The sequence below is a fragment of the Ruegeria marisrubri genome (assembly GCF_001507595.1).
Classification (GTDB): domain Bacteria; phylum Pseudomonadota; class Alphaproteobacteria; order Rhodobacterales; family Rhodobacteraceae; genus Ruegeria; species Ruegeria marisrubri.
The window spans coordinates 168304-279584 of the sequence record NZ_LQBQ01000035.1; the positions used below are offsets into that span (position 1 = coordinate 168304).

At 64.7% G+C, this 111281-nt stretch carries 113 protein-coding genes, 1 other RNA gene, 1 pseudogene and 1 riboswitch (2 of these 116 only partly in view); of the genes and pseudogenes, 70 read left to right on the forward strand and 45 right to left on the reverse strand.

All coding sequences use genetic code 11. The features are described from left to right. The 5 genes in view from AVO45_RS14975 to AVO45_RS14995 are tightly spaced (at most 35 nt apart) and all read right to left on the reverse strand, a layout consistent with a single transcriptional unit that may run on beyond the window. Positions 1 to 475: the 5' portion of a hypothetical protein gene (locus tag AVO45_RS14975; protein ID WP_157770178.1), read on the reverse strand. The gene continues 1685 nt to the left of window position 1, outside the view; the window shows 475 of its 2160 coding nt (coding positions 1-475); its start codon is at positions 473 to 475; the stop codon falls past the left edge of the window. Between the two features lie 35 nt (positions 476 to 510). Further along, positions 511 to 1380 (reverse strand): flagellar motor stator protein MotA, encoded by an 870-nt coding sequence (motA, locus tag AVO45_RS14980; protein WP_068348385.1) that lies wholly within the window; start codon positions 1378 to 1380, stop codon positions 511 to 513. Between the two features lie 34 nt (positions 1381 to 1414). After that, positions 1415 to 2011, reverse strand: a complete 597-nt coding sequence (locus tag AVO45_RS14985; protein ID WP_068348387.1) for a MotE family protein — start codon at positions 2009 to 2011, stop codon at positions 1415 to 1417. Next, complete coding sequence (locus tag AVO45_RS14990) at positions 2008 to 2436, reverse strand: hypothetical protein (protein WP_068348390.1); 429 nt, start codon at positions 2434 to 2436, stop codon at positions 2008 to 2010. Before AVO45_RS14990 ends, AVO45_RS14985 begins: the two co-directional genes overlap by 4 nt. A 9-nt stretch (positions 2437 to 2445) precedes the next feature. Further along, on the reverse strand, positions 2446 to 2946 hold the full coding sequence (locus AVO45_RS14995; RefSeq protein ID WP_068348393.1) for a flagellar basal body-associated FliL family protein: 501 nt from the start codon (positions 2944 to 2946) through the stop codon (positions 2446 to 2448). A 118-nt stretch (positions 2947 to 3064) separates the two neighbouring features. On the opposite strand from AVO45_RS14995, the gene fliF reads away from it, so the two are divergent. The 4 genes from fliF to fliP are packed head-to-tail and all read left to right on the forward strand — an operon-like array spanning position 3065 to position 6294. After that, complete coding sequence (gene fliF, locus AVO45_RS15000; RefSeq protein WP_068348715.1) at positions 3065 to 4678, forward strand: flagellar basal-body MS-ring/collar protein FliF; 1614 nt, start codon at positions 3065 to 3067, stop codon at positions 4676 to 4678. After that, positions 4678 to 5277, forward strand: a complete 600-nt coding sequence (locus AVO45_RS15005) for a FliH/SctL family protein (RefSeq protein ID WP_068348396.1) — start codon at positions 4678 to 4680, stop codon at positions 5275 to 5277. The genes fliF and AVO45_RS15005 overlap by 1 nt, the downstream gene beginning before the upstream one ends. Further along, positions 5270 to 5557 carry a FliM/FliN family flagellar motor switch protein gene (locus AVO45_RS15010; RefSeq protein WP_068348399.1) on the forward strand — a complete coding sequence of 96 codons (288 nt, stop codon included), beginning with the start codon at positions 5270 to 5272 and terminating at the stop codon, positions 5555 to 5557. Before AVO45_RS15005 ends, AVO45_RS15010 begins: the two co-directional genes overlap by 8 nt. After that, positions 5557 to 6294, forward strand: a complete 738-nt coding sequence (gene fliP, locus AVO45_RS15015; RefSeq protein ID WP_068348402.1) for a flagellar type III secretion system pore protein FliP — start codon at positions 5557 to 5559, stop codon at positions 6292 to 6294. The genes AVO45_RS15010 and fliP overlap by 1 nt, the downstream gene beginning before the upstream one ends. 16 nt (positions 6295 to 6310) lie before the next feature. Here the strand turns inward: fliP and AVO45_RS15020 are convergent, their stop codons facing one another. Together AVO45_RS15020 and AVO45_RS15025 are read right to left on the reverse strand one after the other, a co-directional pair. Beyond that, positions 6311 to 7657 carry an aspartate aminotransferase family protein gene (locus AVO45_RS15020; RefSeq protein WP_068348405.1) on the reverse strand — a complete coding sequence of 449 codons (1347 nt, stop codon included), beginning with the start codon at positions 7655 to 7657 and terminating at the stop codon, positions 6311 to 6313. Then, entirely contained in the window at positions 7654 to 8463 is an 810-nt protein-coding gene (locus tag AVO45_RS15025) for an IclR family transcriptional regulator (RefSeq protein WP_068348408.1), read from the reverse strand. The genes AVO45_RS15020 and AVO45_RS15025 overlap by 4 nt, the downstream gene beginning before the upstream one ends. Positions 8464 to 8583: 120 nt before the next feature. On the opposite strand from AVO45_RS15025, the gene AVO45_RS15030 reads away from it, so the two are divergent. From AVO45_RS15030 to AVO45_RS15050, 5 genes are read left to right on the forward strand one after another with little or no spacing between them, the layout of a single operon-like run. Beyond that, complete coding sequence (locus AVO45_RS15030) at positions 8584 to 9528, forward strand: tripartite tricarboxylate transporter substrate binding protein (RefSeq protein ID WP_068348410.1); 945 nt, start codon at positions 8584 to 8586, stop codon at positions 9526 to 9528. A 7-nt stretch (positions 9529 to 9535) separates the two neighbouring features. Then, positions 9536 to 10144: a tripartite tricarboxylate transporter TctB family protein gene (locus tag AVO45_RS15035; RefSeq protein ID WP_338055981.1), complete on the forward strand. Its 609-nt coding sequence runs from the start codon at positions 9536 to 9538 to the stop codon at positions 10142 to 10144. A gap of 14 nt (positions 10145 to 10158) precedes the next feature. Next, entirely contained in the window at positions 10159 to 11676 is a 1518-nt protein-coding gene (locus tag AVO45_RS15040; RefSeq protein ID WP_068348413.1) for a tripartite tricarboxylate transporter permease, read from the forward strand. 5 nt (positions 11677 to 11681) lie between these two features. Next, positions 11682 to 13166, forward strand: coding sequence for an aldehyde dehydrogenase family protein (locus tag AVO45_RS15045; protein WP_068348416.1), 1485 nt, complete (start codon positions 11682 to 11684; stop codon positions 13164 to 13166). Between the two features lie 22 nt (positions 13167 to 13188). Next, the gene (locus AVO45_RS15050) at positions 13189 to 14418 is read left to right on the forward strand and encodes a Tm-1-like ATP-binding domain-containing protein (RefSeq protein ID WP_082688829.1); all 1230 of its coding nucleotides are present in this window, start codon (positions 13189 to 13191) and stop codon (positions 14416 to 14418) included. 45 nt (positions 14419 to 14463) lie between these two features. On the opposite strand, the gene AVO45_RS15055 is transcribed toward AVO45_RS15050, so the two are convergent. Both AVO45_RS15055 and AVO45_RS15060 read right to left on the reverse strand, forming a co-directional pair. Next, positions 14464 to 15072, reverse strand: coding sequence for an MlaC/ttg2D family ABC transporter substrate-binding protein (locus AVO45_RS15055; RefSeq protein ID WP_068348422.1), 609 nt, complete (start codon positions 15070 to 15072; stop codon positions 14464 to 14466). Continuing rightward, entirely contained in the window at positions 15062 to 15871 is an 810-nt protein-coding gene (locus tag AVO45_RS15060) for an MlaA family lipoprotein (RefSeq protein WP_068348424.1), read from the reverse strand. Before AVO45_RS15060 ends, AVO45_RS15055 begins: the two co-directional genes overlap by 11 nt. Positions 15872 to 16194: 323 nt before the next feature. Between AVO45_RS15060 and AVO45_RS15065 the strand changes: the two genes are divergently transcribed. From AVO45_RS15065 to AVO45_RS15080, 4 genes are read left to right on the forward strand one after another with little or no spacing between them, the layout of a single operon-like run. Then, complete coding sequence (locus AVO45_RS15065; protein WP_068348427.1) at positions 16195 to 16653, forward strand: RidA family protein; 459 nt, start codon at positions 16195 to 16197, stop codon at positions 16651 to 16653. Next, complete coding sequence (locus AVO45_RS15070; protein WP_068348432.1) at positions 16650 to 17420, forward strand: glycerophosphodiester phosphodiesterase family protein; 771 nt, start codon at positions 16650 to 16652, stop codon at positions 17418 to 17420. Before AVO45_RS15065 ends, AVO45_RS15070 begins: the two co-directional genes overlap by 4 nt. 47 nt (positions 17421 to 17467) lie before the next feature. Beyond that, complete coding sequence (locus AVO45_RS15075; protein ID WP_068348435.1) at positions 17468 to 18655, forward strand: GNAT family N-acetyltransferase; 1188 nt, start codon at positions 17468 to 17470, stop codon at positions 18653 to 18655. Continuing rightward, on the forward strand, positions 18652 to 18945 hold the full coding sequence (locus tag AVO45_RS15080) for a 4a-hydroxytetrahydrobiopterin dehydratase (protein ID WP_068348437.1): 294 nt from the start codon (positions 18652 to 18654) through the stop codon (positions 18943 to 18945). Before AVO45_RS15075 ends, AVO45_RS15080 begins: the two co-directional genes overlap by 4 nt. Before the next feature lie 18 nt (positions 18946 to 18963). Here the strand turns inward: AVO45_RS15080 and AVO45_RS15085 are convergent, their stop codons facing one another. The 3 genes from AVO45_RS15085 to AVO45_RS15095 form a co-directional block, all read right to left on the reverse strand. Next, entirely contained in the window at positions 18964 to 19311 is a 348-nt protein-coding gene (locus AVO45_RS15085) for an EF-hand domain-containing protein (RefSeq protein WP_068348440.1), read from the reverse strand. 12 nt (positions 19312 to 19323) lie between these two features. Then, a complete protein-coding gene (locus AVO45_RS15090; RefSeq protein ID WP_240482153.1) occupies positions 19324 to 19563 on the reverse strand; it encodes a glycine zipper 2TM domain-containing protein in 240 nt (79 codons plus the stop codon). Between the two features lie 128 nt (positions 19564 to 19691). Next, complete coding sequence (locus AVO45_RS15095; RefSeq protein ID WP_068348446.1) at positions 19692 to 20177, reverse strand: peroxiredoxin; 486 nt, start codon at positions 20175 to 20177, stop codon at positions 19692 to 19694. A gap of 99 nt (positions 20178 to 20276) precedes the next feature. Between AVO45_RS15095 and AVO45_RS15100 the strand changes: the two genes are divergently transcribed. From AVO45_RS15100 to AVO45_RS19900, 3 genes are read left to right on the forward strand one after another with little or no spacing between them, the layout of a single operon-like run. After that, positions 20277 to 21488 carry an NAD(P)/FAD-dependent oxidoreductase gene (locus AVO45_RS15100; RefSeq protein WP_068348449.1) on the forward strand — a complete coding sequence of 404 codons (1212 nt, stop codon included), beginning with the start codon at positions 20277 to 20279 and terminating at the stop codon, positions 21486 to 21488. Next, on the forward strand, positions 21485 to 22036 hold the full coding sequence (rsmD, locus tag AVO45_RS15105; protein ID WP_068348453.1) for a 16S rRNA (guanine(966)-N(2))-methyltransferase RsmD: 552 nt from the start codon (positions 21485 to 21487) through the stop codon (positions 22034 to 22036). Before AVO45_RS15100 ends, rsmD begins: the two co-directional genes overlap by 4 nt. A gap of 48 nt (positions 22037 to 22084) precedes the next feature. Continuing rightward, the gene (locus AVO45_RS19900; protein WP_205627900.1) at positions 22085 to 22261 is read left to right on the forward strand and encodes a hypothetical protein; all 177 of its coding nucleotides are present in this window, start codon (positions 22085 to 22087) and stop codon (positions 22259 to 22261) included. On the opposite strand, the gene map is transcribed toward AVO45_RS19900, so the two are convergent. Beyond that, on the reverse strand, positions 22249 to 23061 hold the full coding sequence (gene map, locus AVO45_RS15115; protein ID WP_068348459.1) for a type I methionyl aminopeptidase: 813 nt from the start codon (positions 23059 to 23061) through the stop codon (positions 22249 to 22251). The genes AVO45_RS19900 and map overlap by 13 nt on opposite strands. An 84-nt stretch (positions 23062 to 23145) precedes the next feature. Beyond that, positions 23146 to 23838 carry a DNA/RNA nuclease SfsA gene (gene sfsA / locus AVO45_RS15120; RefSeq protein WP_068348462.1) on the reverse strand — a complete coding sequence of 231 codons (693 nt, stop codon included), beginning with the start codon at positions 23836 to 23838 and terminating at the stop codon, positions 23146 to 23148. A gap of 50 nt (positions 23839 to 23888) precedes the next feature. Between sfsA and AVO45_RS15125 the strand changes: the two genes are divergently transcribed. From AVO45_RS15125 to AVO45_RS15150, 6 genes are all read left to right on the forward strand, one after another. Beyond that, positions 23889 to 24611: a competence/damage-inducible protein A gene (locus AVO45_RS15125; protein WP_068348467.1), complete on the forward strand. Its 723-nt coding sequence runs from the start codon at positions 23889 to 23891 to the stop codon at positions 24609 to 24611. Beyond that, positions 24608 to 25318, forward strand: coding sequence for a GNAT family N-acetyltransferase (locus tag AVO45_RS15130; protein WP_068348470.1), 711 nt, complete (start codon positions 24608 to 24610; stop codon positions 25316 to 25318). The genes AVO45_RS15125 and AVO45_RS15130 overlap by 4 nt, the downstream gene beginning before the upstream one ends. Before the next feature lie 15 nt (positions 25319 to 25333). After that, positions 25334 to 25906 (forward strand): peroxidase-related enzyme, encoded by a 573-nt coding sequence (locus AVO45_RS15135; RefSeq protein ID WP_068348473.1) that lies wholly within the window; start codon positions 25334 to 25336, stop codon positions 25904 to 25906. Continuing rightward, positions 25903 to 26805 carry an OmpA family protein gene (locus AVO45_RS15140; RefSeq protein ID WP_068348476.1) on the forward strand — a complete coding sequence of 301 codons (903 nt, stop codon included), beginning with the start codon at positions 25903 to 25905 and terminating at the stop codon, positions 26803 to 26805. The genes AVO45_RS15135 and AVO45_RS15140 overlap by 4 nt, the downstream gene beginning before the upstream one ends. A gap of 56 nt (positions 26806 to 26861) precedes the next feature. After that, complete coding sequence (locus AVO45_RS15145; RefSeq protein WP_157770179.1) at positions 26862 to 27752, forward strand: beta-1,6-N-acetylglucosaminyltransferase; 891 nt, start codon at positions 26862 to 26864, stop codon at positions 27750 to 27752. A gap of 119 nt (positions 27753 to 27871) precedes the next feature. Then, a complete protein-coding gene (locus AVO45_RS15150) occupies positions 27872 to 29410 on the forward strand; it encodes a phospholipase D family protein (RefSeq protein WP_169796018.1) in 1539 nt (512 codons plus the stop codon). Between the two features lie 64 nt (positions 29411 to 29474). Here AVO45_RS15150 and AVO45_RS15155 read toward each other — a convergent pair whose 3' ends face one another. Continuing rightward, positions 29475 to 30380: a LysR family transcriptional regulator gene (locus AVO45_RS15155; RefSeq protein WP_068348724.1), complete on the reverse strand. Its 906-nt coding sequence runs from the start codon at positions 30378 to 30380 to the stop codon at positions 29475 to 29477. Between the two features lie 229 nt (positions 30381 to 30609). On the opposite strand from AVO45_RS15155, the gene AVO45_RS15160 reads away from it, so the two are divergent. Beyond that, on the forward strand, positions 30610 to 31035 hold the full coding sequence (locus tag AVO45_RS15160; RefSeq protein WP_068348482.1) for a DUF4399 domain-containing protein: 426 nt from the start codon (positions 30610 to 30612) through the stop codon (positions 31033 to 31035). 24 nt (positions 31036 to 31059) lie between these two features. On the opposite strand, the gene AVO45_RS15165 is transcribed toward AVO45_RS15160, so the two are convergent. Together AVO45_RS15165 and AVO45_RS15170 are read right to left on the reverse strand one after the other, a co-directional pair. Next, positions 31060 to 31971 (reverse strand): AEC family transporter, encoded by a 912-nt coding sequence (locus AVO45_RS15165; RefSeq protein ID WP_068348485.1) that lies wholly within the window; start codon positions 31969 to 31971, stop codon positions 31060 to 31062. Between the two features lie 98 nt (positions 31972 to 32069). Next, the gene (locus AVO45_RS15170) at positions 32070 to 34097 is read right to left on the reverse strand and encodes an NADPH-dependent 2,4-dienoyl-CoA reductase (protein ID WP_068348488.1); all 2028 of its coding nucleotides are present in this window, start codon (positions 34095 to 34097) and stop codon (positions 32070 to 32072) included. Positions 34098 to 34225: 128 nt separating this feature from the next. Here AVO45_RS15170 and AVO45_RS15175 point away from each other — a divergent pair, with 128 nt between their 5' ends. The 3 genes and pseudogenes from AVO45_RS15175 to AVO45_RS15185 form a co-directional block, all read left to right on the forward strand. Continuing rightward, positions 34226 to 34711: an RNA pyrophosphohydrolase gene (locus AVO45_RS15175; protein ID WP_068348491.1), complete on the forward strand. Its 486-nt coding sequence runs from the start codon at positions 34226 to 34228 to the stop codon at positions 34709 to 34711. A gap of 644 nt (positions 34712 to 35355) precedes the next feature. Beyond that, a complete protein-coding gene (locus AVO45_RS15180; protein WP_240482155.1) occupies positions 35356 to 36063 on the forward strand; it encodes an FkbM family methyltransferase in 708 nt (235 codons plus the stop codon). Continuing rightward, positions 36062 to 36307, forward strand: a pseudogene (locus AVO45_RS15185) (NUDIX hydrolase); the annotation flags it as partial. The gene AVO45_RS15180 and the pseudogene AVO45_RS15185, both read left to right, overlap by 2 nt. 12 nt (positions 36308 to 36319) lie before the next feature. Here the strand turns inward: AVO45_RS15185 and AVO45_RS15190 are convergent. From AVO45_RS15190 to nth, 3 genes are all read right to left on the reverse strand, one after another. Further along, the gene (locus AVO45_RS15190) at positions 36320 to 37018 is read right to left on the reverse strand and encodes an SDR family NAD(P)-dependent oxidoreductase (protein WP_068348498.1); all 699 of its coding nucleotides are present in this window, start codon (positions 37016 to 37018) and stop codon (positions 36320 to 36322) included. A 100-nt stretch (positions 37019 to 37118) separates the two neighbouring features. Then, entirely contained in the window at positions 37119 to 38108 is a 990-nt protein-coding gene (locus AVO45_RS15195) for an adenosine kinase (protein ID WP_068348501.1), read from the reverse strand. Further along, a complete protein-coding gene (nth, locus tag AVO45_RS15200) occupies positions 38105 to 38749 on the reverse strand; it encodes an endonuclease III (protein WP_068348504.1) in 645 nt (214 codons plus the stop codon). The genes AVO45_RS15195 and nth overlap by 4 nt, the downstream gene beginning before the upstream one ends. A 171-nt stretch (positions 38750 to 38920) precedes the next feature. Here nth and AVO45_RS15205 point away from each other — a divergent pair, with 171 nt between their 5' ends. From AVO45_RS15205 to AVO45_RS15220, 4 genes are all read left to right on the forward strand, one after another. Continuing rightward, positions 38921 to 39769 (forward strand): bifunctional helix-turn-helix domain-containing protein/methylated-DNA--[protein]-cysteine S-methyltransferase, encoded by an 849-nt coding sequence (locus AVO45_RS15205; RefSeq protein ID WP_068348506.1) that lies wholly within the window; start codon positions 38921 to 38923, stop codon positions 39767 to 39769. Between the two features lie 138 nt (positions 39770 to 39907). Then, positions 39908 to 40579, forward strand: coding sequence for a YiaD family glycine zipper/OmpA-like lipoprotein (locus tag AVO45_RS15210; protein ID WP_068348509.1), 672 nt, complete (start codon positions 39908 to 39910; stop codon positions 40577 to 40579). A 140-nt stretch (positions 40580 to 40719) separates the two neighbouring features. Continuing rightward, the gene (locus AVO45_RS15215; RefSeq protein ID WP_068348513.1) at positions 40720 to 41262 is read left to right on the forward strand and encodes an NADPH-dependent FMN reductase; all 543 of its coding nucleotides are present in this window, start codon (positions 40720 to 40722) and stop codon (positions 41260 to 41262) included. A gap of 50 nt (positions 41263 to 41312) precedes the next feature. Continuing rightward, a complete protein-coding gene (locus tag AVO45_RS15220) occupies positions 41313 to 42125 on the forward strand; it encodes an HTD2 family dehydratase (RefSeq protein WP_068348516.1) in 813 nt (270 codons plus the stop codon). Here the strand turns inward: AVO45_RS15220 and AVO45_RS15225 are convergent. Continuing rightward, the gene (locus AVO45_RS15225; protein ID WP_068348519.1) at positions 42117 to 43151 is read right to left on the reverse strand and encodes an NAD(P)/FAD-dependent oxidoreductase; all 1035 of its coding nucleotides are present in this window, start codon (positions 43149 to 43151) and stop codon (positions 42117 to 42119) included. The genes AVO45_RS15220 and AVO45_RS15225 overlap by 9 nt on opposite strands. 55 nt (positions 43152 to 43206) lie before the next feature. On the opposite strand from AVO45_RS15225, the gene mnmC2 reads away from it, so the two are divergent. Together mnmC2 and AVO45_RS15235 are read left to right on the forward strand one after the other, a co-directional pair. Further along, positions 43207 to 43872 (forward strand): tRNA (5-methylaminomethyl-2-thiouridine)(34)-methyltransferase MnmC2, encoded by a 666-nt coding sequence (gene mnmC2, locus AVO45_RS15230; protein ID WP_068348522.1) that lies wholly within the window; start codon positions 43207 to 43209, stop codon positions 43870 to 43872. Between the two features lie 35 nt (positions 43873 to 43907). Continuing rightward, positions 43908 to 44738, forward strand: a complete 831-nt coding sequence (locus AVO45_RS15235; RefSeq protein WP_082688830.1) for a DMT family transporter — start codon at positions 43908 to 43910, stop codon at positions 44736 to 44738. Here AVO45_RS15235 and AVO45_RS15240 read toward each other — a convergent pair. Further along, the gene (locus AVO45_RS15240; RefSeq protein ID WP_068348528.1) at positions 44712 to 46685 is read right to left on the reverse strand and encodes a lytic transglycosylase domain-containing protein; all 1974 of its coding nucleotides are present in this window, start codon (positions 46683 to 46685) and stop codon (positions 44712 to 44714) included. The genes AVO45_RS15235 and AVO45_RS15240 overlap by 27 nt on opposite strands. 136 nt (positions 46686 to 46821) lie before the next feature. Between AVO45_RS15240 and dapA the strand changes: the two genes are divergently transcribed. Continuing rightward, positions 46822 to 47694 (forward strand): 4-hydroxy-tetrahydrodipicolinate synthase, encoded by an 873-nt coding sequence (dapA, locus tag AVO45_RS15245; RefSeq protein WP_068348530.1) that lies wholly within the window; start codon positions 46822 to 46824, stop codon positions 47692 to 47694. Between the two features lie 86 nt (positions 47695 to 47780). Here the strand turns inward: dapA and AVO45_RS15250 are convergent, their stop codons facing one another. The 7 genes from AVO45_RS15250 to pdxR all read right to left on the reverse strand — a co-directional run bounded on the left by AVO45_RS15250 (position 47781) and on the right by pdxR (position 57908). Beyond that, positions 47781 to 48659 (reverse strand): dimethyl sulfoxide reductase anchor subunit family protein, encoded by an 879-nt coding sequence (locus tag AVO45_RS15250; protein ID WP_068348533.1) that lies wholly within the window; start codon positions 48657 to 48659, stop codon positions 47781 to 47783. Further along, on the reverse strand, positions 48659 to 49423 hold the full coding sequence (locus AVO45_RS15255) for a 4Fe-4S dicluster domain-containing protein (RefSeq protein WP_068348536.1): 765 nt from the start codon (positions 49421 to 49423) through the stop codon (positions 48659 to 48661). Before AVO45_RS15255 ends, AVO45_RS15250 begins: the two co-directional genes overlap by 1 nt. A 112-nt stretch (positions 49424 to 49535) precedes the next feature. Continuing rightward, positions 49536 to 52355, reverse strand: coding sequence for a molybdopterin oxidoreductase family protein (locus AVO45_RS15260; protein WP_276202409.1), 2820 nt, complete (start codon positions 52353 to 52355; stop codon positions 49536 to 49538). Positions 52356 to 52402: 47 nt separating this feature from the next. Further along, the gene (locus AVO45_RS15265) at positions 52403 to 53491 is read right to left on the reverse strand and encodes an acetate/propionate family kinase (protein WP_068348539.1); all 1089 of its coding nucleotides are present in this window, start codon (positions 53489 to 53491) and stop codon (positions 52403 to 52405) included. Further along, the gene (locus tag AVO45_RS15270) at positions 53488 to 54339 is read right to left on the reverse strand and encodes a phosphate acyltransferase (protein WP_240482154.1); all 852 of its coding nucleotides are present in this window, start codon (positions 54337 to 54339) and stop codon (positions 53488 to 53490) included. Before AVO45_RS15270 ends, AVO45_RS15265 begins: the two co-directional genes overlap by 4 nt. Positions 54340 to 54542: 203 nt before the next feature. Continuing rightward, positions 54543 to 56318 (reverse strand): sulfoacetaldehyde acetyltransferase, encoded by a 1776-nt coding sequence (xsc, locus tag AVO45_RS15275; RefSeq protein ID WP_068348544.1) that lies wholly within the window; start codon positions 56316 to 56318, stop codon positions 54543 to 54545. A gap of 129 nt (positions 56319 to 56447) precedes the next feature. Continuing rightward, positions 56448 to 57908, reverse strand: coding sequence for a MocR-like pyridoxine biosynthesis transcription factor PdxR (gene pdxR / locus AVO45_RS15280; RefSeq protein WP_068348546.1), 1461 nt, complete (start codon positions 57906 to 57908; stop codon positions 56448 to 56450). 140 nt (positions 57909 to 58048) lie between these two features. On the opposite strand from pdxR, the gene AVO45_RS15285 reads away from it, so the two are divergent. Together AVO45_RS15285 and AVO45_RS15290 are read left to right on the forward strand one after the other, a co-directional pair. Then, positions 58049 to 58357 (forward strand): ArsR/SmtB family transcription factor, encoded by a 309-nt coding sequence (locus AVO45_RS15285; protein ID WP_068348549.1) that lies wholly within the window; start codon positions 58049 to 58051, stop codon positions 58355 to 58357. Further along, entirely contained in the window at positions 58350 to 59381 is a 1032-nt protein-coding gene (locus tag AVO45_RS15290; RefSeq protein ID WP_068348552.1) for a permease, read from the forward strand. The genes AVO45_RS15285 and AVO45_RS15290 overlap by 8 nt, the downstream gene beginning before the upstream one ends. Before the next feature lie 53 nt (positions 59382 to 59434). Here AVO45_RS15290 and AVO45_RS15295 read toward each other — a convergent pair whose 3' ends face one another. Both AVO45_RS15295 and AVO45_RS15300 read right to left on the reverse strand, forming a co-directional pair. Further along, positions 59435 to 59824 (reverse strand): hypothetical protein, encoded by a 390-nt coding sequence (locus tag AVO45_RS15295; protein WP_068348555.1) that lies wholly within the window; start codon positions 59822 to 59824, stop codon positions 59435 to 59437. A gap of 190 nt (positions 59825 to 60014) precedes the next feature. After that, positions 60015 to 60776, reverse strand: coding sequence for a DUF1013 domain-containing protein (locus tag AVO45_RS15300; protein WP_068348559.1), 762 nt, complete (start codon positions 60774 to 60776; stop codon positions 60015 to 60017). 129 nt (positions 60777 to 60905) lie between these two features. On the opposite strand from AVO45_RS15300, the gene AVO45_RS15305 reads away from it, so the two are divergent. Then, positions 60906 to 61535 (forward strand): ribonuclease T2 family protein, encoded by a 630-nt coding sequence (locus AVO45_RS15305; protein WP_068348562.1) that lies wholly within the window; start codon positions 60906 to 60908, stop codon positions 61533 to 61535. 3 nt (positions 61536 to 61538) lie between these two features. Here the strand turns inward: AVO45_RS15305 and AVO45_RS15310 are convergent, their stop codons facing one another. The 4 genes from AVO45_RS15310 to AVO45_RS15325 all read right to left on the reverse strand — a co-directional run bounded on the left by AVO45_RS15310 (position 61539) and on the right by AVO45_RS15325 (position 64963). Beyond that, positions 61539 to 62027: a hypothetical protein gene (locus AVO45_RS15310; RefSeq protein WP_068348730.1), complete on the reverse strand. Its 489-nt coding sequence runs from the start codon at positions 62025 to 62027 to the stop codon at positions 61539 to 61541. Between the two features lie 104 nt (positions 62028 to 62131). Then, positions 62132 to 62725 (reverse strand): recombination mediator RecR, encoded by a 594-nt coding sequence (gene recR / locus AVO45_RS15315; RefSeq protein WP_068348565.1) that lies wholly within the window; start codon positions 62723 to 62725, stop codon positions 62132 to 62134. 61 nt (positions 62726 to 62786) lie between these two features. Next, positions 62787 to 63131, reverse strand: a complete 345-nt coding sequence (locus tag AVO45_RS15320) for a YbaB/EbfC family nucleoid-associated protein (RefSeq protein ID WP_068348568.1) — start codon at positions 63129 to 63131, stop codon at positions 62787 to 62789. A 68-nt stretch (positions 63132 to 63199) separates the two neighbouring features. Then, a complete protein-coding gene (locus AVO45_RS15325) occupies positions 63200 to 64963 on the reverse strand; it encodes a DNA polymerase III subunit gamma/tau (protein WP_068348571.1) in 1764 nt (587 codons plus the stop codon). Between the two features lie 170 nt (positions 64964 to 65133). Here AVO45_RS15325 and AVO45_RS15330 point away from each other — a divergent pair, with 170 nt between their 5' ends. Beyond that, a complete protein-coding gene (locus tag AVO45_RS15330) occupies positions 65134 to 65637 on the forward strand; it encodes a protein-tyrosine phosphatase family protein (RefSeq protein WP_068348575.1) in 504 nt (167 codons plus the stop codon). A gap of 35 nt (positions 65638 to 65672) precedes the next feature. Here AVO45_RS15330 and AVO45_RS15335 read toward each other — a convergent pair whose 3' ends face one another. Both AVO45_RS15335 and AVO45_RS15340 read right to left on the reverse strand, forming a co-directional pair. Further along, positions 65673 to 66077, reverse strand: a complete 405-nt coding sequence (locus tag AVO45_RS15335; protein WP_068348578.1) for a hypothetical protein — start codon at positions 66075 to 66077, stop codon at positions 65673 to 65675. 86 nt (positions 66078 to 66163) lie between these two features. Beyond that, positions 66164 to 66372, reverse strand: a riboswitch (cobalamin riboswitch). Positions 66373 to 66389: 17 nt separating this feature from the next. Beyond that, entirely contained in the window at positions 66390 to 66953 is a 564-nt protein-coding gene (locus AVO45_RS15340) for a TetR/AcrR family transcriptional regulator (RefSeq protein WP_068348581.1), read from the reverse strand. Between the two features lie 85 nt (positions 66954 to 67038). Here AVO45_RS15340 and AVO45_RS15345 point away from each other — a divergent pair, with 85 nt between their 5' ends. Next, complete coding sequence (locus AVO45_RS15345) at positions 67039 to 67914, forward strand: alpha/beta hydrolase family protein (RefSeq protein ID WP_068348584.1); 876 nt, start codon at positions 67039 to 67041, stop codon at positions 67912 to 67914. A 27-nt stretch (positions 67915 to 67941) separates the two neighbouring features. Here AVO45_RS15345 and ffs read toward each other — a convergent pair. After that, positions 67942 to 68040: signal recognition particle sRNA small type (gene ffs / locus AVO45_RS15350), an RNA gene on the reverse strand. Positions 68041 to 68079: 39 nt separating this feature from the next. Beyond that, positions 68080 to 69963 (reverse strand): bifunctional 2',3'-cyclic-nucleotide 2'-phosphodiesterase/3'-nucleotidase, encoded by a 1884-nt coding sequence (locus AVO45_RS15355; protein WP_068348587.1) that lies wholly within the window; start codon positions 69961 to 69963, stop codon positions 68080 to 68082. Positions 69964 to 70152: 189 nt separating this feature from the next. On the opposite strand from AVO45_RS15355, the gene nudC reads away from it, so the two are divergent. Both nudC and AVO45_RS15365 read left to right on the forward strand, forming a co-directional pair. Continuing rightward, on the forward strand, positions 70153 to 71136 hold the full coding sequence (nudC, locus tag AVO45_RS15360) for an NAD(+) diphosphatase (protein ID WP_068348590.1): 984 nt from the start codon (positions 70153 to 70155) through the stop codon (positions 71134 to 71136). A 35-nt stretch (positions 71137 to 71171) separates the two neighbouring features. Next, complete coding sequence (locus tag AVO45_RS15365; RefSeq protein ID WP_068348593.1) at positions 71172 to 71639, forward strand: SRPBCC family protein; 468 nt, start codon at positions 71172 to 71174, stop codon at positions 71637 to 71639. A 21-nt stretch (positions 71640 to 71660) separates the two neighbouring features. Here the strand turns inward: AVO45_RS15365 and AVO45_RS15370 are convergent, their stop codons facing one another. Beyond that, positions 71661 to 72494, reverse strand: coding sequence for a prephenate dehydratase (locus AVO45_RS15370; protein ID WP_068348596.1), 834 nt, complete (start codon positions 72492 to 72494; stop codon positions 71661 to 71663). Between the two features lie 120 nt (positions 72495 to 72614). On the opposite strand from AVO45_RS15370, the gene AVO45_RS15375 reads away from it, so the two are divergent. The 5 genes from AVO45_RS15375 to AVO45_RS15395 all read left to right on the forward strand — a co-directional run bounded on the left by AVO45_RS15375 (position 72615) and on the right by AVO45_RS15395 (position 78976). Further along, positions 72615 to 73121, forward strand: a complete 507-nt coding sequence (locus tag AVO45_RS15375) for a c-type cytochrome (protein WP_068348600.1) — start codon at positions 72615 to 72617, stop codon at positions 73119 to 73121. Between the two features lie 171 nt (positions 73122 to 73292). Continuing rightward, positions 73293 to 75200, forward strand: coding sequence for an extracellular solute-binding protein (locus tag AVO45_RS15380; RefSeq protein WP_068348603.1), 1908 nt, complete (start codon positions 73293 to 73295; stop codon positions 75198 to 75200). 9 nt (positions 75201 to 75209) lie between these two features. Continuing rightward, a complete protein-coding gene (locus tag AVO45_RS15385; protein WP_068348605.1) occupies positions 75210 to 76295 on the forward strand; it encodes a microcin C ABC transporter permease YejB in 1086 nt (361 codons plus the stop codon). Continuing rightward, on the forward strand, positions 76296 to 77402 hold the full coding sequence (locus AVO45_RS15390; RefSeq protein ID WP_068348608.1) for an ABC transporter permease: 1107 nt from the start codon (positions 76296 to 76298) through the stop codon (positions 77400 to 77402). After that, entirely contained in the window at positions 77399 to 78976 is a 1578-nt protein-coding gene (locus tag AVO45_RS15395) for an ABC transporter ATP-binding protein (protein ID WP_068348611.1), read from the forward strand. Before AVO45_RS15390 ends, AVO45_RS15395 begins: the two co-directional genes overlap by 4 nt. A 43-nt stretch (positions 78977 to 79019) precedes the next feature. Here the strand turns inward: AVO45_RS15395 and AVO45_RS15400 are convergent, their stop codons facing one another. Together AVO45_RS15400 and hemN are read right to left on the reverse strand one after the other, a co-directional pair. After that, the gene (locus AVO45_RS15400) at positions 79020 to 80948 is read right to left on the reverse strand and encodes an elongation factor G (RefSeq protein ID WP_068348614.1); all 1929 of its coding nucleotides are present in this window, start codon (positions 80946 to 80948) and stop codon (positions 79020 to 79022) included. Between the two features lie 221 nt (positions 80949 to 81169). Beyond that, a complete protein-coding gene (gene hemN / locus AVO45_RS15405) occupies positions 81170 to 82525 on the reverse strand; it encodes an oxygen-independent coproporphyrinogen III oxidase (RefSeq protein WP_068348617.1) in 1356 nt (451 codons plus the stop codon). A gap of 61 nt (positions 82526 to 82586) precedes the next feature. On the opposite strand from hemN, the gene fnrL reads away from it, so the two are divergent. After that, positions 82587 to 83330, forward strand: a complete 744-nt coding sequence (gene fnrL / locus AVO45_RS15410) for a transcriptional regulator FnrL (protein ID WP_068348732.1) — start codon at positions 82587 to 82589, stop codon at positions 83328 to 83330. On the opposite strand, the gene AVO45_RS15415 is transcribed toward fnrL, so the two are convergent. Continuing rightward, complete coding sequence (locus AVO45_RS15415; RefSeq protein ID WP_068348620.1) at positions 83327 to 84199, reverse strand: LysR family transcriptional regulator; 873 nt, start codon at positions 84197 to 84199, stop codon at positions 83327 to 83329. The two genes, fnrL and AVO45_RS15415, sit on opposite strands and share 4 nt — an antisense overlap. Positions 84200 to 84299: 100 nt before the next feature. Between AVO45_RS15415 and AVO45_RS15420 the strand changes: the two genes are divergently transcribed. After that, the gene (locus AVO45_RS15420) at positions 84300 to 85622 is read left to right on the forward strand and encodes a serine hydroxymethyltransferase (RefSeq protein ID WP_068348735.1); all 1323 of its coding nucleotides are present in this window, start codon (positions 84300 to 84302) and stop codon (positions 85620 to 85622) included. 57 nt (positions 85623 to 85679) lie between these two features. Beyond that, a complete protein-coding gene (locus tag AVO45_RS15425) occupies positions 85680 to 85934 on the forward strand; it encodes a GlsB/YeaQ/YmgE family stress response membrane protein (protein ID WP_068348623.1) in 255 nt (84 codons plus the stop codon). Between the two features lie 45 nt (positions 85935 to 85979). On the opposite strand, the gene AVO45_RS15430 is transcribed toward AVO45_RS15425, so the two are convergent. Continuing rightward, positions 85980 to 86819, reverse strand: a complete 840-nt coding sequence (locus AVO45_RS15430; protein ID WP_068348738.1) for a universal stress protein — start codon at positions 86817 to 86819, stop codon at positions 85980 to 85982. A gap of 194 nt (positions 86820 to 87013) precedes the next feature. On the opposite strand from AVO45_RS15430, the gene ccoN reads away from it, so the two are divergent. The 4 genes from ccoN to ccoP are packed head-to-tail and all read left to right on the forward strand — an operon-like array spanning position 87014 to position 90427. Next, positions 87014 to 88621 (forward strand): cytochrome-c oxidase, cbb3-type subunit I, encoded by a 1608-nt coding sequence (gene ccoN / locus AVO45_RS15435; RefSeq protein WP_068348740.1) that lies wholly within the window; start codon positions 87014 to 87016, stop codon positions 88619 to 88621. Between the two features lie 14 nt (positions 88622 to 88635). Next, positions 88636 to 89364, forward strand: a complete 729-nt coding sequence (gene ccoO / locus AVO45_RS15440; protein WP_068348626.1) for a cytochrome-c oxidase, cbb3-type subunit II — start codon at positions 88636 to 88638, stop codon at positions 89362 to 89364. An 11-nt stretch (positions 89365 to 89375) separates the two neighbouring features. Then, a complete protein-coding gene (locus AVO45_RS15445) occupies positions 89376 to 89561 on the forward strand; it encodes a CcoQ/FixQ family Cbb3-type cytochrome c oxidase assembly chaperone (RefSeq protein WP_068348628.1) in 186 nt (61 codons plus the stop codon). Continuing rightward, positions 89558 to 90427 carry a cytochrome-c oxidase, cbb3-type subunit III gene (gene ccoP, locus AVO45_RS15450; protein ID WP_068348631.1) on the forward strand — a complete coding sequence of 290 codons (870 nt, stop codon included), beginning with the start codon at positions 89558 to 89560 and terminating at the stop codon, positions 90425 to 90427. Before AVO45_RS15445 ends, ccoP begins: the two co-directional genes overlap by 4 nt. A 150-nt stretch (positions 90428 to 90577) precedes the next feature. Here the strand turns inward: ccoP and AVO45_RS19795 are convergent, their stop codons facing one another. Next, entirely contained in the window at positions 90578 to 90739 is a 162-nt protein-coding gene (locus AVO45_RS19795; RefSeq protein WP_157770180.1) for a hypothetical protein, read from the reverse strand. 99 nt (positions 90740 to 90838) lie between these two features. Here AVO45_RS19795 and AVO45_RS15455 point away from each other — a divergent pair, with 99 nt between their 5' ends. From AVO45_RS15455 to rpsG, 18 genes are all read left to right on the forward strand, one after another. Next, positions 90839 to 91714: a LysR family transcriptional regulator gene (locus AVO45_RS15455; protein WP_068348635.1), complete on the forward strand. Its 876-nt coding sequence runs from the start codon at positions 90839 to 90841 to the stop codon at positions 91712 to 91714. A 102-nt stretch (positions 91715 to 91816) separates the two neighbouring features. Further along, positions 91817 to 93244: a cytochrome c oxidase accessory protein CcoG gene (gene ccoG / locus AVO45_RS15460; RefSeq protein WP_068348743.1), complete on the forward strand. Its 1428-nt coding sequence runs from the start codon at positions 91817 to 91819 to the stop codon at positions 93242 to 93244. A gap of 2 nt (positions 93245 to 93246) precedes the next feature. Continuing rightward, on the forward strand, positions 93247 to 93705 hold the full coding sequence (locus AVO45_RS15465) for a FixH family protein (RefSeq protein ID WP_068348636.1): 459 nt from the start codon (positions 93247 to 93249) through the stop codon (positions 93703 to 93705). A 4-nt stretch (positions 93706 to 93709) separates the two neighbouring features. Then, positions 93710 to 95887, forward strand: a complete 2178-nt coding sequence (locus tag AVO45_RS15470) for a heavy metal translocating P-type ATPase (protein ID WP_068348639.1) — start codon at positions 93710 to 93712, stop codon at positions 95885 to 95887. A gap of 4 nt (positions 95888 to 95891) precedes the next feature. Further along, positions 95892 to 96050, forward strand: coding sequence for a cbb3-type cytochrome oxidase assembly protein CcoS (gene ccoS, locus AVO45_RS15475; RefSeq protein ID WP_068348642.1), 159 nt, complete (start codon positions 95892 to 95894; stop codon positions 96048 to 96050). A gap of 43 nt (positions 96051 to 96093) precedes the next feature. Continuing rightward, positions 96094 to 96498 (forward strand): (R)-mandelonitrile lyase, encoded by a 405-nt coding sequence (locus tag AVO45_RS15480; RefSeq protein ID WP_068348645.1) that lies wholly within the window; start codon positions 96094 to 96096, stop codon positions 96496 to 96498. A 99-nt stretch (positions 96499 to 96597) separates the two neighbouring features. After that, positions 96598 to 96795 carry a preprotein translocase subunit SecE gene (secE, locus tag AVO45_RS15485; protein ID WP_068348648.1) on the forward strand — a complete coding sequence of 66 codons (198 nt, stop codon included), beginning with the start codon at positions 96598 to 96600 and terminating at the stop codon, positions 96793 to 96795. 224 nt (positions 96796 to 97019) lie between these two features. After that, on the forward strand, positions 97020 to 97553 hold the full coding sequence (gene nusG, locus AVO45_RS15490) for a transcription termination/antitermination protein NusG (RefSeq protein ID WP_068348651.1): 534 nt from the start codon (positions 97020 to 97022) through the stop codon (positions 97551 to 97553). 105 nt (positions 97554 to 97658) lie between these two features. Then, positions 97659 to 98108 (forward strand): 50S ribosomal protein L11, encoded by a 450-nt coding sequence (rplK, locus tag AVO45_RS15495; RefSeq protein ID WP_068348654.1) that lies wholly within the window; start codon positions 97659 to 97661, stop codon positions 98106 to 98108. Position 98109: 1 nt separating this feature from the next. Then, the gene (gene rplA, locus AVO45_RS15500) at positions 98110 to 98808 is read left to right on the forward strand and encodes a 50S ribosomal protein L1 (protein WP_068348657.1); all 699 of its coding nucleotides are present in this window, start codon (positions 98110 to 98112) and stop codon (positions 98806 to 98808) included. Positions 98809 to 98996: 188 nt separating this feature from the next. Next, positions 98997 to 99368: a hypothetical protein gene (locus AVO45_RS15505; protein ID WP_068348660.1), complete on the forward strand. Its 372-nt coding sequence runs from the start codon at positions 98997 to 98999 to the stop codon at positions 99366 to 99368. 248 nt (positions 99369 to 99616) lie between these two features. Then, positions 99617 to 100135, forward strand: a complete 519-nt coding sequence (gene rplJ, locus AVO45_RS15510) for a 50S ribosomal protein L10 (protein WP_068348662.1) — start codon at positions 99617 to 99619, stop codon at positions 100133 to 100135. A gap of 79 nt (positions 100136 to 100214) precedes the next feature. After that, on the forward strand, positions 100215 to 100592 hold the full coding sequence (gene rplL, locus AVO45_RS15515) for a 50S ribosomal protein L7/L12 (protein ID WP_068348665.1): 378 nt from the start codon (positions 100215 to 100217) through the stop codon (positions 100590 to 100592). Between the two features lie 249 nt (positions 100593 to 100841). Further along, positions 100842 to 104978 carry a DNA-directed RNA polymerase subunit beta gene (gene rpoB / locus AVO45_RS15520; RefSeq protein WP_068348668.1) on the forward strand — a complete coding sequence of 1379 codons (4137 nt, stop codon included), beginning with the start codon at positions 100842 to 100844 and terminating at the stop codon, positions 104976 to 104978. A 53-nt stretch (positions 104979 to 105031) separates the two neighbouring features. Further along, on the forward strand, positions 105032 to 109273 hold the full coding sequence (rpoC, locus tag AVO45_RS15525) for a DNA-directed RNA polymerase subunit beta' (protein ID WP_068348671.1): 4242 nt from the start codon (positions 105032 to 105034) through the stop codon (positions 109271 to 109273). Between the two features lie 312 nt (positions 109274 to 109585). Further along, positions 109586 to 110470, forward strand: coding sequence for a DMT family transporter (locus AVO45_RS15530; protein WP_068348746.1), 885 nt, complete (start codon positions 109586 to 109588; stop codon positions 110468 to 110470). Positions 110471 to 110832: 362 nt separating this feature from the next. Beyond that, positions 110833 to 111204, forward strand: a complete 372-nt coding sequence (gene rpsL, locus AVO45_RS15535) for a 30S ribosomal protein S12 (RefSeq protein WP_005980675.1) — start codon at positions 110833 to 110835, stop codon at positions 111202 to 111204. Between the two features lie 15 nt (positions 111205 to 111219). Beyond that, positions 111220 to 111281, forward strand: the start of a protein-coding gene (rpsG, locus tag AVO45_RS15540) for a 30S ribosomal protein S7 (protein WP_068348674.1). 409 nt of this gene lie beyond the right edge of the window; 62 of the gene's 471 nt are visible here — the first part of the coding sequence; it begins with the start codon at positions 111220 to 111222; its stop codon lies off the right edge, out of view.

A 111281-nucleotide genomic window follows, 5' to 3' on the forward strand; every position in this document is an offset into this window, starting at 1 on the left:
CGAGCGGAAGGGAGTGCGGCGAAACTGGCAGCCCGCCTTGCGGGAACGAGAGCAGATCGTCGGCTCCGGACCGCGCCGACCCGTCCGACGATGCCGCCGCCCGCAGCAGTTCGTCGGCCGCAGGCAGCGGGATCACCGGGGGCGCGGCGGGCACAGGCGCCGGACCGATGTCCACCACGATCATGTCGGGGGCGTAGAGAAACCCGGTTGCGGTGCAATCGCAGGCAAACGTCATCTCCAGGCTTGCCCCGGGCTTTGCCTGTCGCAGGGATTTCAAGCGGCTTCGTGAAATGCGGTCGAATACCCCGTCGGTGGAAAACACCGCGTTCGGCAGATCGACGGTCAGCCCCGCGCCCCGGTCGCGGTGGCTGAGACGCCAGACCGTGTCCGGCGGAATTCGGAACACCAGCCGCGTGAAACCTTCATGGTCACCCGATCGCACCGGGATCTCTTGCGAAGCTGCCGGTGTCGCCATCAAGACCAGGGCAAGGAGTGCGGTCGCCAGGCATCTCATGCCGCGGCCTGCTTGAGTTCTCTGAGCGCGTCTTCGAGCTCGGAAAAGCCCGGACGGTTGTGTGCCGGCGTGTTCTGGCGTCCGACCTCGATGCACATGGCGGCAGAGTGATTGTGCAGATTGGCAAGCAGCACTTCCTTGATGAGCTGATAAAAATGCTCGTCCTCTTCGGCGATGGCCTTCAGCTTGCTGGCGAAAGGGCCAACGAGGCAATAGGCCAGAAACACTCCCAGAAACGTGCCGACCAGCGCGCCGCCGATGAGTTTCCCCAGGATCTCGGGTGGCTGATCGATCGATCCCATCGTCTTGATCACGCCCAGGACCGCGGCCACGATTCCCAGCGCGGGCAAACCGTCGGCGGCGGTTTGCAGGGCATGGCTGGAATGCATCCTGTGGCGGAACAGCGCCTCCATCCGTTTTTCCAGAACGACCTCGACCTGCAGGGGATCGTCATAGTTCATGGCGGCCGAGCGCAACGTGTCGCAGATCAGTTCAACCGCCTCATGATCGGACTGGATCTTTGGGTATTTTGCGAACAGCGAGGAGTTCTCGGGCTCCTCGACGTGCTGCTCGACCCCGACGGGATCCGTCCGCGCCATGCGGATCAGAGAGAACAGGAGACACAGAAGGTCACGGTAGTCCTCGGGCTTCCACTTGGGGCCCTTGAAGACCTTTCCGATGTCCTTGACCGTGTGCTTGACCTCGCCCAGGTCGTTGCTGATCAGAAAGGCGCCAACTGCGGCGCCGCCGATCATCATCATTTCGAAAGGCAGTGATTTCAAGATGATCGCCATCTTGCCGCCGGCGGCCAGATAACCGCCGAAGACCATGGCGAAGACGACGGCAATTCCTATGAGTCCAACCATTCCCTATCTCCGGAAAATCAGCTTGCCGAAAACCCTATTCTCTGGGCGCCGCAGCGTTGCGGCCAGCCAGTACGACGCTGATCGTATAGGCCGCCTGCGGGCTGAGGCCGGCCATGATGCCCGCCGCCGTCTCGGGCGGCATGCGGGCGAGGAATCCGGCCGCGAAACCCGGGTCCATCTCTTCCAACAGCGCCGCCGCCTCCTTCGGCTTCATCTTGGCGTAGACATCGGTCAGGCGTGCCAGGTCGTTCTCGGCTGCGACTTCGGCCATCGCCATCGTGGCCCGGAGTGACTCTTCGGCCTCTGCTAGGGCCAACAATCTGCTCTCGATCGCCTGATCCGCGATTTCCAGCGCCTTGAGCCTGTCCTGCATCTCGGTTTCCTGCCGCTTCAGGGCCTCGTCACGCTTCAAAAGCTCCTGCAGCACCTTGTTCAAGCGCGCGTGTTCGGTCGTTTCCCGGGTTTGACCGGGTTGCGCATCCGATGGGGGTGCCGCCAGTTCGCGGGCGAGAGCCGGCCCCGCCTGCAGGCCCAGTCGAAGCAGCGCCGAGCCGATCATGAGGACGGCAATGAAGAACAGGGGGCCGCCCCGTGACTGCCGCGAAGGGCCGGATCTTGCCGAAAACATCATCGCTGGACCCCGTCGGTTCCGCGCTCGCGGCGATAGAACACCGGTTCCGCAGCGGGTTCCGGTCCGTCGTGGTCCTGTTCCCGGTCCTTCGGCTCCTCCGGCGCCGCGTTGCCCTTCCGGCGATCATCCTCCGCCCCGTCAGGAAGAACGTCGTGCATGGATGCCATCATCAGCTCCAGCCTCTGGGCGACGGATTCGGCACGCTCCGTGAGACCTTCGAGGGCCACGTTCGATTGATCCGAGGCGGACCGCGCCGCGGCGAGCGACCTGTTGAGTTCCTCCGCCTGTGACGCAAGAGCCGCCACCGCGCCTCCGACACCCTTTTCAAGATCGGTGAAGCGTTTCAGCCGCCGCGCCAGAACGAAACAGTAGAGACCAGCGCCCAATGCACCGGCGACCAGAAGGATATCCGCAATGAGTTCCAATTCCGTCTCCTAGTTCAGCACGAATTCGCCGACCAGAACGTCGCGCACCCGCCCCTCGCCCACGACAATGTTGATCCGGCGCAGCAAGTGCCCCCGCAGGCGGGTCAGGGCGAGCGGGTCCTTCAGGTCGGCCACCTCGACCGCCCGAAGATATCCGTTGAGAACATCCATGATGCGGGGGCGCATCCTTTCCACGTCGGCGGCGTGTTCCTCGGCAACCTCCAGCTGGGCGTGAAATCGCAGATGCCCCATGCCTCCGCCCGTCTGCAGGTCGACGACGACCGGCGTCAGGTCCACGAATGCAACGGCCGGAAACGCGGCGGGAGAGGAATGCGATCCACCGGCAGCGGCGTCGGCCTTGCCGGTGGCAAGGCCCAGCGGAACCACGCCGGACGTCATCAGGAAAAACCCGCCCGCAGCTCCGGCGAGAGCGAGCAGTATGCCTGTGATCAGCCCGGCCTTGCCGGATTTCTCGGGTCGATCTCCTGTCTCTGCGGCTGTATCGGCCATGGCATCCTCTTTGCTGCGTGCGACCGATTCATAACCGCTCAGGCACTAACCGATTGTTAAGCGCCATCGTCCAAACAGAAGGCGAGCCACGCAGAACGGTGGCGGGACGGAGGTGCATGTGCAGCAGATCAAGGCTGTCTGGTCGCGGTTGGACGGGCGCAAGCGGATTACGGTGGTCGGTGCCGCTCTGGCGGTGTTCCTGATCCTTCTGGTTCTTTCACGCCTGGCGACGACGCCGTCGATGACCCTGCTTTTTGCCGGGCTGGAAAGCGGCTCGGCCGGGGACATCGTGCGCGCGCTCGACCAGCGCGGGGTGCCCTACGAGGTTCGGGGCGGCTCGATCTACGTGCCCGCCGCCCGGCGGGACGAACTTCGCATGACGCTGGCCAGCGAAGGCCTGCCCGCCAATGGCTCCAAGGGGTATGAACTGCTCGATTCGCTCAGTGGCTTTGGCACCACGTCGCAGATGTTCGATGCCGCCTACTGGCGCGCCAAGGAAGGTGAACTGGCCCGCACGATCGTGGCCAGCCCCCATATCGGACAGGCGCGTGTTCACATCGCGCACGGGTCGGCCAACCCGTTTCAGCGTGGCGTGGAACCCACGGCTTCGGTCTATCTGGTCGCGGCGGGGGCTCCGGTCACTCCTGCGCAGGCGAAGGCGGTTCGGTTCCTCGTCGCCTCGGCGGTCAGCGGCCTGTCGCCTGAAAAGGTCGCGGTGATCGATTCCGCCGGCACCGTGATCGGGGCCGAGGAAACGGCCGGCGGCGCCGGAAATGCCGAGGATCAGGCGCAGCGTCTTCGCGAACGGGTTCTGCGTCTGGTCGAGGCGCGGGTCGGTCCCGGCAACGCGGTGGTCGAGGTCAGCGTCGAAACGGTCACCGAAACCGAATCGATCCGTGAACGGCGCATCGACCCCAACGGGCGCGTCGCCATCAGCACCGATGTGGAAGAGCGGTCGGACAGCTCCCGCAACCAGTCCTCCGAGGTGACGGTGGCGTCGAACCTTCCCGACGGTGACGCGGCCGACGGCGACCGGTCCGACGCCACGTCCAGCCAGACCCGCGAACGGGTGAATTACGAGGTTTCGGAAACCGAGCTCGAGGTGGTCCGGGTTCCGGGCGCGATCAAGCGCCTGACGGTTGCCGTTCTCGTGAACGGGACGCGGAGCACGGATTCATCCGGCGCCGAGGTCTTCGTGCCGCTTCCCCAGGAAGAGCTGGATTCCCTGAGTGAACTGGTGGCTTCGGCCGTCGGCTTCGACGCCGAGCGCGGCGATGTCATCACGTTGAAATCGCTCGACCTGCCGGCCTTCGAGCCGCAGGGCACTCTGGCGAAGTCGAGCCTTTGGCAGAAGTCCAGCCTCGACATGATGTCGCTGATCCAGATGGCGACGCTGGCAATCGTGGCGCTGTTTCTGGGCCTGTTCGTGATCCGGCCGATCCTGACCAATCCGAAACCCCTGCCGGCCTTGCCCGCCGCCGATCAAGGTGGTGAGGCAGCGGCCGGCGGGCTGCGGGTGCTGGACGGAGAGATCGCGGCGGCAGAGGGCGAGGAGGTCGCCGCCGTTCCAGCTGAAATCGGGGCGGGCCAGGGGCGCCCGCCGGTTGCCGCGATTTCCACGGCCGGAACGGAACAGGCCGTCGAGCGTCTGCGGGAGCTGATCGGCGACAAGCAGGAGGAGACGGTCGAGATCCTGCGCAGCTGGCTTGAAGAGAGCGAGGAGGAGGCTTGATGCCGATCGCGCATCTGCTGGAGCATTTCGACGCGGACCCAAGGGGTGGCGTGACGGTTCACCCGATGTCGGAAGAGGCACTGGAGGAAGAGCGCCTGGCGGCTTTCGAGCGCGGCTACGCCGCCGGATGGGAAGACGCCCTGAGCGCCCAGCAAGTGAGCCGGAACCGCATCGAAGCATCGCTTGCCGAGACCCTGGAAACCCTTTCCTTCACCTATCACGAGGCGTTGCACCGAATGACCCTGTCGCTGGAGCCCTTGTTCCACAGCCTTGTGAAGATCGCGCTGCCGCAGATGCTGGAGCAGGGTTTCGGGCAGCAGATCGTGACACAGCTCAAGGAGATGGCCGGCGACCAGATGGCCCAGCCGGTCGAACTGGTCGTGCCGCCGGGCGTCGGCGGGGAACTGCAGCCGCTGCTGGAGCGGGAGTTTTCGATGCCGGTGCAACTGATCGAGGACGCGGCGCTTCTGCCCGGCCAGGCCGGTCTGCGCGTGGGCACGGCCGAATGCGAGGTGGACTGCAGGGCTTTGCTCGCCGCCATCGACGAAGCCTTTGACGCATTCTTGTATCAGGCAAAGGAGGGAGCATTGCATGAGTGAAACCGAAAAAAACGGCACCACCAAACCGAACCCGTTCGACGCGGTGCCGATCGAGGTCATCGTCTCGGTGGGGCGCGCCCGCCCGTTGATCCGCGATCTGCTGAGTCTGGGCGAAAACGCGGTTCTGACGCTCGACAAGCGGGTCGAGGATCCGGTCCATCTCTATGTCGGGGATCAGCTCGTCGCCCGCGGCCAACTCGAGGAAATCGAGGGCGACCAGCCCGGCCAGCTTGCGGTGCGCCTGACCGAGATCACCGACCTCGGGGACGGTATCGGCTGATGCGCGCAATTCTCCGGGTGCTCGTGGCGGCGGCCGTGGTCGCCCTGTTGCCGTCGGTCGCCGCGGCGCAGGAGGTGACGCTGCATTTGGGAGAGGGCGGCTCGATCTCCGCCCGCGCCATTCAACTGATCCTTCTGATAACGGTTCTGAGCCTGGCGCCCGGGCTGTTGATCATGGTCACCTGCTTCCCCTTTCTGGTGACGGTGCTGGCGATCCTGCGGCAGGGCATCGGGCTGCAGCAATCTCCGCCCAACATGCTGATCGTGAGCCTTGCCCTGTTCCTGACCTATTTCATCATGGAGCCGGTTTTCTCCGAGGCTTGGGTGACGGGCATTCAGCCCATGCTCGACGAGACGATGGAGATGGAACCGGCGCTGGAGCGCGCGATGCAGCCGTTCCGCGCCTTCATGGCGGCGCGCGTCGATCCCGACACCTTCCACTCCATGGCCGCGCTACGGCCGGATACCGAAACGGCCGAGCTTTCGCCCGCATCGCCGGTTTCGGTTCTGGTGCCGTCCTTCATGCTGTCGGAAATCGCCCGGGCGTTTCAGATCGGCTTTCTGATCTTCCTGCCGTTCCTGATCATCGACCTGGTGGTGGCGGCGATCCTCATGTCGATGGGCATGATGATGGTGCCGCCGGCCATGGTCGCGCTGCCGTTCAAGCTGGCCTTTTTCGTCGTCGCCGACGGCTGGGCGCTGATCGCGGGGGCGCTGGTGCGCAGCTACGCCCCCTGATGCGGGTCGCTTCCGGTCAGAGCGCCGAGAATCCGGCGTCCAGCGCCGCCAGGATGGCGTCCACGTCCGAGGCGCTCAGCACAAGCGGCGGCGACATGATCAGGTTAGCGCCCGAGACGCGCACCATCACGCCGTTCTGATAGGCCACGTCCTGAACCTTCAGCGGAACCGGCTTGTCAGCCGCGGCCTTGGTCGCCCGGTCGCCGACCATCTCGATCGCGACCATCAGCCCATAACCACCGCGCACGTCGCCGATGACCTCGTGTTTCTCCATCAGCGCCTTGCAACCCTCGAACATCTGGGCGCCCCGCGCGGCGGCGTTCTCGACCACGTTCAGCCGCTCGGTCTCGGCCAGGCAGGCCAGCGCGGCGGCGGCGCCGACCGGGTGGCCCGAATAGGTATATCCATGCCCGATGGATGCGTTGGCATTGCCCTCGAAAGCCTCGATCATCCGGTCGCCGATCATCACCGCGCCAAAGGGGAAGAAGCCGTTGGTGATGGCCTTGGCCGTGCACATCATGTCGGGCTTTACCCCCCACAGCCGCGCGCCCGACCAGGCGCCGGTGCGGCCATAGGCGGTGATCACCTCGTCCGAGATCAGCAGGATCCCGTGCCGGTCGCAGATCTCGCGGACCATCGGCATGAAGGAGGCGTGCGGCGGGATCACGCCGCCCGCACCCAGGATCGGTTCCATGATGAAGGCCGCGATCGTGTCGGCCCCCTGAAACGCGATCTCGTCCTCCAGCGCCGCCGCGCAGAGCTGCGCCAGTCGCTCGGGGTCGCTCTCGTTGAACGGGTTGCGATAGGTGTAGGGGGCCGGAATGTGATAACAGCCCGGCAGCAACGGCTCGTAGGCGGTGCGGAAATTGGCGTTGCCGTTGACGCTCGCGCCGCCGAAATGGGTGCCGTGATAGCCCTTCTTGAGGCTCAGGAACTTCACCCGCCCCGGCTCGCCCCGCAGCTTGTGATATTGCCGCGCCAGCCGCAGCGCCGTCTCGACGCTGTCCGAGCCGCCCGAGGTGAAAAAGGCGCGGCTCAGCCCGTCGGGGGCAAAGAACCGGGCCAGTTCCCAGGACAGTTCGATCACCGCGTCATTCGAGGTGCCCCGGAAGGTCGAGTAATAGGGCAGCCGGTCAAGCTGCGCCGCAATCGCCTGTTTCACCGGCTCGCAGGAATAGCCCAGGTTGACGTTCCACAGCCCGCCGACCGCGTCGATGGCCTCGTGCCCGTCGATGTCGCGGATGCGCACCCCTTCGCCCCCAGTGATGATTTTCGGAGGGTTCACCCGGCTGTCCTCGGGCGAGGTCATCGGGTGCCACATGTGGCGGGCGTTGTTTTCCTTCAGAAAGTTCGAATCCTTCATCTTGCCGCATCCTCTCTGGGCATGGGGGTGAGGGTGTCCGCCCAGGCGGCTTCGACCACGGCCGGCACCGTCCCTCCCCAATTTCGCGTGATCTGGCGGGCCGCCTCGACAAGCGCGGTCCGGTTCGTGAATTCCTGTTCGGCGGTCATGCGGGTCGCGACGCTGGCCACCGCGACCGCCCCGGCCAGCGCCCCCGACTGGTCGTAGATCGGCGCGGCCATGCCGTGAACGCCGGCCTCGAAACCGCTGTCCGAGGTGCTGATCCCGGTGCGGCGCGCCTCGGCCACGGCGGCATCCAGCGCCTCGGGGGTGGTTGGCGTGAAGTCGGTGAAACGGTTCATGTTCGCCAGCGCCGCATCGCGCAGCTCGGGGGCGCCGAAGGCAACCGCGCTGATCCCCGAAGCGGTGGCATGCAGCGGCAGAATCGCCACGTCGATCACCACGCGCGTGCTGTGCCGGGTCGATTCGTGCACCGCCAGCGAATGCAGGGACGACCCCGACAGAACCGAGACATGGGCGCTTTCCCCGGTCCTGTCCGCCAGCGTTGCCAAGGGCTGCAACACGCCGTCCCGGCGCGGCACCGTGGCCTCTCGCAACTCGGCCAGGCGCAGCGCCGCCGGACCGATGCGATAGGCCCTGGTGGTGGGGTTTTGCTCAACCAGCCCAACGGCTTCCAGCGCGGTGAGGTGCCGATAGGTCGTCGCCTTGTCGCGGCGTGCAAGGCGGCAGAACTCCGACAGGCCGATCTCGGGCCGGGCCGTGGAAAAGTGATTCAGAAGACCGATGGCCTTTTCGACTACCGACATCGCCGCGTGGTATCCTCTCGTGTGATTTTCGGAAAAAGATTGACAGAAGATATTTCACAACGCAATCTATTTTTCAAACCAATGGTTCATATAATGAACCGATGCAGCAGGGAGAAAGTGATGAAGACCTTTGCAAAGACATTGGGCGCCGCCGCCTTGGCCGCCCTTGCCGCGGCCGGCGGCGCCCTGGCCGAATACCCGGAAAAGCCGGTCGAGTTCGTGGTGCCCTGGCCTCCGGGCGATCTCGAGGATGTGCTGACGCGCATGATCGCCGAGGATTTCCAGACCAAGTATGGCGTGGCCGCGGCCGTGGTGAACAAGCCCGGCGGGGGCGGTGGCCCGTTCCCGGGCGCGGTCGAGGTGGCGAATGCGCCGGCCGACGGCTACACGGTGGGCTCGTTCATCATCGCCATCCCGACGGTCGGCCCCCAGATCGGCATCCCCGATCTGAACCCGGACCCGTTCGAGCCGCTGGGCAACTTCCTGACCTATCCCTTCGTCATCGCGGCCTCGGGCGATGCGCCCTATGACGACATGGCGGGGCTTGCCGCCCATGCCAAGGAGAACGACGTGGTGCTGGGCCATTTCGGCGTGCCGCTGGTTCCGACGCGGGTGACCTTGGCGCTGGCCAAGGAAATGGGCTTTTCCTACGCCTCCGACGCGCCCTTCGACGCGCTCGACTGCAACACGCTGGCCTCGGGTGACGTGGACGTGATCAACACCACGCTGCAACTGATCCTGCCCTGCCTCGATGACGTCAAGGTGCTGGCCTCGATCGGGTCCGAGCGCATCTCGCTGACGCCCGACACCCCCACCGTGGCGGAACTGGCGCCGAACCTGAACGTGTCGCTGTGGAACGGCCTCTTCGTGCACAAGGACACCCCGCAGGAGGCGCGCGACAAGATCATCGCGGTGGCCAAGGAAACCGTGATGTCCGAACGCGCGCAAAAGCTGGCCGAAGAGACCGGCGCCCTGGTCTACTGGCAGGATGCCGATGCAGTGAAGGCCCAGATCGAAGCCGACATCGAGACTCTGGCCCGCATCGACGAGATGCTTGGCCGCTGAGCGGCACTTGATCCATGATACCGACAGGGCGCCCGCCGGCGCCCTGTTCCAGGACACCGGCCAGAGGCTTTCCCATATGTCACGCGTCAAGACACTTCAGGCCCTGTTCAAGCGATACAGGCGCCCCGGCGACATCGTGTTTGCCTGGCTGTTCCTGGCCTTTGCCCTGTTCCTGCTGTTCCACCTGACGTCGCAGACCCAGTACAAGCCCGGCGGCAAGGTCTTTGCCCAGCCCCGGTTCTGGCCAGCCGTCTCGCTGATCGGCATGACCGTCTTTGCCGCGCTGCACCTGCTGGGCTCGGCCCTGTCCGAACGGATCGAGGGCCGCTGGCGCGAGGTGGGCTTCTGGTTGCGGTCGCTGGAATACGCCGGATGGTTCATCGCCTATGCCGCCGCGGTTCCGTATCTGGGCTATCTGCCCTCGACGGTTCTGGCTGCGCTGCTGCTGGCGATCCGGGCGGGGTTCGGCAGCCCGCGCGTTCTCGGCGCAGCGGTGCTGTCGGCCATCGCCATCGTGCTGCTGTTCAAAAGCTTTCTGCAGGTCAAGCTGCCCGCCGGGCAGGTCTATGAATACCTGCCCGACGGGCTGCGGCAGATCATGCTGACCTATTTCTGACGGGATGTGACTGCATGGAAAACTTCCTCGCCGGTTTCGAACTGCTTGCCCGTTGGGACGTGGGCCTTGCCCTGCTGATCGGTTCGATCGGCGGCGTCATCATCGGCGCGATCCCCGGCGTCGGACCCGCGGTGGCCATCGCCATCCTGCTGCCTGCCACCTTCTCGCTGGAACCGATCGTGGGGCTGACGATGCTGTTGGGCATCTACGGCTCGTCCATGTATGGCGGCGCCCTGCCGGCGGTGCTGATCAACACGCCCGGCACGGCGGTCAACGCGCTGACATCCTACGACGGCTATCCCATGACCAAGCGGGGCGAGGCATTGCGGGCGGTGTCGCTGGCCTATTTCGCCTCGTTCTGGGGCGGGCTGTTCGGCATTCTCTGCCTGATCCTGCTGTCTCCGGTTCTGGCGATCATCGCGCCGATGTTCGGCAGCCGCGAGATCTTTCTGGCCGCCGTTCTGGGCATCCTCCTCGTGATCCTCGCCCATCGCGGTCAGGTCATGGCCGCCGGGATGCTGGCGATGTTCGGCATCTTCCTGCAGACCATCGGGCTGGACGCCGTCACCTATACCAAGCGTTTCACCTTCGACATGACCTGGCTGAGCTCCGGCGTGAACCTGATCGTGGTGGTACTGGGCCTGTTTGCGCTCAGCCAGGCCTTCATGCTGCTGATCAGCCCGAATGACAGCCCGCATCCGCAACCGGTGCAGGGCCGCCCGTCCAAGGGGCTGCGCGAACTGTTGCGCCACAAGCGGGTGGCGACCGCCGCATCCGGCTTTGGCGTGCTGATGGGGATGATCCCCGGCGTGGGCGAGTTCACCGCCCAGTTCATGAGCTACACCTACGCCCAGCGGACCTCGAAACAGCCCGACCTGTTCGGCAAGGGCTCGCCCGAGGGGCTGATCGCCTCCGAGGCGGCCAACAACGCGGTGCCCGCCGCCGCGATGGTGCCGCTGCTGGCGCTGGGCATTCCGGGCGAGGCGCTGACCGCGATGATGCTGTCGGTGTTCTACGTCCACAACGTGATCCCCGGCCCGCAGCTGTTCCAGAACAATATCGACCTCGTCTATGCGCTCTATATCGCGCTGATCCTGCTGAACGTGGTGGTCATCTGCTTCCTGATGGTCTCGACCAACCTGCTGACCAAGATCATCCAGGTGCCGACGCGTCTTCTGGGCATCCTCATCCTGATCCTGTCCTTCGTCGGCGTCTATTCCCTGCGCAACTCGCTGACCGACTGCATGATGGCGGCCGGTTTCGGCGTACTGGGGCTGATCCTCAAGCGGCTGAACCTGCCGATCGTTCCGATCATCCTGGGCATGGTTCTGGGCGGCATCATGGAGGTCAAGCTGCGTTCCGCCATGGCGCGGGTCAAGACGCCCCTCGACATGATCGACCGGCCGCTGGCCTTCATCATCTTCCTGACCATCCTGCTGGTCCTCGCCCTGCATGTGCGCACCCTGATCCGGGAACACCGCGCGCGTGAACAGGAAACCGACCACGACATGCACGACACCCAGTTGAGGTAACTCCGATGGATCAACACAGCATCGACCTCCTGCGCGCCCGGCCCGTCGCCCCCCGCCGGCACCTGATCGACGGCAAGCCGGTGCCGGCCTCGGATGACGGCGTGATCGAGGTCCTCTCTCCGATCGACGGCCAGCCGCTGACCACCATCGCGCGCGGCACGCATGCGGATGTCGAGCGCGCCGTGGTCTCGGCCCGCGCCGCCTTCGAAGACCGCCGCTGGGCCGGGCAACCCCCGGCGGCGCGCAAGAAAGTCCTGCTGAAATGGGCCGAGTTGATCGAGGCCGAGGCCCTGTCGCTAGCGGTTCTGGGCGTGCGCGACAACGGCACCGAGATCAACATGGCGCTCAAGGCCGAGCCGCTCTCGGCCGCCGGCACCCTGCGCTACTACGCCGAGGCGATCGACAAGGTGTATGGCGAGATCGCCCCCACCGCCCCGGAGGTGCTGGGCCTTGTGCACAAGGAACCGGTGGGCGTGGTCGGCGCCATCCTGCCGTGGAACTTCCCGCTGATGATCGGTGCCTGGAAACTGGGCCCGGCGCTGGCGGCGGGCAACTCGGTGGTGCTGAAACCGGCCGAGACCGCCTCGCTGTCGCTGCTGCGGCTGGCGGAACTGGCGCTCGAGGCCGGTCTGCCCCCCGGCGTGCTGAACGTGGTCACCGGCGAAGGCCCCGTCGTGGGCGAAGCGATGGGCCTGTCGATGGGGATCGACGTTCTGGTTTTCACCGGCTCGGGCGGCGTCGGGCGGAAGCTGCTGGAATACGCTGCCCGCTCGAACCTCAAGCGCGTGTATCTCGAGCTTGGCGGCAAATCCCCCAACATCGTCTTTGCCGATGCTCCCGATCTGGACGAGGCGGCCCGGGTCGCGGCGACGGGGATCTTCCGCAACTCGGGGCAGGTCTGCGTCGCGGGCTCGCGCCTGCTGGTCGAGGATGCGATCCACGACGATTTCACCGCCGCCGTCCGCGCCCATGCCGAGGCCATGCGCGTGGGCGATCCGCTGGACCTGTCCAGCGACATCGGCGCGGTCAATTCCGAGCGCCAGCTGGAACAGAACCTGCGCTTCGTCGAAACCGCCGCGGCCGAGGGCGGCTCGGTCGTGACCGGCGGCGGCCGCATCCTGACCGAGACCGGCGGCTATTACATGGCGCCCACCGTGGTGACCGATGTGGACCCGCAGGCGACGCTGGCGCAGCAAGAGGTGTTCGGGCCCGTGCTGGCCGTGACCCGCTTTGCCGACGAGGCCGAGGCCATCCGCATCGCCAACAGCACCGATTACGGTCTGGCGGGCGGCGTCTGGACGGCGAACCTGTCGCGCGCCCACCGGATGATCCGCGCCATGCGCACCGGGGTCGTCCACGTCAACACCTATGGCGGCGCGGACATCACCGTGCCGCTGGGCGGCGTCGGGCAGTCGGGCAACGGGCATGACAAGTCCCTGCACGCGCTGGACAAATACCTCGACCTGAAAACCGCCTGGATCAAGCTCTGACCCACCAATGCCGGAGAAACACATGGACAAGACGATTCTGGTGATCGGCACCTATGACACCAAGGATGACGAACTGAATTTCCTGGCGGACGCGATCCGCGGGCAGGGCGGCAAGGTGCTGACGATGGATGTCAGCGTTCTGGGCGATCCGGCGAACCCCACCGACTATTCCAAGCATGACGTGGCGGCCGAGGGCGGCAGCTCGATCCAGGCCGCCATCGACAGCGGCGACGAGAACCACGCCATGCAGATCATGGCGCATGGTGCGGCGCTGCTGACCGCGCGGCTGTATTCCGAGGGCCGCTTCGACGGCATGATCGTTCTGGGCGGCACGATGGGCACCGATCTGGCGCTGGACGTCTGCGCGGCCCTGCCGCTGGGGGTGCCGAAATACATCGTCTCGACGGTGTCCTTCTCGCCGCTGATCCCCTCCGACCGGCTGGCCCCCGATGTTCAGATGATCCTCTGGGCCGGCGGGCTTTACGGCCTGAACTCGGTCTGCAAGGCCTCGCTCAGCCAGGCCGCAGGCGCCGTTCTTGGCGCGGCGCGGGCGGTGCAGATGCCCGACCGCAGCAAGCCGCTGATCGGCATGACCTCGCTGGGCAAGTCGGCGCTGAAATACATGGTGGCGCTGAAACCCGCGCTCGAGGAACGCGGATACGAGGTGGCGGTGTTCCACGCCACCGGCATGGGCGGCCGCGCCTTCGAAAGCCTTGCGGCGCAGGGCGCCTTTGCCTGCGTGTTCGATTTCTGCACGCAGGAACTGGGCAACCACATCCACGGCTCGAACATCTCGGCCGGCCCCGATCGGCTGACCAATGCCGGGCTCAAGGGCATCCCACAGCTTGTCTCGCCGGGCTGCTACGATCTGGTGGACATCGTCGGCTGGCAACCGGTTCCCGAAAAATGGGCTGCGCACCCCCAGCACGCGCATAACCGCCTGCTGACCTCGATCGTTCTGGACCACGACGAGCGCAAACAGGTGGCCCGCGCCCATTGCGAGCAGTTGTCCAAGGCCAAGGGGCCCACCGCGCTGCTGTTGCCCAAGGGCGGCTGCGGCGAATGGGATCGCCCCGGCGCCGACCTGCATGACCGGGCGGGGCTGGAGATCTTCCTGCAGGAAATTACGGCAAACTGCCCGCCCAATGCCGAGCTTGTCGAGATCGACGCCCATATCAACGACGCGGCCTTTGCCGAAAAGGCGCTGGAAATCTTCGACCGCTGGCGGGCCGAGGGCATCGTGCCGGGATGATCGAAGGCCCGGCCCGGTTCAGGCCGGGCCGGCGGGGCCGAAAAATCAGCCGTAACTCTTCAGATCGCGGATCAGCTGATCCAGATTGCCCCTGCGCGCATCCAGCATGGCACCGATCTCGGTGCGCTCGGTCAGCAGCATGTTCACGCCTTCGATGAACATGTTGTAGAACTTGTCCTTGCCGGATTTGTCCGACACCAGGAAGGTCACCTCGAACGGCGCCTCGCCGCGCAGCTTGACGGTGCTGCGCACCTCGTAGCCGGCCTTGATCTTGCGCGCGCCGGTGACGGTGACCTGCCCGCCGATGAACTCGCGGAACCGGCGGCCGTATTTGCGGGAAATATAGTGCTGGAACGCGCTGGTGAACTGGCGCATCTGCGACTTGCTTGCCGAGCGCGCATCCGGCCCAAGGGCATAGCGGGCCATGATCGGCACATCTCCGTAGCGCACGAAGATCTTTTCGAAATCCCTCAGCATGGCGCTTTCGGACTTGCCCGAGGCGATCACTTTGTTGATCTCCGCGACCACGCTGTCGACCAGCTTTTTCGCGGCCGTCTCGGTCATCGCCAGGGCAGGCAGGGATGTCGCGGCCAGACCGATACCGGCCAGGGCGGTCGTCACGAAAGCACGGCGGGTGATCGCATTACTCGGCATATGGATCCTCATACGGGTCTAGATAGGGGTCGTCGGCAGCACCCGAACCGGTCTCGGCATAGGGGTCCGTGTAGAGACCCAGATAGGACTCCTCGTCGTCCCTCGCCAGTTCGAAGCGCCGGTTTTGCAGATAGATCAGGCGGGCCTGCGCGTAACTGTCCGCGCTTTCGTACAGAATCGAGTCCACCGTCTGCGAATACCGGCCCCGGTCGCTCATGCGCCGGACCAGTTCGGTGTAAAGCCCCAGGTTGTCGACGGGCCGGGTCGGCGCCAGGTCGATCGGGTTGGTGAAAAGGTTGACCACGACCCCGATTGCATCGCGCGTGGTCGAGGGGCCGTAGAGCGGCAGCTCGACATAGGCGCCTTCGCCAAAGCCCCAGACATGCAGGGTTTCACCGAAATCCGTATCCACCTGCGGAATCTTGAGGTCACTGGCCGGATCGGACAGGCCGGCGATACCGACCGTCGAATTGACGGCAAAGCGCAGCAACGCATACCCCATTTCCTTGGGCTTGCCCTGCAGCAGGTAATCGACCGCCTGTCCCGGCAGCGAGATGTTCTCGGCGAAATGGTTGAAGCTGGTCACGATCGGTTCGGGAAAGACCGAGACATATCCCTTGGATGCCGGCCCGAACAGATACCTGTCCACGCCCAGGTTGAACCTGTGAATCGCCCGGTTGGTGTTTTCGTAGGGGTCGAAGATCTCGCCGCGCGCGGCCTCTTCGGGTGGTTGCGTCGCACAGGCCGCCAGCGCCGAAAACGCGGCCAGGGCAAGAACAAGTTTCGGGACAAAACGCATCAACACAGGTCTTCGATACTCCATGGCCACCTTTGGGGTGACGCTGGCGGGTCAAATCAGAAAAGGCTCGCTTGCTCAATGCGATTGGCGGCTGGTTGCAGACAGATACCCGCTCCGTGGCGGATTTGAAACAGACACACCTGTATCCCATAGTGCGGACCGAGGCAAAGGGGGGGCCAAAAGCGGCCATCGAATGAGAGAGGACCCGCGCATTGCCTTTCCCTGCCAACGCAAAGGGGCCGGCAAATGCCGGTTTCCGGCTTTCCCGGGCGGCCGTTCCCGGTTAGCGTCCGCGCAAACCTGACTGTTGGAGGACGAGAATCATGAGCATCGCGGCGAAACTGGAAAGCCTTGGCGCCACCCTGCCGGACGCACCGGCTCCGGCGGCGAACTATGTGCCCTTCGTGCGGGTCGGAAACATCGTCTATGTGTCGGGCCAGATCTCGATGGACGAGAGCGGCCTGATCACCGGCAAGCTTGGCGACAACATGGATGTCGAGGCAGGTGCCGCGGCGGCCCGGACCTGTGCGATCAACCTTCTGGCGCAGGTCAGGGCGGCCTGCGACGGCGATATCGAACGTCTGGTGCGCGTCGTCAAGCTGACCGGCTTCGTCAACTCGACCGCCGATTTCACCCAGCAGCCGCAGGTGATCAACGGCGCCTCGGATTTCATGGTCCAGGCGCTGGGAGATGCCGGGCGTCACTCGCGCTCGGCCGTCAGCGCCGCGGCGCTGCCGCTGGGCGTGGCGGTCGAGATCGAGGGAATCTTCGAAGTCCGATGACCTCGCGCCTTCCACGCGCCTTTCTCGAGCGCCCGATCGCGCACCGGGCGCTGCACGATGCCTTGCAAGGCCGGCCCGAGAACAGCCGCGCGGCGATCCGCGCCGCCATTCAGGCCGGCTATGGCATCGAGATCGACCTGCAACTGACCGCCGACGGGCAGGCGATGGTGTTTCACGACTACGACCTCGGCCGCCTGACCGGCCAACGCGGGCCGATCCGCCAGATCACCGCCGCCGAGGCGGGCGCGATTCCGCTGCTCGATTCGGATGGCGAGGGCATTCCCACCCTGTCCGAAGTGCTGGGCCTGGTGGCCGGCCGGGTGCCGCTGCTGATCGAGTTCAAGGATCAGGACGGCGCGATGGGCCCCAATGTCGGCCAACTGGAGCAGGCGGCGGTCGAGGTTCTGGCGGGCTATGACGGGCCGGTGGCGCTGATGTCCTTCAACCCGCACAGCGTCGCCGAACTGGCGCGGCTTGCGCCCGACCTGCCGCGCGGGCTGGTGACCAGCGCCTACGATCCGTCCGACTGGCACCTGCCGCGCAAGGTCGGCGACCACCTGCGCGAGATTCCCGATTTCGACCGGGTCGGGGCCGATTTCATCAGCCACGAGGTCGCCGACCTGAACCGCCCGCGCGTGGCCGAGCTGAAGGCGCGCGGCGTGCCCATCCTCTGCTGGACGGTCCGCTCGCCCGCGCAGGAGGCAGAGGCCCGCAAGGTCGCCGACAACATCACCTTCGAAGACTATCTGGCGGCGTTCCCGGCTTGATCCGGACCCGCCCCGCGACAAATAGTGGTCAGGCGCGCGGAGGATGCATGGATCAGGCACAGATCGAAGTCAGGGTATCGGGCTCGCTGTCCGACATCGGCGCGGCCGAGTGGGACGCCTGCGCCTGCCCCGAAACCGCCGAGGGCGGCCGGCCACTCGACCCGTTCACCACGCACCGCTTTCTGTCGGCGCTGGAACAGAGCGGCTCGGTCGGGCCGGGCACCGGCTGGCAGCCGCAATACCTGACGGCCTGGCTCGACGGGATGCTGATCGCCGCCGCGCCGATGTATGCCAAGTCGCACAGCCAGGGCGAATACATCTTCGATCACAGCTGGGCCCATGCCTATGAACGCGCGGGCGGGCGCTATTACCCCAAGCTCCAGATCGCGGTGCCCTTCACCCCCGCGACCGGCCGCCGCTTTCTGGTCCGGCCGGGATATGAAGGCATCGGCATGCCGGCGCTGGTGCAGGGCGCGGTGCAACTGGCGGCGGACAACCGCATCTCGTCGCTGCACGTCACCTTCTGCACCGAGGCCGAGGCCGAGGCGGGCGCGCGGATGGGCTTGCTGTCCCGGACCACGCAGCAGTTCCACTGGCTGAACGACGGTTATGCCGATTTCGACGCCTTCCTCGCCGCCCTGTCCTCGCGCAAGCGCAAGAACATCCGCAAGGAAAGGGCGCAGGCCAACGCGTTCGGTGGCCGGATCCGCACCCTGACCGGCGCCGATCTGCGCCCCGAACACTGGGACGCCTTCTGGGTCTTCTACCAGGATACCGGCTCGCGCAAATGGGGCTCGCCCTACTTGACGCGGGCCTTCTTCGACATCGTGCATGACACGATGGCCGATGACGTGGCGCTGGTGCTGGCCGAGCGCGACGGATACCCGGTCGCGGGGGCGCTGAACTTTGTCGGGCGCGAGACTCTGTTTGGCCGCTACTGGGGCTGCACCGAACATCACCCCTGCCTGCATTTCGAACTGTGCTATTATAGGGCGATCGACTTTGCCATTGCCGAAAGGTTGAAGCGGGTCGAGGCCGGCGCGCAGGGCGAGCACAAGCTGGCGCGCGGCTATCTGCCGACCCCGACCCACAGCCTGCACTGGATCGCGGATCCCGGATTTGCCGATGCAGTGGCCAGATATCTTGAATCCGAACGCGAAGCCGTGGGAGAAGAGATCGAGATCCTGACCGAATATGGCCCGTTCAAAAAGTCGAATCCGGAGGAACAGCAATGACCGAACGCTTGTCAAACGAGGCCCGGGGGCCGCTTCTGGACCCGCTGTTCAAGAACGGCTGGACCATGGTCGAGGACCGCGACGCCATCACCAAGACCTTCATCTTCGACAATTTCGTCGAGGCTTTCGGCTGGATGACGAGGGTGGCGATCTGGGCTGAGAAATGGGATCACCACCCCGAATGGTCCAATGTCTACCGCACGGTCGAGGTGGTGCTCTCCACCCACGACGTCGGCGGCCTGTCGGCGCTGGACGCCAAGCTGGCGCGCAAGATGGACGCCATGCTCTGACCGAACCGGGTCGCCCCGTCAGTCGAGCGCCCCGTCCCCGTCACGGTCGGCCGCTTTGAAATCCTCGGCCATCTGGGCTGAGAATTCGCTTGCGGAAATGGCGCTGTCGCCGTTCTCGTCCGCCTGTCTGAACAGATCACCGCTCATGTAGGCCTCGGTTTCCGCCCGGCTCAGAGCACCGCTCTTGTCCGTGTCCATCGTCTGGAACGCGAACTCGGAAAAGGCGTTGTATTCGGCCTTGGACAGAACATCGTCATCGTTCTTGTCCACGGCGTCCAGTTGCGCCTCGCCGAACGCGCTTTCCTGTGACAGGGCGGCCGAAGCGGTCAGGGCAAGCGCGAAGCCGAAGATGATACCCGTTTTCATGTCACGCCCTCCTCAGCATGAATACCGATGACCGCCGGCCGCGCCGACACCGGCCCCCACGGCGGTCAGCGCGCCGCGGCCCGAGCCGCCTCCGAACTGGTTGCCGATTGTGCCCCCGATCAGCGCCCCGCCCAGCGTTCCGCTCAGGCAGGCGATCTCGTGCTGCCGGGCCGCCTGTGCCTGGGGCGTCGGAGCGGGCTCGCAGGCGGCCAGCACGCTCGCCGCGGCAAACGCAAATACAAGGGTTTTCATTTGCATGAGTTTCGCCCTTTTCTTGGTGATCAGAATGTCCTGTCAGTCTGACACCTTGGCGGGCAGCAGGCCAGCTTTCCGTTCGCCGGCCGTGGTGGGCAGGCCCCGACCGGATCGGGGCCGCCGCCTCAGATCTCTTCCAGCAGGGTCTCGCCGGCGGTGCGGTCGCAGATTCCGTGCTCGGATTCGGTGTTCAGCGCGCGAACGACCCCGTCCTCGACCACCATCGCGTAACGAACCGACCGGCCATAGAGACCCACCACCGGCGCGTCGAAATTCATTCCGATTTCCCTGGTGAAACTGCCATCCGCGTCGGCCAGCAGGGTGATGCCCGCCTCGGTCGCCCCGGTCGACTCGCCCCAGGCCTTCATCACGAAGGGGTCGTTGACCGCGAGGCAGATGATCTCGTCGACGCCTTTTGCGTCGAACTGCGGCTTGGTGCGGATGAAGCTGGGCAGATGCACCTGATCGCACAGGCCTGAAAAGGCCGCCGGCACCGCCACCAGCACGACCTTGCGGCCCGTCAGCTTGTCCGACAGCCGCACCACTTCCGGCCCGGAATCCGTCATCCGGATCAGTTTCGCGTCCGGAAGACTGTCACCGACTGAAATCATCTTGTTTTTTCCTCTCTGCTGCATTTACGGATAACCGCACGGCGGCATATAGCTTTGCCGTGGGCGAAAGCCACGGTTTTTCGACGAGGCGGGAGGAACATGAGCCACATTGTCGTGATCGGCGCGGGCCAGGCCGGGTCATCCCTGGTCGCCAGGCTGCGCAAGGAGGGGTTCGAGGGCGAGGTCACCCTGATCGGCGCCGAGCCGGTTCTGCCCTATCAGCGCCCGCCGCTGTCCAAGGCCTATCTGCTGGGCGAGATGGAGCTGGAACGGCTCTACCTGCGCCCCGAGAGTTTCTATGCCGAGAACAACATCACCCTGCGTCTGGGCCAGCGGGTGACGGCGATCGACCCGGCGGTCAAGACCGTGACCATCGGCGACGAGGTGATCGCTTACGACCAGCTTGCCCTGACCACCGGCTCGCATCCGCGTCGCCTGCCCGCCGCGATTGGCGGCGATCTGGAGGGCGTGCATGTGGTGCGCACGCTGGCCGATGTGGACGCGATGGCCCCCGCCGTCACCCAAGGCGCCCGGGCGCTGATCGTGGGCGGCGGCTATATCGGGCTCGAGGCCGCGGCCGTCTGCGCCAAGCGCGGCGTGCAGGTGACGCTGGTGGAGATGGCAGACCGCATCCTGCAACGCGTCGCCGCGTCTGAAACCAGCGACTATTTCCGCGCGCTGCACCGCGCGCATGGGGTGGACATCCGCGAAGGCGTCGGGCTGGAGCGGATCACCGGCGAGAATGGCAAGGTCACCGGCGCGGTGCTGGGCGACGGGACGGAACTGGCGGTCGATTTCGTCGTGGTCGGCGTGGGCATCACCCCGGCCACCGAACTGGCCGAGGCGGCCGGACTCGAGCTCGAGAACGGCATCAGGACCGACGCGCAGGGCCGCACCTCGGCCGCCGATATCTGGGCGGCGGGCGATTGTGCCTCGTTCCCCTACAAGGGGCGGCGCATCCGTCTGGAAAGCGTGCCCAACGCCATCGACCAGGCCGAGGTGGTGGCGCAGAACATGCTGGGCGCGGGCAAGGATTACGTGGCCACGCCATGGTTCTGGTCGGACCAGTATGACGTGAAGCTGCAGATCGCCGGGCTGAACACGGGCTATGACCACGTCGTCACCCGCAAGGGCGAGGGGGCGACCACCTCGTTCTGGTATTACCGGGGCGATCAGTTGCTGGCAGTGGACGCGATGAACGACCCGCGCGCCTACATGGTCGGCAAACGCCTGATCGACGCAGGCAAGACCGCCGATCCGGCAGTGGTGGCCGACCCGGCAGCGGACCTGAAGCCGCTGCTCAAGGCGTGAGGATCGTCGCCGGAGAGTTCCGGGGCCGGGCGCTGGCCTCGGTCGGCAAGGGGGATGCGGGCGGGCATCTGCGTCCCACCACCGACCGGGTGCGCGAAAGCCTGTTCAACGTGCTGGCCCACCAGATCGACTTCGACGGGCTGCGGGTGCTGGACCTGTTCGCCGGCACCGGCGCGCTGGGGCTCGAGGCGCTGTCGCGCGGCGCGGCCCATGTCACCTTCGTCGATGACGGGCGGGTGGCGCAGGGCCTGATCCGCAAGAATATCGACCTGACCCGCAGCGCCGACCGCACCGCCCTGATCCGCCGCGACGCCACGCGACTGGGCGACAATCCCGGCGCGCCGTTCGACCTGATCTTCCTCGACCCGCCCTATGGCAAGGGGCTGGGTCAAAAGGCGCTGGCGGCGGCGCTGAAGGGCGGCTGGCTGGCCGAGGGCGCGCTGGTGGTCTGGGAAGAGAACGCGCCGATGGCCCCGCCCGAGGGCTTCACGCTGCACGATGCGCGCAAATACGGCGACACCCATATCTCGCTGATGTGGCGGGGCTGAGCCGCCCATTTTTTGGACCGGGACCCGCGCCGTGCTATGTTGCAGGGCATGGACCACGCCCTGCCCATATTCCCACTGGCACCCGCGCAGAGCGCCGAGGCCACGACCGGGCCCAAGCCCAAACCGCGCCGCGCGCCCGTCTTCATTCAGGACGCGGTGACGCCTTGGGGGCAAGAGACGCTGTTGCTCGCGCTGTGGCGCGCGCAGCAGGATCAGGATCCGTAGGTCGGGTGGAACTTGCCGGCGGGTGACAGGGTAAAGATCTCAACCCCGTCCGCCGTGACGCCCACGGAATGCTCGAACTGCGCCGACAGCGACTTGTCGCGGGTCACGGCGGTCCAGTCATCCGACAGCGTCTTGGTCTCGGGGCGGCCCAGGTTCACCATCGGCTCGATGGTAAAGAACATGCCTTCCTCCAGAACCGCGCCGGTGCCGGGGCGGCCATAATGCAGCACGTTGGGCGGCGCGTGGAACACCCGGCCCAGCCCGTGCCCGCAGAAATCGCGCACCACGCTCATCCGGTGCGATTCCACGTAAGCCTGGATGGCATGGCCGATATCGCCGAAGGTGTTGCCCGGCTTGACCATCTCGATCCCCTTGAACAGGGCGTCATGGGTCACCTGGATCAGCCGCTCGGCCTTGCGTGACAGCTTGCCCGCGACATACATGCGGCTGGTATCGCCGAACCAGCCATCGACGATCACGGTCACGTCGATGTTCAGGATATCGCCATCCTTCAGCTTTTTCTCGCCCGGAATCCCGTGGCAGACCACGTGGTTCACGCTGATGCAGCTGGCGTGCTGATAGCCCTTGTAGCCGATGGTGGCCGACTTGGCGCCGGCATCCTCGACCATCTGGGTGATGATCCGGTCGATCTCGCCCGTGGTCTGGCCGGGAAAGACATGCTCGGCGATGTCGTCGAGAATCCGCGCCGCAACCGCCCCTGCCGCGTGCATTCCGGCAAAGTCAGCCTGTTCGTAAATGCGGATGCCGTCCTTGGTCAGGCGGCCACGATGTTCCTTCATCAACGCGGGGCTCCAAATGTTGCGCGCGAAACCCTCTTTACGCTGCTTGTGCAGAAAGTGCCAGAGGGCGCGGGGTCGCGAAAGTCAGACCCTGTTGCCTATCAATATGCCTTCCGGCGTGATTTGGGTCATATAGACCAGACGTTCAACCCCTTTCGCTGCCGCAGCGTCAAATTGCGCCGCATAGGCCGGGTCGATATCGGCGGCCAGCGCGAATCGCGCGCAATCGGTGCGCTGCACCAGGTACAGCATGATCGCCCGGTGCCCCTGCGCTACCATCTCGGCCAGCTCGCCCAGATGTTTGGTTCCCCGCGCGGTGACGCTGTCGGGAAACTCGGCCAGTCCCGGCTGGCGCGAGAGGGTCACGCTTTTCACCTCTACATAGGCATCCGGCAGGCCCGGTTCACTCAGCAGGAAGTCGATGCGGCTGCTTTCGCCATATTTCACCTCGGGCCGGACGGTGCCATAGGCGGCCAGCTCGGGGACCTCGCCCGCCTCCAGCGCCGCGCGCAGCGCCCGGTTGGGCACCGAGGTATCGACCCCGGTGAAATGGCCGTTCTCGTGCTCGACCAGACGCCAGCCGAATTTCAGTTTCTTCTTCGGGTCGTCATTGGGCTCCAGCCAGATTTTCATGCCCGGCTCGGCCAGCCCCATCATCGACCCCGGATTGGCGCAATGGGCGGTCACCTCGCGCCCGTCCTCCAGCACGCAGTCGGCCAGAAAGCGTTTGTAGCGGCGGATCAGCCGGGCGGGCACAAGAGGGGTTTGAAAGCGCATGGCTCCGGGCCTATACCTGCGCCAAGCGTCGATCAAGAGGAGAGCGCGCCATGCCCAACCCAACCGCCGCAATGCTGGTGATCGGGGATGAAATCCTGTCCGGCCGCACCCGTGATTCCAACATGCATTTCCTGGCCGGCGAGCTGACCAAACATGGCATCGACCTGAAAGAGGCGCGCTTTGTCAGCGATGACGCAGAGGCCATAGAAACCGCGGTCAAGGCGCTGTCGCAGGCCTATGACCACGTCTTCACCAGCGGCGGCATCGGCCCGACCCATGACGACATCACCGCCGACGCCATCGCCCATGCCTTCGGCGTCGGCATCGGCATCCGCGAGGACGCGCGCGCCCTGCTCGAGGCGCATTACGAAAAGACCGGGCTGGAGCTGAACGCCGCGCGGCTGCGCATGGCGCGGATCCCCGACGTGGCGACGCTGATCGAAAACCCGGTCTCGACCGCGCCGGGCTTCACGCTGGGCAACGTGCATGTGATGGCCGGGGTGCCGGTGGTGTTCCAGGCCATGGTGGCCAGCGTCCTGCCGACCCTGACCGGCGGCGCGCCGCTGCTGTCCCAGACCCTGCGGGTCGAGCGCGGCGAGGGCGACATCGCCGAAACCCTGTCGCTGCTGGCCGAGGCCTTCGACGACCTGTCGATCGGCTGCTACCCGTTCCAGGTGAACGGCGTCTTTGGCGCCAATGTCGTGGTGCGCGGCACCGATGGCGCCCGCATCGACGCGGCGATCACCCGGCTGGCGAAGGAGCTGGGGGTTTGAGCCTGGACTGGGCGCAGGTGGTCGACGGCACATGGCCCGCCGCGCGCTACGAGCGGCTGGGGCCCTTCCTGCTGCGCGAAGGGCAGGGCGGCGGCTCGCGCGTGTCGGCGGCCAGCCGGATCGGCGAGGTGACCGAGGCCGATATCGACGCGGCCGAGGCGGCGATGCAGGCGATGGGGCAGAAACGGATCTTCTGTCTGCGCCCGGGCGACGAGGCGCTGGACGCGCAGCTGGCCGCGCGGGGCTACGAGGTTCTCGACCCGGTCAACATCTATGCCTGCCCGGTCGAACAGCTGACTGACATCCCGATCCCGCGGGTCACCGTGTTCACCTTGTGGGAGCCGCTGGCGATCATGCGCGAGATCTGGGCGCAGGCCGGCATCGGGCCCGAACGGCTGGCGGTGATGGACCGTGCCAAAGGCCCCAAGACGGGCCTGCTGCTGCGGCACCGCGACAAGCCCGGCGGCACCGGCTTTGTTGCCATCCACGACGGCGTGGCGATGGTGCACGCGCTGGAAATCCTGCCGCACCAGCGCCGGCAAGGCCTTGGCAAATGGGCGATGCGGGGCGCGGCCTTTTGGGCGCTGGACAACGGCGCGCAGACCCTTAGCGTGATCTGCACCAAGGCGAATGAAGGGGCCAATGCGCTCTACCGCTCTCTCGGCATGGAAAACGTGGGAGAGTATCACTATCGCCAGCTTGTCTGAGGGAGAGAGACAGACGTGACCGACCAGAAACAGCCCACCGCCCTTGACCTGCCGATGGTGGACCCGCTGCCGCCCGAGACGCAGAAATATTTCGACATCTGCGTGGAAAAGCTGGGCATGGTGCCCAACGTGCTCAAGGCGAACGCGTTCGACATCGACAAGCTCAACGCCTTCACCGCGATGTACAACGACCTGATGCTGGCACCCAGCGGCCTGTCCAAGCTGGAACGCGAGATGATCGCGGTGGTCGTGTCGTCGATCAACCGCTGCTTCTACTGCCTCGTGGCGCATGGCGCGGCGGTGCGGCAACTGTCGGGCGATCCAAAGCTGGGCGAGATGCTGGTGATGAACTACCGCGTGGCGCCGCTGGACGACCGCCAGCGCGCGATGCTGGATTTCGCCGCCAAGATGACCACCGCCAGCGCCGAGATCGAGGAACCCGACCGCCAGCGCCTGCGCGATGTCGGATTCTCGGATCGCGACATCTGGGACATCGCCAATGTGGCGGGCTTCTTCAACATGTCCAACCGGGTCGCCAGCGCGACGGCCATGGTGCCCAACGACGAGTATCATTCCCAGTTCAGATGAAGCGCGCCCTCGCCCTCTGCGCCGCCCTGGCGGCGGCCCCGCTGGCGGCGCAGGAGCTAAAGCTGCCCGGAGGCGTGCGGCAACTGACCGAGCGGATCACTGCGCTCGACAGCTATGATCTGCCCGTGGGCGTCTATGCGGACGGGTCCGTGCCGTCGAAAAGGCTCGAAGGGCAGGTCGAGCGGCGGACCTGGCGCTTTCAGGCCGGGTCCCGCACGACGCTGCAGATCCTCGCGCCGCTGCGCGAGCAGTTGCAGCAGATGGGCTATGACATCCTGCTCGACTGCGAGGCCCGCAGCTGCGGCGGTTTCGATTTCCGCTATGGCACCGAGGTGGTGCCGAACCCGGACATGTATGTGGCGATTCACGACTACCGCTTCCTGTCGGCCACCCGCGGGGACGAGGCCATAAGCGTGCTGATCAGCCGCAACCCGCCCGACGGCTACATCCAGATCATCCGGGTGCTGCCCGACGGCACCCAGCCAGAGGCGCCTCTGGTCGTGGCCGGGTCCGAGGTCGCGGACGAGGCGCTGCTGGCGAAACTGAAGCGGGACGGCCACGTCATTCTCGACGATCTCACCTTCGGCTCGGGGGCCGCGGATCTGGGCGAAGGGCCGTTTGCCTCTCTGGCGGTGCTGGCCGAATTTCTCAAGGAAAACCCCCGCGCCCGGCTGGCGCTGGTGGGGCACACGGATGACGTGGGCACGCTCGAGGGCAACATCGCCCTCAGCCTCCGCCGCGCCCAGGCGGTGCGAAACCGCCTGATCGAGGTGCACGGGATCGACGGCGAGCGGCTCGAGGCCGAAGGCGTCGGCTACCTCGCCCCGCTCACCTCGAACCACACCCCCGAAGGCCGGGAGTTGAACCGCCGGGTCGAGGCGGTCATGCTGGGGGGGTGATGTTCGCGACCGGCCAGGATGTTGCGTAGATGGCGCCGTTGTTGGGGGGCGGGACGATGAAGACCGATCCCAGAATCGCTTTTCTGATTGCCGCCCACGACCGGCCTGCACATCTGCATCGGCTGCTTGGCGCGTTGGCGCACCCAAGCACGGGGGTTTTTCTGCATATCGACGCCAAATCCGACTTGGCGTCCCCGAATCTTGCTGCTTTCCCGAACATGACGCTTTGTTCACCGGCCATTTCCGTTCACTGGGGCGGTATTTCCCAAGTCCAAGCCACGCTGGCGTTGATGGAACAGGCCGTTTCCGATCCCGGTTTTTCCCACTTCGTTTTCATTTCCGGGTCGGATTACCCACTTCGCCCCATAGGCGAGATCGTGGAATTCTTCGCGGACAACCCGGACACTGTCTTCATGAATGCCGAGCGGATGCCGGTCTGGCACAAGCCGTTGCCATGGATCGAATATCACCATCCCCAGCCAACCGACCCGCCGCTGCAAAGAGCGTGGCGCCGATTTGCAAGGCGCGCACTCAAACCGTTGGCGCGTCGGGACTACGCCGCCGCCTTGAAAGGTCGGGTTCCATACGGCGGCACCTGCTGGTGGGCTTTGCCGCGCTCCGCCGTCGAGTTTCTGCTCGAAACCATCGATCAGGAACCCGACCTTCTGGAGTTTTTCCGAAACACGCATTGCCCGGATGAAACGCTGCTGCCGACATTGATGATGAACGGCCCGTTTGCCGGTGCCCGGAGAAATACCCTGACCTGGGCAGATTGGTCCAAGGGTGGAGCGCATCCGGCAACAATTGCAGCAGAACATATTCCGGCACTTCTTCGAGCGGGGGAGAAGCGCGAATACCTGTTTGCCCGAAAGTTCCCGGATGATAGCGCCGCTCTCCTATCGGCCCTGGAACAGCGGTGGCGCAAAGGCGCCCAGCCAATGCAATAGCCGGTCGAAGTGTCAAACCGGGCCGGGCGCTTGAAACGACAGGCGCAAAAGGTGAAGGTCATCGTATGAGCACCGAATTTCGTTTGGCGGCAAGGCGATCCATCCGCGGCCCAAGGGGTTTGACAAACGCCCTGCGCCGCGCGCTGCTGGTGGCCGCGACCGCGGCGCTGGCGGCATGTTCCATCGGACCCGCCAGCTATACCAAGACCGTCACCAGGGCGGCGGCGGACACAGACACGACCTTCCTCGCCCGGCGGGGCAGCGCCCTGGGCGATCCGCGCGACGGGCGGTCCGGCATCTATCTCGTCTCCGACGGGCCAGAGGCGCTTGCCCTGCGGCTGGTGCTGGCCGAAAAGGCCGAGCGCACGATCGACGCGCAGTATTACCTGCTGCACAATGATGCCTCGGGCCACCTGTTCACCTGGCAGTTGCTGCGCTCCGCCGATCGCGGCGTCCGCGTGCGCCTTCTGCTCGATGACATGGACGTCGCCGGCTACGACCGGGCGGTCGCGGCGCTGGATCGCCATCCCAATATCGAGATCCGCCTGTTCAATCCATTCCGCCGCGGGTTCGGACGCAACCTAGCCTCCCTGTTCGAGTTCGAGCGCGTCAACCGCCGGATGCACAACAAGTCGATGACCTTCGACAACGTGGTGACGATCGTCGGCGGCCGCAATATCGGTGACGAGTATTTCGCGGCCCGCGAGGACAGCAACTACAACGATCTGGATGTTCTGGGCGTCGGGCCGGTCGCGAAACAGGTCTCGGCCTCTTTCGACGCCTACTGGAACAGCCCCTACGCCGTGCCCGCAAGCGTCGTGGTCAGAGACGGAAAACAGGACATGACGCTCGCGGAGGCGCGTCAGCGCCTGTCCGAACTGGCCGATCAGGCCCGCTACAGCCCCTATGGTGACGCGCTTTCCCACGAAATCCGCGCCGGGATGACGCATGGCCCCCTGGGCCTGACCTGGGTGCCGGCACGCCTGCTGGCCGACCCGCCCGAGAAGGCCGCGGGCGATGCCGACGAACAGAGCTTCGTCGCCGCCCAGATGCTGCCCTATCTGACGGGGGCCAGACAGAGCCTGGTCGTCTCGTCCGCCTATTTCGTCCCCAGACGCCGAGGGGCGGAGTTCCTTTCGGAACTCAGCGCGCGGGGCCTTGACGTGACGATCCTGACCAACTCGCTGGACTCCACCGACGTGGTGCCGGTCCATGGCCATTACGCGCTTTTTCGCGAAGAGATGCTGAAGGCCGGAATAGAGCTGTGGGAGCTGCGCCCAGACGTCTCGCGGCAGGACCGCGAGCGGCTCGGGCTGGGGCTGTCGCAATCGTCGCTGCATACCAAGGCCTTCGCCGTTGACGGAAAATACCTGTTCGTGGGCTCGTTCAACTGGGATCCGCGCTCGGTGAGGATCAACAATGAAATGGGTGTGCTGATCGAATCCGAGGCCCTTGCTTCCGAGGCGGTGAGTCGGTTCCGGGAAAACCTTGCGGAAAACGCCTACAAGCTGCGCCTCGACGACTCTGGCGAGATCGAATGGCTCGCCCGTCGCGAGGATGGCGCCATCCTGCTGTATCGGCGCGAACCCGCGGACTCTGCCTGGCGCGCCTTCATGAGTTCCATCTACGGCCTGCTGCCCATCGGCAGCCAACTGTAACCCGGCGCGGGAAACAAAAACCCGCGCCAGGGGCGCGGGCTGTCAGAGGTCACGGCGAGTGGTCCTACCAGTCCATCGGCCCCTTGCCGCTGAAGGCCTCGACCAGAAAGTCGATGAAGGCCCGGACCTTGGGCTGCGTGAACCGGCCCGGCGGATAGACCGCGTAGATGCCCTGAACCTCGTCGGGCAGCGACGGCATCGCGTCCACGACCTCGCCGCGCTTCATCGCATCCGCGTAGAGATAGCTGGGCAGATAGGCGATCCCCAGGCCGGAGATTGCGGCATTCAGCAGCGACTGGCCGTCATTCACGCTCAGCCACCCGGCGGTGCGCACCTGCCGCTTTTCCCCCGACGGCGCGGTCAGTTTCCAGACATTGCCCGAGGACTGGCTGGAATAGTGCAGCAGCTTGTGCTCGTTCAGGTCGTCGATCCGCTGCGGGCGGCCGAAGGATTCGATGTATTTCGGCGACGCGATCATCCGCTTGACGGTTTCGGTCAGCTTGCGCGCGCGCAGGGTGCTGTCCTCCAGATCCCCGATCCGGACGGCAACGTCGAACCCTTCGGAAATCAGTTCGACGTAACGGTTGTTCAGAACCATGTTCACCGTGATGTCGGGGTAGTCGGACAAAAAGTTTGACAGCACCGGAGACAGATGGTTGACGCCGAAATCCGTGGCGACGCTGATGCGCAGCAGCCCCGAGGGCGCCGACTGCATCGAGGTGACCAGCGCATCCGCTTCGCCGGCGTCGTTGAGAACCCGGCGCGCCCGGTCGTAATAGGCCAGCCCGATCTCGGTCGGCGACACCCGGCGCGTCGTCCGGTTCAGAAGGCGGGCGCCAAGCCGTGCCTCCAGACTCGAGACATGCTTGGAAACAGCCGATTTGGAAATGCCCATCTTCTTCGCGGCATCGGTAAAGCCGCCCTGATCCACCACGTTGGCGAAGGCTTCCATTTCGGTGAGTCGGTCCATGCTCGCGTCCTCGGCTTTGTCCGTCACCTTCCCTTTTTGCGCCCAATCTGGGCGGAAACGGGGCAGGGATGGGATAATATCAGGGATTTAACAAGAATCGTTTGCGCCATGGAAACAGGGAAACAGTGGTTTCCGCGGGCCCGCAGCGCCGGGTTTTTCCGAAAATGATCGGTGTTCTGGCGGGGTTGGGCTATGCTCGCAGTGGCATTTCTGTGACCGGGAGGAGATCATGAAACCGTTTCTTGCGACCCTGGGGTTCTGCCTGCTCGCCGTTTCCGCCCCTGCCGGAGGCGAGACACCGTCCAACCCCGATGCGCGGGTCTATATCGCCAACCTGAGCGACGGTGAAACCGTGAAATCGCCTGTGACTGTTGTGTTCGGGCTCAGTGGAATGGGCGTGGCGCCCGCCGGTGTTGAAAAGGAAGACACGGGCCATCACCACCTGCTGATAGACCGTCCCCCTCTGACGGAAGAGGAGTTGTCGGCGCCCCTGCCTTCGGATGAAAACCATCGCCATTTCGGCGCAGGGCAGACCGAAGTCACCCTGGAACTGGCGCCGGGCCCCCATACGCTGCAACTGGTGCTCGGGGATCATAACCATGTGCCTCATTCCCCGCCGATTGTATCGGAAGTGATTACAATTATTGCAGAATGACGGAATTGGATTCCGACTGGAAACCTAGAAAACAGCCTTGGTTGCGAGAATCCACAGCGGCAGCGTCGCGGCGCTGAGCAAAGTCGTTTGCGCGATCAGCGTGGCCACCAGTTTCCTGTCCGCCCCGAACCCCGAGGCCAGCACATGTGCCGCCGACGCGGTCGGAAGGGCTGCGAACAGGATCAGGACCGGCGCCAACCCGTCGGGGCTGCCGACCAGCAGGCAGGCCAGAAAGGTGCCACCGGGCACCAGAACCAGGCGAGACAGGCTGATATAGGTTCCGAACCGGTCCATGCGCGCCAGGGCACCCCAGTTCATTGTCGCGCCGATCGAGATCAGGGCGATCGGAATGGCCGCCGCCGCAACCATGTCCAGCGGCGCCATGACCGGGGCGGGAATGGTCAGCCCCGACAGGCCGACAGCCACCCCCAGAACGCTCGCCAGCAGAAACGGGTTCATCGCAACCTTGCCGACGGTCTGGGCCAGGCTCAGGTTTCCGCCACGGGACAGCGCCGCGACGGCCAGCAGGTTCGCAACCGGCACCGCCATGCCGATCGCAACGGCCATCTGGCCAACCGCATCCGGCCCCAGTGTCTGCGACGCCACCAGCGCAATCGCCGAGTTGAAGCGCCAGACCGTCTGCCAGCCGCCCGCGAAATCCAGGAACCGCTCCGGGCCGATCGGGCGCGCCAGCCACCCCAACAGCAAGGCGAATAGCAGAATCGCCCACACGGCCGGGCCGATCTGCACGACCTCGGAGACCGCGATCGGCCGTCGGCTTGCCGCCACGAACAGCAGCGCCGGGAACAGGATTTCAAAGTTCAACCTGTCGAGCCCCTGCCAAGCATTCTCGGACAGCCGCGCCCGGATCAGCCCGCCAAGCGCGACCATCAGGAAACTCGGCACGAGCCCGGTCAGGATGGTGGCAAAGACCATATAGGGTCGCTCCTTCGGTCGACCCGAGCCTGTCTAATGGGCCGACGCCGGCGGGCTTGGCCAAAAGCGACATGCCGGCGTCGGAAAGGGCGATGCCCCTACAGTTCCGCGGCCAGCCGCGTGCCCTGGTTGATCGCCCGCTTGGCATCCAGTTCCGCGGCCACATCCGCGCCGCCGATCACATGCGGGGTGATCCCGCGTTCGATCAGCGCATCGGCCAGCGACCGCTCGGGCACCTGTCCGGCGCACAGAACGATCGTATCGGCCTTGATGACGGTCGGGTCGGCGCGCTCTTCTCCGAACGAGACATGCAGCCCCTCGTCGTCGATGCGCTCATAGTTCACGCCGCCGACAAAGTTCACGTCCTTCATCTTCAGCGTCGCGCGGTGGATCCAGCCGGTGGTCTTGCCCAGCCCCTTGCCATGCGCCTGTTTCTTGCGCTGGAGCAGGGTGACCTGCCGCTGGGGCGCCTCGGGCTGCGGGCCCTCGGGCGCCAGGCCCGAGCGGTGCTGTTCAGGGTCGGCGACGCCCCATTCCTTCATCCACAGGGGCAGGTCGGTGGTGGGCGAATGGCCCTCTTCCAGCAGGTATTCCGACACGTCGAAGCCGATGCCGCCCGCGCCGATCACGGCCACCGATTTGCCCACCGGGGCCTTGTCGCGCAGCACGTCGATGTAGTTCACGACATTGTCGCGGTCCTCGCCCGGGATCTGCGGGTCGCGCGGGTTGACGCCGGTGGCGATCACCACCTCGTCGAACCCGGCCAGGTCGTCGGCGCCGACTTCGCGGCCCAGTTCGACCTTGACGCCCAGATCGTCCAGCATGGTGCGATACCAGTCCACCAGCCCCCAGAACTCTTCCTTGCCCGGCACCTGCTTGGCCATGTTAAGCTGGCCGCCGATCTCGTCGGCCTTGTCGAACACGGTCACGTCATGGCCGCGCTGGGCGGCGGTCATCGCGGTGGACAGGCCGGCCGGACCCGCGCCCACGATGGCCACGCGCTTGGGCGTGGCGGCCTTTTCGATCACCAGCTCGGTCTCGTGGCAGGCGCGCGGGTTCACCAGGCATGAGGTCAGCTTGCCGCTGAAGGTGTGGTCCAGACAGGCCTGGTTGCAGGCGATGCAGGGCGCAATCCTGGCCGACTCGCCTGCCATCGCCTTGGCCACGAAATCCGCATCCGCCAGCATCGGCCGCGCCAGAGAGACCATGTCGGCACAGCCCTCGGCCAGCACCTGCTCGGCCACTTCGGGCGTGTTGATCCGGTTCGAGGTGATGACCGGAATCCCCACCTTGCCCATCAGTTTCTTCGTCACCCAGGCAAAGGCCCGGCGCGGCACGGAGGTGGCGATGGTCGGAATCCGCGCCTCGTGCCAGCCGATGCCGGTGTTGATGATCGTGGCCCCGGCCTCTTCGATCCGCTGCGCCAGCTGCACGACCTCTTCGAAGGTCGAACCATTGGGCACCAGGTCGATCATCGACAGCCGGTAGATGATGATGAACTCCTCGCCCACCGCCTCGCGGGTGCGGCGCACGATTTCCAGCGGCAGGCGCATCCGGTTCTCATAGGACCCGCCCCAGCGGTCGGTGCGCTTGTTGGTATGGGTCACGAGGAACTGGTTGATGAAATACCCCTCGGACCCCATGATCTCGACCCCGTCATAGCCCGCCTTCCGGGCCAGCACGGCGGCATTCACGATGTCGCTGATCTGCTTCTCGATGCCTTCCTCGTCCAGCTCGGTCGGCGGGCAGGGCGAGATCGGCGACTTGATCGGGCTGGGCGCCACGCATTTCGGGCCATAGGCATAGCGGCCCGCATGCAGGATCTGCATGGCGATCTTGCCGCCCGCCTGATGCACCCGGTCGGTGACGATCGAATGGTTCGCCACGTCCTTGTCGCTGGTCATCATCGCCGCCCCCGGCAGGACCGAGCCTTCGAGGTTCGGCCCGATGCCGCCGGTTACCATCAGCGCCACGCCACCGCGCGCGCGGGCGGCATAGAACTCGGCCACCCGGTTCCAGTCGCCGGTTTCCTCAAGCCCGGTATGCATCGAGCCCATCAGGACGCGGTTCTTCAACGTGGTAAAGCCCAGATCCAGCGGGGCCAGCAGGTGTGGGTAATCGTTCATCAGAATCTCCCTTGCTTGCGCGCACCATTGCTTGACGCGCACGTCATGTCACGCCGAACGCGGCGTCAGACCCTTGCGCTGACGTCACGACCGATTAGGAATGGGGCGACACCAGCCCGGAGACCCCCATGACCCCCGAACAGATCGCCAAGCTGCCCTACCGCCCCTGCGTCGGCCTGATGCTGATGAACGATCGGGGCAAGATCTTCGTCGGCCAGCGCAACGACCGGTTCGAGGACGCCTGGCAGATGCCCCAGGGCGGCGTGGACGAGGGCGAATCCCCGCGCGCGGCCGCCCTGCGCGAGTTGCAGGAGGAAATCGGCGTCACCCCCGACCTCGTGGAAATCATGGCCGAGACCGAGGGCTGGCTGCCCTACGACCTGCCGCATGACATCGTGCCCCACATCTGGAAGGGCCGCTTTCGCGGGCAGGCGCAGAAATGGTTCCTGATGCGGTTCCTGGGGACCGACGACCAGATCGACATCGAGACCGACCACCCCGAGTTCACAAGGTGGAAATGGCAGGACCCCGACCGCCTGATCGCCGAGATCGTGCCATTCAAGCGCGAGGTTTACGAGCGGGTGATGGAGGCGTTTGGGGGGTATTTGGGGTGAGGGGTTGGCCTCCGAAATCGTTCAAGGGGTCGCAGAAATCCAATCAGAATGGGGCCCCGAGCAGAAAGCGAGCAACGCAGCTGTGAGTTGCGAAAATCACGCCGTTCTACTATGGGTTTAGAGCCTTAACTGTTGCTGTCTCGGAAAGCGAGACTCGAGACCCAAAAGCGCTTTCTGGCGCGCACATTGACTTGGAAGTGTTCATGTTCTCAAAGCTTCGGAAACTGCTTGTTTCAAAACCCCACTCACAATCCGCCCCTTCATCCGAAACCGCCCGCCCCTCCGGTCAGCCAGAGACGGTCAAGCCGCAAGTGGTGCCCGCGCCCGTGGAGGAGAGACAGCTTGAAAAGGCATTGTCGGAAAGAGACGTCGCAAACATCGCGGCGCTCGAAGCCCGGGCTTTCCTGAAGCCGGGTTTCGCCCCCGGCATGCGCAAGGGAACCGATCCGGAACTGGTGGAGTTGCGGAGTACTCACGCGTACCACGGCCCGGTGCTTGCGAAAGTCCCCGGCGTCAAGGAATTCTGGATGTATTCGCAGAATGACGACAACGTGTCGTTGAATTTTTTCTACTGTGGCGAGGGCGCTTACGAGACTTTGTCCACGGTCGTCTTCGGGCTGTTGAGCAAGGGCGCCGAGAACGTGATGGACCTCGGCGGCCATACCGGCCTGTTCTCGCTGATCGCCGCGTCTGCCGACCCCGCTGTGCAGGTGCACTATTTCGAGATCATGCCCCTGATCGCCAAGCGCGGTCAGACCAACGCTCGGATATCCGGCCTGTCCGACCGCATCACAGTGAACAACATCGGACTTTCCCGGGCCGAAGGAAAAATGGAGGTGCATTTCAACGAGCGCTGGCCGCTGTGGACGGGTGCATCGCTCGAGGCCATCAAGGAGCGCGTCAGCCTGAAGGGGGCGCAAACGCTCGAAGTGCCGGTCACCACGTTGGACAAATATTGGGAGTCGAACGGGCGTTTTCCCTGTTCACTGGCAAAGCTGGATGTCGAGGGGCACGAACAGGCGGTCTTTGAAGGCGGGGCCGAGTTCCTCCGCAAGAACAAACCGGTCCTGATGTGCGAAATCCTCTCGCTCGAAAATCTGGTCGACTTCCACGAGACCCTGAAAACCCTCGGCTACGACCGGGTCTACGAGATCGACGACAGGAACTACCGTATCCGAGAACTCGGGCCTGACCTGGCGTATGCAGACGGGAAACCATATGAGTTTTCCGAGTATCACAACGCACTGTTCTGCGCCGAACCCTTGCCGACGGACCTGCCGGATCTTGTGGAAAAAGAGTTGACCGCCGCGGGGATATCACCGCCGCAGGATACAACGGGCGATGGTGCCTGACCTCGGGCCCTGCATCTGGACGGGCTGCTTTCGCGGGCAGGCGCAGAAATGGTTCCTGATGCGCTTTCTGGGGACCGACGACCAGATCGACATCGAGACCGACCACCCCGAGTTCACCCGCTGGAAATGGCAGGACCCCGACCGCCTGATCGCCGAGATCGTGCCCTTCAAGCGCGCGGTTTACGAGCGGGTGATGGAGGCGTTCCGGGGGTATTTGGGACGAGACCTTGCCGGGCGCGATTAAGACATCGGTATGTCAAAGATAGGGTGAACGCTGCGGTCGCAGGGTCAATTCGGTTACGCAAGTCGTATTCGGCAGTGAGATTGCGGTTACAATCATCTTGGAGATATCGGTAAGCTGGATCATACGCGAGCGATCTTTGCCTGAATCGTTGACTGAGGGTGTGTTTACAAAGCCGGGATGAACGAGCGTTACCCTGACACCGCTTTCACGAACATCTTCGAAAAGCGCCTTTGCGAACCCGGCTTGAGCGTGTCTCAATGCGCAGTGAATGGCGTGATTCTTCCACCCAAGCCATGATGTCGGGCCGCAGACATAGACAAATGCCCCTTCCGATTCCCGAATGGCTGGCAAAACATGCGCCGTAAGCCGAATTGTTGCTCGGAGCACCTGATCAATGGACTGGTCCCAGTCGTCAAATCGTTCCGTGGACACTTCTCCGTAGGTAAATTTGGCTGCACAATGCACAAGCGCGTCCAGGCGGTCTTGAGACAATGCCCAGTCCGCAAGAGCCGCCACGGCTTCCATATCGCCCATCTCAGCGGTGAAGAAATCCCCGGTCCCGCCGGCTTTCCTAATTTGGGCAAGCGTTTCCCGAAGCTCGATTTCACGCCGCCCATGTGCGAGTACGTGCCAACCCTGCGCAGCAAGATTGATCGCCACTCCCCGGCCGATTCCACTTGAAGCCCCTGTGACCAGTGCTGTTTTGGACATCTGAAGTTCTCCCCCGTGCCAAACAACCATACCACAGGCGGAGAAAATCAATCGTATTGCAATCAACGATGGGCTTCGTTCAGAAAGGGCTTGCTGAACTTCAAACCAACCCTTCCTCCCGCAACAACTCCAGCACGTTGGTATCCGGCCGCGGGCCGATGTGGCTGATCACCTCGCGGGCGCAGACGTTGCCGATGCGGGCGCAGGTCTCCATGTCGCGGCCCGTCGCCATGCCGAACAGGAACCCGGCGGCGAACTGGTCGCCCGCGCCGGTGGCGTCCACCGGCACGACCTTTTCCACCGGCACGTCGATGCGGATGCCGTCATGCAGAACCGTCACCCCGTCGCCCGAGCGGGTGCAGACCACCAGCGGGCAGATCGCCGCCGTGCGCCGCAGCGCCTGTTCCAGGTCGTCGGTCTCGAACAGCGACTTGATCTCGGCCTCGTTGCCGATCACGAAATCCAGCTCGTGTTCGATCAGCAGCAGGAAATCGGCGCGGTGACGCTCGACGCAGAACGGGTCGGAAATGGCGATGCCGGTCTTGCCGCCCCCGTTGCGGCAGTCGCGCGCGGCCTCCAGGAACGCGGTCTTGCCCTTGTCCTTGTCGAACAAATACCCCTCGAGGAACATGATCTGCGCGTTGCCCGCCACCTCGCTCGGCACGTCGGCCGAACTCAGTTCCGAGGAAATCCCCAGATAGGTGTTCATCGACCGCTCGCCATCGGGCGAGACGAAGATCATCGAGCGCGAGGTCGGCAGCTCGCCATCCGGCACCGGCGGGTTGACGAAGTCCACCCCGTCCTCGTTCATCGCGTCGGCATAGAAATGCCCCAGCCGGTCGTCATGCACCCGCCCGATGAAGGCCGCGTCCAGCCCCAGCGCACCGGCGCCGGCGATGGTGTTGGCGACCGAGCCGCCGGGCGCCTGGATCCGGTTCTCCATCGAGGCGTAAAGCAGCTCGGCCCGGTCGCGCTCGATCAGCTGCATGATGCCCTTCTCGATATCCATCATCTCGAGGAAATCGTCGTCGCAGGTGCTGATGACATCGACGACGGCATTGCCGATGCCGACAAGCTGGTAGGTCTTCATAGGTTCTTGTCCTCGAATTGGCACAGGTCTCGGATGATGCAGGTGGCGCACATCGGCTTGCGCGCCTTGCAGTGATAGCGGCCGTGCAGGATCAGCCAGTGATGGGCGTGCAGCTGGAAATCGACCGGAACATTGTCCTCGATGGCGCGTTCCACGGCGTCCACGTCCTTGCCGGGGCAGATGCCGGTGCGGTTGCCGACGCGGAAGATATGCGTGTCCACCGCCTGCGCCGGGTGCCGCCACCACATGTTCAGCACCACGTTGGCGGTCTTGCGCCCGACGCCCGGCAGCGACTGCAGCGCCGCGCGGGAATTGGGCACCTCGCCGTCATACTCCTCGACCAGGATGCGCGACATCTTGATGACGTTCTTTGCCTTCTGCCGGAACAGGCCGATGGTCTTGATGTGCTGGGTCAGCCCCTCTTCGCCGAGGTCGAGCATCTTCTGCGGCGTGTCGGCGATCTGGAACAGCGCGCGGGTGGCCTTGTTCACCCCCGCATCGGTCGCCTGCGCCGACAGCGCCACCGCCACCAGCAGCGTATAGGCGTTCACATGCTCCAGCTCGCCCTTGGGTTCGGGGTCGTGGGCATGGAAGCGGGTAAAGATCTCGCGGATCGTGTGGTAGTCGAGTTGCTTTGCCATCCGGGCCTTAATGCCGCCCGCCACGGCCCCGCACAAGCCCCAAGCGCGGATTTGGTACGCATGAGTACAAAACGGAAGGTCCGCGGTCCGGGGCCGGTACAAAACCGCAGGTTTCGGGTCGCCCGTGGCTGGCGGGCGGATTATCCTGACCCCGAAGCGAAGAGGTGAGTCATGAACGTCCAGAACACCGAAGACGGCTACCACTACCAGGTGATGCGGCGCGCGATCGAGCTGATCGACCAAGGCGGCGAGTCCCTGTCTCTGGAGGAGCTGGCCCGCCAGATGAACATGAGCCCCGGCCATTTCCAGCGCCTGTTCTCGCGCTGGACCGGGGTGTCTCCCAAGCGGTATCAGCAATACCTGACGCTGGGCCACGCCAAGGCCCTGCTGCGCGAGCGGTTCACCACCCTGCAGACGGCCCACAGCGTCGGCCTGTCGGGCACCGGTCGCCTGCACGACCTGTTCGTCCGCTGGGAGGCGATGAGCCCCGGCGACTATGCCCGCAAGGGCGAAGGGCTGCGCATCTACTGGGGCTGGTTCGAAAGTCCCTTCGGGCCTGCATTGGTCATGGGCACCGACAAGGGGATCTGCGGCATGGGCTTTGCCGCCGAAACCGGCGAAGAGGCCGCGATGCAGGACCTGCTGTCGCGCTGGCCCAGGGCCGAGTTCGTCGAAGACCCGATGCGCCTGCGCCCCTGGGTTCTCAGCGCCTTTGGCGCCGGCAACCGGCTCGAGCCGACGCCGCTCTACCTGATCGGGGCGCCGATGCAGATCAAGGTGTGGGAGGCGCTGCTGAACATCCCCACCGGGCATGTCACCACCTATTCCGAGATCGCCGGTGCCATCGGTCAGCCCCGTGCCGTGCGCGCGGTCGGCACCGCGGTGGGGCGCAACCCGATCAGCTGGCTGATCCCCTGCCACCGGGCGCTGCGCAAGTCCGGCGGGCTTGGCGGTTACCACTGGGGGCTGCCGGTGAAACGCGCCATGCTGGCCTACGAGGCGGCGCGGAGCGACACCTGACCTTGTGCCGCCCTCGTATTGGCGGTTCGCCGCCGATCTCGCCGCTTTGTTGCTTGAGTGCGGCCGTGCAAGCGGTGATAAACTGCGAAGAAACGAAACAAGCCCGGATAAACGGGTTTCTGAGCAGAAGGTGCAACCATGAAAGTTTCGAGATTTGCTTTGGCCGCAGGGCTTTGCGCGGGCATGGTCCTGAGTGCCTGCACCAACCCCGCGACGCTGGGCGCGCAGACGGATCCCAATCAGAACACCAAGCAGGGCGCGCTGATCGGCGGCATCCTTGGTGCCGGCGTCGGCGCCCTGACCAACAACTCGGATCCGGGCCTTGGCGCGCTGGCCGGCGCCGCGATCGGCGCGGCGGCAGGCGGGGCCATCGGCAACCAGCTCGACAAGCAGGCCGCCGAGCTGCGGCAGCAACTGGCCAATGATGGCATCACCATCACCAATACCGGCGACCGGCTGATCGTGTCGGTGCCCAATGACATCACCTTCGACACCGACAGCTATACCGTGCGCCCGGCGCTGCGCTCGGATCTGGAAAAGGTGGCGCAGAACCTGGTGCGTTACCCGAATTCGAACGTGCAGATCATCGGCCATACCGACAGCGACGGCGACGCGGCCTACAACCAGGGCCTGTCCGAGCGCCGTGCGAACGCGGTGGCCGACATCCTGCAGGCCGGCGGTGTCAGCTATGCGCGGATCACCACCATCGGTCAGGGCGAGAACAACCCGATCGCCTCGAACCTGACGCCGGAAGGCAAGCGGCAGAACCGCCGTGTCGAGATCGTGGTCGTGCCGAACGGCAACGCCTGATTGGCGGAATTCTGGCTTTCCGAGCAGGGCCGCCATCGGTGGCCCTGTTTTTCTGAACAGCGATTGTGCGGTGTCTGGGTTTTCGTTCCACCCGATCTGGGGCTAACTGGGCCACAGACGTATTCCGGAGGTTTTATCTCATGTCCGACCCGATCCTGCTTGGCCTGTCCGGCTCTTTGCGCAAGGGCGCGACCAATCGCATGTTGATGCGCGAGGCGGCGCGGCTGTTCGGGCCAAGCACCTTCGTCGAGGCCGATCTGCACCTGCCGCTGTATGACGGCGATGACGAAGATGCGCGGGGCATCCCGGAGGCGGTGCAGAGACTGGCCGACCAGATCGCGCGGGCCGACGCGGTGATCATCTCGACGCCCGAATACAACAAGGGGCCTTCGGGGGTTCTGAAAAACGCGCTCGACTGGGTCAGCCGGACCGAGGGCAAGCCGTGGATGGACAAGCCCGTCGCCGTGATGTCGGCCGCAGCGGGTCGCGCCGGAGGGGAACGGGCGCAGATGATCCTGCGGGCCTTCATGGTGCCGTTCCGCACACGTATCCTGCAGGGGCCTGAGGTTCACGTCGCCGACAGCTCGAACCAGTTCGACGCCCATGGGCGGCTGGTCAGCGAGCAATACGAAAAGACCCTGCGCATCCTGATGCAGAAGCTGCGTGCCGAGGCCGGGTTCTGACGGGCCGCCATGTCTTGTCCGCCGGTCCGGCGGCGCCTACAGTCCGCGGCATGACGGATGATGCGACCTGCGAAATTCAAGGCGACGTGATGGACCCGGCCCGCGCGGCCGCGTTCCAGGTGGCGATGGGGCAGGAGCCGACCATCGCGGCCGGATCCGAACTGCCGCCTTTCTTTCATCAACTCTATTTCTGGGCCCCGCGCCCGCCCGAGGGGCTGGGCCGCGACGGTCATCCGAAGGTGGGCGGCGGCCTGATCCCCGACATGGGGTTGCCGAGGCGGATGTGGGCCGGCGGGCGGCTGCGGTTTTCGGAACCGCTCCGGGCCGGGGTGCCGGCCGAACGGCGGTCCGAGCTGGAAAGCGCCACCTCCAAGACCGGCCGCACCGGGCCGCTGGGCTTTGTCACGCTGCGGCATGAAATCTGGCAGGAGGGCCAGCTGCGCCTGACCGAATGGCAGGATCTCGTCTATCGCGAGGACCCGTCAGCGGATGGACCGCGCCCGCAACCGCCGATGGCGCGCACCGACGAGACCGACCGGCGCGAGGTCGGCTTCGATTCCACCCTGCTGTTCCGCTATTCCGCGCTGACCTTCAACGGCCACCGGATCCACTACGATCTGGACTATGCCCGCAATGTCGAAGGCTATTCCGGGCTGGTGGTGCATGGCCCGCTGCTGGCCCAGCACCTGATGCTGCTGGCCGAAGAACTGCTGGGGCCGCTGGCCGAGTTCTCCTTCCGCGCCTCCTCGCCGCTGATGCATTTCGAAACCGCGACCCTGTGCCGGAACGGTCACGACCTTTGGGTGCGCGGCCCGGACGGGCGCGAATGCATGCGCGCCACCGCCCTGCCGCGCTCAGAGTGAGGCCTCGGGGCGGAAGTCCTCGGGGATGGTGTCGCGGTCCTCAAGCACCAGATCGGCCATCACCTCGGCCACTTTCGGGGCCATGCCGAAACCGATCTTGAACCCGCCATTGGCGATGAACTGCCCCGGATGCAGGGGGTGCGCGCCCAGCATCGGCGCCCGGCTTTTTGCGCGGGGGCGGACCCCGGCCCAGCGTTCGATCACCTCGGCCCCGTGCAGCACCGGCACCGCCCGCATCGCTCGGTCGATGACGTCGTCAAGGGCCGCGTCCGTGCTGGTGGGGTCGTCATAGTCGCGTTCCGAGGTCGAGCCGATCGCCAGCGTCCCGTCCGCATGCGGCACGATGTGAACCGCGTCGGCAAAGATCTGCGGCACATCACCGGCATCGAAGCGCAGCAGCGCGGACTGGCCCTTGACGCCGTTCCCGACGGTCCGGCCCAGGGCGCGGCTGATCTCCTCGAGCCCCGCGACGCCGGTGGCATGGACCACGCGGCCCGCGTGCTCGGCCTCGGCCTGCACCTCGACGCCCATCACCGCCAGCGCGGCCACCAGCGCCGCCCCGGCACGGCGGGGGTGCATCCGGGCGCTCAGCGTGTCATGGATGACATGGCCGGTGGCGCTGGGCGGGCACCATGCGCCGACCTCATCTTCAGGAACCACGCGCCACTCGGCCTTGCCCTGCCACAATTCGCGTGCCGTTTCCTCGCGCTGGCGGGCCAGTTCCAGCGCCCGCGCGTCGGCAATCGGTTGCAGCCGGCCCAGACGGCCATAGCCGGGCGAGACGCCCCCGGTCGCTTCGACCTGTTTCCAGAACGCCTCGGCCATGATCAGGCTTTCGAACTGAAAGGCCTTCTTGGCGTTCCAGTTCTCGGGCACATGCGGGGCGAGGGCGCCGACCAGCCCGCCGCTGGACCCCGCGCCGGGGCCAAAGGGGTCGATCACGCGCACCCTGGCGCCGCGCCGGGCGCAGGTCCAGGCGATCGAGAGGCCGAAAATCCCCGCGCCGCGCACCGTCACATCGACCATTGCCAATCCCCTTATCCTTGTTCAGTGTCGCCGCGCATAGCTACAGGAAATCCCGATGGCAGACCAGCGTGCCAAACTCACATGGACCGATGATCGCGTGCCCGTGTCCGAGCGGTTCGACGATCCCTATTTCTCGCTCCAGAACGGGCTGGAGGAGACCCGGCACGTTTTCCTTGCGGGCAACGATCTGCCGGCGCGTTTTGCCCCCGGTTTCCGCATCGCCGAACTGGGGTTCGGCACCGGGCTCAACATGCTGACCGCCTGGTCGGAATGGGAGAAATCGGGGCAACAGGGCGCGCTGACCTTCACCAGTTTCGAGGCCTTCCCGATGGCCGCCGAGGACATGGCCCGCGCGCACGAGGCCTTTCCCGAACTGGCCGGTTGGAGCGCGCGGTTCCTCTCGGCCTGGCGCGGCGGCTCCTGTGATCTGGGCACCCTGCGGCTGGAAGTGATCGAAGGCGACGCGCGCGAAACCCTTCCGCAATGGCAGGGGCAGGCAGATGCCTGGTTTCTCGACGGGTTCTCTCCGGCGAAGAATCCGGAACTTTGGGGGTCGGATTTGTTGCACGAGGTCGCAAACCACACAGCACCGGGCGGCACGGCTGCTACCTATACCGCGGCAGGCTTTGTTCGCCGGGGATTGGAAGAGGCCGGTTTCACCGTCACCCGCACCCCCGGCTACGGCCGCAAGAGACACATGACACGGGCCAGCAAAGCGTGACGCAAAAGAACAACATCCCGGCGGGCATCGCCCTGATGATCGGTGCCACCATCGTCTTTGCGCTGCAGGACGGCATCTCGCGCCATCTGGCCGGGACCTACAACACCTACATGGTGGTGATGATCCGCTATTGGTTCTTCGCCGCCTTCGTCGTCGCGCTGGCCGCGCGGTCCTCGGGCGGGATTGCGGCGGCGGCCCGAACGCGCCAGCCGGGGCTTCAGATCCTGCGGGGGCTGCTGCTGGCCGGAGAGATCTGCGTCGCGGTCTATGGCTTCACCGTTCTCGGGCTGATCGAAAGCCAGGCGGTGTTCATCTGCTACCCGCTGTTGGTGGCTGCCCTGAGCGGGCCGGTTCTGGGCGAAAAGGTCGGCTGGCGGCGCTGGGCGGCGATCGGGGTCGGCTGCATCGGGGTTCTCATCATTCTTCAGCCGGGCATGGGCGTGTTCAACCCCTGGGCCATCATCCCGCTGATCTCTGCCTTCATGTTCGCCCTCTACGGGCTGCTGACCCGATACGCGGCCCGGCAGGACAGCACCGCCACCAGCTTTTTCTGGACCGGGGTCGTCGGCGCGGTGGGCATGACGGCGATCGGCATGTGGTTCTGGGAGCCGATGGTGCCCCGCGACTGGGGCTGGATGGCGCTGCTCTGCGTGACCGGCGCCACCGGCCACTGGCTGCTGATCAAATGCTACGAAATGGCCGAAGCCAGCGCCGTGCAACCCTTTGCCTATTTCCACCTGATGTGGACCGCGATCCTGGCCATCACGATCTTTGGCGAGACCCTGCGGCTTGCGGTCATCGTCGGCACCGTTCTGATCGTGTCGGCGGGGCTGTTCACCCTATGGCGCGAACGACAGCAGGGTTGAGCCGACCAGTTCCTGCGAAAACGGAATCGGCAACGCGGGCCTGCCCAGCCTTGCGCGATAGACCGGCAGGCTTTCGGCCACCCGCATGACATAGTTGCGGGTTTCGTTGAAGGGGATGTGCTCGATCCAGTCGATCATGTCCACCTCTCCGGCCCTCGGGTCGCCGAACCGGTCCATCCAAGAGATCGGCCGCCCGGGGCCTGCATTGTAGCCCGCGGCCATCATCACCACGTTGCCATCCAGATCGGCCGCCAGCTTGGCCAGATAGTTCGCGCCCAGCTGGGCGTTGTATTTCCAGTCCGAGGTCAGCCGGTTCGTCTTGTGCTTGCCGAGAACGCCCAGATCGCGTGCGACGGTCTTGGCGGTCGCCGGCATCACCTGCATCAACCCGCGCGCGCCCGCGCCGCTGATCACGATCGGATCGAACTCGCTTTCCCTCCGGGCGATGGCCAGAACCATCTCCTTGGCCATGGGCAGGCCCATGTCGGCCACGGGATGCATCGGATAGTAGGCGGCGGGCAGAACAAGGCCCGTCCGGGCCGCGCGCTTGGCGATCATAACGGCAAGATGCGGCTCGTCCATCTCGATGGCCATGTCGCCCAGCTGCGCCGCCTGCTCGGCGTCGAGGCTTTCGACCAGATGGGTCAGGAACCGTTCGGCCAGGTCCCTCTCTCCGGCCTTGAGCAGCAGCAGACCGGCCTCGAACACGCTCGATCTGGTGAACGCGGCCTGCCGCCAGTGCGGCGCGCGCCGGGGCTGGGCCAGATCCGGGTCGAAGGGCCGCCCGATCCGCTCGGCCGAAAGCAGGCCATAGAAGGACGTCTGGTATCCTGCCCCCATCGCATAGGCCTCATAGGCCTTGTCCGCGTCGCCCAGCGCCTCGTAGGCACGGCCCAGCCAATAGCCCGCGCGGCCCTTCGAGATCGGCGAGGCCACCGCATCCGAGAACCGTTCGAAATGCCGCGCCGCGGTGGCCGGGTCACCCAGCTTGCGCAGGGCCAGATAGCCGGCCAGCCATTCCAGGTCGGCATAGGCATAGCCCATATCCGGGGTCATGTGGTGCTGCGCCGCGATCTTGTAGGCTGTCGCGGCATCGCCTTCTCGCATCTTCAGGCGGGCCAGCCGCCTGCGGCCCTCGGCCCATTTGTCGGGTTCACCAAGGGTGTCCGGCCCGGTCGAGTGTTCCAGCATCAATTCAATGGCGCTGTCGTCCAGTTCCTTGCGGTCGCGCCAGACGTAGCGCTCGAAGGCCAGCCCCGGCGAATTCACGAGCGTCTTCGGGACGGCCGCGATTCGCGCGTCCACGCCGGGGGCCATCTTGCGCAGATCGATCCGGGCCTGTGCCAGCTTGCGCTGGTCCGCGCTGACCAGCGGCAGCATCTGGCGCGCGCTGACCAGGTGGCCGTCCCACAACATGCGGTCCAGCCGGGCTTCGTGATGCGGTTTCAGCAGCTTGCCGAAATTCTCCAGATAGTCCTTCTGCAATCCCGCGCCCATTGGCATGGTGCGCCAGGCCATGACCAGGTTGGCCTCGGCATCGCCGCGCATGCCCTCGGACAGCAACGCGACGGCGTAGTTCAAGGCACCTTCGGCGGTCTGCGGTGGGTTCTCGCGGTAGAATTGCAGCACCCGGTCGGGGGCGGCATTGGTGAAGGCGGGCTCGCTCTTGCGCCGCAGCCAGGCCAGGCCCGGCCAGTCGGGGCGGCGGGCCAGGAACACCAGAACATCGCCCGAAGTTCCGAATCCCTTGCGCAGCCAGTGCCACACGATGATGTCGCGCGCCACCGACCCCCGCGGCCCGGCGACCTTGAGGGCCTCGTTCCAGTTCTCGTCCCGCATTTCCGCCAATGCCAGCCGCAGATCGTCCACGGTGTCGGCCCTGGCGGGGGCCGACAGGACCAGGCCGGCCAGAATCACGGCCACAAGAGCCTTCAAAGCGCGTGTCATCCCTTGCAATTCCCGACAAACCAAGGATACAGCCATTCACGATATACCGTGCACCGCCGGGATCAACTGACAAACCCGGCATCGCGCAAAATCGGCGGGCTTCGCCCGCCCACATCGCAATCTAGGGAGCGTTTACATGTTCAAAGGCTCGATGCCAGCCCTTGTCACCCCGTTTCGCAACGGCGAACTGGACCTGGATACGCTCAAACAACTGGTGGAATGGCAGATCGGCGAAGGCTCGACAGGGCTTGTCCCGGTTGGCACCACCGGCGAAAGCCCGACGCTGACCCATGAAGAGCACGAGACCGTCGTGGCCGAGGTGGTCAAGGCGGCGGCGGGCCGGGTGCCGGTCATCGCGGGCGCCGGGTCGAACAACACGATCGAGGCGATCCGATTCGTCCAGTTCGCGGAAAAGGTCGGCGCCGATGCTGCGCTGGTCGTCACGCCCTATTACAACAAGCCGACCCAGCGGGGGATGGTGGCCCATTTCACCGCCCTGCACGATTGCGCCGATATCCCGATCATCATCTACAACATCCCGGGCCGTTCGGTTGTGGACATGACCCCCGAGACGATGGGGCAACTGGCGAAACTGCCTCGCATCGTCGGCGTCAAGGATGCCACGGGCGACATCGCCCGGGTCAGCCAGCAGCGCGCTATCTGCGGGCCGGAGTTCTGCCAGCTCTCGGGCGAGGACGCTACCGCTCTGGGCTTCAATGCGCATGGCGGGGTCGGCTGCATCTCGGTGACGGCCAATGTCGCGCCGAAACTCTGCGCCGAGTTCCAGCAGGCCACGCTTGCCGGTGACTACGCCAGGGCGCTTGAATACCAGGACCGGCTGATGCCCCTGCACGAGGCCATCTTCATCGAGCCGGGCCTTGTCGGCGCGAAATATGCCCTCAGCAGGCTGGGCCTGTGCACCGAGGAAGTGCGCTCGCCGCTGACCGGTCTCGAGGACAGCACCAAAGAAGCCATCGACGCGGCGATGCGTCACGCCGGCATCCTGTAACCCTCCACGACGGGACGGGGCGGGCTCCCGCCCCCCTTCATCTTTTTCCAAATACTCCGGGGGTCCGGGGGCAGAGCCCCCGGCGCTCACGTTTGCCTCTTGCCGTAATACAGCCCCACCACATGCTCGGCCTGGGCAAAGAACAGCCAGCGCGACGCGGCCACGCCCGCCACATGCGACAAAGCTGCCAGCAGCGCGAAGACATGGTTGAAGGGCAGCAACAGCAGCGCGATCGGCAGGACGAAGGCCAGCAAAAACGCGATCACCCGCAGTTTCCGGGCGTGTTTGCGCCCCACCACATGCACGAATTCGCGCAGCAGGTAGTTGGTGCCGGTATGCGGGGGCTCGAACGCCCGGACCTTGCCGCGCGGGCCGAGGCCGGTGGCGGTGCCGAGATCGGTGCCCGAGGCAGCCAGCGCCCGGTCCCCCTGATGCCAATAGGCCAGCTGCACCAACGCCGCGATCAGAAGAAGAACCAGCGCCGCCCTGACCTGACCGCACATCAACGCGCCTCCGGCCAGGCTGATGGATAGGAACATCGGCGGGGTCAGCGCCGTGTTCCAGCGCGGAATGGATTTCAGCTGTGTGTAGATCATCGAGGTTGTGAAGACGGTTCCAATCGAAAACACCGCGCCGATCAGCCCCAGCGCCTGCCAGCGTTGATCCAGAAAGATCATGCCGATGGCATATAGCCCCATGACCACAAGTGCTGCGACCGCGCACCAGCCTTCACGCGACAGCCAGCTTGATCGCCACTGGGTAAAGGCCTTCCATGCGCGTTCCGGGTGGCCCAGGTGGAAGGTCGAGGCCACGAGACCAGCAACCGACAGGCCGAAGGCGATGGCAAACAGCGCGAAAGCGGTCATGCCCGACACGGCGGGATAGCCGAGGCCCAGGAAGAACAGCATGCCAAAGCCCAGGCCGGACAGGGTGGTGAAGATGATGACGGATGGTGCGGGATGCATCAGGCACGCCCTCCGGGCAGTTTGTCGAGCGCCTTGTCGAGCCAGCCCAGGAAGCCCTGGGGCTCTTCGGCCACCGGGGCCAGAAGCGGCGCCAGCACGTCGACCTGGTCTTCGATCCGGTCCTTGGGTCGGGGCGGCAGGTATTTGTTGACCGGCTTGGTGCCCATCTCGGGCATCAGGTCCATGCCTCCGCGTTCCGCCACCAGCTTGCTGACATCGCTTTCAGGGTCGGCCAGATCGCCGAAATGGCGGGCCCCGGCGGGGCAGGTGCGCACGCAGGAGGGGATACGGTCAATCTCGGGCAGGTTCTCGTTGTAGATGCGGTCGATGCAGAGGGTGCATTTCTTCATCACGCCCTCGGCCATGTCCATCTCGCGCGCGCCGTAGGGGCAGGACCAGGCGCAGAGGCCGCAGCCGATACAGTCGCTTTCATTGACCAGCACGATGCCGTCCTCGGCCCGTTTGTAGCTGGCGCCGGTGGGGCAGACGGTGACGCAGGGCGCGTCCTCGCAATGCAGGCAGGATTTCGGGAAGTGGACAAGTTGCGCCGCGCCCTGTTCCGGTTGCACCTCGTAGGAATGCACGCGGTTGAGGAAGGTTCCCGAGGGGTCGGCGCCATAGGCATCCTGATCGGAGAGCGGCGCGCCGTAGTTCTCGGTGTTCCAGCCTTTGCAGGAGATCACGCAGGCATGACAGCCCACGCAGGTGTCCAGATCGATGACAAGACCAAGTTTGCGCTGTGTGGATTGGGGGAGCTGGGTCATGAGGCCCGACCTCCGCGCCGGGTGGGGGCGGGCAGGGGGCCAGCCCCCTCTTGAGCCTGACGGCTCAATTCACCCCCGGGATATTTCGGGCCAGATGAAGAATGGATCAGGGTCATTTTCCAACCTTCCACGCAAGGTCTTTCGGGCCGGTGCCGACCGGGGATTTGATCGGGTCGAAAACGGGTTCGCATTCCGCCCTGTCATCGGGGTTGGCGGCCTTTTCGATTTTCACCTTCAGGTCGAACCACGCCGCCTGACCGGTGATCGGATCGGAGTTTGCCCAGCGCAGCCCGTCGCCTTTGGGCGGCAGCAATTCGTGGATCAGGTGGTTGAGCAGGAAGCCCTTGGTCGCCTCGGGGGCATCGGGTTGCAGCGCCCAGGCGCCCTTGCGCTTGCCGATGGCGTTCCAGGTCCAGACGGTGTTTTCGTTGAGCGCGGCCATCTCCATCACCGGGACCACGATCTCGCCGTGCGGGGAGGTGACGCGGGCCCAGTCGCCGTCCTTGAGCCCGTGTTCCCGCATCAGCTTGGTGGGGACATAGAGCGGGTTGCGCCCGTGCAATTGCCGCAGCCAGGCGTTCTGGCTGCCCCAGCTGTGATACATCGCCATCGGGCGTTGGGTCAGGGCGTTGACGGTGAAGCCGTCGTTGCCGGTCTGGTCGGTCTCGTACCAGATCGGCAGCGGGTCGAGTTTTTCACGGATCCGGTCGCGCAGGTTGTCGGGGGGCTGTCGCTCTCCGTGGCCTTCGGCGGCCAGCTGGAAGCGGCGCATCGGCTCGACATAGAGCTGGAACAGGTAGGGTTGCGGGCTGTCATAGAGGCCGAGGTCCACCGCCCAGTCCTGGTAGGCCTTGTTCCACGGTTTGTAGTAATCGGCGCCCTCGGGGATATGCGAGATGTAGAAGCCGCCATTCTCGATATAGCGGTCCAACTGGTCGGGGTTGGGCGCGCCGCGCCCCTGCTGATCGCCGTTCTCGCCGCGGAAACCTGCCAGCGGGCCGATGCCCGGCTTGCGCTCGTGGTTGACGATGTAGTCGGCGTAGTCCTTCCATTTCGGCGTGCCGTCCTCGTTGGTGAAGCCGGGCAGCTGCATCCGGTTGGCCAGTTCGATCAGCACCGACTGGAAGCCGCGCACGTCGCGGTCGGGCTCGACCACGGGCCAGCGGATCGCATCCGCCGCCGCGTCGGCCTCGCAGATCGGGCGGTCGAGCAGCGAGATGCAGTCGTGGCGTTCCAGATAGGTGGTGTCTGGCAGGATCAGGTCGGCATAGGCGACCATTTCCGAAGAATAGGCGTCGGAATAGATGATGCGGGGGATGACATAGCCGCCATCGTCGTTGCGGGCCGTCAGCATCTCGATCACGCCCTTGGTGTTCATGGTGGAGTTCCACGACATGTTGGCCATGTACATGAACAGCGTGTCGATCTTGTAGGGGGTGCCCGCATAGGCGTTGGAGATCACCATGTGCATCAGCCCGTGGACCGACATCGGGTTTTCCCAGGTGAAGGCCTTGTCGATGCGCAGCGCGTTCCCCTTGTCATCGATCTGCAGATCCTGCGGCCCGCGCGGAAAGCCCAGGTGCGGCCCGTCCAGCGGGCGGCCCGGGCGGCCCTGGCCATGCGGGGTGGGGTGGGCGGCGACCGGCTTGGGGTAGGGCGGTTTGAAACGGAACCCGCCCGGCACCTCGACCGTGCCGAGCAGGATCTGCAGCACATGGATGGCGCGGCAGGTCTGGAAGCCGTTGGCATGGGCCGAAATCCCGCGCATGGCGTGGAAGCTGACCGGGCGGCCCGTCATCGTCTTGTGGGTCTCGCCGCGGAAATCGGTCCATTCCCGTTCGATGGTGAAGGCCTCGTCAAAGGCCACGCGCGCCAGTTCGGCGGCGATCGCCCGGATGCGCGATGCCGGAATGCCGCAGCGGTCGGCCACCGCCTCGGGCGTGTATTCCTCGGACAGATAGCGCTCGGCCATGTGGTGAAAGACCGGGCGGTGGGTGACGCCGTCCTTTTCGTAGGTGGCCGAGAGGTCAGGCCGCACGCCGGGCTGGTCGAAGGGGGTGAGCTTGCCCGTCACGCGGTCGATCACCAGTTCCTTGCCGTTCTCGTCGCGCAGCAGCAGGCCCTTATCCGGGCCATCGGCGGCATTCACCAGAACCGGCGCGTTGGTGTAGCGGCTGAGATAGTCGAGGTCGATCTTGCCCGCCTTCATCAGCACATGGATCAGCGACAGCACGAACAGCCCGTCGGTGCCCGGAGTGATGCCGACCCAGTCATCCGCCACCGCGTTGTAGCCCGAGCGGATCGGGTTCACCCCGATCACCCGCGCGCCGCGCTTCTTGATCTGGCCAATGCCCATCTTGATGGGGTTGGAGTCGTGATCCTCGGCGACGCCGAACAGCATGAACAGCTTGGTATGTTCCCAGTCGGGCTGGCCGAATTCCCAGAAGGCGCCGCCCATCGTGTAGATGCCGGCCGCCGCCATGTTGACCGAACAGAAGCCGCCATGCGCGGCGTAATTCGGGGTACCGAAATTCTGCGCCCAGAAGCTGGTGAAGCTCTGGCTCTGGTCGCGGCCGGTGAAAAAGGCAAGCTTGTGCGGCGCGGTCTCGTGCAGTTCGTTGAGCCAGCCGACGGCAGTGCTGATCGCCTCGTCCCAGCTGATCTCGCGGAACTCGCCCGAGCCGCGCGGCCCGACGCGCCGCAGGGGCTTGCGCAGCCGCGAGGGCGCGTTGACCTGCATGATGCCCGCCGAGCCCTTGGCGCAGAGCACACCCCGGTTCACGGGGTGGTCGCGGTTGCCCTCGATATAGGCGACCTTGCCGTCCTTCATGTGCACGTTGATGCCGCAGCGACAGGCGCACATGTAGCAGGTGGTGCGCCGGATCTCGTCCGAGACCTTGGGCGACAGCTCTATCCTTGGCTGCTGTGTCACTTTCTCCTCCCCCCTCAGGCCCGTTAAAGCATCAACACATTCGAATGTTAATCAAGTGTTTTGCGGCCCGTATCCGTGTCTTGCGCCAGCAGGCGCAGCGTATCGCGCGCGATCTGGCGTTCCTCGTCCGCCGGAACCACATGCACCGGAACCTCGCCCAAAAACGCAAGATGCTCCATGATACGGTCGCGAACGGCGGCGGCGTTTTCGCCGATGCCGCCGGTAAAGGCGACGGCGTCGAGACCGCCCATCGCCACGATCGCGCTGCCGGCGTGCCGCGCGGCCCAATAGCAGAAATGCTCGACCGCAAAGCGGGCCTCGTCGTCGTCGCGGGCCAGGATCGCGGCCATGTCGTTGGTGCCGGCGAGCCCTTTCAGCCCGCTCTGCAGGTTGAGCAGGCGGTCGGTCTCGTCAATGCCGCGCTCGCCTGCCAGCCGCAGCACCAGCATGCCGTCTATGGACCCGCTGCGGGTGCCCATCGTCAGCCCCTCCAGCGGAGAATATCCCATGCTCGTCGCTACGCTGCGGCCGTCGAGCATGGCGCACAGGCTGGCCCCGTTGCCCAGATGCAGGCCGAGCAGCCGGCGCGGCAGGGCCTCGCCGAAATGCTCGACCATCGAGGCATAGCTGAGGCCGTGGAACCCGTAGCGCCGCAATCCGAGGGCGCGCAGCTCCTTCGGCAGCGCGTATTCCGTCGCGACACGGGGGTTCGACGCGTGGAACGCCGTGTCGAAAGAGCCGAACTGGGGCAGGTCGGGCAGGCGGTGCGTCAGGGCATAGATGGCGACCAGGTTGTGCGGGTTGTGCAGCGGCGCCAGTGGCGTGAAGGCTTCGATCCGGCGCAGCACATCCGAGGTCAGCCGGACCGGTTGGGTCATCTCGGCCCCGCCATGGACGATGCGGTGCCCTGCGGCGGCGAGGTCGGACAGGCGGTATCCCTGTGCTTCCAGCCCGGCGATAAGCTCATTGATGGCGGCGACGTGATCCGGCGCTTCGACAGGGCGCTTGTCCCCGCCCAGCGTCAACCGGGCATCGCCGCCGATTTCGCTGACAGAACCGGACAGCAGCGATGTCAGGTCGGGCTCGAACAGCTCGATCTTGATCGAGGAGGAGCCGGCATTGACCACCAGTATCATGCCATGCCTCCGCTGGCCGCGATGGCTCCGAGTGCGGCCGAGGCCAGCCGAGCGGCCGAGCCCTGCGACCGCGAGGTCAGCAGGATCGGCACCTTGGCGCCCAGAACCAGCCCACCGGCGCAGCAGCCCATGCCCAGCACCATCAGTTTCACGATCGCGTTTCCGGTGGTGATGTTGGGGGTCAGGATGATGTCGGCATCCCCGGCGACAGGGGTGGTGACACCTTTGATCTCTGCGGCCTCGCGCGAAAAGATCAGGTCCAGGGCCAGCGGACCCGCGACCTCGGCATCGGGAAGGCTGGTCTTGGCCCAGGCCGCGATCTCGGCGGCGTCCATCGTGTTCTGGATCGAGGGCGTCGGGTCTTCGTTGGGCGACAGGATAGCGGCGTTCGGCCGGTCGACGCCCAGAACCTGCGCCAGCCGGACCGCGTGGACGAGGCAGGCTTTTCTGGTGGCGATGCTCGGGTCGACATTCAACGCGGCATCGGTCACCAGCAGAGCGCGGTCGGACCCGTTGATCGTGACATGGAAGACATGGCCGCACCGGACACCGGGATCGCGCAGACCCGCCGCCGCCGGCAGCAATCCCTTGAGGAAAGTGGACGAGTGGATCTGGCCTTTCATGATCGCATCGACCTCGCCGTCACGGGCCAGCCGGGCGGCCTGAGGCGCGGCGGAGGCGTGCGGAGCGTCCACGATCCGGATGCCGCCGATGTCAAAGCCGATGTGCTCGGCGGTGGTTCGGATCTTGTCCGGGTCGCCGATCAGGACCGGCTCGGCCAGACCGGCCGCAGCGGCTTCCTGGATGCCCATGAGTGCCGTGGGTGATCCGGCATTGACCAATGCCACGCGCGGCGTGGGCAGGGCCCGGGCCTGTTGCAACAGGCCTGGGGAAACGCTCGGGGTGGATGGCGAGAGAAAGGGAAAAGCTGGCCGGGTCATGTCACTGTCTGTATCAGAGATTGCTAACGACACAGGCATAGCTTTTTCCATCGGCTCAAGCGACCAGGGCTGGCGCGGCGCAATGACACGCGCGCCAGCCTTCGACCGGGTCAGACGGTCTGCGGTTTCATGTCCGCCTTGTCGATGCCGGCGACCTGAACCGGTTTCTTCATGGCGTCGCGGCGGAACGGCTCGCCCAGTTCCTGGTTGATCATGGCTTCGATCAGGGTGGTGATGCCGTTCTTCTGATCCTCGATTGCCTGCTTCAGCGCCTCGGTCAGTTCGTCCATGGTGCGGGCGACGACGCCTTTCAATCCGCAGGCCTTTGCGATGCCGGCATAGGATACGTCGGTGTCCAACTCGGTGCCCACGAAGTTGTCGTCGAACCACAGGGTCGAGTTGCGCTTTTCCGCGCCCCACTGGTAGTTGCGGAACACGATCTGGGTGATGGCGGGCCATTCCTCGCGGCCGATGGCGGTCAGCTCGTTCACCGCGATGCCGAATGCGCCGTCGCCGGCAAAGCCCACGACCGGCACGTCCGGGCAGCCGATCTTGGCGCCGACGATGGCCGGCAGGCCATAGCCGCAGGGGCCGAACAGGCCCGGCGCCAGGTATTTGCGGCCCGCCTCGAAGGACGGGTAGGCGTTGCCGATGGCGCAGTTGTTGCCGATGTCCGAGCTGATGATCGCCTCTTTCGGCAGCGCGGCCTGAATGGCGCGCCAGGCCATGCGGGGGCTCATCCAGTCGGGCTTGGCGGCACGGGCGCGCTCGTTCCAGGTGGTGCCCGGGTCGTCGTCCTCGTGGTCCATGCTGCTCAGCTGCTGGGCCCAGCGGGACTTCTTCTCGGAGATCTTTGCCTTGCGTTCTTCGCGGCCCTCGTCGCCCGCGGTATCGCTCAGCTGGTTCAGGATGCCATTCGCCACCTTGGCGGCATCACCCACGATGCCCACGGTGACCTTCTTGGTCAGGCCGATCCGGTCGGGGTTGATGTCGACCTGGATGATCTTGGCATCGGCCGGCCAGTATTCCATGCCATAGCCCGGCAGGGTCGAGAACGGGTTCAGGCGGGTGCCGAGGCACAGCACCATGTCGGCCTCCTTGATCAGCTCCATCGCCGCCTTGGACCCGTTGTAGCCCAGCGGGCCGGCAAACAGAGGGTGGCTGCCGGGGAAGGCGTCGTTGTGCTGATAGCCCACGCAGACCGGCGCATCCAGACGCTCGGCCAGCGCCTTCGACGCCTCGATCCCGCCCTTGGACAGAACCACGCCGGCGCCGTTCAGGATCACCGGGTTCCTGGCGTTCGACAGCAGCTCGGCCGCCTGCGCCACGGCGGTTTCACCGCCCGAGGGGCGCTCGAACTCGACGATGGCAGGCAGTTCGATGTCGATCACCTGGGTCCAGAAATCACGCGGGATGTTGATCTGGGCCGGGGCGCTGGCGCGCCTGGCCTTCATGATCACGCGGTTCAGAACCTCGGCCACGCGCGACGGGTCGCGGACCTCTTCCTGATAGGCGACCATGTCCTCGAACAGCTTCATCTGCTCGACTTCCTGGAAGCCGCCCTGGCCGATGGTCTTGTTGGCGGCCTGCGGGGTAACCAGCAGCAGCGGCGTGTGGTTCCAGTAGGCGGTTTTGACGGCGGTGACGAAGTTGGTGATGCCGGGGCCGTTCTGGGCGATCATCATCGACATCTTGCCGGTGGCGCGGGTGTAGCCGTCGGCCATCATGCCGGCGCTGCCTTCATGGGCGCAGTCCCAGAACATGATCCCGGCCTTGGGGAACAGGTCCGAGATCGGCATCATGGCCGAGCCGATGATCCCGAACGCGTGTTCGATGCCATGCATTTGCAGCGTTTTTACAAAGGCTTCTTCGGTCGTCATCTTCATGAGAAGGCACTCCAGGCAAACAGTGTTGAGCCCGAAACAGGTGTTCGGGATGTTTGAATCCGGTTTAGGCGGAAGGGCGGGGGCGGCGTTAGGGCCAGACCTGCCAGCCGGGTAGGTCCAGATTTCGGGTCAGGCCGAGTCGATCGCCTTCGCGATGATTTCGATGCCCGGCGCGATGCGGTCGGTGGCGATCGACGAATAGCCCAGCCGGTAGTAGTTGCGGGGCTTGTCCGGGCCGGAAAAGAAGGGCTCTCCGGGCTCGATGTGAACGCTCTGCTTCTGCAGGTCGCTGGCCAGAGCCGTCGTGTTCACATGCTCCGGCGCCTTCATCCACAGGGACGAGCCGCCATAGACGCCCCGCCCCGCGATGGTCAGGTCGTTTTTGCAGTTGGCGTCTTCGATGGCCTTGCGCCGTTCCAGCAGGGCCTTGGACATGCGGCGGATCTGCGCGTCGTAGTGGCCCAGCGACAGGAAATAGGCGGCCGTGCGCTGGATGTGGCCCGGTGGGTGGCGCAGAACCAGCGAGCGCAGCGCGCGCGCCTCGCGGATGAAGGGTTCCGAGCCCACCATGTAGCCCAGCCGCAACCCCGGAAACAGCGACTTGGAAAAGCTGCCCACATAGATCACCCGTCCATCCCGGTCGAGCGATTTCAGCGCAGGCGACGGCGCGCCGAGAAAGGCCATCTCGAATTCATAGTCATCCTCGACGATCATGGCGTCGATGTCCCTTGCCCTGCGCAATAGCTCGTGGCGGCGGGCCACCGGCATCGTCGCGGTGGTGGGGCATTGGTGACTGGGCGTCGTGAAGATCACGTCGGTGTCGTCGGGGATGGAACCCGGCGGCAGGCCATCGGCATCCACCTGCAGGGGCGCCACCTGGCATTTCGAAGGCACGAGCAATTCGCGCAGGGCGTAATAGCAGGGGTCCTCGATGGCAGCCTTGCGGCGGCGGTTGAGCAATATCCGCGAGGCCAGCCACAGGGCGTTCTGCGCGCCCAGCGTGATCAGGATTTCCTCGGGCCGGGCCGTGATGCCGCGCCGGGGCAGGGTGTGGCGGGCGATGAACTCGATCAGCAGGGGGTCGTCCTGGTCGACGTAATCCGCTGTCAGAGAGGCAAAGTCCTTGTGTCCCAGCGCGCGCACCGCGCAGAGCCGCCAGTTGGCGTGATCGAACAGGGTCGGGTCGGCCTGCCCGTAGATGAACGGGTATCGAAAATCGCGCCAGTTCGGGGGCTTGCGCAGCACGTCGCCGCCTCGGAAGCTGCGGGCGATCGCCCGGTCCCAGTCCACGGTTTCCTCGCCGCGCTGGATCGGGGTGTAGGTCGGTGGCACCGGGGCGTTCTCGGAAACGTAATAGCCCGAGCGCCCCTTGGCCACGAGGTAGTCATTGGCCAGCAATTCGGTATAGGCCAGCGTGACGGTGATCCGGCTGACCCCCAGATGCGCGGCCAGCTTTCGCGACGAGGGCAGCTTTTCCCCGACATGAAACCGGCCCGACAGGATGCCCTCGGCAATCATCTGCTGGATCTGCGCCTGCAGCGTCCCTTGCCCGTCCGGCTTGAGAAAAAACGTGTCTACCGAGATCCCCATTCCCCCAACATAGATTGGACTCAACCCGGGGGCAATCTGGACTTACGACGGATTGCGGCTGCGTCACGTCATTTTGCGTTTGACATTCCATGCCTATAAAACCATAAAACTAGAAATCTAGATAAATAGAGGATTCGAAAATGTGGGAAACGGCGGCGGCAGGATTTGCCGCGATGGGGTCCGAGGCACGGTTGCAGGTTCTGAAAACCCTCGTGCGCGCGGGCGAGGCCGGGCTGACGGTGGGCGAGATCCAGGAGCGCACGGGGATCGCGCCCTCGACGCTGGCGCATCACCTGAAGTTCCTCGCGGCCGGCGGGCTGGTCGAGCAGGAAAAGGCCGGGCGCAGCACCATCAACCGGGCGCGGTTCGACGAGTTGAGAAACCTCGCGGAATTCATTCTGGGCGAATGTTGCGCGGATGCAGAGAAAAGGGCGGCAAACGATGGCTGAACTGACACAAAACCCAAGCCGTGCCGGAAAGGCCGCGCTGGACTATCTCAAGACCCCTTGGGCGGTCGTCGTGGCCCTGCTGATCGCGGTGGCGGTTCTGGATCCGGGCAACTGGACGACCGTCGTCACCTTTGCCGCACGGGCGCTGGCGCATACCAGCCAGTACATCCTGTTTGCGGTGCTGCTGCTGGCCTATCTCAAGGCGACGGGGGCCGAGGTGATGGTCGCGCGCGCCTTTGAGGGGCGCGAAACCCGAATGATCGTTCTGGCCGCGCTATTCGGCGGGCTGGCGCCGTTCTGTTCCTGCGAGGTGATTCCGTTCATCGCCGGCCTGCTGGCCCTTGGCGCGCCGTTGTCGGCGGTCATGGCCTTCTGGCTCAGTTCGCCGCTGATCGACCCGCCGACCCTGCTGATCACGGCCGGGGCCCTGGGCTGGCCCTTTGCCATCGGCAAGGCGGTGGCGGCCGTGGCGCTGGGTCTGTTCGGTGGTTTCACCGTCAAGGCGCTGATGGGGCACGGGGCCTTTGCCCAGCCGCTGCGGGAATACAAGCCCGCCGGATGCTGCGGCTGTGGATCGAAAAAGCCCGACCAGCCGCACTGGCGGTTCTGGCAGGAGCCCGAGCGCCGGGCGCGGTTCCGGGCCGAGTTCGTGCATAACGGGCTGTTCCTGCTGAAATGGCTGGCCCTGGCCTATGTGCTCGAGGCGCTGCTGGTCAGCTATGTTCCGGCGGATCTGATCGCGGGTGTCGTCGGTGGCGAGGGGCTCTTGCCGATCGCGACGGCTGCGCTGGTCGGGATGCCGGCCTACCTGAACTCCTATGTCGCGCCGCCGCTGCTGGCGGGCTTGATGGAGCAGGGGATGACAGCGGGCGCGGCGATGGCCTTCATGGTGGCCGGGGCGGTCAGTTCGATCCCGGCGATGGCGGCGGTCTGGTCGCTGGTCAAACCGCGCGTCTTCTTGACGTATCTGGGTCTGGGCATCAGCGGTGCGATCATCGCCGGCGTGATGTTCCAGATGTTGTGACAGACGGCCCGTCCGGGACAACCCCGGGCGGGCTGTTCAACGTCCTGGTTTCTTCAGCTCACGCCGCAATATTTCGGCAGCTTCAGCCGGTACCGTGGCTTGCCGCTGTCAACATAGACCCGTTTCTCGACACAGGCGGTCGTGCCGACCGTTTTCGCGACCGGCCCTTCGGTCGAGGTGATCGAGGTCGCGGACCCGTCCGGCAGGCGGACGGACACGATGATGCCTTTGTTCAGATCACCGTTGATGGGCGTTTCGGACAGCACGGGAACGGTCAGAAACGCCTCGTGCTTGTGTTCTCCATCGCCGCCCATGAACAGCAACCCCGCGACGATCGCGAGCATCCCAAGAACGGCCAGAACGACCAGGCCCTTGGTCTGAAAGAACGCATAGACGGAAACGGCCCGGTGCGAGCCGATCAGTTTCGACAGTATGTCCAGCATGGGAACCTGCAGATATCTTGGTAAGTCGCTCGGCGGTAGCCGGGCGCTGAAACGGTAATTAGCGAGGAACGTGGCCCGCGTCCACCGCCTTGCGGCGCTAGGGCGCAGGCCGACGCGAAGTCCTGCCGGTGGATGGACGAAAAAAACCCGGCCGCAGGGGCCGGGTTCAGTCGGTTCTTTCCGTCAGGTTTCAGAAACGCGGATCCTCGTCCTCGTCTTCTTCGGCGCCGCCCTTGGGCAGGTTGAAGAAGCTGTCGGCGTCGATCTCCGGCTCCTTGTCTTCTTCGGCCTCGTCGTTCTCGGACAGCGAGAAGGTTTCCAGCCCTTCGATGGCCGTCGGGATCTTGGGGGCGGCGTCCATTTCCAGCGACTGCTCGGTCGAGACCAGCTTGCGGCGCTCGTCATCGCTCATCACGCCACCTTCGGCGGCCTTCTTGGCGGCGGCCTTCTGCACGGCGGCATCCAGCTCGGACTGTTTGCACAGACCCAGCGCGACCGGGTCGATCGGCTGCATGTTGGAAATGTTCCAGTGGGTGCGTTCGCGGATCGACTGGATGGTCGGCTTGGTGGTGCCCACCAGTTTCGAGATCTGGCCGTCGGACAGCTCGGGGTGGAATTTGACCAGCCACAGGATCGCGTTCGGGCGGTCCTGACGCTTGGACAGCGGGGTATAGCGCGGGCCGCGACGCTTTTCCTCGCCGGCGGCGGCCGGGTTGAACTTGAGCTTCAGCTTGTGCAGCGGGTCCTTCTCCGCCTTCTCGATCTCTTCCTGAGTCAGCTGGTTGTTGGCGATCGGGTCGAACCCCTTGACGCCTGCGGCCACGTCGCCATCCGCGATGCCCTGAACTTCCAGCTCGTGCATGCCCACGAAATCCGCGATCTGTTTGAAGCTGATCGTGGTGTTGTCCACCAGCCACACGGCGGTCGCCTTGGCCATCAGGGGTTTTGCCATGAGCCTGTCTCCTTTGAATACATCTGTCCCGTCGCCGGAATTCGGCTGCCCCAAGGATCGGGGCGGGTTTCCGTTGTCGGGGAACTCGGGCTGTATATAGTCGCGCCAGGCCAAGAAGGGAAGAGGCGAATGCGTTGGGTGATCTTGTGGCTGCTGAGTGCCGTCGCGGCCGTGGCCGATGGCGAGACGGCGGGCGCGTTCGACTATTACGTTCTGTCGCTCAGCTGGTCGCCCAACTGGTGCGCGCGCGAAGGCGATGCGCGCGGGTCCGATCAGTGCGATGCGCGGCATGACCACGGCTGGATCCTGCATGGGCTATGGCCGCAATACCATCAGGGTTGGCCCGCCTTCTGCCGCACGCCCGAGGCGCCCCCCTCGCGCGCCATGACCCGCGAAATGGAGGATATTCAGGGCAGTTCCGGCCTGGCCTGGCACCAGTGGAAAAAGCACGGCACTTGCTCGGGGCTGAGCGCCGCCGACTATTTCAGGCTGTCGCGCGAGGCCTATGCGCGCGTCAACCGCCCGGCGGTGTTCCGTCAGCTGGAGCAATCGGTTCAGCTGCCGGCGCGGGTGGTCGAAGAGGCGTTCATCGAGGCCAACCCGGGGCTGGAGCGCGACATGATCACCGTGACCTGCCGGCAGGGCTATATAGAGGAAGTGCGCATCTGCCTGTCGCGTGATCTGGACCCGGTGCCATGCGGGCGCGACGTGGTCCGCGACTGCACCGCCACGGACGCATTGTTCGATCCGATTCGCTGAGGCTCAGAGTTTCCTGTTCTGGCAGTCGCGGGCGTAATCCAGCGCCTTTGCGGTGCCCTTGAGGTCGATGGCCATCACGCGTTGACCGGCGGGGTTGTAGACGGTCATCGTCCTGCGCTGGGCGATGGCGTTGACGAAATTGCGGTCGGTAAAGAACACGGTCGCGCCGGGAACCCGGTTCAGGTGAAAGCCGATCGCGGTGGCGTCGAATGTCTCACCGTCCAGGTCAAAGCGGATCGGGTAGGCCTTGCCGTCCTCCACTTCGCCCCAGGCCTTGTTGAACACGGTGAAATAGCCGCGGTTTCCGTTGGCGTCATAGCCCAGGCGCACGACCGAGAGATCCTGATAGACGGTCTGGATCAGGCACCCGTTGCCCATCGCCGGATCCATCATGATGTTCCAGCCCTCGACGAAACCCTTGTCCACGAGTTCCTGCGCCCATCCGGCGGTGGCGGTCAGCGTGGCGAGGGCAAATGCAAACAGTCGGTTCATCATGCGAAACTCCGGAATGAAATCATCATTCCCGTTTCTATCGCAATGTTGTCCGGCGCGGAACGAATTAAAGCGGCCGGCCCGCTTGTAGTTTGCCGCGGCAGCTACATTTCCTTACGCGCCCGCAGCGCGGCGGTGATGGTGCCGTCATCCAGGTAGTCCAACTCGCCCCCGATGGGCACGCCCTGCGCCAGCGAGGTCAGGCGCACGCGGCCCTGGAGTTCATCGGCGATGTAGTGGGCCGTGGTCTGGCCATCGACCGTGGCGCTCAGGGCAAGGATCACCTCGGTGATCCCCTCGGCCTCGATCCGGTCCCTGAGGCGGGGGATCCGCAATTCCTCGGGGCCGACGCCATCCAGCGCCGAGAGGGTGCCGCCGAGAACGTGATAGCGCCCCTTGAACACCCCGGCGCGTTCCATCGCCCAGAGGTCGGCCACGTCCTCGACCACGCACAGCTCGCCGGTGGCGCGGTCTTCGGAGTTGCAGATCTCGCAGATGTCCGAGGTGCCGACATTGCCGCAGTTGAGACATTCGCGCGCTGTTGCGGCCACCTGCTGCATCGCGTCCGCAAGGGGCGTGAGCAGCAGGGCGCGTTTTCGGATCAGGTGCAGGACCGCGCGACGGGCCGAGCGGGGGCCGAGGCCCGGCAGCTTGGCCATCAGCTCGATCAGGTTGTCGATGTCGGTGTTCGAACTCACGGCCTGTCCTGCGTGGCGCCGGAGGGAGCCTCCGGCGGGAGTATTTTTGAAAAGATGAAGATCAGAAGGGCAGCTTGATGTCCTTGGGGAGCCCCATGCTTTCGGTCAGTTTGGTCATTTCTTCCTGCGACCGTTCGGCGGCTTTGGACTGGGCGTCCTTGATGGCGGCCAGGATCAGGTCTTCGACCACTTCCTTGTCGTCGCCGTTGAAGATCGACGGGTCGATGTCCAGGGCCTTGAGCTCGCCCTTGGCTGACGCGGTCGCCTTGACCAGGCCGGCGCCGGCTTCGCCGGTGACCATGATGTTGTTCAGGTCTTCCTGCATCTGGGTCATCTTGGCCTGCAGTTCCTGAGCGGATTTCATCATCTTGGCCATGTCGCCAAGTCCGCCGAGTCCTTTGAGCATGGGTTTTCTCCTGTATGTCGGTTTGGCGCCTAGATACGGGGCGCACCGCCTTGGCACAAGGGGCAGGATCACTCCTCTTCGAACGGGTCCCACTCGTCCTCGACCTCGGGCAGGGCCTCGGTCTCGACTTTCGAGGCGCGCTCTTCGGGGGTTTCGATCCGGGTGATGCGCGCCTTGGGGAATTGTGCCAGAACCGCCTGCACCAGCGGATGCGCCTCGGCCTCGGCCTTGAGCGCCAGATCGGCGGCGTCGCGGACCTCGGCGATGGTGGGGGCGTCGCCGTCCGAGACAACCGACACGGCCCAGCGGTTGCCCGTCCAGCGTTGCAGGGACGAGCCCAGCCGCTGCGCCAGGTCAGAGGGGGCCTGTTCGGCGGGGGTGAACTCGATCCGGCCGGGCTGGTAGGAGACCAGCCGCACCCCCGTCTCGACATCGACGAGGAGCTTCACGTCGCGATTGGCGCGGATCAGTTCGACCACATGCTCGAAAGTCGGGTAGCGAGCCAGCGCGGCCTGCACATCCTGCGCCAAAGCTGCCGTCGGCGCGCCGCCATTGCCGCGCGGGGCAGGGCTGTAGGCCGGAGCTGGGGGCGCTTCGGCTGTCACGGGCGAGGCACCGTTGCCGGGCGCCGGGATGCCGCCGCCGGGACCGTTCGGCGTCGGCGGGGGGGCGTCCTGCAGGCGGCGGACCAGTTCTTCGGGGCTGGGCAGGTCGGCCACATGGGTCAGGCGGATCACCGCCATTTCGGCAGCCATCATCGCGTTGGGGGCGGCCGCGACCTCTTCCAGCGCCTTGAGCAGCATCTGCCACATCCGGGTCAGCACCCGCATCGGCAGGGCCTCGGCCATCTGCTGCCCCCGCGTGCGCTCGTCGGGCGAAACGGTCGGGTCTTCGGCCGCGTCGGGCGTGATCTTGACCACCGAGACCCAGTGGGTGATCTCGGCCAGATCGCGCAGAACGGCCAGCGGGTCGGCGCCTTCGGCGTATTGCGCGCCCAGTTCGGTCAGGGCCGCCGCCGCATCGCCGCGCAGGATCATGTCCAGCAGGTCCAGCACGCGGCCGCGGTCGGCCAGACCGAGCATGGCGCGGACCTGGTCGGCGGTGGTCTCCCCGGCGCCGTGGCTGATCGCCTGGTCCAGCAGCGAGGTCGCGTCGCGCGCCGAACCCTCGGCCGCCCGCACGATCAGCGCCAGCGCGTCATCGGCGATCTGGGCGCCCTCGGCGGTGGCGATCCTGCGCAGCAGGCCGATCATGTCCTCGGGCTCGATCCGGCGCAGGTCGAAACGCTGGCAGCGGGACAGCACGGTGACCGGAACCTTGCGGATCTCGGTGGTGGCGAAGATGAACTTCACATGCGCGGGCGGTTCCTCGAGCGTCTTGAGCAGCGCGTTGAAGGCGCTGGTCGAGAGCATGTGGACCTCGTCGATGATGTAGATCTTGTAGCGCGCGCTGGCAGCGCGGTAGCGCACGGACTCGATGATTTCCCGGATGTCACCCACGCCGGTGCGGCTGGCTGCGTCCATCTCCATCACGTCGACGTGGCGGCCTTCCATTATCGCCACGCAGTGTTCGCATTTGCCGCAAGGATCGGTCGTGGGGCCGCCGGTGCCGTCCGGGCCGATGCAGTTCATGCCCTTGGCGATGATCCGGGCCGTGGTCGTCTTGCCCGTGCCCCGGATGCCGGTCATGATGAAGGCCTGCGCGATCCGGTCGGCCTCGAACGCGTTTTTCAGCGTCCGCACCATCGCATCCTGACCAACGAGGTCGGCGAAGGTTTCGGGGCGGTATTTTCGGGCAAGGACCTGGTAGGGGGCGGGTGCGGTGTCGGTCATTTCTGCTCTGCCGGATTCGTCTTGGGATGCAGCGTAGTGCCCCGCGCTGCCCGCGTCCACAGCGGGCGGGGGCGATTTTCTTTGGGATTGCGGGCCGGACGGGATAAAACGTCCCGGTTCGCGTATCAGGCTCAGGCTGTGCCCGGGCCGTTTTCAGGAGTGATCGGCGCATGCCCGAGATGGTGATCTACGCCTTGCAGGTCGGCGGAGGGACGCTGGCGATCTGCCCGATGCCGGGGCGCAGCGGCAACTATGCCGAAGATCTGAACACGGTTGCCGCTTGGAAGCCCGGACTGGTGATCTCGATGACCACCGAGGCCGAGATGATCCAGGAGGGCGCGCGCCATTTCGGAACCGACATCCAGGGCCGGGCCAGCCGTTGGGCGCATCTGCCGGTCGAGGATTTCGGCGTGCCGCCGCGCGAGGTTCAGGCGCGGTGGCCGGGTGTGAGCGCCTCGGCGCGGCACGCCCTGTCCGGTGGCGGCCGGGTTCTGATCCATTGCCGGGGCGGTTGCGGTCGGTCGGGCATGGCGGCGCTGCGCCTGATGGTCGAATGCGGCGAAGGCCCCGCCGAAGCCCTGGCGAGGTTGCGGGCCGTGCGCCCCTGCGCGGTCGAGACCGACGCGCAGAAAGAATGGGCCATGCAGGCAAGACGCCCACCGGCCCCACGATAGGGACTCCGGTTCTACCGCGAAATTCCGACTGCGGTTCAGGCGGTTGCGTTGATCGTTGCTTCGGCTGTGTTTCGTTCCGTCGGGATTGCTTCCAGGACGGCGCAGGGTGTTTGGCTTAGCAACCCCGAGGGCATGGCTCTGCCGGCGGGCCGCAGTATCATGTCCACAAAGCGGTTCAGGCGGTCACCGTCGGCGTCGGCATCCACCCCGCAGAAAATCCGGATGCTCTCGTGACTGGCTTCGAACCGGGCCGCGCAACCGGCCGGGCAGTGAGCCAGCTCGCTGCTGCCGGCAATCTCGAAATCCTCGGCGGTCACCGGGGCGGCTGCGGCCATCGCCTGCGCCAGTTTCTCGGCCATTCGGGCAAGCGCCGGGCAGTGCTCGCCGGTCTTCTGGCATACGGTTGCCGTGAACAGATGGGTTTGGGTCTTCCAGATCATGATGCGCCCTCCGCGCGCCGGGCAGAGGGGATGGAGGGGAAGAGCAGCCTGGCTGTCTGACCCACCCCGGACACCCCGCCCGAGTTCGAGTTTCAGTTCCGATGGCAGGTCTCCTGACTTGCGGGTCGCAGCTTTGCCGACCTTCCCAGCCTTTCGGCCAGTGGTGTTCCGGCATTGCTCTCCGCCTACAGTTGCGGGGGCAGTCGCGGCATTGGCCCGGATGGGCCGCACCGTGTTCCCTTTTCATCCCGGCCGAGGAATCGTCGGCGCGGGAACCATCACCCAAGGGCTATCGGGTTGTGGGGGCCAGCGTCAATCGGTTTTCGCCGCGGGCAGCTTGCCGGGCAGCGCGCGCAGCACGTCCGAGCTCTGCCGCGCCCGGGCCAGTTGCCAGCCGCCTTGCAGCAGGATGAACAGTGTGTCGGCGGTTTCTTCGGGTGCTGGGAGGCCAAAGCGACGCGCGTGGTGGGTCACTTCGGAAATCCAGCCTTTGTAGAGGTGATAGGCGTGGTCGCGAAAGCTGGTGTTGTCCGGCCCCTCGAACAGGGTGGCCGAGATCGGGCAGGTGTCCCACCGGCCCGACTTGTCGAACAGCTTGGCGATCTTGTGGCAGAGGGTCTCGACCCCCTCCATGAAACTGTCCGCCGGCTCGAATGAGGCGGCGATCATCCGCAGCATCCCGTCCGAGGCCCAGGTCGCCGCGGCAATGGCCAGATCGGATTTTCCGTTGGGGAAATGGTGGTAGAGCGACCCTTTGGGCGCATCCGCCGCCGCCAGAAGTTCGGACAGGCCCACGCCGTGATAGCCCGACCGCTGGAACAGTTCGGCGGCGGTTCGGATCAGGCGGTCTTTGGTCGGCAAAGGACGTTCGGTCATTTGCCTTCATTATTGACACGGCTAGACCGATTGGTCCAGTGAGGAGGAGTGGACTGATTGGTCTAGGGCTGCGCAGGAGGGCGCCATGTTGGACAGTCAGGGCGGTGTGTTGGTCGAGGATTTCCGGTTCCCGTCGGGACCGGCGGAGTTGTCGGCGCGGCTTTACCGCCCGGCCGGAGACCCAACGGTCGCCGTTGTTCTGAACGGGGCCACCGGGGTTCCGCGCGACTATTACGCCCATTTTGCCCGCTGGCTGGCGGCCGAGCGCGGCATGGCCTGCCTGACCTATGACTACCGGGATTTCGGCCATTCCCTGACGGGGAAACTGAAGGATTCGCCCGTCAACATGGCGGATTGGGCGCTGACCGACATGCCTGCGGCGCGGGCCGAGACGCGGCGGCGGTTTCCGGACCTGCCTCTGTGGGTCATCGGCCATTCGGTGGGCGGAATGCTGGGGCCCTTGCAGCCGGGAATCGAAGAGATCGAACGCATGATCTGCGTCTGTTCGGGGTTGGTGCATCACGCCGACCACCCCTGGCCCTACCAGGCGCTGGCCCGCCTGTTCTGGTTCGGGCATGTGCCGCTGCTGGTGCGCGTCGCGGGCTATCTGCCGGGCCGACTGGTGGGGTTTGGCGCCGATCTGCCGCCCAGGGTCTATTGGCAGTGGCGCAAGTGGTGCACTTCGCGCAAGAGCTACCTGCCCGAGGCCGGTGTCAGTCTTCCTGCCGCGGACTGGAGCCGGTCCGGCGCCCCGGTGGACATGATCGCCTTTCCCGACGATCAGGTGATCCCGCCGAAATGCGTGTGGCGTCTGGCCGAGGTCTATGGCGAACAGGCGCGCAGGCGCGAGCTGGACCCCAAGTCATTCGGGCTGAAAAGCGTCGGCCATCTGGGCGCATTCACGCGGCGCAACGCGGCGGTCTGGCCGGCATTGATCGGCGAGCAGATCGGCGCGGGCTGAAACCGCACCAGCAAGGCATTTCGGGAAAGGTGAGAGGTTGGACATCGACCCAAGCGGGACTCGTTGTGGCTGCTTCCTTCCGGACCTGACCAGGTTGGCGAGGCGCTTGCCCGCGCCAACCTCTCAAGCGCCGATATAAGCAGCGCAACGCGGAAAGACAACCCGTCAGAGCGTCAGCCGGATTTGCAGGAAACCTTCGGTGTCCGTTCCCAGCGGAACCGGCTTCAGAGCCGCAATGTCACCGAGGTATCGGCGGGCATCCGGCCCGGTGCGCAGGATCACCTGCGTTCCCCCCAGATCGGCGAATCTCCAAGGCGGTGGGGTTTGTTCCAAAGGATCTTTCGGCCGACGCCCGGCGATGTAGTCACGCAGGATCTCCTGAATGCGGATGGGTGGGAGATCAACGGCTTCGGCCCCGGCCAGTGCCGCGAAGTGGCCTCCGCCGCTGGCCCGGTAGTTGTTGAGCGCGACGACAAAATGCTGCTCGTCGCACAGTGGCTGCCCGTTCCAGGTCAGGTGGTCGATTCTGTTGTGGTCTGGCGCGATCAGGCTGCCATCCAGCCGGAAACGGGCTGGGCCGGATGGGTCGATCGCGTATTCCAGCCCGTGCAGAACGTCGAAATTGTGCCCGGCGCGGCTGGGGTCGATCAACGCGGAGTCGCGGCTGCCCGGCTTGATCCGATTGAACAGGCAGGCCGACATTTCCAGCCAGTCGCGAATCTGCCTGCCCGAGACGATCACGGCGCGCAGTTCATTGGGAAAGACGTGCAGGTCGGCGACGTGGCGCATCGACATCTCTCCGGCCGGCACGTCGGTATAATGTCGCGGTCCGGCCCGCCCGCCGAATTTCGAGGGCGCCGTGGCGGACAGCAGCGGCAGTTCGGCCTCGGATCTGCCTTCGAGAAATCCACGCAGGGCCGCCGCCTGCGCCGCCGCCACCAGAGCCAGTCCGCGATCCGGCGCGCAGAAGCTGAAATAGCTGTGCAGCGGCGTCGTGGTCCGGCCGACGGGTTTTCGCATCTGAATACGCGTCGCCGCATGGCCTTTTGCGAAAACTTTCGTCAGCTGTGGGTCTTCGGAAACCGTCGGTTGGGGAATGCCGGTCTGGTCTCGTCCGTAGATGGCGCGCAATGCGCTGCAACTTTCGGTGACCCGCAAGCGATCATGGGCGCTTCGCGTCAGGGTCAGGTCGATCACGCCAAGATGCGACCCGGCCGAGCCCGGCATCACGACCGGTTTCCCGTGAACCTTGCCGGTCGTCTGCTCGACTTGTCTCAGCCCTTCGTGGCCCTTTCCCGGAAGCGTCAAGTGGGTATGCCCTGCGACAATGGCATCGATGGCGTCGATTGCCGCCAGCGGCACGACCGCGTTTTCGAGACCCGGTCGAGCCATCTCGGTGCTCAGACCGGAATGAGCCAGGGCGATGACCACGTCACAGCCTTGTTGCCTCAGGTCATGCGCGGTGGCTTCCGCGGTCTCGAGAATATCCGAGACCTCGGCCACCCCGTCGAGGTGATGGGCTGCCCATTGTGTCGTCTGCGGCGGAAGCACCGACAAGACCCCGACACGGATCGGAACCGGCTGCCCCTCGGCCTGCAGCGTCCGGTTCAGGATCAGGCTGGGCTGCCACGGTGCGCGGCTGCCAATCAACCGCATGTTCGAGCACAAAACCGGGCAGGGGGACTGTGCAAGAATCTCCTCCAACTTTCCGAGCCCAAACTCGAAGTCATGGTTGCCGAGGCCGACCGCATCATAACCGAGCAGGTCAAAGGCCTGCATCAGCGGGTGCCTGTCGGTGGTCTGTTCGGCGGCCCAGTCGCCCAAGGCGGTGCCCTGCAGCGAATCTCCGTTGTCGACGAGCAGGGTCTGCCATCCCAGGCTTTCGGCCTCGCGGCGCGCCGCGCGGATCAGTTGCGCCGTGCGCGTCAGGCCGACCGTGGGATCGGGGCGGTCGGCGTAATAGTCGAACCCCGTCAGGTTCATGTGCAGATCGGTCGTGGCCAGAAGCCTCAGGCGTGCGGTCCGAGCATCGGCTGGCGGGTTTTCCATCTGGATGTCAGGCGCTCCGCATTCTTCCTGTGATTGTCTTACGGTAAATCGGAGATCGCATAAAGGGAGCGCGGGCAGTTTCCCGCGATTTGGCCGGGCGTGGCCTGCTTTCGGATTGCCGCGCATATCGCCATTGCACTGAAGGGCCAGCCGTGGCAGCCCTGTTGCCGAAACAGGCAGAGGGCGGGCATGAGACGTGCGGAACAGGTGACTTTTGGCGGATCGGGTCTGGATCGCGCGGCGCATGTCCGGGGTGACGAAGCCGCGCTGGCGGCGGCCAGGGCGCATCCCAAGGCGGCCTGCGTGGTCCTGTGGCGGGGCAAGATTCTGGTGCAGGGCGACAGGCTGGACCGGCTGTTCCTTGTGCCGATGGCGCACGACCTGATTCAGCAAGGGCCGGGCGGGGTTATTGTCGAGCCCATATTCCTGGGGCTTGCGGATGATGCCTCGCCGCTTTTTGCCACGGACATTTCGTCATGGGACCCGGAAGGGCAGGATGTGTCCGGTGTCGGGGCCTTCGTGGACCGGACCGAGCAGCAGCACCCCGACCTGCCCGAAGGCCACGTCTTTGCCGAGCTCCGCCGGATCATGACGCGCCTCGGCGCGCGTGATGCGGAACTGGCGGCGACGGCCAAGGCGATCATCGGCTGGCATGAAACGCACAAGTTCTGCGCCCGGTGCGGTGCGCAGAGTGAAATCTCGCAGGCCGGCTGGCAACGCAGCTGCCGCTCCTGCGGCGGCCAGCATTTCCCGCGCACCGATCCCGTGGTGATCATGCTGATCACCCATGGTGACAAGGTGCTGATGGGGCGCTCGCCGGGCTGGCCCGAGGGGATGTATTCACTGCTGGCCGGTTTCGTCGAACCGGGCGAGACGCTCGAGGCGGCGGTGCGCAGGGAGGTCATGGAAGAGGTCGGCGTGCCCGTCGGGCAGGTGCGATACCTTGCCAGCCAGCCCTGGCCATTCCCCGCGTCGCTGATGATCGGCTGCGCGGGCGAGGCATTGTCGCGGGATCTGCAAATTGACCCGGTCGAAATCGAAGACGCGATCTGGGTCGGGAAAAGCGAGATGATGCAGGCTTTTGCGGGCGAGCACCCCCGCCTGATGCCGGCGCGCAAGGGGGCGATTGCGCATTTCCTGTTGCGGAACTGGCTTGCCGATACGCTCGACTGACACGAAACTGAGGGGCGGCAGACGGGCAGGGAACAATGCAGATCTCGGCATGGCATGACATCGAGGCCCCGATCGACGCGGTATTCGATCTGTTGTCGGAGTATGAGCGTTTCGAACGCTTCGCCATTCAGCGCGGAATCGAGGTATGCCGGGCCAACCGGGCTGCGCCGGAGTCGGGGGACCTGACCTGGGACACGGTCTTTACGGTTCGTGGCAGGCCGCGACGTGCGCAGGTGGTTCTGAGGCGTTTCGAACCGCCGAACCTGATGCGGTTCGAGGCGACGGGCAAGGGCATCAATGGTGAGACCTTGATCGAGCTACGGGCGCTTTCCCCGCGCCGGACACGGATGAGTGTCGGGCTGTCCCTGTCGGCGAACACCTTTCGGGCGCGCCTGCTGTTGCAGTCGCTGAAACTCGGCCGCGAGCGGCTGCGGCGCAGGTTCCAGTCCGGGCTGGCGCGGCTTTCGGGCTCCATCGAAGAGACCTATGCCAAGTGGGTCTGAAGCCGCCGCAGCCGCGCGGGCCTAGCCGCGCGGCCGCGCGGCGGGATAGACACCCAGGATCTCGACGTTGGTCGTGAAGTGGTCCAGCTCGTCCATCGCCAGCTTGACGTTCTCGTCGTCGGGGTGGCCCACGATGTCGGCATAGAACTGCGTCGCCGTGAACGAGCCGTCGATCATGTAGCTTTCCAGCTTGGTCATGTTGACCCCGTTGGTCGCGAAACCGCCCATCGCCTTGTAGAGCGCGGCCGGAATGTTGCGGACCTGGAAGACGAAGCTGGTGATCATGCCATGTTCGCCCCGGCGTGATTCGTCGAATTCTCGGGACATGACCAGAAAGCGGGTCGTGTTGTCGCCACGGTCCTCGATGTGACGTGCGAGAATATCCAGCCCGTAGATCTCGCCCGCCAGTTCGCTTGCCAAGGCGGCGTGGCTTTTCTCGCCGCGCTCGGCCACTTCGCGGGCGGCGCGGGCGTTGTCGGGGCTGACGCGGCCCCGGATGTTGTGCTTGCGCAGGAAACCCTCGCACTGGGGCAGCAGGACGAGATGCGAATGCGCCTCTTTTATGTCCTCCAGCCGGGCGCCGGGCACCGCCAGAAGGTTGATGTGCACACGCACGAAGGCTTCGTCGATGATGTGCAGGCCGCTGTGCGGCAACAGGCGGTGGATGTCGGCGACCCGCCCATAGGTCGAGTTCTCGACCGGCAGCATGGCCAGATCGGCCTCGCCCGAGCGCACCGCCTCGATCACGTCCTCGAAGGTCCGGCACGGCAGGGCCTCCATGTCGGGCCGCGCGTTGCGGCAGGCCTCGTGGCTGTAGGCGCCGGGCTCTCCCTGAAAGGCGATGCGATTGGTCATAGGGTCGTATCCGTGCAACAAGTTTTCGATTTGGGCGTTTAGTCGCGGTGTCTATACCTTGCCTCTTGCGAGGGGAAGCCTTAGACACCCGCGCAGACAGTTGAAATGGACTCGCGAGCAATGTTCGACACGATGACAGTTACCAAGGCCGCAGCCGGCCTGTTTGGCGCCCTTCTGGCGTTTCTTCTGGCCAAGTGGGCGGCCGAGGTGATCTTCCATGTGGAGGCGCATGGCGACCCCTCTTACGTGATCGAGGTGGCCGACGCCGGTGGCGAAGCCGAGGAAGAAGCCGAGGTGAGCTTTGAAGAGCTGCTGGCCCAGGCCGACGTGGAAAAAGGCGCCAAGGTCTTCAAGAAATGTGCAGCCTGCCACAAGCTGGAAGAGGGCGCGAACGGCACTGGCCCGTATCTCTACGGCGTCGTGGGCCGCCCGGTGGCCTCTGCCGCGGGCTTCGGCTATTCGTCGGCGATGCAGGAGCACGGCGGCGAATGGACCCCCGAGGCGCTGGACGAGTTCCTGGCCAAGCCGAGCGCGGCCGTGCCGGGCACCTCGATGAGCTTTGCCGGTCTGAAAAAGGTCACCGACCGGGTCAACCTGATCGCCTATCTCGACAGCCTGGACGACTGATCCCGACCTGACCGGAACAAGACAAAGCCGCTGCCCTGATGCAGCGGCTTTTTTCATGCGCGAAGGGATCTTCACGGAAGGTTCACTTAATCTAAACTTGAATCTGCGGCCGCTGGACCTTTAGCTAGCGGCAACAAGATCAACAAAGACACAGCACCGGAGGAAGAGCACATGAGATCGCCGCGCGCCCGAGCCTGCGCCCGCACACTGGATACGAGGTCATGGGCGGCGGTGCTGTTCTGGGCGTTTTTCGCGATGTTCGCGCTGCTCGCCACGCAATCGCGGGCCGAAGAGAAGATCGTCAAGAGCCACGGGTTCTCGGAATTCGGCGATCTCAAATATCCCGAAGGGTTTGCCCATTTCGACTATGTGAATCCCGACGCCCCAAGGGGCGGAGAGCTGTCCTATGCCGCGCAGGGCACCTTCGACAGTTTCAACCCGTTCACCCGGCAGGGCCGGGCGGGTGCGCGGTCGGCGGACCAGTATGAAAGCCTCCTCTACCCGTCCTATGACGAACCCGCCTCCTATTACGGGCTCTTGGCCGAAAGCCTGGAATATCCCGAAAGCCAGGAGTGGGTGATCTTCAGCCTGCGCCCCGAGGCGCGGTTTTCCGACGGCACGCCGGTCACCGCCGAGGATGTGGTCTTTTCCCACGAGATCCTGCTGGATCAGGGCCTCAAGTCCTATGCCGACGCGGTGCGCAAGCGCATTCCCAAGGCCGAGGTTCTGGATACCCATCGGGTGAAGTTCTACTTTGCCCCCGACATTCCGCGCCGCGCCCTGATCACGCAGGTGGGTGGCACGCCGGTGTTTTCCAAGAAATGGTTCGAGGCGGACCCGGAAAACCGCCGCATCGACAAGCCGCGGATGGAGCCGGGGGTGGGCTCGGGGCCTTACGTTCTGCACAGCTACGACATCAACCGGCGGATCGTCTACAAGCGCAACCCGGACTATTGGGGCGACCATGTGAACGTCAACGTGGGGCGCCACAACTTCGACACCACCCGTATCGAGTATTTCAGCGACTCGATCGCCGCGATGGAGGGGTTCAAGGCCGGCACCTTCACCCTGCGGCAGGAGAACAACTCGAAAAGCTGGGCCACCGCCTATGATTTTCCCGCCGTCGCCAATGGCCACGTGATCAAGGCCGAACTGCCCGACGGCGACGTGCCCCCCGCCAGCGGTTTCGTGATGAACCTCGACCGTCCGCAGTTTCAGGACATCCGGGTGCGGCAGGCGGTGCAGCTGGCCTTCAACTTCGAATGGACCAATGAAAGCCTGCAATACGGCCTGTTCCAACAGCGCCATTCCTTCTGGCAGGGCACGCATCTCGAGGCCAGGGGCCTGCCCGAGGGGCGCGAGCGCGAAGTGCTGGAAAGCCTCGGGGATGCCTTGGACCCGGCGGTTCTGACCGAGGAACCGGTCATGGCGCACACATCCAGCCCCAAGCGGCCCAATGACCGGCGCAACCTGCGCAAGGCAATGAAACTGCTGGACGAGGCGGGCTGGGCCGTCGGCGACGACGGCGTTCGCCGGAATGCGCAGGGCGAAGTTCTGCGCATCGAGTTTTTGTCCGACCAGCCCACGCTTGACCGGATCATCCAGCCCTACGTCGACAACCTGCGCGCCATGGGGATCGACGCGATCTACAACCGGGTGGACAACGCCCAGTTCACGCTGCGCCGCCGCGACCGGGATTTCGACATGATGGTGGCGGGCTACAACATGTCGCTGCAGCCCTCGACCGGCCTCTACCAGCAGTTCGGATCCGAGGCCGCGTCCTATTCGGTGTTCAACCCCGCCGGTGTGCACGGCCCCGATATCGAGCCGCTGATCGACAATATCGTGGCGGCGAAAGAGGCCGAGGAGTTGCAGGCCAATGTTCGGGCACTGGACCGGGTGCTGCGGGCCAAGCGGTTCATGGTGCCTACCTGGTATCTGGGCAAATACTGGGTGGCCTACTGGAACATGTATGAATATCCCGAAAACCTGCCGCCCTATGCGCTGGGCGTCGAGGACCTGTGGTGGATCAATGCCGAGAAAGAAGCGGCGTTGAAAGCCTCGGGCGCGTTGAGGTAAGCCGCCCTCATGGGAGCCTATATTCTACGACGCCTGTTGCTGGTGATCCCCACGCTGCTGGGGATCATGATCATCAACTTCACGCTGGTGCAGTTCGTGCCCGGCGGCCCGGTCGAGCAGATCATCGCCCAGATGGAGGGCAGCGGTGACGTGTTCGAGGGCATCGCCGGCGGTGGCGGCGACATCGAGCGCCAGTCCGGCGGCGCCAGCGAGCGCTATGTCGGCGCGCGCGGATTGCCGCCGGAATTCATCAAAGAGCTCGAGCGCGAGTTCGGTTTCGACAAGCCGCCGCTCACCCGGTTCCTGAACATGATGGGCAACTACCTGACGCTGGATTTCGGCGAGAGCTATTTCCGCTCGATCAGCGTGGTCGATCTGGTGCTGGAAAAGATGCCGGTGTCGATCTCGCTGGGGCTGTGGTCGACGCTGATCGCCTATCTGGTTTCGATCCCCCTGGGCATCCGCAAGGCGGTCAAGGACGGCTCGACCTTCGACACCTGGACAAGCGGCGCCATCATCGTGGCCTACGCGATTCCCGGTTTCCTGTTCGCGATCCTGCTGCTGGTGCTGTTCGCGGGCGGGTCCTACTGGCAGATCTTCCCGCTGCGGGGGCTGACCTCGGACAACTGGGACAGCCTGTCGCTGGGCGGCAAGATCCTCGACTATTTCTGGCACATCACCCTGCCGGTCGTGGCCTCGACCATCTCGGCCTTCGCGACCCTGACGCTGCTGACCAAGAACTCGTTTCTGGACGAGATCAAGAAACATTACGTGATGACCGCCCGCGCCAAGGGGCTGAGCGAACGCAGGGTGCTGTATGGCCATGTGTTCCGCAACGCGATGCTGATCGTGATCGCGGGCTTCCCGGCGGTGTTCATCGGCGTCTTCTTCTCGGGCTCGATCATCATCGAGACGATCTTTTCGCTGGACGGCCTCGGCCGGCTGGGCTTCGAGGCGGCCGTGGCGCGCGACTATCCGGTGATCTTCGGCACGTTGTTCATCTTCGGCCTGATGAGCCTCGTCGTCGGCATCCTGAGCGACCTGATGTATGTGCTGGTCGATCCGCGCATCGATTTCGAAAGCCGGGAGGGGTAGATGGCGCTGTCACCGCTCAACCAGCGCCGCTGGCGCAACTTCCGCCGCAACGGCCGCGCCTTCTGGTCGCTGATCATCTTTTCGGTGCTGTTCGGCATCTCGCTCTTTGCCGAGTTCATCGCCAATGACAAGCCGATCCTCGTCAATTACCGGGGCGAGTTCTTTACCCCGATCTTCAACTTCTACCCCGAAACCGCGTTCGGCGGGGATTTCCAGACCGAGGCGATCTATCGCGACCCCGAGGTGCAATGCCTGATCGCCTCGGGCGGGCTGGAGGAGTGTTTCGACGACCCCGAGGGGATACTCGAACAGATCGACGCCGGCACGTTCGAAGCGGACGGGTTCTATCAGGGCTGGGCGATCTGGCCGCCGATCCCCTATTCCTACAGGACCACCGTCGACCGCCCCGGCGCGGCGCCGCTGCCGCCCAACAGCCAGAACTGGCTGGGCACCGACGACACCAAGCGCGACGTGCTGGCGCGGGTGATCTACGGCTTCCGCCTGTCGATCCTGTTCACCCTGATCGTCACCGGCATCGCCAGCCTGATCGGCATCTTCGCCGGGGCCATCCAGGGCTATTTCGGCGGCTGGCTGGACCTCGTGTTCCAGCGCATCATCGAGATCTGGTCCGCGACCCCGTCGCTCTACGTCATCATCATCATGTTCGCGATTCTGGGGCGAAGTTTCTGGCTGCTGGTCGGGCTGATGATCCTGTTTTCCTGGACCGGCCTCGTGGGCGTGGTGCGGGCCGAGTTCCTGCGGGCGCGCAACCTTGAATATGTGCGTGCCGCCAAGGCGCTGGGCGTGGGCAACATGACCATCATGTTCCGCCACATGCTGCCCAACGCGATGGTGGCGACGCTGACCTTCATGCCCTTCATCGTCACCGGCACCATCGGCGGGCTGGCCAGCCTTGATTTCCTCGGCTTCGGCCTGCCATCCTCGGCGCCTTCGCTGGGGGAACTGACCCTGCAGGCCAAGCAGAACCTGCAGGCGCCGTGGCTGGCCTTCACCGCGTTTTTCACCTTTGCCATCATGCTGTCGCTTCTGGTCTTCATCTTCGAAGGCGTGCGCGATGCCTTTGACCCGAGGAAGACGTTCTCATGAGCCTGCTCGAAGTCAGAAACCTCCGGGTCTCGTTCCGGCAGGACGGCCAGGTGACGCAGGCGGTCAGGGGCGTGTCCTTTACCGTGGACCGGGGCGAGACTGTTGCGCTGGTGGGCGAGTCGGGCTCGGGAAAGTCGGTCACGGCGCTGTCCACCGTGTCGCTGCTGGGCGAAAGCGCGACGGTCGAGGGCTCGGTTCTCTATGACGGGCAGGAGATGATCGGTGCCTCGGAAAAGCGGCTGATGGATGTGCGCGGCAATGACATCAGCTTCATCTTCCAGGAGCCGATGACCTCGCTCAACCCGCTGCACACGATCCAGAAGCAGATGGCCGAGTCGCTGGCGCTGCACCAGGGGCTGACCGGCGATGCGGCGCGGGCGCGGATCGTCGAGTTGCTGACCAAGGTCGGCATCCGCGACCCCGAGGAGCGTCTGGACGCCTATCCCCACCAGCTGTCCGGCGGACAGCGGCAGCGTGTGATGATCGCGCTTGCGCTGGCCAACAAGCCCGACATCCTGATCGCGGACGAGCCGACCACCGCGCTGGACGTGACCATCCAGGCGCAGATCCTCGAACTGCTGGCCGAGCTGCAGAAGTCGGAGAACATGGGGATGCTGTTCATCACCCATGACCTGGGCATCGTGCGGCGCATCGCCGACCGGGTCTGCGTGATGAAGGATGGCGAGATCGTCGAAACCGGCGCAACCGCCGAAATCTTCGCCAACCCGCAGCATCCCTACACGCAGAAACTGCTGGCGGCCGAACCCTCGGGCTCGCCCGATCCCGTGCCGGCGGGCGCCGAAGAGATCGCCCGGACAGATCACCTCAAGGTCTGGTTCCCGATCCAGCGGGGGTTCCTCAAGCGCACCGTCGGCCATGTGAAGGCGGTGAACGACGCCACGATCCGCGTGCGCGCGGGCGAGACGCTGGGCATCGTCGGTGAAAGCGGCTCGGGCAAGACCACGCTGGCCCTGGCGCTGATGCGGCTGATTGCCTCCGAGGGCGGGATCACCTTTCGCGGGCAGGACGTCCGCAGCTGGTCCACGCGCGAACTGCGGCGGCTGCGCAAGGACATGCAGATCGTGTTCCAGGACCCGTTCGGAAGCCTCAGCCCGAGGATGACCTGTATGCAGATCATTGCCGAGGGACTGGCCATCCACAAGGTCGACCCGCACCGCGCCCCGCGCGAACTGGTGGCCGAGGTGATGACCGAGGTCGGGCTCGATCCGGAGATGATGGACCGCTATCCGCACGAGTTCTCGGGCGGCCAGCGGCAAAGAATCGCCATCGCCCGCGCCATGGTCCTGCGCCCCAAACTGCTGGTTCTGGATGAACCCACCAGTGCGCTGGACATGACGGTTCAGGTTCAGATCGTCGATCTGCTGCGGGATCTCCAGCGCAAATACGGGCTGGCCTACCTGTTCATCAGCCACGACCTGAAGGTGGTGCGCGCCATGTCGCATCAGGTGCTGGTGATGCGGAACGGGGATGTGGTCGAGACGGGCACGGCCGAGGAGCTGTTCGAGAACGCCAGGACCGACTACACCCGCGAACTGATCGCGGCCGCCGGGTAGGAAACGGCCAAGACCGCGCGAGGGCCTTGGCCGTCTCGCCGGTTCAGGCGTTGGCCACCTGTTCCCGCGTCGCCTTGGGGACCTCTCCGCGCAGCTCTTCATAGTGGTCGAAAGTCAGGTTGACCCATCCCGTCCCGCGCGTGGCGCTGGCGAGCGTCCGGTGCAACTCGTCCTCGGCCACCGCCGGAATGAGAGCGTTGAAGATCTCCCAGCCCGAAATGTTGGGGTTGCCCTCGAAGCCCAGAACCTGCCCTTGCAGCGAACTGATCGTCGGCACCAGGTCGCCCACATAGATCGAGGGCAGATGGATCTCGGCGTGCAGGATCGGCTGCAACACGACCGGCTTGGCCTCGGGCAGCGCCTCGCGCACGGCATTCTTGCCGGCGGTGCGGAAGGCATAGTCGGAACTGTCGACGCTGTGATGCTTGCCGTCCTTCAGCGTCACCTTGACATCGACGACCGGAAAGCCCTGAGGGCCCTGCGCCAGAGCGTCCTGCGCCCCCTGAGCGACCGAGGGGATGTAGTTCTTGGGCACGGCGCCGCCCTTGACCACTTCCTCGAACTGGAACCCCGATCCGCGCGGCAGCGGCTCGACCGCGATCACCACGTCGGCAAACTGCCCGGCACCGCCGGATTGCTTGCGGTGGCGGTGGTGGTGTTCGACCGGCTTCTGGATGGTCTCGCGATAGGCGGTCTGCACAGGCTCGGTCTCGATTTCGATCCCGAAGTCCTCTTCCAGCTTGGCGGCTATGCGCCGCATGTGTTGCGGACCCTGGGTTCCGATGATCGCATGCCCTGTTGCATCGTCCTGGCTCAGGTGCAGGCCGGGGTCGATCTCGGCCAGCCTGGCCAGCGCGTTCGACAGGCGAACGTCGTCGCGTTCATGGGCCGGGGTGACCAGTTGGCGGTATCCCGAGGGGTGCGAGGTGGCCCATTCCGGCAGGGGCGTGGCCTTTTCGGTGTCGTAAAGATTGCCGGGGTTGAGGTGATCGGACTTGACCGCAAGACCGATCTGGCCGGCTTCCAGCGCCGGGATCTGCGTCTTGGCGTCCAGACCCGTCAGGTTGCCGATGGTTTCGCCCCCGAGCGGGTCGTGGTTCTTGATCCCCCGACCCAACCCGCGCAACACGGTGATCTTGCCGATGTGTTTCTTGACATCGGCAAAGCCCGCGACGGCCAGCGCATCGTCGTCTGCCTCGTCACGGTGCGCGGCGATGTCGAACTCGGGCGCCTCGTGCCGCAGGGCCTTCATCAGGCGGGTCAGGCCGTTGCCGTGGCTGGCCGAGCCAAGGCAGGCGGGAATGAGTTGGTGGTTCTGAAGGACCTGGGCGGCCAGATCGTAAATCTCTTCGCTGGGCGGCAGCTTGTCCTCGATCAGCTGCTCCAGCAGGTGGTCGTCGAAATCCGACAGGGTCTCCAAAAGCTCGGCGCGCGCTTCCTGCTCGCGCTCCTCGACCGATTTCGGCAGTTCGATCAGCGCCGAGGGCTGGCCTTCCTGATATTTCCACGCCCGCTCGGAAATCAGGTCCACTGCGCCGATCACCTGGTCGCCTTCGCGGATCGGGACCTGGCGCAGCGCGATGTGATGCGTGCAGTAGGTCTGCAATGCTGCGATGATGTCCCGGATCCGGCCATTCGGATTGTCCATCCGGTTGATGAAGAGGAAACAGGGAATGCCGGCCTCTTCGACCAGCCGAAGGTAGGGTGCGGACAGCACCGCCGCGTCCGGATCCGGCGGGACCACGACCACGGCGGCATCCGAGATGGCCATCGCCGGCCCGACATAGGCCAGCGAGTCGCCGCCGCCATCCACGTCAACCGCGCACCACGGCTCGCCCAAATAAGAAAAACCGTGCAGATGCACGGTTCCGGATACGTCGAATTTGGTTGGGCGGTCGTCGAGGCGGCTGATGGCCTCGACCAGTGTAGACTTGCCCGACTGGCTCGGGCCGAGGACTGTGAAGACGCGCATGGGCTGTCCCTTTCTCTGGTTGCAGTTCCGCTGCACGAAAAGGGTTTGTCGGACGCCAAGACGCCGGCAATGACTGCCTGTATCTCTGCCTGCCTCAGGCGCCGGACGCTGCGCTGCCCCGGCCCCACAAGTGTGGGAAATCCCAGAGGCGGGCGTCAACCCCCCGCACAAAGAAAGGGCGGATCATGTTCGCGACCCGCCATTGTTCCGTTTCGCCGGCCCTAGATGGCCGAACTGTGCCCCGCCTTGCTCAGGTCATAGGCATCAAAGCTGCGCGCAATCATCCGGGTCAGCGGCCGGGCCTCGGGCGGAATGAACAGGCCTTCGTCGTTGATGCTCAGCAACCCGTCGAACTCGCGATTGGCTTTCTCGTACATCCCGACCAGCTCGGCGCGGGTCACCTCGTGGTCGCGCAGGATTTCCGCCGAATCGATCCGGAAGTCGCACATCAGCGCCTCGATCAGCCGGGCGCGCAGAACGTCCTGCTCCTTGAACAGGTGGCCGCGCGAGGTCGAGAACCGCCCTTCGCGGATGGCCGCGGTATGCGCCCCGGTGGCCGGCGCGTTCTGCGCATAGCCCTGCGGGAATTTCGAAATCGAGCTGGCCCCGACCCCGATCAGAACCTCGGCCTGATCGTCGGTGTAGCCCTGGAAGTTCCGCTTGAGCCGGCCGGCCTTGAGCGCATGGGTCAGGCCGTCATCCTGCGTGGCGAAGTGGTCGATGCCGATCTCGGCGTAGTTGTCCCACATGAACAGGCGGCGCGCGGTGTCGAACAGGTCCAGCCTCTGTTCCGGCGTGGGCAGCGCATCCGACGGGATCAACTGCTGCCGTTTGGCCATCCAGGGCACATGCGCATATCCATAGAGCGCCACCCGGTCGGGGTTGAGCGACAACAGCTTCTGCACGCTTTCGGTCATCCGCGCCTTGGTCTGGTGCGGCAGGCCATACAGGATATCCGCGTTCAGACTGGCGATGCCGCGGGCACGAATCATCTCGGCCGCCTTGCGGGTCACGTCGTAGCCCTGGATCCGGCCGATGGTCTTCTGGATTTCCTCGTCAAAGTCCTGAACGCCGATCGAGGCCCGGTTCATGCCGGCCTCGGCCAGTGCATCCAGACGGGCGTCGTCGATCTCGTTGGGGTCGATCTCGACCGAGAACTCGGCGCCGGGTCCAAGCGGCACGATCTCCAGGATCCGCTTTGCCAGATCGCGCATCAGGTCGGGGTTGAGCAGCGTCGGCGTGCCGCCGCCCCAGTGCAGCCGCGACAGGGTCACACCCTCGGGCAGGCGGGCCGCCAGCAGGTCCAGTTCCGCCTTCAACGTATCGACATAGGCGATGACCGGATTGTCGGTCTGGGTGCCTTGTGTCCGACAGGCGCAGAACCAGCACAGCCGCCGGCAGAACGGCACGTGGACATAGAGAGAGATGGCGCTGCCGGGCTTGATGCCCGAAATCCAGTCGCCAAACAGCTCAGGCCCCACGTCATTGCTGAAATGGGGCGCGGTCGGGTAGCTCGTGTAGCGCGGAACTTTCGCGTCAAAAAGTCCGAGCCGGGCTAATTGGGATTTCGCTATCATGAAGAGACCGCTATAAGATGGTTGGCTCGGACACCTTGACCGAGATCAAATGGGCGAACAGATGACTCTTCCGATACAGATTGAACATTCCAATTGCGGCGAGTGTCCGATCCGGCACCGTGCCGTATGCGCGCATTGCGAACGGGATGAGCTCGAGGCACTCGAGGAAATCAAGTATTACCGCAGCTTCGAGGCCGGGCAGACGATCATCTGGTCGGGCGACCAGATGAATTTCGTCGGTTCGGTCGTGTCGGGAATCGCCTCTCTGACCCAGACGATGGAGGACGGGCGGACCCAGATGGTCGGCCTTTTGCTGCCCAGCGACTTCGTCGGCCGCCCGGGCCGGGAAACGGCGGCCTACGACGTGATAGCCACGACCGATATCGTGATGTGCTGTTTCCGAAAGAAGCCGTTCGAGGAACTCATGGCGCGGACACCGCATATCGCGCACCGTCTGCTGCAGATGACTCTGGACGAGTTGGACGCCGCCCGTGAATGGATGCTGGTGCTGGGCCGCAAGACCGCGCGCGAAAAGATCGCCAGCCTCCTGTCGATCATCGCGCGCCGAGATGCCACTTTGACCCGTGGTCGCTCGTCGGGACCGATCGTGTTCGACCTGCCGCTGACGCGCGAGGCGATGGCGGATTACCTGGGCCTGACGCTGGAGACCGTCAGCCGGCAGATGTCCGCGCTGAAAAAGGATGGAATCATCCAGTTGGAAGGCAAGCGTCACGTCACCATCCCCGACATGGGCCGCCTCATGGAAGAGGCGGGCGACGACACCGATGGCGGCTTTCTCGTCTAAGCCGTTTCACGCAACCATTTCGCGACTTTGCCGGCCGGCGTGTTCGGCCTGAGGGGCCGCGGACTCCAGAGTTTGAGGCTGCTGGGCAGGGTCACGCGGGTCTCGAACGGTGCGACCAGTTGGCCCGAGCGCAGATACGGCGCGATCAAGGCTTGGTGCCCGATCAGCACACCGGCGCCGTTCACGGTTTCCTCCACCGCAAGCGAATAGAGCGAAAAGACCGGGCCGCGCGGGGTGAAATCCGTGCCGGGCATCGCCGCATCCGCCCAGTGTCGCCAATCGCCGGACCAGGAGGTGTCGGACAGGCAGGGCAGGCCCAGCAGATCTTCGGGTGTGTTCAGGCGTTCGGCGAGCGCCGGGGCGCAGACCGGAAAGATCACGTCCGGGGCCAGTGTTTCGCCTGGCATGTCGCCGAAGAACAGGTAGAGGTCATAGGGCGCGCGTTTGAGGTTCGGCGGGGCCTCCATCGCCGTCAGGGAAATCTCGATCTCGGGCGCGGCGGCGCGCAGCTCGGGCAGGCGGGGCGACAGCCACAGTTGCGCCACCGAAGGCAGCGCCACCACATGCACCACATGCGGCATCGCCACGGCGCGCAGGGTCTGGGTCGCGTTGCCAAGCGCGTCAAAGGCCTGTGTCAGGTCGGGCAGAACGCGGCGGGCAAGGGCGGTCGGGGTGACGCCTCGGGCATTGCGGTCGAAGAGCGGCGCGCCCAGGTCCTCCTCCAGTCCTTTCACATGGGCCGACACCGCACCGGGGCTGACGCCCAGTTCGTCGGCGGCGGCGGCAAAACCGCCCAGCCGGGCGGCCGCCTCGAACGCGCGCAGCGCGTTCAGCGGAAAGGATTTGGGGCGGGGCGGTGCAACGGGCATTGTTTCAGACTCAATTTTTCTGACCCTAGTTTTTCGCAAAACTGGTTTGCCCGCAATGGGGTGCGGACGCATTCTGGTGCCCGACACGAAGGAGGTTCCAATGCCACAGCTTGCCCACCGTTCCTGGGTTCCCGCCCATTGCGAAGCCCGCGTTCAGCAGATTGCCGCTGAAACCGCTGCCGCGGATCCCGCCGCGATCGGCGACCGGATCGACGCCCTGATCGAGCGCAACCGGGAAATCCATGACGCGGAGTGCTTCAACCTCAACCCCGCAACCAATGTGATGAACCCGCGTGCCGAGGCGGCCTTGGCGGCGGGGTTGGGCAGCCGTCCGTCGCTGGGATATCCCGGCGACAAATACGAGATGGGCCTTGAGGCCATCGAAGAGATCGAGGTGATCGCGGCGGAACTGGCCGCGCGGGTTTTCAACGCGCGCTATGCCGAGATTCGGGTCGGCTCGGGTGCCCTGGCCAATCTCTACGGCTTCATGGCGCTCACCCGTCCCGGCGACGCGATCATTGCTCCGCCGGCCAGCATCGGTGGCCATGTGACCCACCATTCCGACGGCTGCGCCGGTCTGTATGGCCTGCGCACGTTGAACGCCCCGGTGGACGCCGATGGATACAGCCTTGATCTGGAGGGTCTGCGGGCCTTGGCGCGTGAACACCGGCCCAAACTGATCACGGTCGGCGGGTCGCTGAACCTGTTTCCGCACCCGGTGCGGGCGGTGCGCGAGATCGCCGACGAGGTGGGCGCGAAGGTGTTGTTCGATGCCGCGCACCAGTGCGGGATCATCGCGGGCGGGGTCTGGGCCAATCCTCTGGACGAGGGCGCGCATCTGATGACCATGAGCACCTACAAGAGCCTCGGCGGCCCGGCCGGTGGCCTGATCGTGACCAATGACGCCGAAATCGCTGAGCGTCTGGACGCCATCGCCTTTCCCGGCATGACCGCGAATTTCGATGCGGCCAAATCGGCGGCCCTGGCGATTTCGCTGCTGGACTGGATCGAATATGGCCCTGCCTATGGGCAGGCGATGGTCGATCTGGCGCAGGCGCTGGCCGCCGAGATGGAGGCGCTGGGACTGCCAGTGTTCAAGGGGGCCAAAGGGGCGACCGCTTCACACCAATTCGCGGTCGAGGCAGCGGGCTTCGGCGGTGGGCAGGCGGCGTCCAGGACATTGCGCCGGGCCGGGTTCCTTGCCTGCGGTATCGGCTTGCCGATTGCTTCGGTCGAGGGGGACATGAACGGGCTGCGCATCGGCACGCCCGAGCTGGTGCGTCGCGGGGTGACGCCAGACCATGCGGCAGAACTGTCGGCGTTGGTCGTGCGCGGCCTGACGGGCAATGATCCGGAACAGGTGGCCAAAGACACGCGCGCGTTGCGGGCACAGTTCCAGGGCATGCACTATGTAAGGGCGTGATTTGTCCGCTTTCCCGTGCTCTAGTGCTCCCAGGCATTTGCGGAGGAGGGAAGGCGGATGCAATTTGAAAGCCTGTTGAGCATGCTGATTGTCGGAGCCGTTGCCGGCTGGCTGTCCGGCAAGATCATGGAAGGCCGCGGTTTCGGCCTGTTCGGCAATATCATCGTTGGGATCGTCGGGGCCTTTCTGGCGGGGCTGATCTTTCCGGCGCTTGGATTTGCGGTGGGGGGCGGCATGTTTGCATCCATCCTACATGCCACGATCGGCGCGGTGATCCTGCTGTTCATCGTGGGACTGATCCGCAAGGCATGAAAAAAGGCGCCCCTTGGGGCGCCTTCAATTCCGTTTGGGCGAGCTTCAGTGCGCCATGAACACAGGCACCGTGGCCTGCTCGAGCATGTTGCGCGTCGCCCCGCCCAGGATCGCCTCGCGGAAACGCGAGTGGCCATAGGCCCCCATCACGATAAGATCCGAACTGGTGTCCGCCGCGTGGCGGTTCAGGATGTCGGAAACGCGGGTCATGGTCTTGCTGAGGACGTCGATCTCGCATTTCACACCGTGGCGCGACAGCATCTGCGACAGCAGCCCGCCCGGATCCGAGCGATCGGGGCCGTGGCGCGGCGGGTCGATCACCACGATGCGCACCAGATCGGCCTGTTTCAGGAACGGCAGCGCCTGCCGGATGGCGCGCATCGCCTCGATGCTTTCGTTCCAGCCGATCATGATCGTTCCCGGTTTCGAGAAAGGCTTGGCATCATCCGGGACCATCAGAACCGGCGCATGTCCTTCGAACATCGCGGCCTCGACGATGGGCTCGGCCTCGGCGCCCCGGCCTTCGCCATAGGGGCGCGGCAGAATGACGAGATCCGAGAAGCGGGCGCGGTGCGCGACGTGACGGCCGAGATCGGCAATCTGCGCCACGCCGCTCTCGGCGGACCAGCGAACGCCCGACTTGCCAAGGTAGTTTTCGGCAAAGGCCAGAACTTCGTCCGCCTCGGCCTTGGCGCGGCTCAGCGTCTCCTGAAGGATCAGGGCGTTCGCGCCCGCATAGTAGTACCCGGTCTGGCTGCGGTCGACGCCAAGACAGAGTGCCTCGGCATGCGCATCCTGCGCCTCGGCAAGCGCGACCATCTGCGCCAAGGCGGGTTCTGCCAGCTTGGTCTCTGTCATTACGGTCAGCAGGGTTTTATAAGACATTTCAACCTCGTGGTTCCGGCGCAATTCCAAGTGCGACCAGTTTTCCCAATGATTGGTTATGCGTGTCACAGAAAACGGGCTATTGTCTTGACACAGATCAAAGCAACTCTGGCTGTCATTATACATTACGGCAACCAGTCAAAGAAGTCTGGCGCGACGCGAGAAACGCGCGGGACATGGCAAAGGGACGCAATATGTCGAATTACATCAAGCTGATCGTGCTTGGTCTGGTCGCGTTGTTCGGCGCGATGGCAGCCAATTATGCACGAGACTTGGCGTATCAGGTGCATGCCATCCTGATCACGCTCATTGCCGGTGGGTTGTTCATCTGGACCCTTCGGAACACGGACGAACCGGACATCCTGACGGATCGCTCGGGGGAATACATGGACGGCGTGGTGCGCTACGGCGTGATCGCGACGGCCTTCTGGGGGGTCGTGGGTTTCCTCGCCGGAACCTTTATCGCTTTTCAACTCGCTTTCCCGGCCCTCAACTTCGAGTGGGCGCAGGGGTTTGCCAATTTCGGACGTCTGCGTCCGCTGCACACGTCGGCAGTGATCTTCGCCTTTGGCGGCAACGCGCTGATCGCCACGTCCTTCTACGTGGTGCAACGGACCAGCGCGGCCCGTCTTTGGGGCGGCAACCTGGCCTGGTTCGTGTTCTGGGGCTACCAGCTGTTCATCGTGCTGGCGGCGACCGGCTATCTGCTGGGCGGAACCCAGTCCAAGGAATATGCCGAGCCGGAATGGTATGTGGACCTGTGGCTGACCATCGTCTGGGTGGCCTACCTGGCCGTGTTCCTGGGCACGATCGTCAAGCGGAAAGAGCCGCATATCTACGTGGCCAACTGGTTCTACCTGGCCTTCATCGTGACGGTGGCCATGCTGCACCTGGTCAACAACATGACCATCCCGGTCAGCATCTGGGGCTCGAAGTCGGTCATCGTCTGGTCGGGCGTGCAGGACGCCATGATCCAGTGGTGGTATGGCCACAACGCCGTGGGCTTCTTCCTGACTGCGGGCTTCCTGGGCATGATGTACTACTTCATCCCGAAACAGGCCGAACGTCCGGTCTTCAGCTACAAGCTGTCGATCATCCACTTCTGGGCGCTGATCTTCCTGTATATCTGGGCCGGTCCGCACCACCTGCACTATACCGCGCTGCCTGACTGGGCCTCGACCCTGGGCATGGTGTTCTCGGTCGTGCTGTGGATGCCCTCGTGGGGTGGTATGATCAACGGTCTGATGACGCTCTCGGGCGCATGGGACAAGCTGCGCACCGACCCGATCATCCGCATGATGGTCATCTCGGTGGGCTTCTACGGCATGTCCACCTTCGAAGGCCCGATGATGTCGATCCGCGCGGTGAACTCGCTGTCGCACTACACCGACTGGACCATCGGCCACGTGCACTCGGGTGCGCTGGGCTGGAACGGCATGATCACCTTTGGTGCGCTGTACTTCCTGGTGCCCGTCCTGTGGAAGCGCGAGCGTCTGTACTCGCTGCAGATGGTCAGCTGGCACTTCTGGCTCGCCACCATCGGCATCGTGCTCTACGCCGCGTCGATGTGGGTCACCGGCATCATGGAAGGCCTGATGTGGCGTGAAGTGGACGCCAACGGCTTCCTGGTGAACTCGTTCGCCGACACGGTGGCCGCCAAGTTCCCGATGTACGTGGTGCGTGCTCTGGGCGGCGTTCTGTACGTCACGGGTGCGGTGATCATGTGCTACAACCTGTGGATGACCGTCCGGAAGGCGCCGGCCAAAGAGGCCAGCCTGTCGGTCGCGGTCCCGGCTGAATAAGGAGGGCCGGAACAATGGCAATTCTCGACAAACACAAGATCCTCGAGACCAACGTCACCCTCCTGCTGATCTTCAGCTTTCTGGTCGTGACCATCGGTGGCATCGTGCAGATCACCCCGCTGTTCTACCTTGAGAACACCATCGAGAAGGTGGAGGGCATGCGGCCCTACACCCCTCTCGAAATGGCGGGGCGCGAGATCTACATCCGCGAAGGCTGCTATGTCTGCCACAGCCAGATGATCCGCCCGATGCGGGACGAGGTCGAGCGCTATGGCCACTACTCGCTGGCGGCCGAGTCGATGTATGACCACCCGTTCCAGTGGGGGTCCAAGCGGACCGGTCCTGACCTGGCCCGCGTGGGCGGCCGCTACTCGGACGAGTGGCATGTGGACCACCTGCGCGATCCTCAGTCGGTGGTGCCGGAATCGGTGATGCCCAAGTACGGGTTCCTCGAGAACAAGATGATCGACGGCAAGTATATCGGCGACATCATGGCAACCAATGCCATCGTCGGCACGCCGTATACCGAAGAGATGATCGCGAACGCCGAGGCCGATTTCCGCGCCCAGGCGGATCCGGACAGCGACTATGACGGTCTGCTCGAGCGCTACGGCGACAAGGTGAACGTGCGCAACTTCGACGGCCAGCCCGGCATTTCCGAAGCGGACGCCCTGATCGCCTATCTGCAGATGCTGGGCACCCTGGTCGATTTCTCGACCTTCACGCCTGAAGCGAGCCGGTAAGGAGGACCGTGATGGAAGAATACACGATCCTTCGGCAATTCGCGGATAGCTGGATGTTGCTGGTCCTGTTTGCCTTCTTCATCGGGGTGGTCCTCTGGGTCTTCCGCCCCGGTGCGGGCAAGGCGCACGACGACAGCGCAAACATCCCCTTCCGGCATCAAGACAAACCCGCCACATGCGAGGAGGCGCGGAAATGAGCAAGACACCTGAAAAGCAACCGGGTGATCCGAAGACCACCGGCCATGTCTGGGACGGCCTTGAAGAGTTCGACAACCCGATGCCGCGCTGGTGGCTGTGGACCTTCTATGCCACGATCATCTGGGGCGTGATCTACACGATCCTGTATCCCGCCTGGCCGCTGGTGAACTCGGCGACGGCCGGTATCCTGGGCTGGTCCACCCGCGCCAACGTGGCGGCCGAGATTGCCGCCGTCGAAGAAGCCAACGCCGCGATCAACGACAAGCTGGCGTCGGTCGAACTGGCTTCGATCCAGGGCGACGCCGAGTTGAACAGCTATGCGGTTTCGGCCGGCAGCGCCGTGTTCAAGACCTGGTGCGCCCAGTGTCACGGCTCGGGTGCCGCCGGTGCCAAGGGCTATCCGAACCTGCTGGACGACGACTGGCTGTGGGGTGGTGACATCGAAAGCATCCACTACACGATCACGCACGGTATCCGCAACGAGGACAGCGACGAAGCGCGCTACTCCGAGATGCCTGCCTTTGGCCGGGACGAGTTGCTGACCGAAGAGGAGATCGATCAGGTCGTCAACTATGTCATGTCGCTGTCGGGTGAGCCGCGGGATGCGGGCGCGGTCGAGGCCGGTTCGGTGATCTACGCGGACAACTGCGCTGCCTGCCATGGTGAGGATGCGACGGGCGACCGCGAGCAGGGCGCGCCGAACCTGTCGGACGCGATCTGGCTCTTCGGTGGTGACTACGACAGTCTGACCGAAACCGTCACGAACAGCCGTTATGGCGTGATGCCGGCGTGGAATACCCGCCTGACCGAGGCGCAGATCCGCGCGGTTGCGACCTATGTCCACCAGCTGGGCGGCGGTGAGTAAGACCTGAGAATACCTTCGGGCGGTTCGCCGCCCGAAGGGTGCGGTGCCGGCTGTTCCATCTGTTCGCGCGTTTCCTGAACAGCCGGCGCCAACTTTTCCGAAACTAAGGCCAAGACCTGTTTCGGTCCAGTGGGCAAATGCGCATCTGCCCTACAGGTTTTCCGGATCCACGCCGCGCCCGCCTTTCAGCCACCAGTGATTTTCCGGCAGCCAGCGTTTCCGTTTCGGTGCGTCCGGCCGGGGCGCATCGCGCAGTTTCGGGGTGTTGAGGCGTGTCGCGGTCAAGAAGGACTTGGCATAGATGGTCAGCATGATCGTTCTCCTGTTGCGATGAGATCTGCCACCAAGATCATTCCTTGACCGCAAAATTGCGACTCAATAACAATTCCAATATGTAAGTCAGGATTACATATGGATTGGCTGAGATTTCCGCCTTTGGCATCCCTCAGGGCTTTTGCCGCCTTTGCGGAAAAGAGAAATGTGGTTCAGGCTGGAGAGGCGCTGAATGTAAGCCATGCGGCCATAAGTCAGCAGTTGCGCGCGCTCGAGACGTTCCTGGGCGTGGCGCTGCTGGATCGCAGCGGCAAGTCTCTGACGCTGACCGCCGACGGAGAGCATCTCGCCCGCGCCGTGCAACTGGGGTTTGGGGCGATTGGCGCCGCGGTATCGGATCTCGCGCAGTCCGGGTCCGAGCGCCCGGTGCATGTGTCGCTGACATCATCCTTTGCCGCCTCGTGGCTGATGCCGCGATTGCCGGCCTTCCGCTCGGAACACTCCGATATCGACCTGGTTCTGGACCCGTCGCCCGAACTGGTCGAATTGCGCCCGGGCGGCGTGGATGTGGCGATCCGCTACGGGGCGGGCGGCTGGCCGGGCGTGCAGTCGCAGATGCTGCTGCAGACGCCCATGGTCATCGTCGCCGCGCCCGGCCTGCTGGGAGGGAAAACAGACTGGACGCCGGCCGAACTTGCCCGGCTGCCCTGGCTGGAAGAGGTCGGCACGACCGAGGCGACGGCCTGGCTTGCCGAACACGGCGCCGCGATCGAGCCCGGCGCCGGGCGGACGAATCTGCCGGGCAACCTCGTTCTGGAAGGCGTGCGCGCGGGGCAGGGGGTTACCGTCACCGTGCGGCACTTCGTCGAAGGCGACATTCGCGCCGGCCGGCTGATCGAGCTGTATGCCGAGCCTGACGACCGCGGATACCACATCGTGACGTCTCAATCGCCGCAAAGACAGGCGGTCAAGACCTTCGTCGCGTGGTTGAAACGTCAGGCGCGCGAAGCGTGAAAAAGGTATTTGCACGATGCGCTTTTTGACCCATGTCAAAGTTGAGCCATGTATGATCTGGAACAAGACGCTTCGACAGCCCCCCAGATCTGGAGCATTTCCGTGAGCGATTCCAATCCAGCCCCCAGCCTCTACGCCCCTCGGGAACCGATATTTCCGCGGCGGGTTTCGGGCAAGTTCCGCAACCTCAAATGGGTCATCATGGCGGTGACGCTGGGCATCTACTACCTGACACCATGGATCCGCTGGGATCGCGGGCCCAGCCTGCCGGATCAGGCGGTGTTGCTGGATATGGCGAACCGGCGGTTCTATTTCTTCTGGATCGAGATCTGGCCGCATGAATTCTACTTCGTCGCCGGGTTGCTGATCATGGCGGGTCTCGGCCTGTTCCTGTTCACCTCGGCGCTTGGTCGCGTCTGGTGCGGCTATGCCTGCCCGCAGACCGTCTGGACCGACCTTTTCATCCTGGTGGAACGCTGGATCGAAGGCGACCGCAACGCCCGCCTGCGTCTGCACCGCCAGAAGAAGCTCGACTTCCGCAAGGCGCGGTTGCGGCTGACCAAGTGGGCCGTCTGGCTTCTGATCGGTCTCGCGACGGGCGGTGCCTGGGTGTTCTATTTTGCCGACGCGCCGACCCTGGCGCGGGATCTGGTGACCGGAAACGCGCATCCGATCGCCTACACCACCATGCTCTTGTTGACCGGCACGACCTTTTTCTTCGGCGGGTTCGCGCGCGAGCAGATCTGCATCTATGCCTGCCCGTGGCCGCGCATCCAGGCGGCGATGATGGACGAGGATACGCTTGTCGTCGGTTATCGCGAATGGCGGGGGGAACCACGCGGCAAGGGCAAGCGGACTCCGGATTCCCAGCTGGGCGACTGCATCGACTGCATGGCCTGCGTCAATGTCTGCCCGGTGGGCATCGACATCCGCGACGGCCAGCAGCTGGAATGCATCACCTGCGCGCTGTGTATCGACGCCTGTGACGACATGATGGCCAAGATCGGCAAGCCGCGCGGCCTGATCGACTACATGGCGCTCAGCGACGAAGAGAACGAACGCGCCGGCCGGCCGCCGAAAAGCGTGTGGAAGCACATCCTGCGGCCCCGCACGATCCTCTACACGTCGCTGTGGTCTCTTGTCGGGCTCGGCTTGCTCTTTGCGTTGTTCATCCGCCCCGACATCGACCTGACCGTGGCGCCGGTGCGAAACCCGACCTACGTGACGCTGTCCGACGGCTCGATCCGCAACACCTATGACGTGCGCCTGCGCAACAAGCATGGCGAGGAACGCCCCTTCCAGCTTTCGGTCAAGGGGGACCCGTCCATGCGCATCCAGATCGAAGGCTCGCCCGACGACAAGGTCACCGTGCCGGCTGACACGGCCCATCTCACTCGTGTATATATCGAGGCACCGAAAGGGGCGCCGCCGTCCAGTGCGGCCAGCACTCCGGTGCGGATCTGGGTCGAAGACCTGAAGAGCGGCGAGCGCGCCTACAAGGACACCACGTTCAACGGACGGGGGAACTGATCATGGCGGAACGCAAATTCACCGGCAAACATGCGCTGGCCGTATTCGGCGGCGCGTTCGGTGTCATCATCGCGGTGAATCTGGCCCTCGCCTACAGCGCGGTAAAGACCTTTCCCGGGCTTGAGGTGAAAAACTCCTACGTCGCCAGCCAAGAATTCAACGAAAGGCTCCATGCGCAAGAGGCGCTCGGCTGGACGGTCAATGCCAAGGCTGCCGGAGGGTTGCTGATCCTGTCGATCACCGACAAGGCGGGCAACCCGGTTCAGGTGGCCGAGCTTGATGCCGTGCTGGGGCGCGCGACCCATGTGAAAGAGGACACCCGGCCCGAATTCGCCTTTGATGGTACGGCCTATGTGGCCAAGGCCGAACTGGGCGCGGGCAACTGGAACCTTCGCATAGTGGCCAGGGCCGAGGACGGCACCGAATTCACCCAACGCATCCCGATCTACGTGAAGGGTTAGGCGGATGACGGCGCAGATACGCCCCGGCACCGCGGCTTGTCCGGGCTGCATCGCAGCCCCGGCCGAGCCGGTGCAGCCTGTGCCCGAGGATGTGCAGATTGCGCTGTCTCTGCCCGGCATCCATTGCTCGGCCTGCATCGCAACGGTCGAGCGCGAGTTGAATGCCGTGCCGGGTGTCGAGTCCGCGCGGGTGAACCTGACCCTCAAGCGGGCGATGGTTCAGGCCGGCCCGGACGTGCGCGCCGCCGACCTGATCCCGGTGCTCGAACGGGCGGGCTACGAGGCGCACGAACTGGATGCCAGCGCACTGACCGCGACGCAGGCGGATAAGGCGGGGCGCGACCTGCTGATGCGTCTGGCGGTGGCGGGCTTTGCCTCGATGAACGTGATGCTGCTGTCCGTCTCGGTCTGGTCCGGGGCATCGGACGCGACGCGCGACATGTTCCACTGGATTTCCGCCGCGATTGCCTTTCCGGCGATCGCGTTTTCGGCGCAGCCCTTCTTCGTGAACGCATGGAGCGCCCTGCGGGTCCGGCGGCTGAACATGGATGTGCCGATCGTGCTGGCCATCCTGCTGGCGCTGGTGACCTCGCTGTGGGAGACCTCGCTGAGCGGCGAACACGCCTATTTCGACGCGGCCCTGACCCTGACCTTCTTCCTGCTGGCCGGCCGTTACCTGGACTACCGCACCCGGGCCGTGGCCCGATCCGCCGCCGAGGAACTGGCGGCGCTGGAGGTGCCGCGCGCCATTCGCGTGACCGATGGGGCCGAGGAAGAGGTGGCGGTGTCCGCCCTGACTGTCGGCGACCTCGTGCGCGTGCGCCCCGGAGGGCGGATGCCGGTGGATGGCGAGATCGTGTCGGGCCGGTCCGAACTCGACCGCTCGCTGCTGACCGGGGAGACGCTGCCGGTCTTCGCCGAACCGGGCCAGAGCGTCAGCGCGGGCGAGGTGAACCTGACCGGCCCGCTGACGATCCGCGCGACCGCCGTGGGACAGGACACCTCGCTGCATCGTATGGCCGATCTGGTCGCGATCGCCGAATCCGGGCGGTCGCGTTACACGTCGCTCGCCGACAGCGCGGCCAAACTCTATGCGCCGGGCGTTCACATCCTGTCGGCGCTGAGTTTCGTGGGCTGGTTCCTCTATTCCGGCGACATCCGCACCGCCCTGAACATCGCGGCGGCGGTTCTCATCATCACCTGCCCCTGTGCGTTGGGGCTCGCCGTGCCCGCCGTGACGACCGCCGCGTCGGGGCGTCTGTTCCGCAAGGGGATGCTGATCAAGCACGCCACCGCGCTCGAGCGTCTGGCCGAGGTCGATACGGTCGTGTTCGACAAGACCGGAACCCTGACCGCAGGCACGCCGGAACTGACGAATCTGGGCGAGCATTCCCGTTCGGATCTGGAAATCGCGCTGGCGCTGGCCGGGGCGTCCTCGCACCCGTTGTCGCAATCCCTGGCCCAGGCGGCGCGTGAGGCCGGGATCAAACCGGCCCGGGTCGAGGATATCGTCGAGGTGCCGGGCTATGGCGCCGAAGGCCAGTATCGCGGACAGCGCGTCCGGCTGGGCCGCGCCGCCTGGGTCGGGGCCGAGCAGGGGCAGCAGACGGCGGCCTGGCTGGCGGTCGGAGATCGTGCGCCGGTGGCCTTCCTGTTCACCGATTCCCTGCGCCCCGGCGCGGCCGAGGCCGTCAGCGCGTTGCGGCAGGCCGGCAAGGACGTGGTTCTGATCTCTGGCGATGCCGAGGCGGCGGTGGCGGCTCTGGCCGAACGGCTCGGGATCGACAACTGGCAGGCCGAGGCGCTGCCTGAGGACAAGGCGCGGCGGGTGCAGGCTCTGACGGATGCCGGGCACAAGGTTCTGATGGTGGGCGACGGGCTGAACGATACGGCCGCGCTGGCGGCGGCGCATGTGTCGATCTCCCCGGCCTCGGCGCTGGACGCCGCGCGGGTGGCATCCGACATCGTGCTGCTGGGAACCGACCTGTCGCCGATCGCGGATGCCTGCGAAACGGCGGTGAAGGCGACCAGGCGGATCCGCGAGAATTTCCGTATCGCCACGGTCTACAACGTGATCGCGGTGCCCCTGGCGGTGGCGGGGCTCTGCTCGCCGCTGATCGCGGCCTTGGCGATGTCCACCTCGTCGATTACCGTATCCCTGAACGCCCTGAGGCTGAGGTGAAGCGATGGAAGTGCTGGCCTATCTGATCCCGATCTCCCTGCTGCTCGGCGGCGTGGGCCTTGCCGCGTTCATCTACACTGTGCGCTCGAACCAGTATGACGACCCAGAGGGCGACGCACGGCGCATTCTCAGCAATCAATGGGACGACAAGCCCAAGCCCTGACCGGCAAGCGAACGGTGGGGCCGGGGCGCCGGGGAGGTGTTTCATGGAAATCCACAAGGCAGGCGTCCGCCCGACGCGACAGGGGCGCAAGGAGTATTTCACCGGAACCGTCTGGCAGGATCCGGTGATCGAAGCGCCGGCGCCGGCGCGCGTCATGGCGCTGAGGGTCGCCTTCGCGCCGGGTGCGCGCACCGCGTGGCACACCCATCCGCTGGGCCAGACGCTGCATGTGCTGTCCGGCGTCGGTCTGGTGGGGCGGCGTGGCGAGGCCCCGCAGGTGATCCGTCCCGGCGATACCGTCTGGATTCCGCCGGGCGAGGAACACTGGCACGGGGCCGGGCCGGACACGGCGATGGTGCATCTGGCCATCCAGGAAGGTTTGGACGGGCAGTTCGCCGACTGGCTCGAGAAGGTTTCAGACGACGACTATCTGAGGGCCGCGCAATAGGTCGCGGGTGAAGGAACCCCTCGCTGACGCCGAGTGCCCTTGAATTTGCCGCAATGCCCGGCTATGTCCCGGCCAAAGCTAGTAGAGAGACATCGCCAAATGGCCACCACCAATCCGATCCAGTTCATTCAGCAGGTCCGCGCCGAAGTTTCCAAGGTCGTATGGCCCACCCGTCGCGAGGTTCTGCTGACGACGGTGATGGTGTTCATCATGGCCGCATTGACCGCCGTGTTCTTTGCGCTTGTCGATCTGGGCATTCGCGGCGGGCTGCACCTGATCCTGGGCGCGTTCAACTGACGCTGGCACGGGACGGGGCCGAATTCGCGTTCCGGCGCTTGTGCCCCCTTGCGCAGCGCGCCTTGTCGGAGTAGGTGACGCGATACCTTTCGGGATGGGCGTGCGGCGATTCGGGCTGCGCGCCGCTTTTTATTCCGGAAAGCGCGGCGTGGCCGTGATGGGATTTCAATAACCGATGCGTTCGGGAATGGACGTGTCGAAGGCAGAACAAGGACGACAGGTTCATGGCGAAACGGTGGTACTCGGTCAGCGTTCTTTCGAACTTTGAAAAGAAGATCGCAGAACAGATCCGCGCCTCGGTTGCCGAACAGGGCCTTGAGGACGAGATCGACGAGGTTCTGGTGCCCACCGAAGAGGTGATCGAGGTGCGCCGGGGCAAGAAGGTCAAGACCGAGCGCCGCTTCATGCCCGGCTATGTGCTGGTGCACATGGAAATGTCGGACAAGGGCTATCACCTGATCAACTCGATCAACCGCGTGACCGGTTTCCTGGGGCCGCAGGGCCGCCCGATGCCGATGCGCGACGCCGAGGTGAACCAGATCCTCAACCGCGTGCAGGAAGGCGAAGAAGCGCCGCGCACGCTGCTTACCTTCGAGGTGGGCGAGAAGGTCAAGGTCAACGACGGTCCGTTCGAGGATTTCGACGGCATGGTCGAGGGTGTCGACGACGAGAACCAGAAGCTGAAGGTGACCGTCTCGATCTTTGGCCGGGAAACCCCGGTCGAACTGGATTTCACGCAGGTCACCAAGCAGTCCTGACGTGATTTAGCCGTGGGAGGCGAGCGTATCGCGACGCGCGGACCAGACCACACAACGTAAGGCCCCGAGGACGCGTCCGAGGGGTGTTGGAAAAGGAGAAGGCCAATGGCCAAGAAGCTCGCAGGCACGATGAAGCTGCAAGTGCCCGCCGGTCAGGCAAACCCGTCGCCGCCGGTTGGTCCGGCGCTGGGTCAGCGCGGCATCAACATCATGGAATTCTGCAAGGCGTTCAACGCCAAGACCGCAGACATGGAGCCCGGCGCTCCGTGCCCGACCGTGATCACCTACTATCAGGACAAGTCCTTTACCATGGACATCAAGACGCCGCCGGCGTCGTACTACCTGAAGAAGGCGGCCGGTCTGAAGCCGGTCGGCAAGCGCAACCGTCCGAAAGGCGCAGAGAACCCCGGCCGCGAGACCGTCGCGACCGTCACGGTGGCTCAGGTGCGTGAAATCGCCGAAGCCAAGATGAAGGATCTGAACGCCAACGACATCGAAGGCGCAATGCAGATCATCCTGGGCTCGGCCCGTTCCATGGGCATCGAGGTGAAGTAAGATGGCAAAACTCGGTAAACGCACCCGCGCAGCGCGCGAAGCCGTCGCCGGCAAGGAAAACCTGTCGGTCGAGGAAGCTGTCAAACTGGTCAAGTCCAACGCGACCGCGAAGTTTGACGAAACCATCGAAATCGCCATGAATCTGGGTGTCGACACCCGCCACGCCGACCAGATGGTGCGCGGCGTCGTCGGCCTGCCGAACGGCACCGGCAAGGACATGCGCGTTGCCGTCTTCGCTCGTGGCGCCAAGGCGGACGAGGCGAAAGAGGCCGGTGCGGACATCGTCGGCGCCGAGGACCTGATGGAAAGCATTCAGGCCGGCAACATCGACTTTGACCGTTGCATCGCGACCCCGGACATGATGCCGATCGTCGGCCGTCTGGGCAAGATCCTGGGCCCCCGCAACCTGATGCCGAACCCCAAGGTCGGCACCGTGACCATGGACGTGAAAGCGGCCGTGGAAGCAGCCAAGGGCGGTGAGGTCCAGTTCAAGGCGGAAAAAGGCGGCGTCGTGCATGCCGGCGTCGGCAAGGCGTCGTTCGACGAAGCCAAGCTGGCCGAGAACGTCCGCACCTTCATCTCGGCCGTGGCCAAGGCCAAGCCGTCGGGCGCCAAGGGCACCTACATGAAGAAGATCGCGCTGAGCTCGACCATGGGCCCCGGCGTGACCGTGGACGTCGCCGAGGCCTCGGCCGAATAAGGCGGGCCATCGGAGTCAAAGACAGGCCCCCGGCAAGCACGCCTTGCCGGGGGCCTTGCGTTTCGGGCAAGCCAGTATCCGTCAAGGATGGCGGCGGTTTTGCTTTTGCAACCGGATGACGATTCGCTGGAACGAACTCGAGATGTGGCACCGCGCCGGTCGGGCGGGGAGGACCGGCAGCAAGGATAATGGTTCAAAGAAGTTTTTTTGCCCAAGACAGTGAAAGCCTGATCGTCGCGAGCAGTTCCAATTCGTCCATTGTCGACAATCCGATCATCAACAACTCGGACACGCCGGACGGGACGATCTTTCAGTATTCCGCCGGAACCGGCGCGACCATGACGCTGAACGACACGTCGCGCCGAAACGTGTTCGATGACGATCGCCCGTCGCGCCACGTGATCACCGACGGCAGCGGCATGGTCGCGAACGGGACGCAGGTCGAAAGCGAGTCGATCAATGCCGCGGACGCGGCGGTGCTGAGAACGCATCTTCATACCCCGGCGCAGGCCCGAGCACGTTCCTTGGCGCGGGAATTTTGGGCTTGGAAACCCCGCTGATCTGCCCTAAAGAGGGCAGCGGAATAAAGCGTGCGATTCGTCGTGCGCTTTATTTCGTTTCGTCCAAGACGGTGGGTGGCCCTGCAAGGGGTCTTAATTTCCTGCCTGAGACGGGTAAGACCAAAAGATCGAGGGTCCCACCCTCGGGCGATATTTTGGCTCCACCCCGTATCACGGACCTGAACGCCGGGTGTCAGCCCGGCAAACTTGAGCCGGGATGAGTCATCGTCCCTAACTTGGAGAGAACTGTGGATAGAGCCCAGAAAGAGAAAGTGGTCGAGGAACTCGGCCAGATCTTCGAAAGCTCTGGCGTCGTGGTGGTTGCTCACTACGCCGGTCTGACAGTTGCCGAGATGCAGGACCTGCGCGCGCGTGCACGCGAAGCGGGCGGTTCCGTGCGTGTTGCCAAGAACAGGCTCGCCAAAATCGCCCTCGAGGGTAAGCCGTGTGAAAGCATGGCCGACCTGCTGACGGGTATGACCGTTCTGACCTATTCCGAGGACCCCGTGGCAGCAGCCAAGGTGGCCGAGGACTTCGCCAAGGAGAACAAGAAGTTCGAAATTCTTGGCGGTGCAATGGGCGAGAACGCTCTTGACCGTGCCGGCGTCGAAGCCGTCTCGAAAATGCCGTCGCGTGAGGAGCTCATTGCTTCGATCGTGGGCTGCATTGGCGCACCTGCTTCGAACATCGCTGGCGCGATTGGCGCACCTGCAAGCAACATCGCAAGCATCCTTTCCACCATCGAAGAGAAGGCGGAAGCTGCGTAAGCGGTTGGCACTGAATGATCTGCGTGGGGCGCATGCCCTGACGTTGGAACACACACTGTAAACGGAAAGAGCTGATACAATGGCTGATCTGAAGAAACTGGCAGAAGAGATCGTTGGTCTGACCCTGCTGGAAGCACAAGAACTGAAAACCATCCTCAAGGACGAGTACGGCATCGAGCCCGCAGCTGGCGGCGCCGTCATGGTCGCAGCAGCTGGCGGTGACGCCGGTGGCGCAGCCGAGGAAGAGAAGACCGAATTCGACGTCGTTCTGAAGAACGCCGGCGCTTCGAAAATCAACGTCATCAAAGAAGTTCGCGGCATCACCGGCCTGGGCCTGAAAGAAGCCAAGGAACTGGTCGAAGCCGGCGGCAAGATCAAGGAAGGCGTTGACAAGGCAGAAGCAGAAGACATCAAAGCCAAGCTGGAAGCAGCTGGCGCCGAAGTCGAGCTGGCCTAAGTCAGTCTTCGGGTGCATCTGTGATGCATCGCAAATTTGGCTGGGCCCGGAAATTCCGGGTCCAGCCGAACCTGTCTTAGAAAGGGCCTCTGAAACAGGGGCGTTTTCTAAGACGCGGTTCGCGGATCGGGAGGCCGCCACTCGGGACGGTGGCCATGAATTGATCCGGACGTGTCGTCTCGTATGGGCAAGGCGCCGGGGCCCGACGGTGTCGTTGTCCGCTGAGAACATCAAAAGGTGACATCTGACATGGCTCAATCGTTCCTTGGCCAGAAACGTCTTCGCAAATATTATGGCAAGATCCGGGAAGTCCTGGAGATGCCGAACCTCATCGAGGTGCAAAAATCTTCTTACGATCTTTTCCTGCGCTCCGGAGATGGTGACACGCCGAAAGACGGCGAAGGCATCATGGGCGTGTTCCAGTCGGTTTTCCCGATCAAGGACTTCAATGAAACCTCGGTTCTCGAGTTCGTGAAATACGAGCTGGAAAAGCCGAAATACGACGTCGAAGAGTGCATGCAGCGCGACATGACCTACAGTGCGCCGCTGAAGGTCACTCTGCGCCTGATCGTGTTCGATGTCGACGAGGACACTGGGGCCAAGTCGGTCAAGGACATCAAGGAACAGGACGTGTTCATGGGCGACATGCCCCTGATGACGCCCAACGGCACCTTCATCGTCAACGGCACCGAGCGCGTGATCGTGTCCCAGATGCACCGCAGCCCGGGCGTGTTCTTTGACCACGACAAGGGCAAGACCCATTCCTCGGGCAAGCTGCTGTTCGCCTGCCGCATCATCCCGTATCGCGGATCGTGGCTGGATTTCGAGTTCGACGCCAAGGACATCGTCTATGCGCGCATCGACCGCCGCCGCAAGCTGCCCGTGACCACGCTGCTCTATGCGCTGGGCCTGGATCAGGAAGGCATCATGGATGCCTACTATGACACCGTGTCCTACAAGCTCGACAAGAAGAAGGGCTGGGTCACTCCGTTCTTCCCCGAGCGCGTGCGCGGCACCCGTCCGACCTATGACCTGATCGACGCCAAGACCGGCGAAGTCATCGCCGAGGCCGGCAAGAAGGTCACCCCGCGCGCGGTCAAGAAGATCATCGAAGAGGGCAAGATCACCCATCTGCTGGTGCCCTTCGATCACATCGTCGGCAAGTTCGTCGCCAAGGACATCATCAACGAGGAAACCGGCGCGATCTATGTCGAGGCCGGTGACGAGCTGACGCTGGAATACGACAAGGACGGCGAACTGATCGGCGGCACCGTGAAGGAGCTGATCGACGCGGGCATCACCGACATTCCGGTTCTGGACATCGACAACGTCAATGTCGGGCCCTACATCCGCAACACCATGGCGCAGGACAAGAACATGAACCGGGAAACCGCGCTCATGGACATCTACCGCGTCATGCGTCCGGGCGAGCCGCCCACCGTCGAGGCCGCGTCGGCCCTGTTCGACACGCTGTTCTTCGACAGCGAGCGCTATGACCTGTCCGCCGTGGGCCGCGTGAAGATGAACATGCGCCTGGCACTGGACAAACCCGACACCCAGCGCACGCTGGATCGCGAAGACATCGTGGCCTGCATCAAGGCGCTGGTGGAACTGCGCGACGGCAAGGGCGAAGTGGACGACATCGACCACCTCGGCAACCGCCGCGTGCGCTCGGTCGGCGAGCTGATGGAAAACCAGTACCGCGTCGGCCTGCTGCGCATGGAACGCGCCATCAAGGAGCGCATGTCGTCGGTCGAGATCGACACCGTCATGCCGCAGGACCTGATCAACGCGAAACCGGCCGCGGCCGCCGTGCGCGAATTCTTCGGCAGCTCGCAGCTGTCGCAGTTCATGGACCAGACCAACCCGCTGTCGGAAGTCACCCACAAACGCCGCCTGTCGGCGCTTGGCCCCGGCGGCCTGACCCGCGAGCGTGCCGGCTTCGAGGTACGCGACGTGCACCCGACCCACTATGGCCGGATGTGCCCGATCGAGACGCCGGAAGGCCCGAACATCGGTCTGATCAACTCGCTGGCCACCTTTGCCCGCGTGAACAAGTACGGCTTCATCGAAACGCCTTACCGTGTCGTGAAAGACGGGCAGGTGACCGATGAGGTCCACTACATGTCCGCGACCGAGGAAATGCGTCACACCGTGGCGCAGGCCAACGCGACGCTGGACGAGAACGGCAAGTTCATCAACGATCTGGTCTCGACCCGTCAGGCCGGTGACTACACGCTGGCCCCGCGCGAGAACGTGGACCTGATCGACGTGTCGCCGAAACAGCTGGTGTCGGTCGCGGCCTCGCTGATCCCGTTCCTGGAAAACGACGACGCGAACCGCGCCCTGATGGGTTCGAACATGCAACGTCAGGCAGTTCCGCTGCTGCGCGCCGAGGCGCCGCTGGTCGGGACCGGGATCGAGGAAAAGGTCGCCATCGACTCAGGCGCCGCGATCCAGGCGAAACGCGCCGGCATCATCGACCAGGTCGATGCCCAGCGTATCGTGATCCGCGCCACCGAGGATCTGGAACTGGGCGATGCCGGCGTCGACATCTACCGGCTGCGCAAGTTCCAGCGGTCGAACCAGAACACCTGCATCAACCAGCGTCCGCTGGTCAAGGTGGGCGACACGGTTCAGAAGGGCGAGGTCATCGCCGATGGTCCGTCGACCGACATGGGCGAACTGGCTCTGGGCAAGAACGTGGTCGTCGCGTTCATGCCCTGGAACGGCTACAACTACGAAGACTCGATCCTGATCTCCGAGCGCATCGCGCGTGACGACGTGTTCACCTCGGTCCATATCGAGGAATTCGAGGTAGCCGCCCGCGACACCAAGCTGGGCCCGGAAGAGATCACCCGCGACATTCCGAACGTCGGCGAGGAAGCGCTGCGCAACCTCGACGAGGCGGGCATCGTGTACATCGGTGCGGATGTCGAGCCGGGCGATATTCTGGTCGGCAAGATCACTCCGAAGGGCGAAAGCCCGATGACCCCGGAAGAAAAGCTGCTGCGCGCCATCTTCGGCGAGAAGGCATCCGACGTGCGCGACACCTCGCTGCGCGTGAAGCCGGGCGATTACGGCACCGTGGTCGAGGTTCGCGTCTTCAACCGTCACGGCGTCGAGAAAGACGAGCGTGCGCTTCAGATCGAGCGTGAGGAAGTCGAACGTCTGGCCCGCGACCGGGACGACGAGCTGGCGATCCTCGACCGCAACATCTATGCGCGCCTCAAGTCGATGCTGCTGGGCAAGACCGCCGTCAAGGGGCCGAAAGGCGTCAAGGCGGGCTCGGAGATCACCGAGGAACTGCTCGAGTCGCTGACCCGCGGCCAGTGGTGGCAGCTGGCGCTGGAAGACGAGAAGGACGCCCAGGTCGTCGAGGCCCTGAACGAGCAGTACGAGGTGCAGAAACGCGCCCTGGATGCCCGTTTCGAGGACAAGGTCGAGAAGGTCCGCCGTGGCGACGACCTGCCGCCGGGCGTGATGAAGATGGTCAAGGTCTTCATCGCCGTGAAGCGCAAGCTGCAGCCGGGCGACAAGATGGCCGGCCGTCACGGGAACAAGGGTGTGATCTCCAAGGTCGTTCCGATGGAGGACATGCCGTTCCTGGCCGATGGTACCCCGGTCGACTTCTGTCTGAACCCGCTGGGCGTGCCGTCGCGCATGAACGTCGGTCAGATCCTCGAAACCCACATGGGCTGGGCCGCGCGCGGTCTGGGTCTGAAGATCGACGAGGCGCTGCAGGAATACCGCCGATCGGGCGACCTGACGCCAGTGCGCGATGCGATGAAGCACGCCTATGGCGAGGACGTCTATGCCGAGGGCATCTCGAACATGGACGAGGACGAACTGGTCGAAGCGGCCAGCAACGTCACCCGCGGCGTGCCGATCGCGACCCCGGTCTTCGACGGTGCGAAAGAGGCCGACGTCAACGACGCGCTGGTTCGCGCGGGCTTTGACACCAGCGGCCAGAGCATCCTGTTCGACGGCCGCACCGGCGAGCAGTTCGCGCGCCCGGTGACCGTCGGCATCAAGTATCTGCTGAAACTGCACCACCTTGTGGACGACAAGATCCACGCGCGTTCGACCGGGCCCTACAGCCTGGTCACCCAGCAGCCGCTGGGCGGCAAGGCGCAGTTCGGTGGTCAGCGCTTCGGTGAGATGGAGGTCTGGGCCCTGGAAGCCTACGGCGCCGCCTACACCCTGCAAGAGATGCTCACCGTCAAGTCGGATGACGTCGCCGGCCGGACCAAGGTCTATGAGTCGATCGTCAAGGGCGAGGACAACTTCGAGGCGGGCGTTCCCGAGAGCTTCAACGTGCTCGTCAAGGAAGTCCGCGGCCTCGGCCTGAACATGGAACTCCTGGATGCGGAGGTTGAGGAGTAAGGGCCGCGTGCCCTTCACTCCCGTCCCCCCTTCCGCAAGATTTGAGGTAACAAATGAACCAGGAAATCACCAACAACCCGTTCAACCCGCTGACCCCGCCCAAGGTCTTTGACGAAATCAAGGTCTCGCTGGCGTCGCCGGAACGGATCCTGTCTTGGTCCTATGGCGAGATCAAGAAGCCGGAAACCATCAACTACCGCACGTTCAAGCCCGAGCGTGACGGTCTGTTCTGCGCGCGTATCTTTGGCCCGATCAAGGATTACGAATGCCTGTGCGGCAAGTACAAGCGCATGAAGTATCGCGGCGTCGTCTGCGAGAAATGCGGTGTCGAAGTCACCCTGCAGAAGGTTCGCCGCGAGCGTATGGGCCATATCGAGCTGGCCGCGCCGGTTGCGCATATCTGGTTCCTGAAATCGCTGCCGTCCCGCATCGGCCTGATGCTGGACATGACCCTGCGTGATCTGGAGCGCGTTCTGTATTTCGAAAACTACGTCGTCATCGAGCCCGGTCTGACCGACCTGACCTATGGCCAGATGCTGACCGAAGAAGAATACATGGACGCCCAGGACGCCTATGGCATGGACGCGTTCAAGGCCAATATCGGCGCCGAGGCCATCCGCGAGATGCTGCAGAACATCGACCTCGAGGCCGAGGCCGAGCAGCTGCGCGCGGATCTGGCCGAAGCCACCGGCGAGCTGAAGCCCAAGAAGATCATCAAGCGCCTGAAGGTCGTCGAATCCTTCCTGGAATCGGGCAACCGCCCCGAGTGGATGGTGATGACCGTGATTCCGGTCATCCCGCCGGAACTGCGTCCGCTGGTGCCGCTGGATGGTGGCCGCTTCGCGACCTCGGATCTGAACGATCTGTATCGCCGCGTCATCAACCGGAACAACCGTCTCAAGCGCCTGATCGAACTGCGCGCGCCTGACATCATCGTCCGCAACGAAAAGCGGATGCTGCAGGAGTCGGTCGACGCCCTGTTCGACAACGGCCGCCGCGGCCGCGTGATCACCGGCGCCAACAAGCGTCCGCTGAAGTCGCTGTCGGACATGCTCAAGGGCAAGCAGGGTCGCTTCCGCCAGAACCTTCTGGGTAAGCGCGTCGACTTCTCGGGCCGTTCGGTCATCGTGACCGGCCCGGAACTCAAGCTGCACCAGTGCGGCCTGCCCAAGAAGATGGCGCTGGAACTGTTCAAGCCGTTCATCTACTCGCGGCTCGAGGCCAAGGGCCTTTCCAGCACCGTGAAGCAGGCGAAGAAGCTGGTCGAGAAAGAGCGTCCCGAGGTCTGGGACATCCTCGACGAGGTGATCCGCGAGCACCCGGTTCTGCTGAACCGCGCGCCGACGCTGCACCGTCTGGGCATCCAGGCGTTCGAGCCGGTTCTGATCGAGGGCAAGGCGATCCAGCTTCACCCGCTGGTCTGCTCGGCCTTCAACGCCGACTTCGACGGCGACCAGATGGCCGTGCACGTCCCGCTGAGCCTCGAGGCCCAGCTGGAAGCGCGCGTGCTGATGATGTCGACCAACAACGTGCTGTCGCCCGCCAACGGTTCGCCGATCATCGTGCCGTCGCAGGACATGATCCTGGGTCTCTACTATCTGACCCTCGAGCGGGACGGCATGCCGGGCGAAGGCAAGGTCTTTGGCTCGATCGAAGAGGTGCAGCACGCGCTCGACGCGGGCGAGGTGCATCTGCACTCGAAGATCACCGCCCGGATCACCCAGATCGACGAAGAGGGCAACGAGGTTCAGAAGCGCTATGAGACCACGCCGGGCCGCGTGCGCCTGGGGGCTCTGCTGCCCAGGAACAACAAGGCGCCGTTCGAGCTGGTCAACCGTCTGCTGCGCAAGAAAGAGGTGCAGCAGGTCATCGATACCGTCTACCGCTACTGCGGCCAGAAAGAGTCGGTGATCTTCTGTGACCAGATCATGGTCATGGGCTTCCGCGAGGCGTTCAAGGCCGGGATCTCGTTCGGCAAGGACGACATGGTGATCCCCGAGGACAAGTGGGCCATCGTGGACGACACCCGCGAGCAGGTGAAGGACTTTGAACAGCAGTACATGGACGGCCTGATCACCCAGGGCGAAAAGTACAACAAGGTCGTGGACGCCTGGTCGAAGTGTAACGACCGCGTCACCGAAGCCATGATGAAGACCATCTCGTCCGTCGACAAGGACGAGAACGGCGCCGACAAAGAGCCGAACTCGGTCTACATGATGGCGCATTCGGGCGCGCGGGGCTCGGTCACGCAGATGAAGCAGCTGGGCGGCATGCGCGGCCTGATGGCCAAGCCGAACGGCGACATCATCGAGACGCCGATCATCTCGAACTTCAAGGAAGGTCTGACCGTTCTTGAATACTTCAACTCGACCCACGGCGCCCGCAAGGGTCTGTCTGACACCGCTCTGAAGACGGCGAACTCGGGCTACCTGACCCGCCGTCTGGTGGACGTGGCGCAGGACTGCATCGTGCGCGAGCAGGATTGCGGCACCGACCGCGCCATCACCGCCGAGGCCGCCGTCAACGACGGCGAAGTGGTGGCCTCCCTGGCCGAGCGCATTCTGGGCCGTGTCGCGGCCGAGGACATCCTGCGCCCGGGTTCGGACGAGATCCTCGTGGCCGCTGGCCAGCTGATCGACGAGCGCATGGCCGATGCCATCGACGAAGCCGGTGTCCAGTCGGCCCGCATCCGCTCGCCGCTGACCTGCGAAAGCGAAGAGGGCGTCTGCGCCATGTGCTATGGCCGTGACCTCGCGCGTGGCACCATGGTCAACACCGGCGAAGCGGTCGGCATCATCGCCGCCCAGTCGATCGGTGAACCCGGCACCCAGCTGACGATGCGGACCTTCCACATCGGCGGCGTTGCCCAGGGTGGCCAGCAGTCGTTCCAGGAAGCCAACCAGGACGGTGTCGTCGCCTTTGAAAACCCGCAGATCCTGGTCAATGCCGCAGGCGAAAGCCTGGTCATGGGCCGGAACATGAAGCTGGTGATCAAGGACGAGCACGGCGAAGAACGCGCCAGCTTCAAGCTGGGCTACGGCTCCAAGCTGTTCGTCAAGGATGGCGACAAGGTCAAGCGCGGCGACAAGCTGTTCGAGTGGGACCCGTATACCCTGCCGATCATCGCCGAGAAGGCCGGTACCGCGAAATATGTCGATCTGGTTTCGGGCATCGCCGTCCGGGACGAGACCGACGATGCCACCGGCATGACCCAGAAGATCGTGATCGACTGGCGCGCGGCGCCGAAAGGCAGCGACCTGAAGCCGGAAATCATCCTGGTCGACGAGAATGGCGAGCCAGTCCGCAACGATGCGGGCAACCCGGTTCACTATCCGATGTCCGTGGACGCGATCCTGTCGGTCGAGGACGGCCAGAAGATCGAGGCCGGCGACGTCGTTGCGCGTATCCCGCGCGAAGGCGCCAAGACCAAGGACATCACCGGTGGTCTGCCGCGTGTGGCCGAACTGTTCGAGGCCCGTCGTCCCAAGGATCACGCGATCATCGCCGAAATCGATGGTTACGTGCGCTTTGGCCGCGACTACAAGAACAAGCGCCGCATCTCGATCGAACCGGCGGACGAATCGCTGGAGCCCGTCGAATACATGGTGCCCAAGGGCAAGCACATCCCGGTGCAGGAAGGCGACTTCGTGCAGAAGGGCGACTACATCATGGACGGCAACCCGGCTCCGCACGACATCCTGTCGATCCTGGGCGTCGAGGCTCTGGCCGACTACATGATCAACGAGGTGCAAGAGGTCTATCGCCTGCAGGGCGTGAAGATCAACGACAAGCACATCGAAGTCATCGTGCGCCAGATGCTGCAGAAGTGGGAGATCCTGGACTCGGGCGACACCACGCTGCTGAAGGGCGAGCATGTCGACAAGCAGGAGTTCGACGCGGCCAACGAAAAGACCATCGCGCGCGGTGGTCGTCCGGCCCAGGGCGAGCCGATCCTGCTGGGGATCACCAAGGCCTCGCTGCAGACCCGGTCGTTCATCTCGGCGGCGTCGTTCCAGGAAACCACCCGCGTCCTCACCGAGGCTTCGGTTCAGGGCAAGGTGGACAAGCTGGTCGGCCTCAAGGAGAACGTCATCGTCGGCCGCCTGATCCCGGCCGGTACCGGTGGCGCGACCCAGCGTGTCCGTCAGATCGCGCAGCAGCGTGACAACGTGGTGATCGAGGCCCGCCGGGAAGAGGCCGAGGCCGCCGCAGCCCTGGCTGCTCCGATCGTGGATGACGACATGATCGGCGACGAGTTCGAGACACTGGTCGAGACCCCCGAAAGCCGCGAGTAAGCTCCGGCATCAGACTATCGAAAAGGCCCCGCCATCGCGCGGGGCCTTTTTCTTGCACCGGGCGACGCGTCGCTGCTCAGGCGTTTGACCCGGACTGATGGGAAAGGCCATTTTCCGCGACCGGACGTTGCGACCGCCCTGGGGAAAACTGCCCGCAAATTCCGCACGAGATGGGTGCCGCGCGGCGTTTTGCGCTCGATGCAGGCTGCGCTTTTTACGCGGCTGCGAACGATCGGCGATTGCCAACCCGCAGGCCTGCGCTGCACTGTGCCCGGGCGGAATTCCGCGCGAAACCACCTGAACGAGGGATCCATGGCTCCGAACATGACCGGCGCTTTGCTGATGATGGGCAGCATGGCGGCTTTCACCGTGAACGACACGCTGGTCAAGGCAGTCGGCGCCGACCTGCCCCTGTTCCAGATCGTCACGCTGCGCGGGCTTCTGGCGACGGTGCTGATCTTCTTTCTCGCGCGGCATCTCGGGGCCCTGCATCTGAATTTCCCGCGCCGAGACAAGATCACGGTCCTGCTGCGCTGCGCCAGCGAGGTGGCCGCGACGTTCTTCTTCCTGACCGCCTTGATGCACATGCCGCTGGCCAATGTGACGGCGGTGCTGCAGGCCCTGCCGCTGACCGTGACCCTGGGGGCGGCCCTGTTCTTCAAGGAACCGGTGGGCTGGCGGCGTATGACGGCGATCGGGGTGGGCTTCGTCGGCATGCTGCTGATCGTGAGGCCCGGGCCGGAAGGGTTCAGTAGCCACGCGATCTACGCGCTGTTCGCGGTGGTCTGCGTCACCGCCCGCGATCTGCTGACGCGCCGGATGTCCCCCGAGGTTCCCTCGATGGTCGTGACGCTGGCGACCTCGATTGCGGTGACCATGACCGGCGCGCTGGCCTCGGCCACGACCGAATGGGCGCCGCTGACACTGGCTGCCGGCACGACTTTGGCGGCCGCCGCGGTGTTCGTGTTGATGGGCTATGTCTTCAGCGTGATGGTCATGCGGGTCGGCGAGGTGGGATTCGTGGCCCCGTTCCGCTATTCCAGCCTGATCTGGGCTCTGGTGTTGGGCTGGACCGTTTTCGGGGATTGGCCCGACCGCATCACGATGCTGGGCGCGGCGCTGGTCGTGGGGGCCGGGTTGTTCACCCTGTTCCGCGAGCGCGCGCTTCAAAGCTCGGAACAGGTGCACCGAACGTAGGCCTTGTCGCTGCGCACTTGCGGCCTCGGATGCCCAGTGATCCCGGAATTGCGGGGTGAAAAAGGCAGGCATTCCGGCGCGGACCGGCCTTGCGCCCGAGAGGCTGTTGACACTTGGGCCGACTCCCCCTATACGCGCGTCATCTCGGTACCGGGGGCCGCCCCAAAGCCGATTTCAGTAACGGACTGGTCAAGGCCCGGACAATTTTGTCGTTCGCGCCCTCTGATAACCAAACCGCGACGTTCACCTCGGAATGGGAACGCTCGCGGGTTTTGCGCTTGTGGACGCATTGGCGCAGCGAAGTTAACCGCACGCAATGCGCGTGCATGTCATGTGTGTTGCAAAACGGGGAAGAAACCGGAATGCCAACTATTCAACAGCTGATCCGCAAGCCGCGGCAGCCGAAAGTGAAACGCTCGAAGTCCATGCACCTGGAGCAGTGCCCGCAGAAGCGCGGCGTCTGCACCCGCGTGTACACCACCACGCCGAAGAAACCGAACTCGGCCATGCGTAAGGTCGCCAAGGTGCGCCTGACCAACGGTTACGAAGTCATCTCGTACATCCCGGGCGAAAGCCACAACCTGCAGGAACACTCGGTGGTCCTGATCCGTGGCGGCCGTGTGAAAGACCTTCCGGGTGTCCGCTACCACATCCTGCGTGGTGTTCTGGATACCCAGGGCGTCAAAGACCGTAAGCAGCGCCGCTCGAAATACGGCGCGAAGCGTCCCAAGTAAGAAGGAGAGGCCGAGATGTCCCGTCGTCACGCCGCCGAAAAACGCGAAGTTCTGCCCGACGCCAAGTATGGCGACCG

Coding starts and splice junctions, on each gene's coding strand:
- AVO45_RS15445 (WP_068348628.1), top strand. CDS start 89,376: ATGGAAGAATACACGATCCTTCGGCAATTCGCGGATAGCTGGATGTTG.
- AVO45_RS15305 (WP_068348562.1), top strand. CDS start 60,906: ATGCGTTGGGTGATCTTGTGGCTGCTGAGTGCCGTCGCGGCCGTGGCC.
- rplL (WP_068348665.1), top strand. CDS start 100,215: ATGGCTGATCTGAAGAAACTGGCAGAAGAGATCGTTGGTCTGACCCTG.
- fliP (WP_068348402.1), top strand. CDS start 5,557: ATGCGCGCAATTCTCCGGGTGCTCGTGGCGGCGGCCGTGGTCGCCCTG.
- AVO45_RS15085 (WP_068348440.1), bottom strand. CDS start 19,311: ATGAAAACGGGTATCATCTTCGGCTTCGCGCTTGCCCTGACCGCTTCG.
- AVO45_RS15180 (WP_240482155.1), top strand. CDS start 35,356: ATGGACCTCGGCGGCCATACCGGCCTGTTCTCGCTGATCGCCGCGTCT.
- AVO45_RS15165 (WP_068348485.1), bottom strand. CDS start 31,971: ATGGTCTTTGCCACCATCCTGACCGGGCTCGTGCCGAGTTTCCTGATG.
- nudC (WP_068348590.1), top strand. CDS start 70,153: ATGAGACGTGCGGAACAGGTGACTTTTGGCGGATCGGGTCTGGATCGC.
- AVO45_RS15005 (WP_068348396.1), top strand. CDS start 4,678: ATGCCGATCGCGCATCTGCTGGAGCATTTCGACGCGGACCCAAGGGGT.
- AVO45_RS15075 (WP_068348435.1), top strand. CDS start 17,468: ATGGATCAGGCACAGATCGAAGTCAGGGTATCGGGCTCGCTGTCCGAC.
- dapA (WP_068348530.1), top strand. CDS start 46,822: ATGTTCAAAGGCTCGATGCCAGCCCTTGTCACCCCGTTTCGCAACGGC.
- AVO45_RS15250 (WP_068348533.1), bottom strand. CDS start 48,659: ATGCATCCCGCACCATCCGTCATCATCTTCACCACCCTGTCCGGCCTG.
- AVO45_RS15335 (WP_068348578.1), bottom strand. CDS start 66,077: ATGATCTGGAAGACCCAAACCCATCTGTTCACGGCAACCGTATGCCAG.
- AVO45_RS15205 (WP_068348506.1), top strand. CDS start 38,921: ATGAACGTCCAGAACACCGAAGACGGCTACCACTACCAGGTGATGCGG.
- AVO45_RS15045 (WP_068348416.1), top strand. CDS start 11,682: ATGGATCAACACAGCATCGACCTCCTGCGCGCCCGGCCCGTCGCCCCC.
- ccoS (WP_068348642.1), top strand. CDS start 95,892: ATGGAAGTGCTGGCCTATCTGATCCCGATCTCCCTGCTGCTCGGCGGC.
- AVO45_RS15155 (WP_068348724.1), bottom strand. CDS start 30,380: ATGGACCGACTCACCGAAATGGAAGCCTTCGCCAACGTGGTGGATCAG.
- AVO45_RS15320 (WP_068348568.1), bottom strand. CDS start 63,131: ATGCTCAAAGGACTCGGCGGACTTGGCGACATGGCCAAGATGATGAAA.
- AVO45_RS15145 (WP_157770179.1), top strand. CDS start 26,862: ATGAAGACCGATCCCAGAATCGCTTTTCTGATTGCCGCCCACGACCGG.
- AVO45_RS15195 (WP_068348501.1), bottom strand. CDS start 38,108: ATGAAGACCTACCAGCTTGTCGGCATCGGCAATGCCGTCGTCGATGTC.
- AVO45_RS15170 (WP_068348488.1), bottom strand. CDS start 34,097: ATGAACGATTACCCACACCTGCTGGCCCCGCTGGATCTGGGCTTTACC.
- AVO45_RS15190 (WP_068348498.1), bottom strand. CDS start 37,018: ATGTCCAAAACAGCACTGGTCACAGGGGCTTCAAGTGGAATCGGCCGG.
- AVO45_RS15010 (WP_068348399.1), top strand. CDS start 5,270: ATGAGTGAAACCGAAAAAAACGGCACCACCAAACCGAACCCGTTCGAC.
- AVO45_RS15400 (WP_068348614.1), bottom strand. CDS start 80,948: ATGCGCGTCTTCACAGTCCTCGGCCCGAGCCAGTCGGGCAAGTCTACA.
- AVO45_RS15310 (WP_068348730.1), bottom strand. CDS start 62,027: ATGAACCGACTGTTTGCATTTGCCCTCGCCACGCTGACCGCCACCGCC.
- rpsL (WP_005980675.1), top strand. CDS start 110,833: ATGCCAACTATTCAACAGCTGATCCGCAAGCCGCGGCAGCCGAAAGTG.
- AVO45_RS15340 (WP_068348581.1), bottom strand. CDS start 66,953: ATGACCGAACGTCCTTTGCCGACCAAAGACCGCCTGATCCGAACCGCC.
- nth (WP_068348504.1), bottom strand. CDS start 38,749: ATGGCAAAGCAACTCGACTACCACACGATCCGCGAGATCTTTACCCGC.
- AVO45_RS15220 (WP_068348516.1), top strand. CDS start 41,313: ATGACGGATGATGCGACCTGCGAAATTCAAGGCGACGTGATGGACCCG.
- rplK (WP_068348654.1), top strand. CDS start 97,659: ATGGCCAAGAAGCTCGCAGGCACGATGAAGCTGCAAGTGCCCGCCGGT.
- AVO45_RS15365 (WP_068348593.1), top strand. CDS start 71,172: ATGCAGATCTCGGCATGGCATGACATCGAGGCCCCGATCGACGCGGTA.
- AVO45_RS15215 (WP_068348513.1), top strand. CDS start 40,720: ATGTCCGACCCGATCCTGCTTGGCCTGTCCGGCTCTTTGCGCAAGGGC.
- mnmC2 (WP_068348522.1), top strand. CDS start 43,207: ATGGCAGACCAGCGTGCCAAACTCACATGGACCGATGATCGCGTGCCC.
- AVO45_RS15065 (WP_068348427.1), top strand. CDS start 16,195: ATGAGCATCGCGGCGAAACTGGAAAGCCTTGGCGCCACCCTGCCGGAC.
- AVO45_RS15050 (WP_082688829.1), top strand. CDS start 13,189: ATGGACAAGACGATTCTGGTGATCGGCACCTATGACACCAAGGATGAC.
- nusG (WP_068348651.1), top strand. CDS start 97,020: ATGGCGAAACGGTGGTACTCGGTCAGCGTTCTTTCGAACTTTGAAAAG.
- sfsA (WP_068348462.1), bottom strand. CDS start 23,838: ATGCGCTTTCAAACCCCTCTTGTGCCCGCCCGGCTGATCCGCCGCTAC.
- AVO45_RS15090 (WP_240482153.1), bottom strand. CDS start 19,563: ATGAAAACCCTTGTATTTGCGTTTGCCGCGGCGAGCGTGCTGGCCGCC.
- rpoC (WP_068348671.1), top strand. CDS start 105,032: ATGAACCAGGAAATCACCAACAACCCGTTCAACCCGCTGACCCCGCCC.
- AVO45_RS15480 (WP_068348645.1), top strand. CDS start 96,094: ATGGAAATCCACAAGGCAGGCGTCCGCCCGACGCGACAGGGGCGCAAG.
- pdxR (WP_068348546.1), bottom strand. CDS start 57,908: ATGGGGATCTCGGTAGACACGTTTTTTCTCAAGCCGGACGGGCAAGGG.
- AVO45_RS15370 (WP_068348596.1), bottom strand. CDS start 72,494: ATGACCAATCGCATCGCCTTTCAGGGAGAGCCCGGCGCCTACAGCCAC.
- AVO45_RS15285 (WP_068348549.1), top strand. CDS start 58,049: ATGTGGGAAACGGCGGCGGCAGGATTTGCCGCGATGGGGTCCGAGGCA.
- AVO45_RS15470 (WP_068348639.1), top strand. CDS start 93,710: ATGACGGCGCAGATACGCCCCGGCACCGCGGCTTGTCCGGGCTGCATC.
- AVO45_RS15330 (WP_068348575.1), top strand. CDS start 65,134: ATGCCCGAGATGGTGATCTACGCCTTGCAGGTCGGCGGAGGGACGCTG.
- AVO45_RS15300 (WP_068348559.1), bottom strand. CDS start 60,776: ATGGCAAAACCCCTGATGGCCAAGGCGACCGCCGTGTGGCTGGTGGAC.
- AVO45_RS15225 (WP_068348519.1), bottom strand. CDS start 43,151: ATGGTCGATGTGACGGTGCGCGGCGCGGGGATTTTCGGCCTCTCGATC.
- motA (WP_068348385.1), bottom strand. CDS start 1,380: ATGGTTGGACTCATAGGAATTGCCGTCGTCTTCGCCATGGTCTTCGGC.
- AVO45_RS15295 (WP_068348555.1), bottom strand. CDS start 59,824: ATGCTGGACATACTGTCGAAACTGATCGGCTCGCACCGGGCCGTTTCC.
- AVO45_RS15345 (WP_068348584.1), top strand. CDS start 67,039: ATGTTGGACAGTCAGGGCGGTGTGTTGGTCGAGGATTTCCGGTTCCCG.
- ccoP (WP_068348631.1), top strand. CDS start 89,558: ATGAGCAAGACACCTGAAAAGCAACCGGGTGATCCGAAGACCACCGGC.
- secE (WP_068348648.1), top strand. CDS start 96,598: ATGGCCACCACCAATCCGATCCAGTTCATTCAGCAGGTCCGCGCCGAA.
- AVO45_RS15235 (WP_082688830.1), top strand. CDS start 43,908: ATGATCGGTGCCACCATCGTCTTTGCGCTGCAGGACGGCATCTCGCGC.
- AVO45_RS15175 (WP_068348491.1), top strand. CDS start 34,226: ATGACCCCCGAACAGATCGCCAAGCTGCCCTACCGCCCCTGCGTCGGC.
- AVO45_RS15455 (WP_068348635.1), top strand. CDS start 90,839: ATGGATTGGCTGAGATTTCCGCCTTTGGCATCCCTCAGGGCTTTTGCC.
- AVO45_RS14985 (WP_068348387.1), bottom strand. CDS start 2,011: ATGATGTTTTCGGCAAGATCCGGCCCTTCGCGGCAGTCACGGGGCGGC.
- AVO45_RS15395 (WP_068348611.1), top strand. CDS start 77,399: ATGAGCCTGCTCGAAGTCAGAAACCTCCGGGTCTCGTTCCGGCAGGAC.
- AVO45_RS15430 (WP_068348738.1), bottom strand. CDS start 86,819: ATGTCTTATAAAACCCTGCTGACCGTAATGACAGAGACCAAGCTGGCA.
- AVO45_RS15210 (WP_068348509.1), top strand. CDS start 39,908: ATGAAAGTTTCGAGATTTGCTTTGGCCGCAGGGCTTTGCGCGGGCATG.
- AVO45_RS15385 (WP_068348605.1), top strand. CDS start 75,210: ATGGGAGCCTATATTCTACGACGCCTGTTGCTGGTGATCCCCACGCTG.
- AVO45_RS15255 (WP_068348536.1), bottom strand. CDS start 49,423: ATGACCCAGCTCCCCCAATCCACACAGCGCAAACTTGGTCTTGTCATC.
- AVO45_RS15070 (WP_068348432.1), top strand. CDS start 16,650: ATGACCTCGCGCCTTCCACGCGCCTTTCTCGAGCGCCCGATCGCGCAC.
- AVO45_RS15240 (WP_068348528.1), bottom strand. CDS start 46,685: ATGACACGCGCTTTGAAGGCTCTTGTGGCCGTGATTCTGGCCGGCCTG.
- AVO45_RS15025 (WP_068348408.1), bottom strand. CDS start 8,463: ATGTCGGTAGTCGAAAAGGCCATCGGTCTTCTGAATCACTTTTCCACG.
- AVO45_RS15080 (WP_068348437.1), top strand. CDS start 18,652: ATGACCGAACGCTTGTCAAACGAGGCCCGGGGGCCGCTTCTGGACCCG.
- AVO45_RS15380 (WP_068348603.1), top strand. CDS start 73,293: ATGAGATCGCCGCGCGCCCGAGCCTGCGCCCGCACACTGGATACGAGG.
- AVO45_RS15265 (WP_068348539.1), bottom strand. CDS start 53,491: ATGATACTGGTGGTCAATGCCGGCTCCTCCTCGATCAAGATCGAGCTG.
- AVO45_RS15030 (WP_068348410.1), top strand. CDS start 8,584: ATGAAGACCTTTGCAAAGACATTGGGCGCCGCCGCCTTGGCCGCCCTT.
- AVO45_RS15290 (WP_068348552.1), top strand. CDS start 58,350: ATGGCTGAACTGACACAAAACCCAAGCCGTGCCGGAAAGGCCGCGCTG.
- AVO45_RS15125 (WP_068348467.1), top strand. CDS start 23,889: ATGCCCAACCCAACCGCCGCAATGCTGGTGATCGGGGATGAAATCCTG.
- AVO45_RS15390 (WP_068348608.1), top strand. CDS start 76,296: ATGGCGCTGTCACCGCTCAACCAGCGCCGCTGGCGCAACTTCCGCCGC.
- AVO45_RS15415 (WP_068348620.1), bottom strand. CDS start 84,199: ATGCCCGTTGCACCGCCCCGCCCCAAATCCTTTCCGCTGAACGCGCTG.
- AVO45_RS15055 (WP_068348422.1), bottom strand. CDS start 15,072: ATGCCGAGTAATGCGATCACCCGCCGTGCTTTCGTGACGACCGCCCTG.
- AVO45_RS15530 (WP_068348746.1), top strand. CDS start 109,586: ATGGCTCCGAACATGACCGGCGCTTTGCTGATGATGGGCAGCATGGCG.
- rplA (WP_068348657.1), top strand. CDS start 98,110: ATGGCAAAACTCGGTAAACGCACCCGCGCAGCGCGCGAAGCCGTCGCC.
- map (WP_068348459.1), bottom strand. CDS start 23,061: ATGAAGGAACATCGTGGCCGCCTGACCAAGGACGGCATCCGCATTTAC.
- AVO45_RS14995 (WP_068348393.1), bottom strand. CDS start 2,946: ATGGCCGATACAGCCGCAGAGACAGGAGATCGACCCGAGAAATCCGGC.
- AVO45_RS15095 (WP_068348446.1), bottom strand. CDS start 20,177: ATGATTTCAGTCGGTGACAGTCTTCCGGACGCGAAACTGATCCGGATG.
- AVO45_RS15040 (WP_068348413.1), top strand. CDS start 10,159: ATGGAAAACTTCCTCGCCGGTTTCGAACTGCTTGCCCGTTGGGACGTG.
- AVO45_RS15020 (WP_068348405.1), bottom strand. CDS start 7,657: ATGAAGGATTCGAACTTTCTGAAGGAAAACAACGCCCGCCACATGTGG.
- AVO45_RS15505 (WP_068348660.1), top strand. CDS start 98,997: ATGGTTCAAAGAAGTTTTTTTGCCCAAGACAGTGAAAGCCTGATCGTC.
- AVO45_RS15375 (WP_068348600.1), top strand. CDS start 72,615: ATGTTCGACACGATGACAGTTACCAAGGCCGCAGCCGGCCTGTTTGGC.
- AVO45_RS15355 (WP_068348587.1), bottom strand. CDS start 69,963: ATGGAAAACCCGCCAGCCGATGCTCGGACCGCACGCCTGAGGCTTCTG.
- ccoO (WP_068348626.1), top strand. CDS start 88,636: ATGGCAATTCTCGACAAACACAAGATCCTCGAGACCAACGTCACCCTC.
- rpoB (WP_068348668.1), top strand. CDS start 100,842: ATGGCTCAATCGTTCCTTGGCCAGAAACGTCTTCGCAAATATTATGGC.
- AVO45_RS15160 (WP_068348482.1), top strand. CDS start 30,610: ATGAAACCGTTTCTTGCGACCCTGGGGTTCTGCCTGCTCGCCGTTTCC.
- AVO45_RS19795 (WP_157770180.1), bottom strand. CDS start 90,739: ATGCTGACCATCTATGCCAAGTCCTTCTTGACCGCGACACGCCTCAAC.
- AVO45_RS15100 (WP_068348449.1), top strand. CDS start 20,277: ATGAGCCACATTGTCGTGATCGGCGCGGGCCAGGCCGGGTCATCCCTG.
- AVO45_RS15465 (WP_068348636.1), top strand. CDS start 93,247: ATGGCGGAACGCAAATTCACCGGCAAACATGCGCTGGCCGTATTCGGC.
- AVO45_RS15420 (WP_068348735.1), top strand. CDS start 84,300: ATGCCACAGCTTGCCCACCGTTCCTGGGTTCCCGCCCATTGCGAAGCC.
- hemN (WP_068348617.1), bottom strand. CDS start 82,525: ATGATAGCGAAATCCCAATTAGCCCGGCTCGGACTTTTTGACGCGAAA.
- xsc (WP_068348544.1), bottom strand. CDS start 56,318: ATGAAGATGACGACCGAAGAAGCCTTTGTAAAAACGCTGCAAATGCAT.
- AVO45_RS15325 (WP_068348571.1), bottom strand. CDS start 64,963: ATGACCGACACCGCACCCGCCCCCTACCAGGTCCTTGCCCGAAAATAC.
- ccoN (WP_068348740.1), top strand. CDS start 87,014: ATGTCGAATTACATCAAGCTGATCGTGCTTGGTCTGGTCGCGTTGTTC.
- AVO45_RS15140 (WP_068348476.1), top strand. CDS start 25,903: ATGAAGCGCGCCCTCGCCCTCTGCGCCGCCCTGGCGGCGGCCCCGCTG.
- AVO45_RS15060 (WP_068348424.1), bottom strand. CDS start 15,871: ATGCGTTTTGTCCCGAAACTTGTTCTTGCCCTGGCCGCGTTTTCGGCG.
- AVO45_RS19900 (WP_205627900.1), top strand. CDS start 22,085: ATGGACCACGCCCTGCCCATATTCCCACTGGCACCCGCGCAGAGCGCC.
- AVO45_RS15425 (WP_068348623.1), top strand. CDS start 85,680: ATGCAATTTGAAAGCCTGTTGAGCATGCTGATTGTCGGAGCCGTTGCC.
- fnrL (WP_068348732.1), top strand. CDS start 82,587: ATGACTCTTCCGATACAGATTGAACATTCCAATTGCGGCGAGTGTCCG.